This window comes from Vibrio atypicus (assembly GCF_009811315.1).
GTDB classification, from domain to species: Bacteria; Pseudomonadota; Gammaproteobacteria; order Enterobacterales; family Vibrionaceae; genus Vibrio; species Vibrio atypicus.
Map to the genome: position 1 here is coordinate 346,030 of NZ_BLID01000003.1, position 115,343 is coordinate 461,372.

General features: G+C 43.0%; 106 protein-coding genes and 3 tRNA genes (2 of these 109 only partly in view). 41 read left to right on the top strand and 68 right to left on the bottom strand.

What is annotated here, in order from left to right; all coding sequences use genetic code 11:
• From GVO60_RS08815 to GVO60_RS08840, 6 genes are all read right to left on the bottom strand, one after another.
• Positions 1-780: the 5' portion of a CmpA/NrtA family ABC transporter substrate-binding protein gene (locus GVO60_RS08815; RefSeq protein ID WP_159653004.1), read on the bottom strand. Its footprint begins 594 nt before the window's first position; only the first 780 of its 1,374 coding nucleotides appear in the window; the start codon lies at positions 778-780; its stop codon lies beyond the left edge, outside the window.
• A 276-nt stretch (positions 781-1,056) separates the two neighbouring features.
• Positions 1,057-1,638, bottom strand: coding sequence for an ANTAR domain-containing response regulator (locus tag GVO60_RS08820; protein ID WP_159653006.1), 582 nt, complete (start codon positions 1,636-1,638; stop codon positions 1,057-1,059).
• 83 nt (positions 1,639-1,721) lie between these two features.
• Complete coding sequence (locus GVO60_RS08825; protein ID WP_159653008.1) at positions 1,722-2,669, bottom strand: glycosyl transferase family protein; 948 nt, start codon at positions 2,667-2,669, stop codon at positions 1,722-1,724.
• Complete coding sequence (gene cobA, locus GVO60_RS08830; protein ID WP_159653010.1) at positions 2,666-3,547, bottom strand: uroporphyrinogen-III C-methyltransferase; 882 nt, start codon at positions 3,545-3,547, stop codon at positions 2,666-2,668. The genes GVO60_RS08825 and cobA overlap by 4 nt, the downstream gene beginning before the upstream one ends.
• A 10-nt stretch (positions 3,548-3,557) precedes the next feature.
• Complete coding sequence (locus GVO60_RS08835) at positions 3,558-6,173, bottom strand: nitrate reductase (protein WP_159653012.1); 2,616 nt, start codon at positions 6,171-6,173, stop codon at positions 3,558-3,560.
• A 249-nt stretch (positions 6,174-6,422) separates the two neighbouring features.
• The gene (locus GVO60_RS08840; RefSeq protein ID WP_159653014.1) at positions 6,423-9,248 is read right to left on the bottom strand and encodes a hypothetical protein; all 2,826 of its coding nucleotides are present in this window, start codon (positions 9,246-9,248) and stop codon (positions 6,423-6,425) included.
• Between the two features lie 387 nt (positions 9,249-9,635).
• On the opposite strand from GVO60_RS08840, the gene GVO60_RS08845 reads away from it, so the two are divergent.
• Positions 9,636-12,437: a TapB family protein gene (locus tag GVO60_RS08845; RefSeq protein ID WP_263971947.1), complete on the top strand. Its 2,802-nt coding sequence runs from the start codon at positions 9,636-9,638 to the stop codon at positions 12,435-12,437.
• Between the two features lie 94 nt (positions 12,438-12,531).
• Here GVO60_RS08845 and GVO60_RS08850 read toward each other — a convergent pair.
• The 5 genes from GVO60_RS08850 to GVO60_RS08870 form a co-directional block, all read right to left on the bottom strand.
• Positions 12,532-12,605: transfer RNA gene (locus GVO60_RS08850), tRNA-Cys, on the bottom strand.
• A 31-nt stretch (positions 12,606-12,636) separates the two neighbouring features.
• A tRNA-Leu gene (locus GVO60_RS08855) sits at positions 12,637-12,723 on the bottom strand.
• 64 nt (positions 12,724-12,787) lie between these two features.
• Positions 12,788-12,861, bottom strand: a tRNA-Cys gene (locus GVO60_RS08860).
• Between the two features lie 149 nt (positions 12,862-13,010).
• The gene (locus GVO60_RS08865; RefSeq protein WP_159653016.1) at positions 13,011-13,382 is read right to left on the bottom strand and encodes an MmcQ/YjbR family DNA-binding protein; all 372 of its coding nucleotides are present in this window, start codon (positions 13,380-13,382) and stop codon (positions 13,011-13,013) included.
• 34 nt (positions 13,383-13,416) lie between these two features.
• A complete protein-coding gene (locus GVO60_RS08870; protein ID WP_159653018.1) occupies positions 13,417-13,761 on the bottom strand; it encodes a HopJ type III effector protein in 345 nt (114 codons plus the stop codon).
• A 140-nt stretch (positions 13,762-13,901) separates the two neighbouring features.
• Between GVO60_RS08870 and GVO60_RS08875 the strand changes: the two genes are divergently transcribed.
• Positions 13,902-14,894, top strand: a complete 993-nt coding sequence (locus GVO60_RS08875; RefSeq protein WP_159653029.1) for a sensor domain-containing diguanylate cyclase — start codon at positions 13,902-13,904, stop codon at positions 14,892-14,894.
• On the opposite strand, the gene GVO60_RS08880 is transcribed toward GVO60_RS08875, so the two are convergent.
• The 8 genes from GVO60_RS08880 to GVO60_RS08915 all read right to left on the bottom strand — a co-directional run bounded on the left by GVO60_RS08880 (position 14,884) and on the right by GVO60_RS08915 (position 24,889).
• The gene (locus GVO60_RS08880; protein ID WP_159653031.1) at positions 14,884-17,196 is read right to left on the bottom strand and encodes a methyl-accepting chemotaxis protein; all 2,313 of its coding nucleotides are present in this window, start codon (positions 17,194-17,196) and stop codon (positions 14,884-14,886) included. The two genes, GVO60_RS08875 and GVO60_RS08880, sit on opposite strands and share 11 nt — an antisense overlap.
• A 177-nt stretch (positions 17,197-17,373) precedes the next feature.
• On the bottom strand, positions 17,374-18,132 hold the full coding sequence (locus tag GVO60_RS08885; RefSeq protein ID WP_159653308.1) for an SDR family oxidoreductase: 759 nt from the start codon (positions 18,130-18,132) through the stop codon (positions 17,374-17,376).
• A gap of 2 nt (positions 18,133-18,134) precedes the next feature.
• Complete coding sequence (mmsB, locus tag GVO60_RS08890; RefSeq protein ID WP_159653033.1) at positions 18,135-19,043, bottom strand: 3-hydroxyisobutyrate dehydrogenase; 909 nt, start codon at positions 19,041-19,043, stop codon at positions 18,135-18,137.
• A gap of 22 nt (positions 19,044-19,065) precedes the next feature.
• On the bottom strand, positions 19,066-20,196 hold the full coding sequence (locus GVO60_RS08895) for an enoyl-CoA hydratase/isomerase family protein (RefSeq protein ID WP_159653035.1): 1,131 nt from the start codon (positions 20,194-20,196) through the stop codon (positions 19,066-19,068).
• Positions 20,197-20,204: 8 nt separating this feature from the next.
• On the bottom strand, positions 20,205-20,990 hold the full coding sequence (locus GVO60_RS08900; RefSeq protein ID WP_159653037.1) for an enoyl-CoA hydratase: 786 nt from the start codon (positions 20,988-20,990) through the stop codon (positions 20,205-20,207).
• A gap of 11 nt (positions 20,991-21,001) precedes the next feature.
• Complete coding sequence (locus GVO60_RS08905; protein WP_159653039.1) at positions 21,002-22,156, bottom strand: acyl-CoA dehydrogenase family protein; 1,155 nt, start codon at positions 22,154-22,156, stop codon at positions 21,002-21,004.
• Positions 22,157-22,167: 11 nt separating this feature from the next.
• Positions 22,168-23,661, bottom strand: a complete 1,494-nt coding sequence (locus GVO60_RS08910; RefSeq protein ID WP_159653041.1) for a CoA-acylating methylmalonate-semialdehyde dehydrogenase — start codon at positions 23,659-23,661, stop codon at positions 22,168-22,170.
• 16 nt (positions 23,662-23,677) lie between these two features.
• Positions 23,678-24,889: a thiolase family protein gene (locus GVO60_RS08915; RefSeq protein ID WP_159653042.1), complete on the bottom strand. Its 1,212-nt coding sequence runs from the start codon at positions 24,887-24,889 to the stop codon at positions 23,678-23,680.
• Positions 24,890-25,022: 133 nt separating this feature from the next.
• On the opposite strand from GVO60_RS08915, the gene GVO60_RS08920 reads away from it, so the two are divergent.
• From GVO60_RS08920 to GVO60_RS08950, 7 genes are all read left to right on the top strand, one after another.
• Positions 25,023-25,406, top strand: coding sequence for a MerR family transcriptional regulator (locus tag GVO60_RS08920; protein ID WP_159653044.1), 384 nt, complete (start codon positions 25,023-25,025; stop codon positions 25,404-25,406).
• 66 nt (positions 25,407-25,472) lie between these two features.
• The gene (locus GVO60_RS08925; RefSeq protein ID WP_159653046.1) at positions 25,473-26,642 is read left to right on the top strand and encodes an isovaleryl-CoA dehydrogenase; all 1,170 of its coding nucleotides are present in this window, start codon (positions 25,473-25,475) and stop codon (positions 26,640-26,642) included.
• A gap of 9 nt (positions 26,643-26,651) precedes the next feature.
• Positions 26,652-28,271 (top strand): carboxyl transferase domain-containing protein, encoded by a 1,620-nt coding sequence (locus GVO60_RS08930; protein ID WP_159653048.1) that lies wholly within the window; start codon positions 26,652-26,654, stop codon positions 28,269-28,271.
• A gap of 12 nt (positions 28,272-28,283) precedes the next feature.
• Positions 28,284-29,099 (top strand): enoyl-CoA hydratase-related protein, encoded by an 816-nt coding sequence (locus tag GVO60_RS08935; RefSeq protein ID WP_159653050.1) that lies wholly within the window; start codon positions 28,284-28,286, stop codon positions 29,097-29,099.
• Positions 29,092-30,006, top strand: a complete 915-nt coding sequence (locus tag GVO60_RS08940) for a hydroxymethylglutaryl-CoA lyase (protein ID WP_159653052.1) — start codon at positions 29,092-29,094, stop codon at positions 30,004-30,006. The genes GVO60_RS08935 and GVO60_RS08940 overlap by 8 nt, the downstream gene beginning before the upstream one ends.
• 169 nt (positions 30,007-30,175) lie before the next feature.
• Positions 30,176-31,159 (top strand): response regulator, encoded by a 984-nt coding sequence (locus tag GVO60_RS08945; RefSeq protein WP_159653054.1) that lies wholly within the window; start codon positions 30,176-30,178, stop codon positions 31,157-31,159.
• Positions 31,156-32,121, top strand: a complete 966-nt coding sequence (locus tag GVO60_RS08950) for a sensor domain-containing diguanylate cyclase (protein WP_159653056.1) — start codon at positions 31,156-31,158, stop codon at positions 32,119-32,121. The genes GVO60_RS08945 and GVO60_RS08950 overlap by 4 nt, the downstream gene beginning before the upstream one ends.
• Before the next feature lie 69 nt (positions 32,122-32,190).
• On the opposite strand, the gene GVO60_RS08955 is transcribed toward GVO60_RS08950, so the two are convergent.
• Entirely contained in the window at positions 32,191-33,099 is a 909-nt protein-coding gene (locus GVO60_RS08955; RefSeq protein ID WP_159653058.1) for an EamA family transporter, read from the bottom strand.
• A gap of 96 nt (positions 33,100-33,195) precedes the next feature.
• Between GVO60_RS08955 and GVO60_RS08960 the strand changes: the two genes are divergently transcribed.
• A complete protein-coding gene (locus tag GVO60_RS08960; protein ID WP_159653060.1) occupies positions 33,196-34,584 on the top strand; it encodes an aminotransferase-like domain-containing protein in 1,389 nt (462 codons plus the stop codon).
• Positions 34,585-34,621: 37 nt separating this feature from the next.
• Here the strand turns inward: GVO60_RS08960 and GVO60_RS08965 are convergent, their stop codons facing one another.
• The 6 genes from GVO60_RS08965 to GVO60_RS08990 all read right to left on the bottom strand — a co-directional run bounded on the left by GVO60_RS08965 (position 34,622) and on the right by GVO60_RS08990 (position 41,270).
• Positions 34,622-35,830, bottom strand: coding sequence for an acetyl-CoA C-acetyltransferase (locus GVO60_RS08965; RefSeq protein WP_159653062.1), 1,209 nt, complete (start codon positions 35,828-35,830; stop codon positions 34,622-34,624).
• A gap of 1 nt (position 35,831) precedes the next feature.
• A complete protein-coding gene (locus GVO60_RS08970; RefSeq protein WP_159653064.1) occupies positions 35,832-36,566 on the bottom strand; it encodes a beta-ketoacyl-ACP reductase in 735 nt (244 codons plus the stop codon).
• A gap of 67 nt (positions 36,567-36,633) precedes the next feature.
• Positions 36,634-38,217 (bottom strand): acyl CoA:acetate/3-ketoacid CoA transferase, encoded by a 1,584-nt coding sequence (locus tag GVO60_RS08975; protein ID WP_159653066.1) that lies wholly within the window; start codon positions 38,215-38,217, stop codon positions 36,634-36,636.
• A 109-nt stretch (positions 38,218-38,326) separates the two neighbouring features.
• Positions 38,327-39,259: a LysR family transcriptional regulator gene (locus tag GVO60_RS08980; protein ID WP_159653068.1), complete on the bottom strand. Its 933-nt coding sequence runs from the start codon at positions 39,257-39,259 to the stop codon at positions 38,327-38,329.
• Complete coding sequence (locus GVO60_RS08985) at positions 39,259-39,888, bottom strand: response regulator (protein WP_159653070.1); 630 nt, start codon at positions 39,886-39,888, stop codon at positions 39,259-39,261. Before GVO60_RS08985 ends, GVO60_RS08980 begins: the two co-directional genes overlap by 1 nt.
• Entirely contained in the window at positions 39,885-41,270 is a 1,386-nt protein-coding gene (locus GVO60_RS08990) for a cache domain-containing protein (protein WP_159653310.1), read from the bottom strand. The genes GVO60_RS08985 and GVO60_RS08990 overlap by 4 nt, the downstream gene beginning before the upstream one ends.
• Before the next feature lie 212 nt (positions 41,271-41,482).
• On the opposite strand from GVO60_RS08990, the gene GVO60_RS08995 reads away from it, so the two are divergent.
• The 3 genes from GVO60_RS08995 (at position 41,483) to GVO60_RS09005 (ending at position 44,533) form a co-directional block, all read left to right on the top strand.
• A complete protein-coding gene (locus tag GVO60_RS08995; protein WP_159653072.1) occupies positions 41,483-42,556 on the top strand; it encodes a TRAP transporter substrate-binding protein in 1,074 nt (357 codons plus the stop codon).
• A 62-nt stretch (positions 42,557-42,618) separates the two neighbouring features.
• On the top strand, positions 42,619-43,161 hold the full coding sequence (locus GVO60_RS09000) for a TRAP transporter small permease subunit (protein ID WP_159653074.1): 543 nt from the start codon (positions 42,619-42,621) through the stop codon (positions 43,159-43,161).
• Positions 43,148-44,533, top strand: coding sequence for a TRAP transporter large permease (locus GVO60_RS09005; RefSeq protein WP_159653076.1), 1,386 nt, complete (start codon positions 43,148-43,150; stop codon positions 44,531-44,533). The genes GVO60_RS09000 and GVO60_RS09005 overlap by 14 nt, the downstream gene beginning before the upstream one ends.
• Before the next feature lie 53 nt (positions 44,534-44,586).
• On the opposite strand, the gene GVO60_RS09010 is transcribed toward GVO60_RS09005, so the two are convergent.
• The 6 genes from GVO60_RS09010 to nrtS all read right to left on the bottom strand — a co-directional run bounded on the left by GVO60_RS09010 (position 44,587) and on the right by nrtS (position 48,383).
• Positions 44,587-45,324: an SDR family NAD(P)-dependent oxidoreductase gene (locus GVO60_RS09010; protein WP_159653078.1), complete on the bottom strand. Its 738-nt coding sequence runs from the start codon at positions 45,322-45,324 to the stop codon at positions 44,587-44,589.
• 35 nt (positions 45,325-45,359) lie between these two features.
• A complete protein-coding gene (locus GVO60_RS09015) occupies positions 45,360-45,860 on the bottom strand; it encodes a flavodoxin family protein (protein ID WP_159653080.1) in 501 nt (166 codons plus the stop codon).
• A gap of 53 nt (positions 45,861-45,913) precedes the next feature.
• Positions 45,914-46,288, bottom strand: coding sequence for a nuclear transport factor 2 family protein (locus GVO60_RS09020; RefSeq protein ID WP_159653082.1), 375 nt, complete (start codon positions 46,286-46,288; stop codon positions 45,914-45,916).
• 114 nt (positions 46,289-46,402) lie between these two features.
• On the bottom strand, positions 46,403-47,170 hold the full coding sequence (locus GVO60_RS09025; RefSeq protein WP_159653085.1) for an EAL domain-containing protein: 768 nt from the start codon (positions 47,168-47,170) through the stop codon (positions 46,403-46,405).
• A 44-nt stretch (positions 47,171-47,214) separates the two neighbouring features.
• Positions 47,215-48,141, bottom strand: coding sequence for a methyl-accepting chemotaxis protein (locus GVO60_RS09030; RefSeq protein WP_159653087.1), 927 nt, complete (start codon positions 48,139-48,141; stop codon positions 47,215-47,217).
• Positions 48,141-48,383, bottom strand: coding sequence for a nitrate/nitrite transporter NrtS (gene nrtS, locus GVO60_RS09035; protein ID WP_159653089.1), 243 nt, complete (start codon positions 48,381-48,383; stop codon positions 48,141-48,143). Before nrtS ends, GVO60_RS09030 begins: the two co-directional genes overlap by 1 nt.
• Before the next feature lie 239 nt (positions 48,384-48,622).
• On the opposite strand from nrtS, the gene GVO60_RS09040 reads away from it, so the two are divergent.
• Positions 48,623-49,252 (top strand): helix-turn-helix transcriptional regulator, encoded by a 630-nt coding sequence (locus tag GVO60_RS09040; protein WP_159653091.1) that lies wholly within the window; start codon positions 48,623-48,625, stop codon positions 49,250-49,252.
• Here GVO60_RS09040 and GVO60_RS09045 read toward each other — a convergent pair.
• Together GVO60_RS09045 and GVO60_RS09050 are read right to left on the bottom strand one after the other, a co-directional pair.
• The gene (locus GVO60_RS09045; RefSeq protein ID WP_159653093.1) at positions 49,249-49,632 is read right to left on the bottom strand and encodes a VOC family protein; all 384 of its coding nucleotides are present in this window, start codon (positions 49,630-49,632) and stop codon (positions 49,249-49,251) included. The two genes, GVO60_RS09040 and GVO60_RS09045, sit on opposite strands and share 4 nt — an antisense overlap.
• Positions 49,633-49,778: 146 nt before the next feature.
• Positions 49,779-50,972, bottom strand: a complete 1,194-nt coding sequence (locus GVO60_RS09050) for an acetate/propionate family kinase (protein ID WP_159653095.1) — start codon at positions 50,970-50,972, stop codon at positions 49,779-49,781.
• Between the two features lie 292 nt (positions 50,973-51,264).
• On the opposite strand from GVO60_RS09050, the gene GVO60_RS09055 reads away from it, so the two are divergent.
• A complete protein-coding gene (locus GVO60_RS09055) occupies positions 51,265-52,875 on the top strand; it encodes a putative bifunctional diguanylate cyclase/phosphodiesterase (RefSeq protein WP_159653097.1) in 1,611 nt (536 codons plus the stop codon).
• Positions 52,876-52,994: 119 nt separating this feature from the next.
• Positions 52,995-53,381 (top strand): Cu(I)-responsive transcriptional regulator, encoded by a 387-nt coding sequence (gene cueR, locus GVO60_RS09060; protein ID WP_159653099.1) that lies wholly within the window; start codon positions 52,995-52,997, stop codon positions 53,379-53,381.
• A gap of 83 nt (positions 53,382-53,464) precedes the next feature.
• Here the strand turns inward: cueR and GVO60_RS09065 are convergent, their stop codons facing one another.
• The 8 genes from GVO60_RS09065 to GVO60_RS09100 all read right to left on the bottom strand — a co-directional run bounded on the left by GVO60_RS09065 (position 53,465) and on the right by GVO60_RS09100 (position 61,456).
• Positions 53,465-53,848 (bottom strand): Rid family detoxifying hydrolase, encoded by a 384-nt coding sequence (locus GVO60_RS09065; RefSeq protein WP_159653101.1) that lies wholly within the window; start codon positions 53,846-53,848, stop codon positions 53,465-53,467.
• A 23-nt stretch (positions 53,849-53,871) separates the two neighbouring features.
• Complete coding sequence (locus tag GVO60_RS09070; RefSeq protein ID WP_159653103.1) at positions 53,872-55,083, bottom strand: aromatic amino acid transporter; 1,212 nt, start codon at positions 55,081-55,083, stop codon at positions 53,872-53,874.
• A gap of 98 nt (positions 55,084-55,181) precedes the next feature.
• Positions 55,182-56,600 carry a tryptophanase gene (gene tnaA, locus GVO60_RS09075; protein ID WP_159653105.1) on the bottom strand — a complete coding sequence of 473 codons (1,419 nt, stop codon included), beginning with the start codon at positions 56,598-56,600 and terminating at the stop codon, positions 55,182-55,184.
• Positions 56,601-57,200: 600 nt separating this feature from the next.
• Complete coding sequence (vctC, locus tag GVO60_RS09080) at positions 57,201-57,956, bottom strand: iron chelate ABC transporter ATP-binding protein VctC (RefSeq protein WP_159653107.1); 756 nt, start codon at positions 57,954-57,956, stop codon at positions 57,201-57,203.
• Positions 57,957-57,963: 7 nt separating this feature from the next.
• Positions 57,964-58,914 carry an iron chelate uptake ABC transporter permease subunit VctG gene (gene vctG / locus GVO60_RS09085; RefSeq protein ID WP_159653109.1) on the bottom strand — a complete coding sequence of 317 codons (951 nt, stop codon included), beginning with the start codon at positions 58,912-58,914 and terminating at the stop codon, positions 57,964-57,966.
• Complete coding sequence (vctD, locus tag GVO60_RS09090) at positions 58,904-59,842, bottom strand: iron chelate uptake ABC transporter permease subunit VctD (protein WP_159653111.1); 939 nt, start codon at positions 59,840-59,842, stop codon at positions 58,904-58,906. The genes vctG and vctD overlap by 11 nt, the downstream gene beginning before the upstream one ends.
• 68 nt (positions 59,843-59,910) lie before the next feature.
• On the bottom strand, positions 59,911-60,822 hold the full coding sequence (locus tag GVO60_RS09095; protein WP_159653113.1) for a siderophore ABC transporter substrate-binding protein: 912 nt from the start codon (positions 60,820-60,822) through the stop codon (positions 59,911-59,913).
• 175 nt (positions 60,823-60,997) lie between these two features.
• On the bottom strand, positions 60,998-61,456 hold the full coding sequence (locus tag GVO60_RS09100; protein ID WP_159653115.1) for an RNA-binding S4 domain-containing protein: 459 nt from the start codon (positions 61,454-61,456) through the stop codon (positions 60,998-61,000).
• A gap of 92 nt (positions 61,457-61,548) precedes the next feature.
• Between GVO60_RS09100 and GVO60_RS09105 the strand changes: the two genes are divergently transcribed.
• Complete coding sequence (locus tag GVO60_RS09105; protein WP_159653117.1) at positions 61,549-62,361, top strand: substrate-binding periplasmic protein; 813 nt, start codon at positions 61,549-61,551, stop codon at positions 62,359-62,361.
• A gap of 137 nt (positions 62,362-62,498) precedes the next feature.
• Positions 62,499-63,131: a response regulator transcription factor gene (locus GVO60_RS09110; protein ID WP_174855880.1), complete on the top strand. Its 633-nt coding sequence runs from the start codon at positions 62,499-62,501 to the stop codon at positions 63,129-63,131.
• Here GVO60_RS09110 and GVO60_RS09115 read toward each other — a convergent pair.
• A complete protein-coding gene (locus GVO60_RS09115; protein ID WP_159653119.1) occupies positions 63,112-64,002 on the bottom strand; it encodes a LysR family transcriptional regulator in 891 nt (296 codons plus the stop codon). The genes GVO60_RS09110 and GVO60_RS09115 overlap by 20 nt on opposite strands.
• A gap of 314 nt (positions 64,003-64,316) precedes the next feature.
• Here GVO60_RS09115 and GVO60_RS09120 point away from each other — a divergent pair, with 314 nt between their 5' ends.
• Together GVO60_RS09120 and GVO60_RS09125 are read left to right on the top strand one after the other, a co-directional pair.
• The gene (locus tag GVO60_RS09120) at positions 64,317-66,089 is read left to right on the top strand and encodes an EAL domain-containing protein (RefSeq protein WP_159653121.1); all 1,773 of its coding nucleotides are present in this window, start codon (positions 64,317-64,319) and stop codon (positions 66,087-66,089) included.
• 238 nt (positions 66,090-66,327) lie between these two features.
• Positions 66,328-67,461 carry an insulinase family protein gene (locus GVO60_RS09125; protein WP_159653123.1) on the top strand — a complete coding sequence of 378 codons (1,134 nt, stop codon included), beginning with the start codon at positions 66,328-66,330 and terminating at the stop codon, positions 67,459-67,461.
• 53 nt (positions 67,462-67,514) lie between these two features.
• Here the strand turns inward: GVO60_RS09125 and GVO60_RS09130 are convergent, their stop codons facing one another.
• The 4 genes from GVO60_RS09130 to GVO60_RS09145 form a co-directional block, all read right to left on the bottom strand.
• On the bottom strand, positions 67,515-69,107 hold the full coding sequence (locus tag GVO60_RS09130; RefSeq protein ID WP_159653125.1) for an ABC transporter ATP-binding protein: 1,593 nt from the start codon (positions 69,105-69,107) through the stop codon (positions 67,515-67,517).
• Positions 69,108-69,110: 3 nt separating this feature from the next.
• Entirely contained in the window at positions 69,111-70,148 is a 1,038-nt protein-coding gene (locus tag GVO60_RS09135) for an ABC transporter permease (protein WP_159653127.1), read from the bottom strand.
• Positions 70,148-71,236: a microcin C ABC transporter permease YejB gene (locus GVO60_RS09140; RefSeq protein WP_159653129.1), complete on the bottom strand. Its 1,089-nt coding sequence runs from the start codon at positions 71,234-71,236 to the stop codon at positions 70,148-70,150. The genes GVO60_RS09135 and GVO60_RS09140 overlap by 1 nt, the downstream gene beginning before the upstream one ends.
• 66 nt (positions 71,237-71,302) lie before the next feature.
• On the bottom strand, positions 71,303-73,120 hold the full coding sequence (locus GVO60_RS09145; RefSeq protein ID WP_159653131.1) for an extracellular solute-binding protein: 1,818 nt from the start codon (positions 73,118-73,120) through the stop codon (positions 71,303-71,305).
• 194 nt (positions 73,121-73,314) lie between these two features.
• Here GVO60_RS09145 and GVO60_RS09150 point away from each other — a divergent pair, with 194 nt between their 5' ends.
• Positions 73,315-74,346: a GGDEF domain-containing protein gene (locus tag GVO60_RS09150; RefSeq protein WP_159653133.1), complete on the top strand. Its 1,032-nt coding sequence runs from the start codon at positions 73,315-73,317 to the stop codon at positions 74,344-74,346.
• Positions 74,347-74,381: 35 nt separating this feature from the next.
• Here GVO60_RS09150 and GVO60_RS09155 read toward each other — a convergent pair whose 3' ends face one another.
• The 3 genes from GVO60_RS09155 to GVO60_RS09165 form a co-directional block, all read right to left on the bottom strand.
• Positions 74,382-74,900: an NUDIX hydrolase gene (locus tag GVO60_RS09155; protein WP_159653135.1), complete on the bottom strand. Its 519-nt coding sequence runs from the start codon at positions 74,898-74,900 to the stop codon at positions 74,382-74,384.
• Between the two features lie 57 nt (positions 74,901-74,957).
• Positions 74,958-76,592 carry a methyl-accepting chemotaxis protein gene (locus GVO60_RS09160; protein ID WP_174855881.1) on the bottom strand — a complete coding sequence of 545 codons (1,635 nt, stop codon included), beginning with the start codon at positions 76,590-76,592 and terminating at the stop codon, positions 74,958-74,960.
• Between the two features lie 293 nt (positions 76,593-76,885).
• Entirely contained in the window at positions 76,886-78,463 is a 1,578-nt protein-coding gene (locus GVO60_RS09165; RefSeq protein ID WP_159653139.1) for a BCCT family transporter, read from the bottom strand.
• A 390-nt stretch (positions 78,464-78,853) separates the two neighbouring features.
• Here GVO60_RS09165 and GVO60_RS09170 point away from each other — a divergent pair, with 390 nt between their 5' ends.
• The gene (locus tag GVO60_RS09170) at positions 78,854-79,330 is read left to right on the top strand and encodes a MarR family winged helix-turn-helix transcriptional regulator (protein ID WP_159653141.1); all 477 of its coding nucleotides are present in this window, start codon (positions 78,854-78,856) and stop codon (positions 79,328-79,330) included.
• Between the two features lie 125 nt (positions 79,331-79,455).
• A complete protein-coding gene (locus GVO60_RS09175; protein ID WP_159653143.1) occupies positions 79,456-80,505 on the top strand; it encodes a GGDEF domain-containing protein in 1,050 nt (349 codons plus the stop codon).
• Here the strand turns inward: GVO60_RS09175 and GVO60_RS09180 are convergent.
• The gene (locus tag GVO60_RS09180; RefSeq protein ID WP_159653145.1) at positions 80,498-80,953 is read right to left on the bottom strand and encodes an Lrp/AsnC family transcriptional regulator; all 456 of its coding nucleotides are present in this window, start codon (positions 80,951-80,953) and stop codon (positions 80,498-80,500) included. The genes GVO60_RS09175 and GVO60_RS09180 overlap by 8 nt on opposite strands.
• A gap of 149 nt (positions 80,954-81,102) precedes the next feature.
• On the opposite strand from GVO60_RS09180, the gene GVO60_RS09185 reads away from it, so the two are divergent.
• On the top strand, positions 81,103-82,026 hold the full coding sequence (locus tag GVO60_RS09185; RefSeq protein WP_174855882.1) for a DMT family transporter: 924 nt from the start codon (positions 81,103-81,105) through the stop codon (positions 82,024-82,026).
• Here the strand turns inward: GVO60_RS09185 and GVO60_RS09190 are convergent.
• Positions 82,002-82,271, bottom strand: coding sequence for a hypothetical protein (locus tag GVO60_RS09190; RefSeq protein ID WP_159653147.1), 270 nt, complete (start codon positions 82,269-82,271; stop codon positions 82,002-82,004). The two genes, GVO60_RS09185 and GVO60_RS09190, sit on opposite strands and share 25 nt — an antisense overlap.
• A gap of 164 nt (positions 82,272-82,435) precedes the next feature.
• On the opposite strand from GVO60_RS09190, the gene GVO60_RS09195 reads away from it, so the two are divergent.
• Together GVO60_RS09195 and emrD are read left to right on the top strand one after the other, a co-directional pair.
• Positions 82,436-82,744, top strand: coding sequence for a DUF1289 domain-containing protein (locus GVO60_RS09195; RefSeq protein ID WP_159653149.1), 309 nt, complete (start codon positions 82,436-82,438; stop codon positions 82,742-82,744).
• Positions 82,745-82,955: 211 nt separating this feature from the next.
• On the top strand, positions 82,956-84,164 hold the full coding sequence (gene emrD / locus GVO60_RS09200; RefSeq protein ID WP_159653151.1) for a multidrug efflux MFS transporter EmrD: 1,209 nt from the start codon (positions 82,956-82,958) through the stop codon (positions 84,162-84,164).
• A gap of 59 nt (positions 84,165-84,223) precedes the next feature.
• Here the strand turns inward: emrD and viaA are convergent, their stop codons facing one another.
• Entirely contained in the window at positions 84,224-85,669 is a 1,446-nt protein-coding gene (gene viaA / locus GVO60_RS09205; RefSeq protein WP_159653153.1) for an ATPase RavA stimulator ViaA, read from the bottom strand.
• A 13-nt stretch (positions 85,670-85,682) separates the two neighbouring features.
• On the bottom strand, positions 85,683-87,347 hold the full coding sequence (locus GVO60_RS09210; protein WP_159653155.1) for an ATPase RavA domain-containing protein: 1,665 nt from the start codon (positions 87,345-87,347) through the stop codon (positions 85,683-85,685).
• A 267-nt stretch (positions 87,348-87,614) separates the two neighbouring features.
• Between GVO60_RS09210 and GVO60_RS09215 the strand changes: the two genes are divergently transcribed.
• The 3 genes from GVO60_RS09215 (at position 87,615) to GVO60_RS09225 (ending at position 89,563) form a co-directional block, all read left to right on the top strand.
• Positions 87,615-88,145, top strand: a complete 531-nt coding sequence (locus GVO60_RS09215) for an NUDIX hydrolase (protein WP_159653157.1) — start codon at positions 87,615-87,617, stop codon at positions 88,143-88,145.
• A 10-nt stretch (positions 88,146-88,155) separates the two neighbouring features.
• Entirely contained in the window at positions 88,156-89,160 is a 1,005-nt protein-coding gene (ltaE, locus tag GVO60_RS09220) for a low-specificity L-threonine aldolase (RefSeq protein ID WP_159653159.1), read from the top strand.
• 88 nt (positions 89,161-89,248) lie between these two features.
• Positions 89,249-89,563: a c-type cytochrome gene (locus tag GVO60_RS09225; RefSeq protein ID WP_159653161.1), complete on the top strand. Its 315-nt coding sequence runs from the start codon at positions 89,249-89,251 to the stop codon at positions 89,561-89,563.
• Between the two features lie 65 nt (positions 89,564-89,628).
• Here the strand turns inward: GVO60_RS09225 and ppiC are convergent, their stop codons facing one another.
• Positions 89,629-89,907, bottom strand: a complete 279-nt coding sequence (gene ppiC / locus GVO60_RS09230) for a peptidylprolyl isomerase PpiC (protein ID WP_008074841.1) — start codon at positions 89,905-89,907, stop codon at positions 89,629-89,631.
• Positions 89,908-90,107: 200 nt separating this feature from the next.
• Between ppiC and GVO60_RS09235 the strand changes: the two genes are divergently transcribed.
• Positions 90,108-91,046: a chemotaxis protein gene (locus GVO60_RS09235; RefSeq protein WP_159653163.1), complete on the top strand. Its 939-nt coding sequence runs from the start codon at positions 90,108-90,110 to the stop codon at positions 91,044-91,046.
• A gap of 219 nt (positions 91,047-91,265) precedes the next feature.
• A complete protein-coding gene (locus GVO60_RS09240) occupies positions 91,266-92,282 on the top strand; it encodes a GGDEF domain-containing protein (protein WP_159653165.1) in 1,017 nt (338 codons plus the stop codon).
• A 73-nt stretch (positions 92,283-92,355) separates the two neighbouring features.
• Here GVO60_RS09240 and GVO60_RS09245 read toward each other — a convergent pair whose 3' ends face one another.
• Positions 92,356-93,288, bottom strand: coding sequence for a DHH family phosphoesterase (locus GVO60_RS09245; RefSeq protein ID WP_159653167.1), 933 nt, complete (start codon positions 93,286-93,288; stop codon positions 92,356-92,358).
• A gap of 207 nt (positions 93,289-93,495) precedes the next feature.
• Here GVO60_RS09245 and GVO60_RS09250 point away from each other — a divergent pair, with 207 nt between their 5' ends.
• The gene (locus GVO60_RS09250) at positions 93,496-93,759 is read left to right on the top strand and encodes a putative hemolysin (RefSeq protein ID WP_159653169.1); all 264 of its coding nucleotides are present in this window, start codon (positions 93,496-93,498) and stop codon (positions 93,757-93,759) included.
• A gap of 6 nt (positions 93,760-93,765) precedes the next feature.
• Here the strand turns inward: GVO60_RS09250 and GVO60_RS09255 are convergent, their stop codons facing one another.
• Positions 93,766-94,617, bottom strand: a complete 852-nt coding sequence (locus GVO60_RS09255; protein WP_159653171.1) for a YdcF family protein — start codon at positions 94,615-94,617, stop codon at positions 93,766-93,768.
• A 139-nt stretch (positions 94,618-94,756) separates the two neighbouring features.
• Here GVO60_RS09255 and GVO60_RS09260 point away from each other — a divergent pair, with 139 nt between their 5' ends.
• A complete protein-coding gene (locus tag GVO60_RS09260) occupies positions 94,757-96,127 on the top strand; it encodes an L-serine ammonia-lyase (protein WP_159653173.1) in 1,371 nt (456 codons plus the stop codon).
• 72 nt (positions 96,128-96,199) lie between these two features.
• Here GVO60_RS09260 and GVO60_RS09265 read toward each other — a convergent pair whose 3' ends face one another.
• On the bottom strand, positions 96,200-97,324 hold the full coding sequence (locus tag GVO60_RS09265; protein WP_159653175.1) for a M14 family metallopeptidase: 1,125 nt from the start codon (positions 97,322-97,324) through the stop codon (positions 96,200-96,202).
• Between the two features lie 279 nt (positions 97,325-97,603).
• On the opposite strand from GVO60_RS09265, the gene GVO60_RS09270 reads away from it, so the two are divergent.
• On the top strand, positions 97,604-99,079 hold the full coding sequence (locus tag GVO60_RS09270) for a peptide MFS transporter (protein WP_159653177.1): 1,476 nt from the start codon (positions 97,604-97,606) through the stop codon (positions 99,077-99,079).
• A gap of 118 nt (positions 99,080-99,197) precedes the next feature.
• On the opposite strand, the gene phnR is transcribed toward GVO60_RS09270, so the two are convergent.
• Together phnR and GVO60_RS09280 are read right to left on the bottom strand one after the other, a co-directional pair.
• Positions 99,198-99,911 carry a phosphonate utilization transcriptional regulator PhnR gene (phnR, locus tag GVO60_RS09275; protein ID WP_159653179.1) on the bottom strand — a complete coding sequence of 238 codons (714 nt, stop codon included), beginning with the start codon at positions 99,909-99,911 and terminating at the stop codon, positions 99,198-99,200.
• Between the two features lie 109 nt (positions 99,912-100,020).
• Positions 100,021-100,626: a DUF1294 domain-containing protein gene (locus GVO60_RS09280; RefSeq protein ID WP_159653181.1), complete on the bottom strand. Its 606-nt coding sequence runs from the start codon at positions 100,624-100,626 to the stop codon at positions 100,021-100,023.
• 232 nt (positions 100,627-100,858) lie between these two features.
• Between GVO60_RS09280 and GVO60_RS09285 the strand changes: the two genes are divergently transcribed.
• On the top strand, positions 100,859-101,188 hold the full coding sequence (locus tag GVO60_RS09285; protein ID WP_159653183.1) for an antibiotic biosynthesis monooxygenase family protein: 330 nt from the start codon (positions 100,859-100,861) through the stop codon (positions 101,186-101,188).
• Positions 101,189-101,237: 49 nt separating this feature from the next.
• Positions 101,238-101,924: a helix-turn-helix transcriptional regulator gene (locus GVO60_RS09290; protein WP_159653185.1), complete on the top strand. Its 687-nt coding sequence runs from the start codon at positions 101,238-101,240 to the stop codon at positions 101,922-101,924.
• Here the strand turns inward: GVO60_RS09290 and GVO60_RS09295 are convergent, their stop codons facing one another.
• Entirely contained in the window at positions 101,925-102,134 is a 210-nt protein-coding gene (locus GVO60_RS09295; RefSeq protein ID WP_159653187.1) for a S1 domain-containing protein, read from the bottom strand.
• Between the two features lie 66 nt (positions 102,135-102,200).
• Positions 102,201-102,875: a pyrimidine 5'-nucleotidase gene (yjjG, locus tag GVO60_RS09300; RefSeq protein ID WP_159653189.1), complete on the bottom strand. Its 675-nt coding sequence runs from the start codon at positions 102,873-102,875 to the stop codon at positions 102,201-102,203.
• A 223-nt stretch (positions 102,876-103,098) separates the two neighbouring features.
• Between yjjG and GVO60_RS22640 the strand changes: the two genes are divergently transcribed.
• Both GVO60_RS22640 and yiaY read left to right on the top strand, forming a co-directional pair.
• A complete protein-coding gene (locus tag GVO60_RS22640; protein WP_263971430.1) occupies positions 103,099-103,224 on the top strand; it encodes a hypothetical protein in 126 nt (41 codons plus the stop codon).
• A 299-nt stretch (positions 103,225-103,523) separates the two neighbouring features.
• On the top strand, positions 103,524-104,672 hold the full coding sequence (yiaY, locus tag GVO60_RS09305) for an L-threonine dehydrogenase (protein WP_159653191.1): 1,149 nt from the start codon (positions 103,524-103,526) through the stop codon (positions 104,670-104,672).
• 214 nt (positions 104,673-104,886) lie between these two features.
• Here the strand turns inward: yiaY and secF are convergent, their stop codons facing one another.
• The 4 genes from secF to GVO60_RS09325 all read right to left on the bottom strand — a co-directional run bounded on the left by secF (position 104,887) and on the right by GVO60_RS09325 (position 109,072).
• Positions 104,887-105,789: a protein translocase subunit SecF gene (gene secF / locus GVO60_RS09310; RefSeq protein WP_159653193.1), complete on the bottom strand. Its 903-nt coding sequence runs from the start codon at positions 105,787-105,789 to the stop codon at positions 104,887-104,889.
• A gap of 2 nt (positions 105,790-105,791) precedes the next feature.
• Positions 105,792-107,633 carry a protein translocase subunit SecD gene (gene secD, locus GVO60_RS09315; protein ID WP_159653195.1) on the bottom strand — a complete coding sequence of 614 codons (1,842 nt, stop codon included), beginning with the start codon at positions 107,631-107,633 and terminating at the stop codon, positions 105,792-105,794.
• Positions 107,634-107,816: 183 nt separating this feature from the next.
• On the bottom strand, positions 107,817-108,293 hold the full coding sequence (locus tag GVO60_RS09320; RefSeq protein WP_159653197.1) for a hypothetical protein: 477 nt from the start codon (positions 108,291-108,293) through the stop codon (positions 107,817-107,819).
• Between the two features lie 107 nt (positions 108,294-108,400).
• Positions 108,401-109,072, bottom strand: a complete 672-nt coding sequence (locus tag GVO60_RS09325) for a hypothetical protein (protein WP_174855883.1) — start codon at positions 109,070-109,072, stop codon at positions 108,401-108,403.
• A 70-nt stretch (positions 109,073-109,142) separates the two neighbouring features.
• On the opposite strand from GVO60_RS09325, the gene GVO60_RS09330 reads away from it, so the two are divergent.
• Both GVO60_RS09330 and GVO60_RS09335 read left to right on the top strand, forming a co-directional pair.
• On the top strand, positions 109,143-109,694 hold the full coding sequence (locus GVO60_RS09330; protein ID WP_159653199.1) for a hypothetical protein: 552 nt from the start codon (positions 109,143-109,145) through the stop codon (positions 109,692-109,694).
• Positions 109,695-109,869: 175 nt separating this feature from the next.
• Positions 109,870-112,197 (top strand): bifunctional diguanylate cyclase/phosphodiesterase, encoded by a 2,328-nt coding sequence (locus GVO60_RS09335; protein WP_159653201.1) that lies wholly within the window; start codon positions 109,870-109,872, stop codon positions 112,195-112,197.
• A gap of 46 nt (positions 112,198-112,243) precedes the next feature.
• Here GVO60_RS09335 and GVO60_RS09340 read toward each other — a convergent pair whose 3' ends face one another.
• Together GVO60_RS09340 and phhA are read right to left on the bottom strand one after the other, a co-directional pair.
• Positions 112,244-112,573, bottom strand: coding sequence for a 4a-hydroxytetrahydrobiopterin dehydratase (locus tag GVO60_RS09340; RefSeq protein ID WP_159653203.1), 330 nt, complete (start codon positions 112,571-112,573; stop codon positions 112,244-112,246).
• Complete coding sequence (phhA, locus tag GVO60_RS09345; RefSeq protein WP_263971948.1) at positions 112,566-113,375, bottom strand: phenylalanine 4-monooxygenase; 810 nt, start codon at positions 113,373-113,375, stop codon at positions 112,566-112,568. The genes GVO60_RS09340 and phhA overlap by 8 nt, the downstream gene beginning before the upstream one ends.
• Positions 113,376-113,581: 206 nt before the next feature.
• On the opposite strand from phhA, the gene GVO60_RS09350 reads away from it, so the two are divergent.
• A protein-coding gene (locus tag GVO60_RS09350; protein ID WP_159653207.1) for an acetoacetate--CoA ligase crosses the window boundary here: on the top strand, positions 113,582-115,343 show its 5' portion. Its footprint extends 230 nt past the window's final position; the window shows 1,762 of its 1,992 coding nt (coding positions 1-1,762); it begins with the start codon at positions 113,582-113,584; the stop codon falls past the right edge of the window.

The window sequence follows — 115,343 nt, forward strand, 5'->3', positions numbered from 1 at the left end:
TTTCCAAATCTCGTAATCCGTTACAACAGGTGTTCCTATACCTTTGAATACCGCTTGTTGATTCCAAGGTTCTCCAACACAGTAACCTTCTATTGTCCCTGCTTCCATGGTTGCTGGCATTTGAGGAGGAGGTGTTACGCTAAGCAACACATCGGCATTGAGTTGACCACTGTTGTCGCCAGTTTCCGGCGCGTAATAGCCAGGGTGAATTCCCCCAGCAGCCAACCAATAGCGCAGCTCATAGTTGTGGGTAGAAACAGGAAAGACCATACCCATGTTGAAAGGTTTTCCTTGGTCGAGATAGCTTTCAACCACTGGTTTTAACGCGTCCGCTTTAATTGGATGCACCAACTTACCGTCAGCTTGTTTAGGTATATTGGGTTTCATCTGTTGCCAAGTTTTATTCGATACCGTGATCGCATTGCCATTTAGATCCATGCTAAATGCAGTGATAACTTCTGCTTTAGTCCCAATCCCTATCGTCGCACCCAAAGGCTGACCTGACAGCATATGCGCCCCGTCCAGTTCGCCATCTATAACTCGATCTAACAATACCTTCCAGTTAGCTTGTGCTTCTAACGTGACGTACAACCCCTCATCTTCAAAAAAGCCTTTCTCATAGGCAACTGCCAAAGGTGCCATGTCTGTTAACTTAATAAAGCCGAACTTAATATCCTCTATTTCAGGTTCACCAACCTGAGCTGATGCATTACTTGCCAATATTGCGCTCGCAAAAGCGACGGTAGTGCATCTTTTCTTTAACAATGACGTCCATTTCATAAATTATCTCCAATAAAAAGGCGCTACGACTCTTATGAGCCGCAGCGCAATTGCATCCTATTTGATTACCGCCGTTGATAACCTAAGGCCACGATTGAACAAACTAAATTGTGTATTTCTACTATTTAAGTTCCAAGTTATATGCCAACTTATTTAATTCTTACAATTCAATAACTTATTATGAGTAGACAATCTTTGCTAATATGATTTGCATGCTATTAGTGCATACCGCACCAATGATGATTTTTTGTTATAACCCTAAAGTGGTAACCAAACTTACTCCAACGCTTCTAATGTTTGCAGCAAATTTCTCGCCACCTGGCCTAAAGAGAGGCTCGATTTCATTGCTGACTGACGCATCGCCCGATAAGCTGAGTCTTCATCCACGTTATTCATTTTCATTAACAGACCTTTGGCTTTTTCGACTAACTTTCGCTCCTCTAAACGGTTTGAAAGATCTTGAATTTTTAACTCATAATTATGGACAGATTGGTGTAAATGGAAGGCATGCTCCAACCAAGGAATTAAACAAAAATCGGAATCTGAAGGCATAAGAACATAATCCCACCTTTCAGGTAACCGGTTAATATCATTGGTGTTTAATTGTTTAATTACAACGAGCAGTGGATAACATCGTGCGCGGCAAGCTTCAATCATTAATCGTAACTCGGCATTGGGTTGCAACCAACCGATAATGACATACGCATCGGGCTCACGCTCTAGCACTTTTTCAAAATCGTTTAGTTTACACTCGAAAATATTATCGAATTTTTTCGCTATTAATGCCTTTAAACGTACCTGTTCTTCGTTTCGATCGCAGCAAATAATAATAGGTGTTTTGGAGAGTTTTTTTTGCATGAACATTCCTTGTTTTCTCTCATATCTACAAGAGACATAACAAGGAATGTGCCAATTAGGATAGTTTCTATGTGGTCTCGTGCTTAAGCACAGTAGTTAGACCAAAGCTGATACGCATTTTCAAACGCTTTATCAGGGTCATTGAGTTCAGCAAACAGTGTCGCTGCTATGGTTGCGACTACCGTATTCGCCATCATATTGAGATTGCTGTCATCTGTACCAAACACGCACGAGGCAGGAGTTGGAATATCTGTTAGCATTCGCTCTGTCCAATAATGGGATTCGACGCCTGTTGGTGTGCTCAACCAGATTGTTTGGCTTACTTTCGGGTTATATTCCGATTCACCTGACTGGCCTTTGAACGACACTACAGCATGGCTAGTTAAGCCAATTTCACTTTCCACTTCTGCATGTAATTGCTGAAATCCAGGGTGGAAGCTACCTCTAATCCCTATCTTAGCGCCACCAGGGTTTAGCGCTCTAACAACAGTATTGATTGGTGTTCTTAGCCCATAGCGATTCTTCCAACCGATCATAGTTTCCGCTTGAGGGGCGAACTGGCTAAGTGGTAGATAAGCGATCCCTTTTGTTTCCAACAACAATTTGGCGTGATCCGGAGAATCCGCCAAATCAATGCCCAAAGACGTCAGATAGTCTTCAGCATGAAACCGGCCAGCTGGTCTATCATGGTATCCATGTAGCAATACTTTATAACCGGCATCAGCAAGGATTTTTGCTGCTAATAAGTGCCAAGGCTCTCCAGCGTTTTTTCGCTTCCCTGCATAACAAGGCCAATCGATATCTGCACCCAAATTAGGAACACGAGATTGAAACGCTTTAACGAAGCCAGCAATTTCTTGTTTCGTTTCATTTTGAACCCGGATTAGCATCAACAGCATTGCCATCTGATCATCGTCTGCGTGTCCATCAAGGTACTCATCCATGACTCGATAAGCTTGGTCGAACGTTAGCGGTTTACGCCCACGTTCACCGCGACCTACCGTGCGAATACATTCCAATATTGTGCTCATATAACCTCTTGAGAAACCGCTGATTCTACGGTCAATTTTAATTCTTCTCGCAGTTTGACTACATCCCCTAAGATAATCAATGCTGGACTTATACCTTTTAATTCATGTGCTTTTGAAGTGAGCATATTTAAGTTCAAAACGTGTACTTGCTGCTGAGCACTACAACCATGAGTAACAATTGCAACAGGGAAATCATCACTAAGACCATGCTCTAACAACCCTTGCTGAATTTCCTGTGCTTTCTCTAACCCCATATAAAACACTAAGGTTTGACCTGCACCTACCAATTGTGACCATGCTGGTAACGCTCCCGTGACAACTTGGCCAGTAACAAAGGTCACACTTCGAGCAACTTGTCGATGAGTTAAAGGAATACAAGAGGACGCTGCGCATCCAATTGCTGCTGTAATTCCAGGTATCACTTCAAATTCGATACCCTGCCTTGCGAGCGCTAGCCCTTCTTCACCACCGCGACCAAAAACAAAAGGGTCACCACCTTTCAGTCGTACTACCTGTTTGCCAAGTTTCGCACACTCGACCAAAATTAAATTGATTTCATGTTGGGTTAAGCTTGGCTGTCCACAACGTTTACCTACATAGATCTTTTGGCAATTCGTCGGGGCTAGTTCGATGATCGCTTCATTCACCAAACGATCGAATACAACCACTTCAGCTAACTGAATCAGCCTTTGCGCTTTTACTGTCAATAGTTCCGGGTCATTTGGGCCTGCGCCAACTAAAAATACTTTCCCGCTGCTTTTCTCTGTTTTTTCTTTATCAGTATCTGGAAGCACGACTTCTGGCAGCATGTGACTACTAAACCCTGCACTTCTTAACGACTTGTCAGCCCCTTCGAGATATAGTTTTTCTCTACTCATATTCTCCCCCTTATTTACTCAACTCCGCGATATGTCCGTGCTCTAATATCAGTTGTTCAATTTCGGGGATACACGATCCGCAGTTGGTGCCGCACTTAAGTTTTTGCTGTAGCTGACGGAGATTTTGGCAGTCTCCACTCTCAAGCTCAGTAACAATCTGATTACGCTTAACTCTCAAGCAGCTACAGACCATCTCTACCGGTTGCTCCTGAGCCGTAATTGATAACAAAGTATTGAACGTGAGTGGCTGACCAACCATTTTCGCCAACTCGCCAGAATCTGAAGTAATAGGCTGCGTCGAAGTAATGAAGATAGAGCGAATACGTCTCAAACCTTCTTGCTCATCATAGTTCACTGCTAGCCATCCATTGACCAATTCTAAGGTGAGTTTCCTTAGCTGATTTGACGTGTTCGTTGAATTGGTGAACGGTTTGGTTTGAGATGAGAAGCTTGCTACACGCCAAACCCCGATAGAATCATCAACTTGGTAAGAGCAATAAGGCCAAACTTCCTTATCGAATTTTTCTCCTAAGTACAGTCCATACGTTTTCGCTCCCGCGACCATCACGTCTACTTCCTGCGACTTAAAAGCGGGTTGCCCTGAGTATGGATCTGCAGCGCGGCTTATAATTGCGCTAACCTTATTACCTTGTCCATAATGACCCGCCCAATGCATCGACATAAAGAGCTGCTTACCGAGCAAACCCTCATCAAAACTCATCTTTGCCATAATTGCGCAGTGATCGTTTTTACTGTTAATTGAGACCAACTCACCAGCTTTAACGCCAAGATAAGCTGCAGATTCACTCGACATATACAGCGTTGGTTCAGGCTCCATGACAGCTAGATGAGGAATATGTCCAGTGCGTGTCATCGTGTGCCATTGATCGCGTTGTCTACCAGTGTTTAACCACCATCCTGCAGTAGCTGAATAACTCCCATTTTGAGGGACGATAAATCTTGCTTTGCCATCAGGAAAGCTAAAACGCCCATCAGAAAACGGCCTCTCGCTTCCCCATCTTGTAGGCTGCCAACTTTGGTATTCCTCATCGCTTACCTCGGCATACTGAGACAAATCGAGCAATAAATGGCTTTCCTTGTTCAGCCCAGTCATTGCTGCATACTCTCGAAACACATCGGCTTCACTAGCAAATTGAAAGCCATCTGCTTGATCAACCAGCTTACATAATTTGCTTCCAACTTCACTGATTGCGCGCCAGTCAGGTTTTATCTCACCTCTTGGTTCAATAAATCGTCTTTGCCTGCTCAACATGCGTTCAGAGTTGGTTACCATGCCCTGCTTTTCACCCCACCCAGCAGCAGGTAACAAGAGATTGGCGTGCTGGGCAATATCAGCGTCTGGTGTGACATCAGATACGATAACAAGCGGACATTTCTCCAATGCTCGTTTAATGTACTGATTGTCTGGCATTGAAACGACAGGGTTAGTCGCCATAATCCAGATCACCTTTATGTCGCCACGCTCTACCGCTTCAAACATCTCTATGGCTTTAAGCCCCGGCCCAGTCGCTAACCTTGACGTTTGCCAAAAATCACTAACTAAACTTAATGATTCCGCATCAAAGCCACGATGAATGGCAAGTTGATTGGCTAAACCTCCCACTTCCCTACCTCCCATCGCGTTGGGTTGCCCAGTAATCGAGAATGGGCCAGCCCCTTTGTAGCCTATTTTTTCCGTCGCTAAATGGGCATTGATAATGGCATTACCCTTGTCAGAACCCACTTCCGATTGATTCACCCCTTGGCAAAATAAAGTAATGACCTTCTTGTGAGATGAAAACCAATCAAAGAAGATCTGTAGTTGTTCAACTGGGATTTTTAATACCTGACTCAATGGAATCGCTGAATGCTTCTGCGCTGCTAGATGTTTAAGCAGAGCTTCCGCCCCAACGGTATGCTCCGCCATATACCGTTCATTGACGTTTCCTGTGTCGATACAGTGTCTTAGTAAACCTTCAAATAATGGGATGTCCCCGTCATTGGGAATCGCTAGATGCAAATCTGCCTGCTGAGCTGTCACTGTTTCACGAGGATCAATAACAACAATTTTGAGTTTTGGATTCCTCTCGCGCGCGTTCTGAATTCGGCGAAATAATACAGGATGAGTCCACGCGGTATTGGCACCGCAAATTATGATGAGCTCAGCTTCGTCAATATCCTCATAGTTAACTGGAACAACGTCTTCACCAAAGGCTCGGTTATGTGCAACAACTGCAGAAGACATACATAGCCGTGAATTTGTGTCTATGTTGGCGCTGCCGACAAAACCCTTCATAAACTTGTTCGCCACGTAGTAGTCTTCGGTGAGAATCTGCCCTGAGACATACATGGCAGTTGAATCTGGTCCGTCAGTCTCAATAGCTTGATGATAAGCTTGCGCGATTATTTCTGTTGCTTCATCCCAACTGATTTCTTCACCATTGAACTTTGGGTAAAGTAACCTTGAAGGCATTTCTAAGCTTTGTGCTAACGCAGAACCTTTGACACACAAGGCCCCAATGTTCGCTGGATGCTGGCTATCACCTAAAATACCGAGTTGACTGACCTCGACACCGCAACCGACACCACAATAAGGGCACGTTGTTTTGATACATTTCTTTGTCATCTTATCGTCCTACTCTATTGCCAAATAAAAAAGCCTCTTCCCACGATAGGAAGAGGCTTCATCGCCATTGACGCTGTTATAGTTTTATCTTGGTTCTCAGTGTTAACGACACCCAGACCGTACTATCCAATAGAGCAAAACCAATGCCAGCTGTTAATATCCCATTATATCAACTAGTTAAACTGCGCTGAATTTTCGCGCTGCACCAAAAACGTGCAATAAGTTTATGTCTACGTGCAAGAGCGAGTATTAAAAGTCTCCAGATACAGAGAAAAAGAACTGATCTTTACCCAACTTGTCATCCAAACCATTCGCGTAGCCAATCGTCACCGGAACCGTAAGGTTGTACCCCATCTTCATCTCAAATGTCGTCGATAAGCCAACACCTGTGAGTGCCTGATAGTTACTCTTGTCACTCCAAGCACTTCCTGAATCGGCAAATACAGTCGCTGAAACATCTCCTATCCCAACTGGCCAGAGCCACAAGTTTCGTTCTACACGCGCTAGCCATGAAGTAAACTCCAAACGTTGAGTGAAGTAGTGATTGCCGAACTGAACAGTTTCGTCATACCCTCTCAACGCTTGAGTTTCTCGTCCAAATAACGCATTTTCATCACTCTTACTACTGCCACCTAAACGGAAACGCTTAGCGCCAGGGTCGCTATAACCACCAGCTAATCTCAGGCTTAAAGTAGAACGACCAGGAAGATCAAACGTGCCACGCCATTGAGCTTGGTATTTGTTTCCTTCATAGTCACTACTCAATAGATCATTCGTCTCCACAGTGAAATCGATATAATGACCCCAGCCAACGCCCATTACATTTAGATAGCTTTCACGGTTATCGTAACTTGCAGCTAAACCGACCAAGGTTTCTTCACGCTCTATGTAAGGGCTCACCGCGGCGTCTGGCGCTTGAACTTCACTTTCTTTTTCCCAGAACAAGCCTGCAGATAACGAAAATTGGTCTTCAAACGCATTAAAGATGTGACTCCGCTGTAATAAAGCGTTGTCACTTTGTTCTATGCGCTTTGACTCTCTTCCATTTTGTTCAAATGTTGAAAAGTCATGACTTCGACTTATAGCTGCTAGCCATCGATTATCATACGAATAGCTGAAGTTATACTGGCCTATATCATTCTCTGTGTCCCAAGCTAAATGGAGCATGTAATTGTGGCGACCTAAAGCATCCGATCCGTTAGTGACAAAGCCTGCTAATGATTGATTTTCATCTAAGCTAAACAAGGGAACCCAGGTTCGAGGTCGTAAACTCGCCCACGGAGAGTATTCCGTTGCTTCACTCTTAGGGACAGAAGAAGACGCCGGATTTGGATAGTCATACTCAGCGATCAATTGTGACAGTTCAATTCGACTCAGTGGCACTGGCTCCTTGAGAGTGCGTAAGGTGTATCCTTGACTATCATAGCTCTGATAAACCAGACCATGCTCTTTAGACCATTCTGGTGCGAAGGCGCCGCCAACTTCACGCGTAAGTTGCTCGGTACTTCCCGATGAGAGCGTATGTTTATAGATGTTAAACACGCCGTCGTAATCTGCACTGAATAGAATGGTATTTTCGTCTACGTAGGTTGGAGCATTTTCTAGCGACCGAGTTTGCGTAAGCTTCTGCCATTGCCTAGTTAATAGTTCGAGACGCTCTAGATTCCAACCTTGTTGCGCTCGTTTAACACTTACGACCAAGCTCTTTCCATTAGGCGAGACGTCGTAGCCCCCAATGACGACATTCTCTTTACCACGCCAAATTAGCTGCATTGCTTTGGGCGACTCAATATCGACAAGCCAAAGTTCGCTAAAGCCATCCAACTTTCGACTCGCAACCAATTGTTTTCCGTTTGGTAACCAACGTGCATCTCTAAAACGTTCGCGCTCTGTCAGTCGTTTCCAACTACCGTCGTTAAGCAGAAATAGATCGGTGATTCCTCGCCCATCAGCGTAGTGAACAAGACGCGATGCGACTATCCCTGATTGAGAGTGTGCGTCCATAGACACAATGCCTTTACTCGCCTTAATCTTTTTGCTCTTTGAGTCAGTGCGATAAGCGACAATTTCATTCCTGTCTTCGCCGTTTCGCTGATTCACCAAAATTCCGCCGCTTGGATCCGATGTCGAAACTTGAAGAAATGGAACCGTTTCATTCAAAGCAATACCAGATATACGCGTCGCTTCCAGTGATGCGATCTGTTTAGAAAATCGTTCAGTCAGGTACTCTTGAAATTTAGGCCAAAGGTCTTCAAGCGACTCGCCGAAAGTATTTGTAGCGGTGCGGTTAAGCAGGAAAAATGGGACTAAACGGTGACTATAATCTGCGAGGAATTTTTGTACTTTTTCTTCCCCATATTGAGCCACAAGATAGTCAACAAAATACGCACCATATAAATATTGATAACCTAAAGGAAAATGCTTACTTGCTACTACCGCTTGGTTAAGGTCTTTTATTTCACCAGACGCGACTTCCATGCGCATCTCCATCGGATAGCTGGAACCTTGTAAACGCCCGTAGCCTAGCTCTTTATTCGTTTCTAAATAAACCGCTAATCCTTCAACCATCATGGAAGGCGTTAATGCGTGTGGATACAGTAAAACGTTGCGTCCAAAAATATTTCGCAAGAACTCAGGAGCACCACTTCCCATCTCTAAGTGCAAAATATGTACGTATTCATGGCGAATCAGTAGGTGCAACCATTCGTCGTTAGTTTCTAAGCTGTTAACTTCATCGGGCGGGCTCATATAGAGTCGAATTTGCGGATAAGGGATAACAGTTGCCCACCCGTTTGAATAGTCGAATTCATCAACTAAAACGATTTCAGTTTTTTCTTTAGGTTGGTAGCCAAAAAACGGTGTCAGTTCTTTATGAACTTGTTCGGCAAGGTCCAAAGAGCGATTGGCTTGCTCTTGATGTTCTGAACGGAAATGAATTAAAAAATGTTCAGTCTCTTGGGTTAGCCATTCTTGATCTTGTTGATCCCAAGCTACAGAATTAGCTTGAACGTCGTGAGTAAGAAAGGGAAACGCCATTGACGCGGCAATCGATACAGCCAGTAAGTGTTTTTTCATTATGTCTAGATTCCATTCATTGGAACAATTATTTTACTTTTCAGCTAAATGTACACTGTTTAACCAGAAAACATCACGTAATTAACAGCTTAGATAAGTGTAAAAAGGTTCATTATGATGAAGGCGCCTTTTGGTTGCAAACTCTCGGCATCTGGCACAACAACACCTCCATAGAAATACAAATTATCTTCGAATATAAACAATGAGTTAAGCTAGACATAAAACTCTAAATGCAACCCAGCCACCACCATATGCGAGACATATCGCATAGTAATAAAACATTCACCTACAATATGCCAAGTAAGTCGAGATTAATTTGTTAAAACACCCAATAAATCCAGCCAAATTATAGACTTGTGCCGAATTAACAAATATGGAGTGTTTAGCTTGGACTGGCTTAATGGTTCGACGTCTAGTCGACGAGGTTCAACCTCAAATAATTTACTGCGCAATGGCTTGATGCTTGTGTGCGCGTTAACTCTATCCGCTTGTGGTGGCGGCGGAGGCAGCAGTGACAATACCAAACCTCAACCTATCGCCCCTAATTCGCCAAACAGCTTGCTACCAACTTCCAGTGAAATGAGGTGGTATTACAGTGATAGTTCCGAAGGCACATACGCAACTACCACTCAAATAGGCGGTCAAACTGCGCAAGTCTTAAACTACCCTACAGGTGGCAAAGAGTACTTTATCGCTACTGAAGATAGCATTTCGTTTGCGGGCTTTTACTCACCTTCTACTTCGGTTTCAGGCGTTGGTAATTTTAGAATCGACTTTCGCTTTAACGACTCAATGCAATTGGTTGGCAATAGTAGTCGAACTCTCCAAAGTCTATCAACATCTGGGACTGCCAACATTCAACCGACTTATGGCAGTAACCCGATTAGTGTGTATGGAACTAGTATTGTTAATGGAACAGAGAACATCACGGTTCCCTACGGTACGTTCAACGCAACCCATGTCACCCTTGATCTAACGATAAGTTCAACAATTGACGGCTACTATTTTGAGATACCATGGAATGTTGAACTTTGGTTTGCGGAAAACGTTGGCGTCGTTCGCCGTGTCCAAAATGGAGAAGTGATTGAGTTAACTAACCTCACATCTCCAGTTATCGAACCCGATAATGGTGACGGCACAAACAATGGTAATGATAACGACGGCAATGAAGAAGGAAGTGGCGACAACGGAACAACACCAACCGAACCTACTGAGCCTACTGAGCCTACTGAGCCTATATTAGACACAGATGGTGATGGCATTGGCAACAATCAAGATACTGATGACGACAATGACGGTGTACTCGATATCAATGATCATTACCCGTTAGACCCAACTCGTCATGACAAACTCAAAGCCAACTTATCAAGTGTGAGCTTAAATCATACGATTGGTTCATCAGTAAATGATATTAAGCAACTCGTTATAACTGGCACAAATATCGACTGGTTACTATTAAATGAAGGCAGCTGGCTTGCGGTTAATCAACGCTCTGGAAACGGTGATACCACTGTCGAACTGTCAATCAATGACTTTAATCTCCCACAAGGCGTTCATTCGATACCTCTAAAGCTCGTTGATCGTTCTGATGGTAGCGAAACCATTATTAATATTACTTCGGATTTCTCCTTGCCTGAATTTACTCTGTCTAAGGAGAGCCTAACGTTTGATATCTCAGATGGTGTAGAGCGCTCATCAAACAATATCGACATTAGCTTAAATACAGGCATTCGCTCGTACCCAGTCACGGTTTCAGCACCTGCGATTTTTGATACCTCTACTGTTTACGCCACGTCAGCAATGAAAACGTTAGATATCGATTTAACGTCAGTTGATAATATTTCTGAAGGACAGAATACATTTACGGTTAACCTATCTACGCAGGTTGGTGTTCATACTGTTGAGAGTAGCTTCGATGTCAACGTACTCGCTTCACGTCACGCACTATTAATTCCCGATAGAGGCGTTTCATTCACTAAATTCCCAACTCAAAGTCGACTGTCTGCTGAACTCGATATTCTCGATAGTTACAATCTTAAAGAGACACAGTGGACTGCAACCACCTCTGCAAGTTGGTTAACCATTACATCTTCAGGATCCACCTCTGATAAGCTGAGAATTGAAGCAAATGTCGACGGGTTAGATTTACGTACGTTGCATCAAGCCGAGGTATTCGTTGCTGCAGACGACAATACGATTGCTAATAGCGAAAGCATTAAAGTCACGTTATGGGTCGATGAAAACGATCCTATGAGCAAAAGTACGATCACCGGTGAGTATCACAATATCGTTGCAGATCCGGTGAAGCCTTATGTCTACATCAGTGATGGGTTGAACGACTCAGCAGAGATTAGCATCTATCACACTCATTCTCTTGACTATGTTGCAGGGCTTGAAATTGGTGGTACTCATAGGTTCGGAGACATCAAAGTCAGCGAAGATGGTCGCTGGTTATATAGTGGTATTGACGGCAATAGCATCGCTATTTTCAATCTAGAAACACACTCTCTTCATAGTGTCTGGGTTGGTCACGATGGCCTTGCGGACATGTTTGAACTCGCAGAACCTTCTGGTAAAGTAACCATCCTTGCCCCTGGAGGGAATGTTTATGATGCTCAAACAGGCAAGCGCTACACAATGCGAGGAGACGGTCATTGGAACTCTTATGAGGCTTGGTATCAAAGTGACGATCACATCGCTGTTAGCTTATTTGCCAACCGTTTTTGTGCGTCAGAGTCTGGCCTTTCTCCTTACACACTCCATTGTTATGAATTTAACTACAACAGCTATTTGGATGACGTAAAAGTTGAGCTAGTAGGAACGGCTCCTCATGGTACTGGTTCGTTTATTTCAAGTTTAGCGGTTAATAATGACGGCAGTATTGTCTACCCTGTGGGTGGCTCGTTAGTTGGACTTGAAGTTAACAGCATGTCGGTAGTGAGTAGGTTCGTTTCTGACGGGTATACAGCAGGTGTTGCCTTAAGTGAAAACAACCGCATCCATTTATCTACAGCTAACTATTATGGTCCGAAAGATCTCTATATTTATAACGTAGATGGTTCGGAACACTTTAGTGGTGATGCTTCAGGTGACTACAACACTATCTATAGTGAGATCGATGTATCCGGAGACGGTTATCAAACCTTTGTCACAGATGGGAAAGAGCTTATCATAATGAACACTAACTAACGACAGAAAGCCCAGTTTTTAGCTGGGCTTTCTATTTTCAGTATTCCGAGTAAAACGAAAAAGCCCCGACATTTCTGTCGGGGCTTTTCGATAATGGAGGCGCCTCCCGGAGTCGAACCGAGGTCCACGGATTTGCAATCCGCTGCATAGCCACTCTGCCAAGGCGCCTAAATTAATATGCTATATCTGAGCGAATAGATGGTGCCCCGGGCCGGACTTGAACCGGCACAACGCGAACGTCGAGGGATTTTAAATCCCTTGTGTCTACCAATTCCACCACCAGGGCACACAAATTACTTTGTGATGCCGTTTAATGAGATAAACACCATCTAAAATTTGGATAAAGAAAATGGAGGCGCCTCCCGGAATCGAACCGAGGTCCACGGATTTGCAATCCGCTGCATAGCCACTCTGCCAAGGCGCCCTTTTCTTTCAACGCTTTAGGCTCTTGCCCTTGCGTTCGCTGCATACTTTACGGATTGAGCGTAGAGAGTCAAACAAAAATCTCAGTTTTTTGTTTGTTTGCCGACAATTACATCAAATAGCTGTTTGTTTGATCTAATGCGATAATTTTTAAGCACTCTTACCTGAGCCACCCGCCAACAACTCACGCTGAGCTTTCGGTAATTTACTTACCACGAGCTCATATGAACGCTCACAGAGATCATGAATTAATCCCTCTTCCACATCACCAGGATAATACACCGTGACCCAATGTCGCTTATTAGTGTGGTATCCCGGCGTAATATCGGCAAATTGAGACGTCAGAACCTCTCCATCTTCAGGTTTTACTTTAACCGTTACGTACTCTCGCCCTTCTCTTTGAGCCAAAATGGCGAACATCTTACCTTTTACTTTAAACACCAGTGCGTCTGGTCCAAACGGATAGCCTGATTCCGCACACATAAATTTATCCAAGTACTTTTCAAGTTCGACGTTCGTCATTCCCATTTCTCCTAAAGAAACTGCGTTAGCTTGCCTATTTAATAGTTAAAGCGGGTGAATCAAACTTTACTCCACCCCAACCAGACTCCATGAAATTACGAATATTGGCGTGATCGTTACCTTCAGGATTACCAAGAACATCCTCACGGTAAAAGCGACCAAAACATGCAAGCGTCGCATCAACATCAAGCTCATTGAGTAAACCGAATGCGAAAATCTTACAAGAACCGCTGTTTTGACCCGCTTCATTGTGCGTTTTCCCGTTAGTAAACGATGTTGGGGAAAACTCATAGTTTGCGTCAATCACTGCCATCGTTTGTTCAAAATCGACTGATTTAGGCTGAGTATTTAATTTTTCGATAAATGATTTCAATTCCATTTGCTTATTCACTACTAACTACTTGAAAAAAACAGTCTATGATATTGAATCGGAGATAAAAAGTGTTAATTAGAAGGAATTTGGACGATAAACCATCCTATTATTAACTATGAATAACCACATACTTTTAGGTGATATCTATGCTTGATAGTCAACTGTGTCTAAAAAAGTACCGCACGGAGCTTGTCGATCTATCTAAATGGCAAGAAATTGTGGATTTGCTTTCCGAACTTTATCAGTCATCAACCGGAGCGATTGTCCAGTTTCGACAACAAGAATTTAATGTCGTTGTTTCTAGCTCTAATCAAGAAAACTTCCTGCCACCGGACACAAAATGGCCTTGGGAGATGAAGAGTTTTTGTCGGCACATAATGGAAACTAATCAGGAGCTCTATGTCCCATACCCGATTAGTGACGACTTTTGGCGAAACGCGCCAGCAGTATGTGAAGGGCCAGTCCGTTCATATTGTGGTATTCCGATTCATTGGCCTAACGGCGATATGTTTGGCACCATCTGTGTCATCGACACCAAACCAACTGAGTATCCTAAAACACTCACAACACTATTGAACCAAATGGCTCGCTTGGTTGAATCGGATATAGAGAAAAGCTGTCAGTTACAAGAAATGAAAGAATTGGCGACAAAAGATGAGCTAACAGGTTTATTGAACCGTAGAGGCTTTGGTCTCGCGGCAGCGCAAAAGCTTAAAGATGCTAATTTCAACAATCAAACTATCGCCATTCTATATATCGACATTGACAACCTTAAACTCGTCAACGACCAGCATGGCCATGATGCGGGAGATTATTGTATTTCAGCACTAGCACAGGCGATTAAACTTTCTGCTCATGAGAATGACGTGATTGCAAGACTGGGTGGCGATGAGTTTGTTATTGCCAGTGTTTTACGCAACGAATCTGATGTCGAACAGATAGTCAGTCAGATCTCAAATTCCTATCAGTCCATTGCAGACAGCAATATAGAACTCAGCAACACAAGTTTAAGCATTGGTTATTGCTTGAAAACGACTCATCATAGTCACAGCTTAGATGAGCTTATTGCTTTGTCTGACAAAGATATGTACCAAGCCAAACAAAGCAAAAAAGGTTGTGTTAGTCGCGCTAATACTTAAATTGCGCGACTTCTTGGTTGAGGTCTTGAGCCTGAACAGCGAGCCCCTGAAGTACATCATCCACATCATTGACTTGGCCCGATACCGAAGACGATGCATCAGATATGGATGTAATACTGCCGCTAATCTCATCCGTCACTGCGCGCTGCTCCTCGGTTGCCGCTGCAATCTGAACGTTCATTTCGTTTAACTCTGTTAGCATTGCAACAATTTGTTCCAACATTCCGGTATTCTCATTACAGGTATCCACCCCTTTCGAAACCGTAGAGTTCGCGTGCTCAATGCTTTTTGAAACTTCGTTGGTCTCTTTTTGCAGTGATTCAATCTTGTTTCGGATCTCTTCTGTGGATGATTGAGTTCGGCCTGCTAATGATCTCACTTCATCTGCCACTACAGCAAACCCTCGCCCTTGCTCTCCTGCTCGAGCCGCTTCAATCGCTGCGTTTAGCGCCAATAGATTTGTCTGTTCAGCAATGCCTTGGATTACATCGAGAACCTCAGCAATCGAATTGGTTTCATTGTTTAATCGACCTATGGCTTCAACGGCAGTTTGCATCTCTTCATTTAGCTTGGATATCTCAAGCCCCAAGTTACGTCCGATATCAACACCTTCGCTACCTGTATCATTTGCGTTTTTTACAAATTCAGCAGCGCGAGTCGCAAACTGCGCAACTTCTGCGATTGATGCGCTCATTTGGTTCACCGCGGTAGCAACAGAATCTGTGCGTTGGTTTTGATCATCGACAGAAGCACGCGTACTGTTCATGTTACCTGTCATTGTGTTGGTATTTGCATTAAGGTTTTCCGTAGCAAGAGCAAACTTACCAATAATTCCTTGTAAGTGTGCAAACAGCCCGTTTAATGAGATTGCCAAATCGGTCATTTCATCTTTACCACTTTCAACTAAGCGTTCCGTCAGATCATTATCTCTGCTGATTTGTTGGATTTTCTCGCTTGCCATTCGAATTGGCCACGCGATGCTTTTACCCAAGAAATATGAAATAACCATCGCGATGAAAACGATGACAACAATACTCGTCAATACGGTCATGATCATGGTGTTAACTAAAGTCCCAACGTCTTTTAGGGCTTCATCTTTGTCTATCTCTGTGACAATCCCCCACGCTAGACCCGCCGCATTAACCGGAGAATACGCTGATAAAACTTCAACACCGCGATAATCAAATACAATTTCGGAGCCGCTTCGCCCTTTTAGAGCTTGCTGCGACGTAGTGGTAGAGACCGATTGGCGGCCAATTGCAGACGACTTACCTTTAATCTGCTCCAAAATCGCAGAGCTCATTCCAGAGTCTTGCATCGCTTTATAGTAGTTCCCTGGATCTTCAATCAAAAATCGCGATTCACTTCGCAATAGACTATCTGGGCCAATCAAGTAACTTTCACCACTTGCGCCTAAACCTGCGTTGCTCCAATTGCCATTAAACGTCATGATCATGTTGATCTTGTCGACTGGCATTTGAAAAATCAAAACACCAAGTGTTTCGTTGCCTTTTTTCACCGGCGTTGCGATGAAAGAAGCGGCCGCCTGATAAGATGGGTAGTAGGGCGCGAAGTCTTCAAGATGAAATTGGTTCGCTCCTAGATTAAGTGCATTCGCAAACGCTTTAGCGATTCCACTATTTGCGTAGGGCCCACTTTTTAGATTCGTCGCATAATCAAGTTCTTTGAATACGGAATAGATAACGTTACCTTCGGTATCAACCATAAAGATATCGTAGTAGCCAAACTCTTCCAAAAAGCCTTTAACGCTTGGGTGGAACTTAGCATGTACCTTGTCATAAGGGGTATTTAAGCTATCAGCCATCAATTGGTGTTTATCCCCTAATTGATTAGGGTTCACACCAATATAGCGTGCTTGCAAGGCTTTTGCTTTTGGAGAGAGCATATTGAGTTTTTGTAACTCGTTGGCAGATTGGCCGCCATTCGCTGAACGATAAGTAGAACCAAATTGAGATTGATAATACTGTTTCAGCACGCCGACATCACTTGAAGAGACTTGCTCTACTGGGTAGCTTTTAAACGTCTCGCTAAACGCAAGCATCGCGTCTTGAACCCCAACAGAATTTGACGTTGTTATTAGCTGGCCTCGAATTTGATCGAAGTAAAGCTCTATTTCGTTTTTCTTTATTTCTCGAACGGAGATCAATTGTTCTGATGCTCTCTGGTAAAGAGCACTCTCAGACAAAGTAGATGCACGCCACCCAACAATGACACCCGTAGCAATAACTGCCAAGGTACACAGCAACGTAGACGCCGCTACGATTTTTGTAGCAATTTTCATAACGATAACCTCTTACAGGTAATCCTTCCCTGTATTTAGAATTAGAGGAAAATCGCCAACCAACGTTATTTTATTATGCAAAGAGTGCTATAAGTGTAAGCACGCTTGTGCAACTTTTCGATTAATTCATTGAAAATAGTTATACGAAAAGTGAACCTTTAGATACAAACTTAGTAATTACATAGAGATACCACCATCAACCTCAAACACCCGAGCGTTGACGTATTCATTTTCAAAGATGAACTTTACGGTTTCTGCGATTTCTTGCGCTTGCCCCATCCTTCCTACTGGTACCATCTTTTCTAGTCGCTCTCTTGCGACAGGCTTCATCTGCCTTGTCATGTCGGTTTCTATAACGCCCGGAGCAATAGCTGCAGCGCGAATTCCATAGCGCGCTAACTCCTTTCCCCAAGTCATCGCTAATGTCGCAACAGCAGCTTTTGAAGCAGCGTAATTGGACTGACCTATGTTACCGGCTCGTGCAACACTTGATATGTTGATGATCACGCCTTTATGTCCACCATTAATCATTTGTAGTGCAGTTTCTCGACCACATAAAAATGTACCCGTTAAATTTACATTGATGACGGAATTAAACTGTTCTAAAGAGAGTTTTGATACCTCCCCCTCTTTCACTTTAACCAATAAGCCATCCCTCAATATGCCTGCATTATTGACTAGCCCATTCAATTGGCCAAAATCAGTGACAATGTCACTAAAGGTGCGTTCGACGTCATTCTCTTTCGTGATATCGACTCCATATGACAACGCTTTAACGCCTAACATATTGCACTGCTTTTTTGTGTCGACTAGCGCGTCTTCATCTACATCTATTAGCGCAAGCTCCGCACCAGCATGAGCTAAAGTAATAGCCATCATTTGGCCTAAACCTCTCCCTGCCCCTGTGATAGCAATTACACTCTGTTTCAGCTCCATCATTAGCCTCCACTATTTTTTTGGTAGAACTCGAATAAGCTCGAAAAATCCAGTTCTTCATTGCCAGCAGCATTGTGGAATGCATATAAGTTTCTAGCTAATGCGCCCATCGGGACAGAAGATTGACTTTTAGACGCAGAATCTAAACCTAAGCCCAAATCTTTGAGCATCAATTTACTCATGAAGCCTGGCTGATAATGATTGCTCGCTGGCGCGTTTTCCATCACACCAGGGCAAGGGTTATACAACTCTAGAGCCCAGTTTCTACCGGAACTTTGCAGCATGATGCTTGAGAGCACTTTAGGATCAAGCCCGTTATCAATCCCTAGATTGAGTGCTTCACACGTTCCCGACATCAAGATCCCAAGCATAAGGTTGTTACAGATTTTACCCATCTGTCCATCACCCGCTTTGCCCGCGTGGAAAATGTTTTTCCCCATATGCTTTAAAACTTGCTCTGCACGGTCAAAAGCTCTGTCATTACCACCCACGATAAACGTTAATGTTCCCGCTGCGGCTCCAGCTACACCACCTGACACCGGAGCATCCACAAATTCAAAACCTTTGTCGTCAGCATGTTTGGCAACAATTCTCGCGGATTCTGGATCAATGGTTGATGAATCAATAAGAAGTGTTCCAGGCTCGACTAGCTCTAATAAACCCGGACCTCCAGAGTGATCGCCCAAATAAACCGCCCGTACATGTTCACCAGCAGGTAACATAGTAACGACCGCATTCGCTTGTTTGACTGCATCATTGACCGATTTAGTCACGATCGCACCGTATGATTCCAACTCCAGCATGGCCTCTTCAACAAGATCAAACACCTGAACTTTGCACCCTGCTTTCAGCAAGTTTTTTGCCATAGGTGCACCCATATTTCCCAATCCAATAAACGCTATTGTTGTCATGTTGCTTTCCTTTTACTCTCAATCAGTAATGCCCGAGTTGTGCTAATGGGTGTTCGCTCTCACTCCAAAGTGAGGTGTACATATGTTCAATAAAGTCATCGTCAACCAACGCGATACTTGTGTACTTCCAATCGGGTTCACCGTCTTTGTCAATAAGACGAGCGCGAACACCTTCACGGAACTCACCTTCCAAACTGCAACGCACTGAAAGTGAAAGCTCGAGTCGAAAACAATCAGCCAGCGACAAATGACCGTGCTTGGTGATTTGCTGATAGCAAAGGTGAGCACTAATTGGACTACCTAGCTTTAAATTACTTTGCGCGGTTCTTAGCCACTGGCTATCGCCTTTGATGGCCATAATTCCGTCAACGACTTGGAGCAGGCTATCCGCCTGACATGCCTCTTCAATTTGGGGATAGAATGGTTTTAACTGCGATTCGGGCTGCCTTTCGTTAAGCTCTTCAGCAAAATTCTCCAACAGTTCCGTGACCACCTCGTAGGTATCATCCACACACGTCCAGTCAGCAATCTGCAACTGTTCGATTAATGTCGATTTGTGCTCGGGTAACACCAAATGATCAGCCAAGTGGATACCTAATGCATCAGTGGCATTAACCATAACGCCAGTCAGTCCTAGAAACAGCCCAATGCCGTCTTCTAACCGATTAAGAAACCATGTCCCACCAACATCAGGGTACAATCCAATCGTGATTTCGGGCATCGCAAGACGAGAAGTCGGTGTCACCACTTTATGACTAGACCCCATGTAAAGCCCCATTCCACCGCCCATAACAATGCCCTCACCCCATGCGATTATTGGCTTGCAATAGGTATGAATAAGGTAATCACATTGGTATTCGACGGTAAAATAGGTGCTGCAAAATGTTTGAATTTGCTGAGGCGATTGATCGCGCATAACATCATGCATTGTGCGTACATCTCCACCTGCACAAAATGCCTTTTGTCCTTCACCTTCCAACAGCACACAAATCAGATCATCATCTTCTTGCCAGACTTCAAGCTGTTGTTTTAGTTCTATTAACATGTCAAATGTAAGTGCGTTTAGCGAAGCCGCATTATCGAGTCTTGCGACGCCGATTTTATGCTGGCTATCACTACAAGGCAGCTCTGTGAAATGAACTATGCCGTCCATAGTGCCTCCTAACTGTTTTTCCATTGTGGCGGACGCTTTTCCAAAAATGCGGTGACGCCCTCTTGCTGATCTTGCGTATCGAACAATTGAATGAATAGCTCTCGCTCTTTAACTAAACCGTGGGCAATTGGATGTGTACGCATATTCTGAATCAAAGATTTGCAGGCAGTGACTGAAGTGGGAGATTGATTCGCGACTTGCTCTGCTAACTCAATGCTGCGGGTTATAGAAGCACCTTTGTCAACAACCTCTTCTATTAACCGGATTTGCATAGCTTGCGCTGCAGAGACTTGCTCTCCACATAAAATAATTCGTTTAGCCCAACCTTCACCGACTAATGCGGTTAAGTTTTGAGTCCCGCCCGCACAAGGCAATAGACCTACTTTAGCTTCAGGTAAGGCCATAACAACTTGGTTTTCTGCAATCCGAATATCGCAAGCTAATGCGACCTCGAGCCCTCCTCCCATCGCATAACCATTTATAGCTGCGATAGACACACCACGAAAATCAGAAAGCGCTTCAAACGCGTCACCAAAACAACGTGACATATCAACAGCTACGGCCTTATCTCCAGATGCAAATAGATTAAGATCAGCACCCGCTGAGAAGAACTTCTCCCCCTGCCCCGTGATCACCAAGGCATAAACATCACGATTATCATTGAGAGTGCCAATCAATTCTTTCAGCTCTTGTAAGCTTTGTTTCGTCCATGTATTCGCTGGTGGGTTATTCATAGTAATAACTGCAACATGGTTTTTGATGTAGTGCTCAATGGCACCTTGTTGAGATGACATAGTGAAATCCTCTAGAGAATTTGCGAACCTTCCGCTAACAAGCGACGAGCAATGATTAAACGCATAATTTCATTGGTGCCTTCAAGAATCTGATGAACTCGAACGTCTCTGAAATAGCGCTCCATCGGATACTCTTTGATGTAACCATAACCACCATAGAGCTGAAGTGCTTGATCACAGATTTTGAAGCCTATATCGGTCGCAAAACGTTTTGCCATCGCGCAATAGGCCGTTGCTTCAGGATCGTTACGATCGAGTTTACTCGCCGCCAATCGAACCAGTTGTCGTGCTGCGACAAGTTCGGTTGCCATATCGGCGAGTCGAAACTGCAACCCTTGAAATTGAGACAAGTTTTGGCCAAATTGTTTACGTTCTTGGATGTATTGTGTCGCTTGATTCAGTGCTTGCTGCGCGGTTCCGACTGAGCAGGTCGCAATATTAATACGACCTCCATCAAGCCCTTTCATTGCGAAGGTAAACCCCTCACCTTCATGTCCCAATAGGTTCTCGACTGGAATGGAAACATTTTCAAAAATAATCGAACGCGTTGGCTGACTATTCCAACCCATTTTAGGCTCTTTACGGCCATAACTGATTCCTTGAATATCAGTAGGTACAACGAAAGCAGAAATACCTTTAGCGCCGTTATCACTTGTTCTTGCCATGACAACGAGGACATCCGTTTCTCCCGCACCTGAGATAAACGCTTTAGAACCGTTGATAATATAGTGATCACCGTTTTTGACTGCCGTTGTCGTCAGCGAAGCGGCATCTGAACCCGCATTAGGCTCTGTAAGGCAGTATGATCCCAGCCATTCACCAGTAACCAACTTATCGCAATAAGCCTGCTTAACGGATTCGGTCGCAAAAGAGGCCACCATCCATGTCACCATATTATGAATCGTCATATAGGCGGTCGTAGAGGTGCAACCCATAGAAAGTTGCTCAAATATAATGGATGAATCCAAGCGACTTAGCCCCAATCCACCATGATCTTCTGGCGCATATAAACTCATAAAACCAAGCTCGCCCGCCTCCCTCAACACATCTTTGGGAAAGATCTGCTCCTCGTCCCAAGTCGCTGCCATCGGCGCTAGCTTCTCTAAGGAAAATTGCTCAGCAGTCTCAGCAAACGCGCGCTGATCTTCATTCAACTCAAAATCCATATTCCACTCCTTTACTTGAGCTGTATGGTCAAATTTGGTCCGGTCGGAATATCATCGTCAAACCAACGCGAGGTAACGGTTTTGGTTTCTGTATAAAAACGTACTGCCTGTTTTCCATACGCGTGAAGATCGCCATAAAAGCTACCTCTCCAACCGGTAAACGAAAAGAACGGTAAAGGCACTGGAATAGGCACATTGATTCCCACTTGCCCGACTTGAATTTCATGTTGGTATTTTCGCGCTGCCGCACCGTTTGCAGTAAAGATCGAAGTGCCGTTTCCGTAAGGATTATTATTGATAAGCGCAATTGCTTCATCCAATGAATCCACCTCTAAACAGATAAGCACAGGTCCGAAAATTTCTTGTTGGTAAATGGACATATCGGTCGTTACACCGCTAAACAATGTCGGGCCAACCCAATTCCCACTTGGGAGCCCCTCAACTTGGCAATCCGAACCATCGAGCTCACACACCGCACCTTGTGCTTTCCCTTCATTGATAAGATTCAATACACGTTCTTTTGCCGCTTGACTGATCAAAGGGCCATAGGCAGCGTTGTCGTCATTCCATGCGCCCGGTTTCATGTTGGCTATTGCAGTTTTAAGTTCACCTATCCACTGCTTTGAATCACCGACAAACACCGCGACCGATATCGCCATGCACCTTTGACCCGCAGCCCCGACCGATGACCCAACGAGATTATTGATAACTTGGTCTTTGTTCGCATCAGGCATCACGACCATATGGTTTTTTGCGCCTGCAAAGGCTTGAACTCGCTTATTATGACGCGTCCCCGTGTGATAAATGTACTCAGCCACAGGAACAGAGCCTACAAAAGATACGGTTCGAACGTCTTTATGTTCCAAAAGAAAATCCACTTGAGCTTTACCGCCATGAATGATCTGGAGCACACCTTTTGGCGCTCCTGCTTGTTCAAATAACTGAGCTAAACGCATTGCGGTAAGGGGGACCTGCTCAGAGGGTTTCAATATGAAAGTGTTACCTGCGGCTATTGCAAGGGGGAACATCCACAAGGGAATCATGGCCGGAAAGTTAAAAGGCGTAATGCCGCAACAGACACCTAACGGTTGGATCATGGAGTAGCTATCAATGTTGGTCGCGACATTTTCGACCGTTTCTCCCATCATGTTGCTCGCAATGTTCGCAGCTTGTTCAACCACTTCTATGCCGCGCCACACGTCGCCTTTCGCATCAACAATGATCTTTCCGGTCTCTTTAGAGAGAAGCTCTGCCAGCTCGTCATGATGTTCTTTAAGTAAGTGTTGGTACTTCAACATCACACGAGCACGATCCGATACTGCGACTTCTTTCCAGCTTTGAAAAACCTCTGACGCATTTTCTATCGCTTTCTGCATCTCATACTCTGTAGCACAGGGGACTTTAGCGATTACCTCATTGGTCGCGGGATTGGTGACATCAATCCATTGTTTGGTTTGAGACTGACAAAACTCACCTGCAACAAATAAAGGGACAGACTCCGTCATAATGATTTCCTTCTCTCTATAGCGGGATTTCAATTCCAATTGCCGTTGCCTCACCACCGCCAATACACAGTGAAGCAATACCTCGCATTACCTTTTTTTGGTTTGAGTCGCCATTGACTCCAAGTTTTTGTAGCTGACGTAAGCTGTGGATCAAAGTCACTAAAATTCTTGCTCCACTGGCACCAATAGGATGCCCTAATGCACAAGCACCGCCCTTAATGTTGACCTTGCTTGCATCTAACCCAAGCTGCGTCACCGCTATCTGCGTAACGACAGCAAAAGCTTCGTTTATTTCCCACAAATCCACTTCACTTACTGACCAGTCGAGTTGAGAGAGGAGCTGCTCAATTGCAAATACAGGCGCAAGTGTAAACTCTTCAGGAGCGCGAGCATGAGTCGTATGCCCTTTGATCACAGCCAAAGGTTTTAACTCTTGTTGAATAGCGATATGAGGGTGAACTAGCACCAGAGCCGCAGCACCATCAGATATAGCGCTTGAATTCGCAGCTGTGACCGTACCATCGCTTGAAAATGCGGGTTTTAACTTAGGGATCTTTGCAGGATCAACACTCGATGGTTGTTCGTCATAATCCATCAATGCTCCGGAGTTTAGAACCAATGGAGAGAGCTCATCTGCAAACATCCTCTCCTTTTGAGCACTCAGAGCTTTGTCGATCGAACCGACTGCCCACTCATCCATCTCTTCCCGAGTAAACTTGAGTTTATCTGCGATACGTTGTCCATATACGCCCATCAAGTCACCACCATAAGCATCTTGTAAGCCATCTAAAAACATATGGTCATAAGTTGTCTTATGGCCCATTCGCATACCACTTCTTGACTCTTTCAGTAGATATGGCGCATTCGTCATGCTTTCCATACCACCAGCGACTGCGCATTGAATTGAACCAGAGCGAATCGCGTCATTCGCCAACATGACCGACTTCATTCCTGAACCGCAGACCTTATTGATTGTGGTACACGGAGTGAAGTGGCTTAGATTTGCACCGAGTGCAGCCTGTCGAGCTGGCGCTTGCCCACAACCAGCCGGTAGCACACAGCCCATGTAGACTTCGTCGATCAATTGCTGATCGATTTCAGACTGCTCAAGTGCAGCTTGAATAGCCATAGCGCCAAGTTGGGGAGAAGAATAAGGAGACAGAAGCCCTTGAAAGCGACCAATTGGTGTTCTTTTCGCTGCAACAATCCAGATATCGTTATCTTGCATTGTGTCCCCCATAAAATGGAATTTCTTGACGTTTACGTAAGCATAGCACTAACATTTACGTAAACGTAAAGAAACAAATTAATTACATTGCATTTATTCAAGGCCCTAGTAAGCAGTTGGAGAATTGAAACCGGTGGACACTTTTAAAATCAGTGATCTCGCAAAAGAATTTGATATCACGACCAGAAGTATTCGTTTCTATGAGGATGTTGGCCTTATTCAGCCAGAGCGCAAAGGAACAATGCGTCTTTATCACCGTAGAGATAAGATCCGCCTAAAACTCATTTTAAGGGGAAAGCGGTTAGGCTTTTCACTTGCTGAAATCAAAGAACTATTCGCGCTCTATGATACTCAGCAGGGAGAAACCCAACTGGTGCAAATGCTGAAGATCATCGATGATAAAGAAGCCGTATTGAAACGTCAGCTTGAAGACATCACCATTGTCTTAGATGACTTAACTGCTGCTCGTCAACGATGTGAAGACGCACTCAATCGAATTGAGATGAGTGAACAGTAAACGACACGTCTGCCGGCCTGAGTACTTCCTTTCGCGATGCAATACGGATACGACTCGGGAGGCGCTATGTTATCGCCATACAATCCGCTCAATTTCGGTTTAGATGAAACCATCAACATGTTACGTGATCATGTCAGTGCTTTTGCTCATGAACACATTGCTCCCATTGCCCAAGAAATCGACCAAAACAACCAATTTCCCAACCATTTATGGCCACTATTAGGAGAGATGGGCTTACTTGGTATCACCGTCAGTGAGCAATATTGTGGGGCTGGAATGGGTTACCTCGCACATGTGGTTGCAATGGAAGAAATAAGTAGAGCTTCAGCGTCTGTTGGGCTTAGCTATGGTGCGCATTCTAACCTTTGTGTTAACCAAATTTTTCGTAACGGCACCGAAGAACAAAAACAAAAATACCTCCCTAAATTAATTGATGGTTCCTATATTGGTGCTCTGGCAATGAGTGAACCTAACGCGGGTTCTGATGTAGTAAGTATGCAGCTTAAAGCCCAATTAAACGGAGACCATTACTTACTCAATGGTTCAAAAATGTGGATCACGAATGGCCCAGATGCTGATGTCATTGTGGTTTATGCCAAAACCGATAGCGCCAAAACATCACACGGTATTAGTGCCTTTTTAGTTGAAAAAACATCACCTGGTTTTAGTCATGCTCAGAAACTCGACAAGCTTGGAATGAGAGGATCAAACACATGTGAGTTGGTGTTTGAAAACTGCCAAGTCCCTTGCGAGAACCTTATCGGTGAAGTCAACAAAGGCGTGAAAGTACTGATGAGTGGGTTGGATTATGAACGTGTTGTACTTGCTGGTGGCCCTTTAGGAATTATGCAAGCGTGCTTAGATTTAGTCCTTCCCTATATTCACGATAGAAAACAGTTCGGGCAATCCATAGGGGAATTTCAATTAGTACAAGCCAAAGTCGCAGACATGTACACACGAGCTAATGCAGCAAGGTGCTATGTTTATACCGTGGCGGCTGCGTGTGATCGTGGAGAAGCAACCCGAAAAGATGCCGCAGGGGTAATTTTGTACAGCGCTGAACTTGCAACACAGATGGCGCTTGATGCTATTCAGCTGCTAGGAGGAAATGGTTACATCAACGAATTCCCGGCGGGCCGGTTACTCAGAGATGCCAAGTTATATGAGATTGGTGCTGGTACTTCTGAAATTCGCCGAATGTTGATAGGCCGTGAGCTGTTTAATGAATCGCTATAGGAGTGAGTCATGGCAATAATTAAAAGCAAAATCAAAACCGATTCGCCCCTTTACATCAAAAACCAAAAGGTCATGAGTGAGTTGGTCGAGAATCTTCACTCCAATATTGCGGCGATTAAATCGGGTGGTGGCAAAAAAGCGATAGAAAGACAAAAAGCCAAAGGAAAGCTTCCTGTTCGAGAGCGCGTTCAAACTCTGCTTGATCCTGATAGTCCATTTCTAGAAATTGCTCAGTTTGCGGCATGGCAAGTCTATGACGAAGTCATTCCGTGCGCAGGTGTGGTTGCAGGCATAGGAAAAGTAAACGGAATTGACTGTATGGTGATCGCTAACGACCCTGCGGTCAAAGGGGGCACCTATTACCCTCTGACGGTCAAGAAACACCTTAGAGCCCAAGATATTGCCCAGCGCTGCCATTTACCCTGTATCTATCTTGTCGACTCAGGCGGTGCCAACCTCCCTCATCAAGCTGAAGTCTTCGCGGATAAAGATCATTTTGGCCGAATTTTCTTCAATCAAGCGCGCATGTCAGCGCAAGGAATTCCACAAGTCGCCATCGTATTGGGTTTGTGTACTGCAGGTGGTGCTTACATTCCAGCAATGGCGGACGTCTCTATTATCGTCAAACAACAAGGTACTATTTTCCTAGCGGGTCCACCGCTTGTAAAGGCGGCAACAGGTGAAGTGGTTACCGATGAAGAGTTGGGTGGCGCAGATGTTCATTGCCGTAAATCAGGTGTCGCTGACTATTACGCCGAAAATGAACAACATGCATTGATACTCGCACGGCAGTCAATTGCAAATACACGAACCGATTTTGAATACGCAAAACACACAAGTGAACCAGAAGCGAACATATTGCCCCCTCGCTACGATGCCTCTGAACTTTATGGTGTGGTTAATGCTGATCTCAGACTTTCATTTGATGTTCGTGAGGTTATTGCGAGGCTAGTAGACGACTCAGAATTTGATGAGTTTAAAGCCCTGTTTGGGCCCACTTTGGTTTGTGGGTTTGCACGAGTCGAAGGCCAACTCATCGGAATTGTCGCTAACAATGGCATTTTGTTCTCTGAATCTGCCCAGAAAGGCGCTCACTTCATCGAGTTATGTGCGAAAAGGAAAATACCGCTATTGTTCTTGCAAAACATCACCGGATTTATGGTCGGCAAGAAAGTCGAAGAAGGCGGTATCGCGAAACATGGGGCTAAACTCGTAATGGCTGTGGCGTGTGCGGACGTTCCTAAATTTACCGTGATAATAGGTGGTTCTTATGGTGCAGGTAACTATGGCATGTGTGGCCGGGCCTATGATCCTACGCTAATGTGGATTTGGCCAAATGCTCGGATTTCTGTCATGGGGGGTGAACAGGCTGCTGGCGTGTTAAGTCAAGTGAAGCGTGATGTCATTAAAAGAGAAGGTAAAGCATGGCCTGAAGAAGAGGAAAGCGCCTTTAAAAGAACTATCATTGATAAATATGAAGCCGAAGGACATCCATTTTATGCCAGTGCGAGGCTGTGGGACGATGGCATCATTGACCCCAAAGAGACACGAACTATTTTAAGCCAAGCACTCAAGGCCGCAAAAAATGCGCCAATCAAAGAAAGTCAGTTCGGTATATTTAGAATGTAAGGGAACAGAACCATGAAAGTCATTTTGAGCAATGAATTACTATACGACATTGACCCGAGAGGCGTGGCTACCGTAACCCTTAATCGAGTTGAAAAGCATAATGCATTTGGTAGTCACTTGATTCATGAACTCTCTATAGCGCTTGATTACCTAGCTAATCACTCCAAAGTTCGCTGCGTGGTGTTACGGGGTAACGGAAAACACTTCTCATCCGGTGCCGATCTTAATTGGATGAAAGCGATGGCTGCTCAACATCACGATGCCAATATTAATGATGCTGAATTGCTAGCTAAACTGCTCAATTTACTAGATCACTTCCCTCACCCAACTCTTTGTTACGTCCACGGTAGCGCCTATGGTGGCGCTCTTGGTCTAATCTGCTGTTGCGATATTGCGATTGCCGATGACAGTGCCCAATTTTGCTTGAGTGAAGTTAAACTCGGGCTAGTCCCAGCCACTATTGGCCCATACGTCTGTAGAGCCATGGGCGCACGCCAAGCAAGGCGTTACATGTTGACCGCAGAATTAATCGACGCCCCTACAGCATTAGATCTACAACTTATCCATAAATTAACGCCTGCCGAAAAAGCTGAAGAAGCCATAGAAGCGGTGATAGAAAAACTGCTACACAATAGCCCTGCTGCTCTCAATCATTGCAAAGAACTCATCCATCACTGCAACAACAAAATCATCGACCGAGAAGTCATCAACTATACATCAGAGATGATCGCCAATGTTCGAGTCTCTCGTCAGGGGCAAGAAGGATTAAGTGCGTTTCTCGAAAAGCGAACACCTGACTGGGACAACGGTGGAAACCTTGATGACTAAAGCTTTGTTTCCAAGTTCGGTCAACATTGTTGAGGTTGGGCCAAGAGACGGTTTGCAAAATGAAGCGCTGGTTACGACTCAAGCGAAAATCGATTTGATCAATCAGTTATCTTTAAGCGGATTAACGCATATTGAAGCTGGCTCTTTTGTTTCGCCCAAGTGGGTACCGCAAATGGCAGACTCACAGCAAGTCTTGACACAAATCACTCGTCACGTTGATGTGTGTTACTCAGCCCTAACGCCCAACGTCCAAGGGTTAGAGTTAGCTCTACAATCTAATGTGGATCAAGTCGCCATTTTCACTTCTGTCTCCGAGTCCTTCTGCCAACACAATATTAACTGCTCAATCGAAGAGAGCTTAGAGCGATTCTCCCCCGTCATTAAACTCGCCAAGCAAAAAGGACGCCCTATTCGCGGTTACCTATCTTGCGTATTAGATTGCCCATATGAGGGGGAGACTTCTCCGCTGCGAGTCAAAGAAGTAACAAAAAGACTCCTCGACCTCGGTTGTTATCAAGTCTCTCTAGGAGATACGGTTGGGACCGGAACGCCGCTACGAGTGGAATCCATGCTCAAACAAGTCCTTTCCATTGCACAACCTGAACAGATAGCAGTACATTTCCATAATACATGGGGACAAGCACTTGCAAACGTCTACCAAGCGCTTCGTATGGGTATCCATACAGTTGACTCAAGTGTGGCTGGTTTAGGAGGCTGCCCCTATGCAGATGGCGCATCAGGCAATGTTGCAACTGAAGAAATTTTGTACTTGTGTCAAGGTTTAGGCATCGAGACAGGAGTAGATTTGGAGCGAGTTGCCAAAGCGGGTTGGCAGATCTGCAAGCACTTAAAGAAGCCTGCTAAATCTAATGTTTCAGTGGCTTTACAAGCTCGTCTAAAACTTTAACAGTGAGATTTTCGTCTCAATCTACTGAATGGTAGTGACAAAAAGTTGACGTCGCGTGAAACAAAAGTGTTAACTTGGTCTTACTATTTGGTATTAATATCACATTACTGTTGCCTATAAGTAAGCAAAGTATAAGAATTGCGTCCTGTTTGAGTTATTGATAATTTTCATGAATATACTAGTTTGCGATGATTCTAAAATCGCTCGTAAAGCCATCATTAGCAAAATAGGACTTTCACCCGACATCTACATCGCACAAGCAGAAAATGGACAGATAGCGCTCGACCTATTAAAGCAATCCAATTTCGATATCCTTTTTCTAGACCTTACCATGCCAGTGATGGATGGTTTTGAAGTGCTTGCCGCTTTACCTGTCAGTCGATACCCAACAAACGTTATTGTTGTCTCAGGGGATATTCAAACTGCTGCGAAAGAGCGTTGCTTGAGATTAGGCGCAAGAGACTTTATCGAAAAGCCATTTAATACCTCTGATCTCGCCAAGCTATTCGCTCGATTCAAAATACCACTTCAAGCATTCAATGTACCGACGATACCTTGTGCCACTCAGTCAGTTGATGTATTGGCAAGCATTCGAGAAATGAGCAATATTGCGCTAGGAACCAGTGCCTCGTTAATTGCTGAACAAGTTGGCCAGTTCATTGAAATGCCTCTGCCTAATGTATCTACCCTGCATCAATCTGAGCTTAAAATGACGGTGCAGGATATTATTAATAATTCTGAGTATCGTGCCGTGTCGCAACGCTTTGTTGGTAACGGTATCAATGGCGAAGCACTCGTTTGTCTTCACGGTAGTGGTTTATCCAATATTACCTTAGACACCTTTTCTGAAGAAAATACGACCACTAAGGAGATGATTTTAGATATCTCCAATTTGCTCGTGTCTTCTTTTCTAGTCTCGTTTAGTAAGCAGCTCGATATCTCTATCTCACTGCGTCAGCCTATCGTACTGGAAAAAGAGCTACTTCAAGTTTCGCTTAATAGTGATCAATTTCTCACGGCTTATGATCAAGAAATTTTCACGATTGAATTCATCTATAAAGCGGAAAATCTCGACATTACCTGTGACGTCATCTTCTTAATGGACAAAGAGTCTATTCAAGCCATTGAACAAATTTTGCAGAGTGTTTTATGAAAACAACCGATATCAGCGACTTTCACTGGGCAATGCAGATCATTGGCGATCTTGATGCTGGCCTAATTGTGTTAGATAGAGAGTATAAGGTCTGTGCTTGGAACTCTTTCATGCAATCATACAGTGGTATCAGTGCCGAGCGCATTTTGGGTAAGTACCTGTTTGATGTTGTTCCTGGTTTACCTGAATCGTGGATCAGAAAAAAAGTAGATGCATCGTTTAAACTTAATAGCCGAGGATTCTCTTGTTGGGAAGATAGGCCTTACCTATTTAAGTTTAAAAACTTCAGCCCCATCGCTGACGGGCTCAATGAAATGCGTCAAAACATTACGTTTTCTCCCCTCACCTCCGTTAATGGTGCTGTTTCTCACGTTAGCCTAATCATCAATGACGTTACAGACATAGCCAAAAATAAAATCCACCTAATGAATTCCAATCAGAAGCTCTCTGATTTAAGCCGCACGGACGGGTTAACTAAGCTGTTTAACCGTCGTTACTGGGAAAGCTGTTTACTGGAAGAGTTCGAAAGCTGTAAGGTTTCAGGTAGTGTCTCTTCTTTGGTTATCTTTGACATAGACCACTTCAAAAAAGTAAACGATACCTATGGTCATACTGTTGGCGATGACGTCATTCGCCATGCTGCCGATGAACTACGAAAAGCAACCCGAGGCGGTGACATATGTGGCCGATACGGCGGTGAAGAGTTCACGGTTATTTTACCTGGAACATGCGCTGACCAAGCTCTTTACTTTACTGAAAGGCTACGCAAGCGCATCGAACAATCACAGGTAGAATGCGAAGGGCACACAGTGAGCTATAAAATCAGTTTGGGTATTTGTGAACTCACGGAGCAACAAACGAGCCATTTAACTTGGTTAGAACATGCAGATAAGGCACTTTACTTCTCAAAGGAGTCAGGACGAAATCGTTCAACCGTCTTTGATTTAGCATTCATCAAATAAACTGCTTTTATTCACCAAAATAGAGAAAGCGCTGAACAGTCAGCGCTTTTTTTGTTTGAGTTATGACGGCTAATTGCTCGTCACTTTTACCGAATTACATTGGTAGTCGTTAGCATTACTCTTGTTACGCGGCGGCTTAACAATAAGCCCAATTCCCACTAAGAATAACGCACATGCAATCACTTGAAGTACCGACAGCATTTCACCATACATAAAATAACCACTAATGAGTGCGAACACTGGGACTAGCAACGTCAAAGGCGCTGTCGTACTTAAAGGATAACGAATCAACAGGCGATTCCAAACCCAGTAACCAAATAGCGTTGTCGGATAAGCTTGAAACAAGACAGCGATTGTTGTGCTCGTGTTCCATGCTTCAATCGCGTGTTCAACGATTTCGGTTCCATGTAGTGCAACTGAGAAAGCCACTAAAGGCACTGGCGCAAATGCCATTCCCCATACGTTGAAGGCAAAAGCTTGCTTAGTTTTAGACGACTTAACGATCACCCCCATGACCACCCAGCTCACCGCTGCAGTCATAATCAGCAATAACCCTTTACCCGTGATATTGCCGTTGGTTGCTGTAACGAGTACAAGCAAAGCCACCAAAGCAATCAATGCCCCCATTAGTTTGCGTGTGGTCGATTTTTCCTTGTGAATAAAAATACCCACCGCCATACCAATCAACGCATTTGAGGATAACAAGACCGAAGATACACCAGACGATAATCCCGCAGTGATTGACCAAGAAGCCATCCCCCAAATGCCAACACCAAATATCAATCCATAGCTAATCAAGTAGCGCCATTGGACATTCGGCTTCGCGATAAAGAATATGGCTGGAATCACCGCCAATGAAAAGCGAGCAGCGGTGGCCAATAAAGGATGTACGTCCGTAATACCCATTTTTATCATTGAAAAATTGAAGCCCCAAATAGCCATAACAGTGATAGCCAATATCAAATCATTCCTACTCATTATTTCTCCTCCCTTTGTTTAACAGGAGTATCACTTGAGATTAAAAATGGATACAGATACAATTTTTCACACAAAAACCAGTACAGTTGAAATAATATGAGTATTTATAAGGATATAGCTGCGCAGTTTATTGATGAAATTTTAACTGGGAAGTTAAGTGATGGCTGCCGTATGCCTTCACTTAGGCAACTGGCTAAACAGCGGACCGTTAGTATGTCGACGGCGGTCAGTTGTTATCAAGAACTCGAATCTCAAGGGTGGATTTGCTCCCGACCTCAAGCGGGTTACTTTGTATCGGCTCCAAAGCCCGAACGAGCTAAACCAGAAATGACTCAGTTTGTGAGTAGAATATCGACCGTAAATCGTAACTACGCGCTCCACTCCTCCATTAATGGTCCACTCGGTATATCGAGTACCGACAACGATCCAGTCGCCATTACAGAACTGGAAAGAAGCTTTCGACGTGCAATTAAACGAATTGGAAATCGCCTAAACCGCTATCCAGACACACAAGGAGAACCCCTACTGAGAGATGCCTTGAGTCGTCATTTTTCTAAATTATCTCTAAATTTCTCTGCTGATGAGCTCATCATCACAGGTGGCTGTATGCCAGCGATTAAATCAGCCATCGAAGCAACCACTCAACCTGGGGATGCAATAGCGATAAGCTCTCCATGCTTTAGTGGAATCATTGAGTTGTTGGGCCAAATGTCACGCAAGATCATTGAGATCCCGTCTATTGAAGATGGCGTTGATTTAAGCCAGTTAGAAAATCACTTAAAAAAAGGCCAAGTAAAAGCTGGGATATTCTGTACCTCTCATATGAATCCACAAGGCATAACTATGACCGCGCAGCAAAAACAGCACCTGGCGGAGTTAGCCAATTTCTATCAAACACCAATGATTGAAGATGACGTTTATCTTGAGCTATCTTACAGTGAACATACCCCGCTGCCCGCCAAATACTATGATCAAGGCGGCTATGTACTTTGGTGCGGATCCATCTCGAAAACACTCTCACCAGGCTATCGGCTAGGTTGGTGTTTACCCGGCCGTTATATAGCGAAATATCAACAACAATCTACCGCTGCGAGTTATGGTGTTTCTGTTCCGATACAGATTGCTGTCGCTGACTTTATAGAGTCTGGACAATACGCGAAACAACTACGTCGTCGCCGTAACAAGTTGGCCACTTTAAAACATGACTATTTAAAATATCTGGTTCAACATCTACCATCGTACGTCAAGGTCAGCGATCCACTTGGAGGGATGGTACTTTGGTTACAAATACCTGGCCTCGATAGTAATCTATTGAGCGAGCATTTAGACAAAGAAAGCGTCGATATTCGCCTCGGTCATTTGTTCAGCACACTCGATTTATACAATGACTGTTTGCGAATCAATATTGGTTATGACATTGACGATGAGGTTAAGTCCGAGCTCAGTAGGCTAATCAGCGCAATTGAACTGAGCAAGACGAAGTAAAAAGAGCCGCCTGAAACGGCTCTTTTTAAATCCTACATTAAACTCGTCTTACTATAATCGCCGTACCCATACCACCACCAATGCAGAGTGAAGCGAGTCCTAGTTCAGTTTGAGAGCGGCGCATTTCATAAATCAAAGATGTGATAACTCTTCCACCTGACGCTCCAATAGGATGACCCAAAGCAATCGCTCCACCATTCACATTGGTTCGCTCATCAAACCATTCATATGGCACCTGATGTTGTTGCGATAAGCCTTTCATTACACCAATGGCTTGAGCAGCAAATGCCTCATTGAGCTCCAAACGGCCAATATCTGACAGGTTAAGTTGTGCGCGCTTTAATGCTTGCTTAATTGCAGGGATTGGCCCAAGTCCCATAACGTTTGGCTCAACACCGCCTTGCCCGGTAGAGACAACCTCAACAAGTGGTGTTAAGCCATGATCTTCGAGTGCTTGTTCACTCGCTAGAACAAGTGCAACGGCACCATCGTTAATCCCAGAAGCATTTCCTGCGGTGACGCTCCCTTGTTTATCAAAAGCAGGCTTTAAAGCTTTCAACGATTCCAATGTCGCGTTAAACCTTGGATGTTCATCGGTATTCACTTCAACGTTGCCACGTCTACTCTTGACAATGACAGGCTCAATTTCTTCCTCAAACAGACCTGATTCAATCGCTTGCTGTGCACGTTTTTGACTGCGAGTGGAAAACTCATCTTGTGCTTGGCGGTCAATATCATATTGCTTGGCAATGTTTTCGGCTGTCACACCCATATGAAAATCTTCAAAGGCATCGGTTAGACCATCTTTAAGCACAGAGTCCACCAGCGACAGATCTCCCATCTTATGGCCTGAACGCGATTGACCATTCATGATAAACGGAGCATTACTCATGCTTTCCATACCCGCAGAAACGACAATATCAGCGTCGCCTGCTTTGATAGCATTGATCCCATTGAGCACTGTTTTCATGCCACTGCCACAAATCATGTTCAACGTGTAAGCTGGGACGTGAGCTGGTATTCCTGCATGAATCGCAGCTTGTCGCCCTACGCCTTGACCAAGGCCCGCGCTCAGCACATTACCAACAACAACTTCATCTACCCATTCCGGTTTTACGTTAGCTTGTTTTAAAGCAGACTTAATCACAGTAGTACCGAGCTCTACTGCAGACACTGAACTTAACCCACCGAGAAAAGACCCGATTGCCGTGCGTTTAGCCGCCACAATGTAAACTTTATGACTCATATTACAGTACCAACCCGCCATCAATTTTCAGCACTTGGCCTGTAATAAAACTAGACTTGTCGCTGGCTAAGAACTCAACACCATTGGTAATATCTTCTGGTGTGCCCATTCTTGCTAATGGCGTTTTGGCTTTCATCATCTCCAGCACTTTTTCTGGCAAGCTCTCTGTCATTGGAGTCGCGACAAAGCCAGGGGCTACGCAGTTGGCTCTTACTTGTGCGCCTTTACGAGCAAATTCTTTGGCCCAGCTTTTGGTCATGGCGATCACGCCGCCTTTGCTTGCCGCATAGTTAGTTTGGCCGATATTGCCGTCAGTTCCGACCACAGAAGACATGGTGACAATAGAACCTGAATTGTTTTCAATCATTATCGGAGCAACAGCTTGAGTCAGGTTAAACACGCCTTTCAAGTTAACGTTAATAACCGCATCCCACTCATCTTCTGTCATTTTATCTATCAATGCGTCTCGGGTGATTCCAGCATTATTGACGAGCACATCGACTTTTCCATTGTCACGCTTCACATGTTCGATAAAAGAGGCAATGGCGTCTCGGTCACAGATGTTCATCGTGATAGGTTTAACGTTCTCGACACTCTCGTATGCACTGTTTAACGCGTTGCTATTCATATCTATCGCATAAACTAATTCTACACCACTGCTAGCGAATCGCTCGACGATAGCTTTCCCTATTCCTTGAGCTGCACCTGTCACAATGCAGATTTTTCTCTCAAACATTTTCTTTGTCCTTTTGTGTAACGCTATTGGCTTAGCTGATTGTGTTTTTACTTATTTGAATGGACGTCTAACTTGCGTCTCTTTTTATATTAGGTCGAAATTGAGCTTGGTATATGGCGCTTTCCATCACCTTCAATGAATCACTGATTACAGGTTCAAACATCATTTGCGCTAAGATGTCTTTTTCTAAATCAATGCCCGGGGCTATCTCTATTAGCTCCAAACCATCGCTCGTTAATCGAAATACCGCACGCTCGGTTATGTAGAGTACGGATTTATTGTTTTGTATCGCTTGTTGAGCGCTAAAGGTGATTTGCTCAACCTCGTCTAAGAATTTGCGCTGTTTCCCTTCTTGAACAATCTGTATTGCATTGTGTTCAATACAAATCTTTAATCCCTGTGCGGTGAATGTGCCGCAGAAAACAACTTGCTTTGCGTTTTGAGTGATATTGATGAAACCACCACACCCTGCAATTTTGGTCCCAAAGCGAGAGACGTTAATATTGCCGCTTCGATCACATTGCGCTAACCCAAGAAACGCTTGGTCGACGCCACCACCGTCATAGAAATCGAACATCTGATCTTGGCCTATAATCGCCTGCGGAAGCTTTGATGCACCGAAGTCCAAGCCGCTCTGTGGTGTACCGCCTACTGCACCCGGCTCAACTGTGAGAGTGAATTCATCGAGAATCTCAGCGCGCCTTGCGACCTCAGCAATATACTCTGGTGCACCAATACCCAAATTTAGGATAGAGCCCGGAACCAACTCCATCGCAGCTCGACGAGCAATGACGACTTTGGCATCGAGCGCCTGTTCATTTTCACCTAGCCCAGAAATAGTGACACCGTCACCTTTAGACGAGCTAATTCCGACAAACTCTGGATTCATCACGGTTGCAAAAGTCTGCATATGTTCGCTTTCTTGGTCGCAAACTACGACCGCATCGACAAAAATGCCAGGAATCTTAACTGCGTGTGGATCGAGCTTTCCGGCTTTAACGACACTCTTAACTTGCACTATCACTTTGCCGCCATTGTTTTTAGCCGCCTGTGCCGCAGCAAGACTTTCCACAATTAAGCATTCGTCTTCCATTGTGATGTTGCCTTTTTCGTCAGCCGTAGTACCCCTTAAAATCGCCGTCGTAATTGGTAATTTATGATAAAAAAGATGCTCCTCCCCCATCAACTCAATCACTTCTACCCACTCTTTTTGAGTGATAGTGTTGATCTTTCCACCTTCAATTCTAGGATCGACGAAAGTCCCTAACCCAACTTTACTGACAGTGCCGAGCTTACCTGCGGCGGTATCTCGCAATAGATGTGAAATGATCCCTTGAGGTAAGTTGTACGCTTCAATCAAGTTATCAACGGCAAGCTGCTGTAACTTAGGGACCAAACCCCAATGCCCACCGATAGCACGTTTAACTAACCCTTGCTTAGCCAAATGATTGATTGCTCTGCCTTGACCATCTCCTTGGCCAGCTGCAAACAATAATGTTAGGTCTTTAGGCGTGTGCGTTCGTGTAAAACGCTCGCCTATGGCTCTTTCAATCGCTTCGGGTACAACACTGCCGATGAACCCTCCTAGCAATACGGCTTCACCATCTTCAATCCAATCAGCTGCTTGCTCTGGCGTAAGCTTTTTGACCACGTAGCACCTTCCCTTGTCACTGCGTTATTCTTTCAATAACAAACAGCTTAGCTGCCACAAACCGGTTTGTTAATTGCACATATAGAGATTGTTAATTTCATAAATGGAATTATTCATTGAGTGTTTGAACACGTTCAATCAGGTACTGTTTAAATCCATTACATCGTTCAGGCATTGGGGTTCTTGGCCTAAAGAACATATCTATGTCAAAGCTGGCACATTGGTAATCTTGGAGGATGTGCTGGAGTTCCCCGTTTCCTAGCTGTTCGAAAACCAGCGAATGAGGAAGATAAGCAACCCCTGCGTGTTCAAGGGTAAGGTCGAGCAACATTTCACTGTTATCACACTCTAATGTATCTCGGATAGTTACGATTTCGAGTTCGCCATTCAGCTCAAAACACCAACGATTGCCTCCCAACAGAGTACGAGCGTACAAGCAACGATGTAAGTTGAGCTGATTGGGGTTTGCTGGCGTACCATGCTCTCTGAGGTATTGAGGAGAAGCACACAGATAGAGAGGCTCTGTTAGTAGCTGCCGCCGTACCAGTAACATGTCTTGCTCTGGTTCCCCTTCGTAACTTGCACTGGCACGAAATGCGAAATCAATGTTTAGCGGATCAAACTCTCCCGCCTCTATAAAGATACGGAAGTTAACATTAGGATGCATTTGCATGTATTCAGCGACAATTTTAGTCAAATACTGGCGAGCAAAAAGTGGCGTTGACGATAACCGAATTTCACCCTGTTGCTCTTCGGCTAGGCTCTGTACTTCTTCACATAGACTGTTGATATCAGGAAGCAGAGGTGAAAACCGGTCGAAGAGTAACTGCCCAGCTTGGGTTGCCACAAGCTGTCTCGTACTTCTCTTAACTAGCTCGACCGACATTGCCTCTTCTAGTTCTTTTACCCAACGACTGCCAGCGGCAGGGGAAATGCCTTGCTGAATCGACGCCTCACGAAAAGAGCCGCATTGAATCACTGCGCAAAAGAAAACAATTTTATCCAGTATGGGTTGGCGACTGGAAAGCAAACGTCCACTCATTAAGTCACTAATCCTTTTTGCAGTGCTAATTTAACTAAAGCTGCGGTTGACGTAGCGCCGAGCTTTTTCTTAATTCGTAATCTGTGTGTTTCAACAGTTCTGACACTGATGTGGAGTGAATCGGCGATTTCCTTGTTGCAGGCGCCATTCGCGATTGCCTTGAGCACGTCAGATTCGCGCTTTGAGAGCGTATCGTCTTTGGTTTCTGGCTTCTCATTAATCTGTTCAAGTAAACGGTCAGAAGCTTGAGGACATAAGTAGGAGCGCCCTTGCGCTACCTGATTAATTGCCATCACCAACTCTTCCGAACCGACATCTTTAAGAACGTAGCCTTTTGCACCGGCTTTCACTGAGCGCATGACATAGTCACGACTGTCATGCATTGAAAGCATAATGACTGCGGTTTCTGAACGACTTTGGGCGAGCTTTTCCAGTACTTCTATACCATTAAGGCTAGGCATATTGATATCAAGTAGTAGTACGTCAGGTTTTAATTTCAGTGTGCTATCTAGCGCATCTATGCCTGTACCGACACATGCGAGAATATTCAGGTTATCTTCCATTTCAAGGCGTGATTTAAGCCCATCCTGCATCAGCCTATGATCATCAGCCAGAACCAAATTAATCATACAAACTCCATGTTTAAACTCACGCGCACTTCTGTGCCCTCTCCTTGTTCACTACTCACCGCGAATGTGCCCCCTATCGCTTGAATCCGTTCTTTCATATTCTGCAATCCCATATGTTCAAAGAGTGGTTGCTTACGCTTGTTCGATTTGAGCGATTTTGCTGGCATACCGATACCATCGTCACTGATGGTTAGTATTAGAGTCCGTCCCTCTCGCTGCATGATGACGTCGACACCTTGCGCATTCGCATGTTTTTCCACGTTGTGTAGTGACTCCTGCACCACACGGTAAAGCGTGGTTTCAACCTCTGGTAGAAACTCTTCCCCCTCAATGTCATGTTCGAAAACCAACTCTAGCTGTGTACGCTCACGAAGTTGGTTGATGTAAGCTTCAATACCAGCGACCAAACCTAAGTCATCCAACTGCGGCGGTCTCAGATCTTTAGAAATACGCCTTAGTTCGACAATCGCTTGTTCCATCGCATCCTTACTTGCGTCAAGTTCCAGTGCTTTCTTTGTATCGTCTTTTTCTTTGTCTACGTTGTCTAACCGATACTTTGCCGCTACCAAGAGTTGATTCACGCCATCATGCAACTCTCTTGAAACTCGTTGTCGCTCGTTTTCTTGCGAATCAATAATCTGTTGATTCAATATACTCAATTGCTGGTTAGCCAACCGCCTTACGTTCAAGTTTAGTGACGCCCCCAGAGCCGCAATCACGGTAACAGCGACGAACATCACACCAAACAGTGCGGTACTTGTTTTGCCTATGTTTTGGTCAAAGCCGTTTTGCATGTGAGCAACTTGGGTTTCAATATCGTCCAGATAGACCCCTGTTCCGACCATCCATTGCCATTTATCTAAAGAGACGGCATAACTGAGTTTTGGCAGGGGTTCTTTTTTTGAGGGTTTATGCCAAAGATAGTCAACGAATCCACCTCCCTCTCGGCCCACTTTAATCAGTTCCTGAAGTAACTTTTTGCCTTGAACATCTTCAACTTCCCACCAGTTCTTTCCTATCCGCTCTTTTTGATATGGCAACACAAGCGCATCACCTTCCCAAGTATAAGCAAAGAAGTATCCGTCACTGCCATACGTGAGCTGGCTCAATTTTTCGATAACAATTTGCTTCGCAAGCTCTGGGGTTAAGGACTCATCAAGGTAGTAAGGCTCTATACTTTTCACTGCCATTTCTACGTACTGCTTTAGTTCTTGCTTTTTAACTGACAGCACGTTGCCTCGAGTTAAAGCGACTTGCTCTTCAACTAACTGTTTTGCTTGACTAAATAGAATACTAGCGACAATCGCCACCACGACAATTAAGGGGACAATTGAAAGCAGTATAATGTTAATCGATAGTCTTCTGTTGCTAACAAACCCCATATTCCCTTCCGGCTTTGTACGTAGTTTTACTGACATTTTGTATCGAAAATTGCGTTTTCTACGGACATAATTTGCGCAATTTCACCAATAGAGAGCAAGAAATCTCCCCTCTAAACTTAGTGTCAAATGTAACATCGCATTAACACAAATTACTACGCGTCGTTCACATTTATCGATATCTATAAGGAACCCAGCCTCACAAGGAGAGAACCATGAACCTTAAGAAAGTCGCCATCGCTTCAGCACTCGCAATCGCTGCTACCGGCCTTTCTGTTACAGCGCACGCTGCTGACAAGAAGATCCTGCTCAAAACACCCATTGCATTTGGTAGCCACCTACCCGCGCTAGGTACACCAATTCAATGGTATGCCGACCACATTACCAAGACCTCTGGTGGTACGATCAAAATGAAGATCTACGAGCCAGGTAAGCTAGTTAGCCCCGCTGAGATTTTGGACGCAGTTTCTACGGGTAAAGTGAACTCTGGTTACTCAACCGCCGGTTATTGGCAAGGTAAGCTGCCTGCATCTGCCCTTTTCTCTGCAGTGCCGTTTGGCCCAGAGGCTGGCGAGTACATGGCATGGTTGTTCTTTGGGAATGGTTTAAAGCTGTACCAACAAATGTATGACGATGGCGGTTACAACGTAAAAGTGGTGCCTTGTGCGATCATTTCTCCGGAAACATCAGGCTGGTTCCGTAAACCGATTGAAAAGCCGGAAGATCTTAAAGGACTCAATATGCGCTTCTTTGGTCTTGGGGCATCGGTAATGGAAAAACTCGGTGTTGGTACGGTTCAGCTTCCGGGTGGTGAAATCTTCGGCGCTCTTGAAAAAGGGGCAATTGACGCATCTGAATTCTCTCAACCCGCCATCGACCAACGTTTAGGTTTCCATAAAGTCGCGAAGTACAACTACTTCCCAGGCTGGCACCAACAATCGACCGTATTTGAACTCCTTATCAACAAAGATACTTGGGGCAAAATGAGTGATGCACAGCAAGCCGCCGTCGAAACCACGTGTATGGCGACCATGACTTACTCCATTGCTGAAGGTGAAGCGCTACAGTTCAACGCAATGAAGAAAGCGGAAGAAAATGGCGTTGAAATTCGCTACTGGAACAATGAAATGTTAAGCCTGTTTGAAAACACTTGGCTTGAAGTTGTGGAAGAGAAGAAAACCGCTGACCCATTCTTCGACAAAGTATGGAAAGACCTTAGCACCTTCCGTGAGGGCTATGCTTTATGGTCTGCAAATGGATTCCTACCACGTGAAACTCAAAACCAATAACCCTCTGTGAATTGGACCTGTTGGCCGGCTACATGTCGGCCATTGGTTGTAAGGAGTTGCCAATGAGCAAGGTACTATATTCTACCCCAAGCACCCCATTTTATGCCCATATAGAAAGCTTTATTACCACAACGAGTCGAGTTCTTGCATGGACAAACCTCGCGCTTGTGGCCGTTATTATTATCCAAGTTGTGCTGAGAAAAGTGTTCTCGAATGGTCAAATCGCTCTCGAAGAGCTGCAATGGCATCTTTATGCGACTGCCGTAATGTTCGGCACCGCTTACGCCCAGATCAGCAACCTGCACGTGCGCGTCGATCTTTTCTATCATAAGTTTTCTGAACGTAAAAAAGCCGTGGTTGACCTACTTGGCCTGAGCCTACTCGCGATCCCATTTGTGGTCGTCGTTATCCTTCACTCATACGATTTCGCCTACGAATCTTGGCGAGTAAATGAAAGCTCAGCATCCCCCTCTGGCCTTCCATTTCGCTGGTTAATTAAGAGCGTTATCCCTATCAGTTTCTGCCTGTTGTTACTCTCTATGTTGGCAAGAATTCTACGTAATATCGAAACTCTATTTAAAGGTGAACACGATGGAAGCAAATGAATGGATTGTAATTGCCATGTTTGGCTCGTTCATCTTATTACTTTTTACCGGAATTCCCGTCGCCTATGTTCTGGGCGGGATTGGCGTTGTATTTGCCGCGGTTGGTTACTATGCCGATATTTATTTAGATACCTTTACTGGGCTCGACTACACCAGTTTAGGTTTAGTGGTTAACCGTATCTTTAAGATCATGGATAACTGGATTCTGGTCGCGCTACCAATGTTTATATTCATGGGTAACATGCTGGATAAATCAGGTATCGCAGAAAAGCTGATGTCTTCGATGCAAGCACTGTTTGGTAAAGTTCACGGTGGTTTAGCCATCACGGTTATGGCAATCGGGATTATATTAGCCGCTTCGACCGGAATCATTGGGGCATCGGTCGTGTTGTTAACTGTAATGTCACTTCCTAGCATGATGAGACAAGGCTACCACTTGCCCTTGGCACTTGGTACTGTCGCGTCAGCAGGTACATTAGGCATCTTACTTCCCCCGTCAATCATGCTAGTAATAATGGCAGATCAACTTGGTTTGTCCGTGGGTGACCTATTTATGGGCGCTATAATGCCAGGCTTATTACTAGGCAGTTTATACATAGGTTACATCTTAATTGTCGGCAAAATGAATCCGCACAAAGCGCCGATTCCTGATGATGTTCAGCCTGTCGAATGGACTTTGATACTGCAAGTATTTAAAGACATCACACCGACTGTGTTGCTCATATTCTGTGTACTTGGGTCTATTTTTGCTGGGGTCGCGACACCAACTGAAGCCTCAGGTATTGGTGCGTTAGGTGCTACTTTACTTGCCGCATACAACCGGAAACTCAACGTAAAAGTGATGAAAGAGGTCTTGCTCTCGTCATACGGCACAACAGCGTACATCTTTATGATCTTTTTGGGCGCTTCCTGTTTCGCTCTAGTTCTGCGTGAATTAGGGGGCGATGAGTTAATCGAGTCGTTTTTAACCAGCTTGCCGTTTGGTCCGTATGGCATTATTGCTTTCATCTTACTGATTGTATTTATGCTCGGATTTTTCCTCGACTGGATTGAAATCACTTTGATTGCGTTGCCACTGCTTGCTCCCGTGATTTCGAGCTTAGGAATTGAACTGGATGGACACGGCGTCGTCGATAATCCAAGTTTGGTTTGGTTTGTTATGTTAGTCGCTATGGCCTTGCAAACCAGCTTTTTAACCCCGCCAGTAGGCTTCGCTTTGTTCTACCTTAAAGGTGTTTGTCCTGACGGTGTCGCTCTTAAAGACATCTATCGAGGCGTTATACCTTTCATATTGATTCAGTTAGTTGCCTTGGTGTGTTTGGTTGTGTGGCCGCAACTGGTGCTTTGGTTCCCGAGCGTTGCTTACGGTTAAATAAAAATAAAGCCAGCTAATCGCTGGCTTTATTTTCAAGAGAATTTCAAGGCTTAAGCTAACGTTAAGCCTCCATCTACCACTAAGGTGTGCCCCACTACATAACTCGATTTAGGAGAGAGTAAAAATTCAATCGCGTCAACAATTTCACTTGGGTTAGCAAAACGTTTACATGGAACGACGTCAGATACGGTTTGTCGAATTTGAGGGTCTTCTTGCTGCCTTTCTTCCCATCTTGGCGTCCATGTCACGCCAGGTGCAACCGCATTGATACGAATACCACGCTCAATATTCTCAAGTGCAACGGAACGAGTTAACCCTTCCAAAGCGTGTTTTGCGGCGCTATACATGGCAGCATTGGGTGTTGGTCTTAGTCCATTGATGGAACTGACATTCACAATCACGCCACCTGTTTTCATCAATCGAATTTCACGTTTTAAGCAGAGCGCTTGTGACCAAAAATCCACATCAAGGGTCGCTTTGAGATCTTCTATCGCGACCTGATCAAACGAGCCCCTAGATGCTATAGCGGGAGAGGCATTATTTACTGCTAGATCTAGCGATTTATAGTGAGATTCAATGTGATCAAATAGACGATTAAGATTGGATTGCTTTGATATATCGATGGTTAGATAGTCGACATCGTTCAATTCAGGGTATGTTAGACAAGCGCTTTGCCATAGTGCTATGTTTCGCGAACAAGTCACTACTTTATAGCCGTTATTAATTAATCTAAGTACCGTTTCCAACCCGATACCTTTAGAACCACCTGTAACTAACGCCGTTTTCATAACGATTTCCTTGTTATTTTCACAGAGTAAGAGAATCAATGCACCTTATCTAAAGCCATACCGGCAACCGCCCCAAGTGACGCTAGATCCGTCTCTGCTTGAATCGCGGCATATGTCCACCCATTGAACTCCATTTCCATATACTTAGCCGTCATTGAGAAAGGTTCAATGAAACAATCGGGTAGCTCTATATTATAGCCCGTCGATAATACCGAGATTGATTTACCTTTTAGTTCTCGGCCAAGATCTTTTTCTATGGTTAATAGATCAGATAGACGATCGAAAAAGACTTTCAACTGAGCAGACATTGAGTACCAATACACAGGGGATGCAAAAACTATATGGTCAAATTCACTGAGTTCAGCAATCAGAGGGAGAAAATCATCGAACCGATTATGATGCTCATAATCATAAAAAGAGATATCTCTCTCCGATAAGTCGAACAAGACAGCCTCTGAACAGCGAACGAACTCATTAACGAGTTTTCTTGTATTCCCATCTGATTTCGATGTACCTAATACAACGGCAACTTTCATATCGCCCCCCTTACTACTGCGTACCTAAACAAGAATGATGTTTGTCTCAATGATTAAGAAACGAGTTCAAACTCATCGCAAGGGGTTCCTTGGTGATACTTCAATTGCCAATTCCGCCCAGTGAAGACCCAAATAGAAGAGCGTTTCGCAAAGTGACTTTTGGCACCTAGTTCGCTCACCCAAGCGGTTTTATACAAGAGTAAATGAGTTGACGGTTCTAGTTGAATGCTTTCAAATTCTTGCGAGTGGATACGACCTTTTGATGGTTTCTCGCCATCCATCATTTTAATGATCGACGCAAAGTCATAGCTAATACCAGACTTTCCGACTTCTTTAAAAGTTGGATGTACAAGGCGAGACACCTCTTCTTTACTTTGGCGTGTTGCAAACTGATGTAAGGCGATTTCTTGTTCGATCAAAACATCCATCTCGAACCTCTTTTGATTATGCAATTTTAGAAATAATGCCTTGTTTTATGAGCATGTGCAAATCACCGAAATCCCATAATATCAACAACTAACTAATTAGTGATCCAGTCGATATTATTTCTCTATCAGCACTGGTTTATCAAATAAATAGCCTTGCGCTAAGTCAATACCCAGTGCCTTAGCGATCATTAACTGTTCAACTTCTTCGACGCCTTCTGCCAACACTAATCCACCATAATAGTGCACTGTTTTGACAACAGTTTTTATCTTCTCAAACAGTGAATCATCATGAGGTAACCGACTTACAATCGAGATACAGAGTTTCACCACTTCGGGATTGACCTCTTCAATCATGGCTAGGTCAAAATAACCGCAACCCACATCATCAAGCCAAAACTCATAACCTTTAACTCGAAGTTGAGTCATTTGTTGCAAAATTGGTAACCAGTCTTCTATTGGAAGGTGCTCTGTTAGTTCAATCTTAACGATATTAGCGAATTCGAAGTGCAGTAAAATCTCAATAACCTCTTCGTCCAGTAACATTGCTGGAGAAAGGTTAATGGTATAAAAATCCGTTGAAGCAAAGCGCTTAATGTTCGTAAGGTGGACCTTTAACGCCAGAATCTCCAGTTCTTTATCTAACTCGTGTCGCTGCGCAGTAGCAAAAAGTTGATCCGGTCTATGCAGCTGAGAGTCGCTCGGCCCCCGAATCAACAACTCTACGCCACATTGTTTGCCGCACTTAATGTTTTGTATTGTCTGTTGATATGAATAGAGTCTTCGTTTTTCAATGATCTCCTCTAGCGCCAACTTGTTAGCACTTTTCTCTGTATACTTTTCCGGTTTAATCGAGGCTGACAATACATCTTCATTTTGTCGCATAGCATATCCTTATCTGCTACTGATTGGCGTACTTGCCTCAGTGTCTAAACTGATTCGAACGTGTGTTTTGCATCCAACTCTAAATAATCAAGTGAATGTACAATTTGCTCAGCAAGTTCATGGTTATTGCCAGATAAACTGATCGATAATTTGGTATCTTCTACCAAAGCCTCCATATTCTGTTTCACTAAATTTGAGCTTGCTAACTGAGTTTCTATCGCATCCGTAATGGTTTTCGAGGCAGTTTTACTTTCGAGTGAAATCGTCATTAAATTCTGCATATTGCCCATGGTTTCCTGCGTAACTTCTGAGCTTAAGATGATGACATCTTCAACTTCTTTCTGTTTATTGAAAATGCTCTCTGAGATCTTCGAGATCGATGCCATTTCTAAGTCGATACTTTCAGCAGATTGATTCGCGGTGTTCGCAAGTTGTCTAACCTCGTCGGCAACCACTGCAAACCCACGTCCATGCTCACCGGCTCTTGCTGCTTCAATCGCCGCATTTAGCGCTAAAAGATTAGTTTGGGCTGCAATACCTTTTATAGAATCAACCAGTTGGGTAACGTTCTTATTTATCTCATCCAGTGACTCTAGTAATTCACTAAACTGACAAATCTTCTCTTTTGAAAACAGTACTTGCTGCTGCAATAACGTCAGCTTTTCGATTGTTTCATCCGCTGTTTGCGCCGTTTGACTTGAGTACTTATGACTTTCGCAAGATAGCTTGTTAATACTCTCCGACTGTTCAATGAAATCGTTTATCAGTGCCGAGCTTTGAGTAATCGACTCAGCACGACTTTTCGATGCTTTCTGAACATTCGCCGCATTGACGTAAATCTTCTTAGCATAAAGCGTTGGATCATTTTGTTTGAACTCGCGATATAACTTTGAAATCTGCTCTAATTCAGCAAGGTGGTTAGCATGGATTGGAACTAAGTCTTTAGGCTGCTTCTTAAATAGGCTTTTCATTATGAGGCTACCTTCTTTCGAGCTTGAAGAGTCGCAGAAACGCTTGCCTGCGTAGAGACACAAAATGGTACGCAGTAAGTCATTAGAATCTTGATGATCACGGTACTATCCAAACCACTGCCTAGTAGTTTATCGCCGTGATTAATAAACATCAGTATGGTTCCAACTATCATAGAAACTTTAATGGAACGCTTAAGAATTGCAGGCTCTGCTGCCGTTTTGAAAAACTGAGCTAGGTACATCTATTACCTCATCCAGAAAATTTATTGGTCCGGTGAATAATAGATCGAATTGAACGATCGTTCAATTGGTGTTTTATCAAAAATGAGTCAAACAATGCGCTTGCTCACACTATGTTTAGGTAGGATAACGTACTGCTGTTTGAGAGCTCTTGTTCAAATAAAAAGCCTCCCAAAAATGATAATATCGTCTTAAAGTAAGAGTGTGCGTAAAGTTCGAAAATACACGCTATGAGTCCGTGATGAGTATTATAGATATTTGGCAATCCAGCCCGAAAGAGTTAAGAGAATCTTACGTGATACCAGATGGCTGTCAGGATGTGATTATTGTCCGAAAGCCCGGTATTGCTCCTTACATTTACCTATCCCCTCTATATTGCAATACCATCAAAGTTAGTCTTACTGCTGATACGTCCATGATGGGATTTCGCCTCCAACCGGGAAACAATTTTTCGCGACTATCTATGACATGCTTAGAGCAATCTATCGATTCTAAAGAGATCATCACCGACATTATCGAAAGTTCTACATTCACCGATATTCATGTGGCTGAAGCCCTAGCCTGTATTCGCGAATATGGGCAAAGCATCCAATACTGCGCAGAACAGCTCGGCGTGAGTAGCCGAACCTTACAACGATTGCTTTACCAACATACTACTCGCTCCCCAGCTTTTTGGTTGCAACTTGCTCGCGTAAGGCATTGTGCGCTTGAGCTGAGTAAAAATGGCGTCCACCCGGATATTGCCTACCAATGTCACTATTCCGACCAAGCTCACATGTGTCGAGAAATAAAACAGTGGTTTGGTGTTACGCCATCGCAGCTCGTAACAAGAACTGATTTGACCGAGCAATTGTATGCGCAGGCCTACTAACTTGAGACTGGCGTACATATCTCGACTAATGCACCATTTATATCAGACACGTAAGCGGTCGTTTGCCCCCACGGCATATGTTCGACACTTTGAACAAGTCGGGCTCCGGATTCAATCGCACGCTCCAACGCCTTCGCTACATCATCTGTTTCAAATGCAATCTCAAAACTCGATGAACTGGCATCCGCTTTTGAAGGATTTTTGCCTAATTGTTCCATAAGCTTTATCGAAGAAAACGAAAGCTTTGTGTCTCCTGTATCCAACTCTCCGTAGTCTTCGCTTTCATGTAGAAACGAGACGTTTAACCCAAACGCTTGTACGTAAAAATCCAACGTTTTCTTTACATCTTCAACGTATAAAATCGTGTATTTAAATTTCATTGTCTTATCCTCCGCAACTGATGTAGCAAAGCATAACGACTGTGCCGAGCGAATATTGAAGATATGCGACAAAACAGCGATCGAAATTCAAGAAAGCAAAAAAGCGAGCACTAGGCTCGCTTTCAATAGATTTAATCTGACTTAGATTACAGCAACTCTACCGACTGCTGAGCAATCACGAATTCTTCGTTGGTTGGAATTACCATTGCCACAGCATCTAGTACGTTTGATTTTGCGATAATGCCAGCATTGCCGAAGCGTGCATCTTCATTACCTTTCTCATCTTCAACGAAACCTAATAGTTTAAGGTTCTTCAGAATCTCGCGACGGATAGGAAGAGAGTTTTCACCAATACCACCAGTAAAGATGATACCGTCAAATGAATCTAGCGCTGCAAGGTAAGAAGCGATGTACTTAGATACGCGGTATGTAAATACTTGGAACGCTAGAGCAGCACCTTCGTGGCCTTCTTCCATCGCTTCCAAAATACCACGTGCATCACTTGTAAGACCAGAAACACCCAAGAAACCAGAAGCTTTGTTCAATGAGTTGAATACTTTCTCTTGAGACCAGCCTTTCTTCAATAGGTACTCGATGATGCCTGGGTCAAGGTCACCACAACGTGTGCCCATCATTAAGCCAGACAGTGGTGTGAAGCCCATTGACGTATCAATTGATTCGCCGTTGTTGATAGCACAAACAGAAGCACCGTTACCTAGGTGAACAGAGATGAAGCTCGACTCTTCAACAGGCTTGTTTAGCATCTTCGCAGCTTCGCGGCTTACGAAGTAGTGGCTAGTACCATGGAAACCATAGCGACGGATACCGAAATCTGTGTATAACTCTTTAGCAATTGCACCAGTAAATGCACGTTGAGGCATAGTTTGGTGAAATGCTGTATCGAATACTGCGAACTGAGGGAGACTTGGGAAAGCTTGCATTGCAGCTTGAATGCCCTTCGCACCTGCAGGGTTGTGAAGCGGAGCCAGATCAGACAGGCTTTCAATTTCTGCTAGCACTTCGTCATCAATACGAACAGTTGACGTAAACTTCTCACCACCATGAACAATACGGTGACCTACAGCGACTAAGTCTTGAGTAAAACCTAACGTTTCCATAAGCGCAACGATACGATTGATCGCATGTTGGTGGTGGTTGTCAGGTGCTGTAATTGCTTCTTCTGTTTTTTCGCCGTTGTATTTCCAGCTGATTACCGCTTCTGGTAGGCCAAAGCATTCGCCAAGACCAGAAACAATTGCGTCACCTGACTTAGAGTCGATAACGGCAAACTTCAGTGATGAGCTACCAGAGTTAATAACCAGCACAAACGAATTAGACATAAAGTATGTTTCCTGTTTCAGACCGAGTTGTAGAAAGCACTATGCGTGTATTGTTATGGATTACATTATTCAATATTTTTTGAATCTTTCAACTTTTCTTAGATAGATTAAACAAAACAAGTAACTTTTGTTGATCTAAAGCAACTGTTTAATTATTTCGCCCCCTAAATTTAATGTTAGTTTTATAAATAATCGTTTTGTACCTACACTTTAAGTACTGCAAGCAATTTCATTTGATTGATAATTTGATACACTACAATAACAATACGTTATACTATAAATGGTGTGAGAGTTGTTTACATTAGCGATTATCTTTATCTTATCGGGCATTTTGCTACTGATTTTTGGGTTGCTCCCAGCGAGAAAAATCTGTGCAAAAACCAAACACAAAGGCTGGAGAATGTTAAGCATTCTGATCGGTTGTTTCATCGTTGGTTACACCGGTGTGCTCGCATCTTTGCTATTATCAAACACCATAGATTCTATTTTGTTTGGCCTCTCGCTGATCCTTTTCTCCGGAGCGATCTTTGTGTACATGGTCACTTCGTTTAGCTTAAATACAATCAATAAGTTACATACACTAGCTGAAGAAGAGAAGTATAACGCGCTGCACGATCCCCTCACCTCTTTACCGAATCGGAAACACTGCATTGAGACAATTAACTTACTGATCGAAATGGAAACACCCTTTCAGTTAATGTTGATGGACGTGGTTAACTTTAAACAAGTGAATGATGGTATGGGACATTTCTGTGGGGACCAGCTCTTAATCCAAATCGGTCAACGTATCGCATCGCACCTTGATAAAGGCGACTTCATTGCACGAATCGGAGGAGATGAGTTCGTTATTATTTGTCCAAACAAAAACGATATAGAGACACAAGCGATAGCTAACATAATCAACTTTGAGCTTAAAAAGCCATTTTCTATTGATGGTTTTGAATTAACTAGCAGCTCAATAATCGGTATCAGCACATTCCCTGATAACGGTACTGATGCTGAACAGATGATAAACTCTGCTGACGTAGCCATGTATTGGGCTAAAAAAAGTGGTCGAGAACACGCTCGTTTTCGTTCATCCATGAGCCAAGGCGCTCGTAAAAAACTACAAATCTCACGACAAATAGATCAAGCGTTAGAAAAAGAACAGTTCAGAATTTTCTACCAGCCAATCATCTGTAGCAAACTCGATATTGTCTGTGGATATGAAGCCTTGATGCGTTGGGTTAAAGAGGATGGGACGACAATAAGCCCTATCGATTTCATTCCCATTGCGGAACAAAGCAATAAAATCAACTCAATCACTGAATGGCTGTTAGATAAAGTCGCAATGGATATTGATGCTTTTGATGACGCCGGCATTCACTGTCCGATTCATGTCAATCTCTCAGCCAAAGACCTAATGGGACGCAACCTTGAAAACCAGTTAACCCGGCTTGCCAACTCAGATCCAAGATTTGTTGCGACTGTAGTATTGGAGATCACTGAAAGTACTGCTATAAATCGTCTACGTAGCCCTGAAAAGTTGCTTGAAAAACTAAAAGCGATTGGTTTCAAAATCAGCCTAGATGACTTCGGAACAGGCTACTCTTCTTTGTCATTATTGAGAGATCTGCCCGTTGACCAAATAAAGATCGATCGATCATTTCTTTATCAATTGGAAGACAATGATAGAAATCGCTCGATTGTATCTAACGCAATTTCATTGGCTCATGGTCTTGGGTATACGGTTGTTGCAGAAGGAGTCGAACAGTTAGAAATACTTAAAATTTTAAGAATGTATGGTTGCGATTACATCCAAGGCTTTTACTATAGTCCTGCCATTCCACTGCAGGAGGTAATCGCTTGGACTCATCATCACAATCCTCCGCAGATTAATGAGCTTGCCCATTATACGACCTAAGGCGCCATCACTCCTTTTATAAGAAAACCTCTTGGCGTTCTGTCCATAAAAGTAGTAAAACCTATCAATAAACTTAAAATGTTGCATTGAAGTCGTCTGACTGCGAAGTTGAGGTAAACATGAATATTGGCGTCGTTTCTAAACTCACTAGCCTATCTAGCAAGTCTATCCGCCTGTATGAAGAGAAAGGGCTTATAACACCACCCGCTCGTAGTGAATCCGGTTATCGTGAGTATTCAGACCAACACGTTCAAGAATTGAACCTGATCTCACGCGCTAAAAATGCTGGGTTTTCTCTCATAGAGTGCAAAGAGTTCGTTGAACTCGCCCATAACCCCAACCGAAAAAGCAGCGAAGTAAAAGCCAAAGCACAAGAAAAACTGCATGAAGTTGAGTTGAAGATCCGAGAGCTTAAAGAGATTGAAAAACAGTTGAAGCAGTGGGTTTTAACATGCCCGGGGGACGCTGGCAGTAAGTGCCCTATTATCGAAGAGCTCACTAAATAGGCCGCTGTAACGAATACAATAATTGAATAAGAGGAAACACAATAGGTTGCGTTTCCTCAATAGCAAGTCTAATTGAGATATTCCTATCTACATGCAGTGACTTCTATTTCTACTTGAGCATCCATTGGTAAGCGCGCTACTTCCACACAAGAACGTGCAGGAAATGGTGCGTTACTCTGTTCAAAAAATTCCTTATACGCCTCATTGATGACTGGAAAATCATTAAGGTCTTTGACAAATACCGTCGTTTTAACGATATCCCAAACATTAAGACCAGACTCTTCAATAATGGATAAAGCGTTCGACAACGATTGAGTGGTTTGGTTAGCGACGCCTTCAACCATCAGTTTTGTCGTTGGATCAATAGGCAATTGTCCAGACGTTATCACTATATCGCCAAATCGAATGCCTTGGACATAGGGACCAATGGCGAGCGGCGCTTTATCAGTACTAATAATTTGTTTCATGCTTTCTCCTTATCGAAGAGTAATTAACTAAATTCCGGCAATAGATTCATCATTGCCATAAAGTGGAAAAGTGCTGTAACAACCCCAAACGTCATCACTAACGCAATCATTGGCGTTCCTCCAGGAGCCATAAATCCATCTTGCCCGCCTTCTAGTTTGCGAGATCTGTAGACCAACATTGCAGGAATAAAACAAGTCCATACCGTTGCAGCAGCGCCGGCATATCCGATAGCGATTACAAACCCAAAAGGAAACAGAAGAGAAAAAACGAGAGGAGGGATAAAAGTAATCACTGCCGTTTTTGCTCGGCCGCGTTTAGAGTCATTGATTTTGAAACAGTCCGCTAAGAAATCAAATAAACCGAGGCCAACACCAATAAATGAAGAGAGAATCGCAGCCATCGAAAACGCATTAATAGCACCTTCCACCTTTTCAGAATCAATCACGGAACTTAGGGCGACTAATAGCGCTTCTACATTACCCCCTTGCTCTAAAACAGGACCAAAATTGTCACGAGGCAAATTCCCGTAGATACTTACAACCCAAAGAATATAGAGAATTAACGCAATGAAGGTTCCGCCAAGAATGGCGTATTTCGCGCGCTGCTCGTTCCCATAATATGAACGCATACTGGCAACAGAATGGTGATAACCAAAAGAAGTCAGTGCCACAGGCAGCATCGCCATCGCGTAGGGAGCGTAACTCATACCTTTGTTTTCATAGTCAAACAAAACACTGACATCAATATTCATTGCTAAGCCAGAAACGCCAAATGTGAAGCTTAAAACCATAAAGGCAATCAATACGACCGAAATCTTATCGACCGCTCGAGTCGAATGCCAAACAAAAAGAGAGAAAATAGCTACAAAAGCAATGGACGCAAATTTGTTATTAAAACCCAACATACCTTCAAGAATTAATCCTGAAGTCGTAATATAGGCATATAACAAAATGCTACCAACGAAATAAACCGCAATATTATTAATATAGTTTACGTTTACACCATAGATATCCTTAGTTACTGTATTAAAAGAAACTTTTAAATCGTATCGTTTAAACGCTTCTAATAGCATCCAGCCAGACATCGTCATTACAATCATTGTAATAAATATTGCAATAATTGACCACGTTGTCCAAGCTCCGGCTCCAGAACTTGGTAGACCCAACATTCCAGCACCAACACAGACCCCAGCAATAATACAAGAGCCACCTATAATAGATGGTTGTTTTTCCATAATTTATATCCTTTAAATTGTTTTATTCAAGCAGCATCAGGGTGCAGCGCATTATTAGATAATGCGCTGAAATAATAGAGAGCTTGATATTTGGAGCCTTAATTCACTTCTTTAAGTCGAGCTGTAAAATGACGAAGTACTTTAGGTTCATAAGTAAACTCAAGACCTTTAATGTTTTCGGCATTATTTTTCACTCGTTCAAAGGCTTCTATAACGAAGTCCATGTGAGTCTGCGTGTAGGTCGCGCGTGGTATCGTCAGTCGAAGCAATTCAGCAGGACACGGGTGCTGTTTACCCGTTGCAGGGTCTCGTCCGAGCAACATTGAGCCAATTTCAACCGCGCGAATACCTGCGACTTTATATAGCTCACAAGCAAGAGCATGTGCAGGAAACTGATCAGATGGGATATGTGGTAACAGTTTGCCCGCATCAACAAAAGCCGCGTGACCACCAGCTTGCTGACATACAACACCAATGCTTTCTAATCCACTAACCAAGTACTCAATTTGACCGATTCTGTATTCAAGCCATTCTTGACGCATTGCCTCATACAGACCTACAGCCAAACGTTCCATCGCACCGCCTTCTAGGCCGCCATACGTAGGGAATCCTTCTTGTACCACGCACAAGGTGCGACATTCGGTGTAGACTTCAAACATGCTTTCATTTTTAAAGCACATCAAACCACCCATCTGTACCATAGCGTCTTTCTTTGCAGACATAGCAAGAGCATCGGCATACTTATAGGTTTCTAGCGTAATATCTTCAATTGACCAGTCTTGGTAGCCAGGTTCACGTTGCTGAATAAAGTAGGCATTTTCGGCGTAACGTGCGGAGTCCATAATGACTGGGATATCGTATCTTTGTGCAATTTCATACACAGCTTTTAAGTTGGCAATCGACACAGGCTGGCCACCTGCAGAGTTACATGTAATCGTACTTATAATATATGGAACGTTTTTTGGCCCTACTTCTAGAATCCCTTGCTCAAGTTTATCTAAGTCAAAATTGCCTTTGAAGTCTGCGTGCGTTGATGTATCAAACGCTTCTTCAACATATACATTTTTGGCAACGCAGCAGTTTACTTGAGTATGGCCTTGTGTCGTGTCAAAGAAGTAATTTGAAAACGCGACCATTTTATCTCTATCAAGGCCTTTTTCTTTTTCTCGTTTTGCAATGAGAACTGGAATATATAACTGCTCAGCACCACGTCCTTGGTGCGTTGGAATCGTTAAATCATAATCGAATATTTTTTTAACGGCATTTGCCAAAGCATAGTAACTGCGGCTACCACTGTATGCTTCGTCACCCATTAACATGGCAGCTTGCATACTTTGAGTGATCGCACCAGTTCCACTATCTGTGAGAAGATCAATAAACACATCTTCACTATCCAAAAGAAATGGATTCATTCCTGCTTTTTCAATTTTTTCTTTACGGTACTCTTCAGTGGTTGTTTTTACTGGCTCAACAACACGAACGCGAAATGGTTCTGGCAGATGTTTGTAATTATCCATAGTTATTCCTCAAACATTAATTTGATTATATTTTTATATCTAGTTTTTTTAGAGCAAACCTTACCCTGCCAATTACATAGCATTTGATAAATAAAGTGCGCTCAGGAATTCATCGAAAAATTATCCGATAAATTAATTTTTATGAAGTTTGATTACGCGCTATAGACCTAGCGCTTACAATCAATATTTATTGAGGAATAAATGAAGGTAAGATAGATAATTTAAAGTCGTGCGTGAACCAAGCCAAAGAGCTCGACCATAACTTATGTTGTATTCTTAGATATTTCATATCTAATATCCCTTTATCTACAGTGATTAAATATCACATAAAGTATGATTCTATAAATTGTACAATTAATAAACCATAAATAACGATAAATGTGATCAAAACCATAATTGTTATCTGGTTTTTATTGACATATATAGTTTATTATAATTTCGATATGCATCTAGCCTCTATCGCATAATTTAATTATTTAAAATATTTGAATACATTTAGTGTTGAAGCACTAAAATACAACTAAAGTTTATATGTCATTTACAAAAAAAGCCCAGACTAGGGCTTTTTAAGAATATGAGCACAATTAACATCATGCGTACTTAATAATAAGTACACATCCGCTTACCCTCTACTTCGATTATATTGAAAGGAGTTTCATAAATATCTTCCAAAATATCTGACTGAATCACCTGCTCAACGCTTCCTTGTGCAACTACTTTTCCTTTTTTCAATGCGATGATCTTGTCTGAATAACATGCAGCGAAATTAATATCATGGATAACAACAACAACGGCTTTGTTCATCTCGTGTGCTAATCGACCAATGTTACGCATAATCTGTAGGGAATGACGGATATCGAGATTATTCAGTGGTTCATCTAAAAACACGTAATCCGTATCTTGCGCCATCACCATCGCAATAAATGACAACTGACGTTGACCGCCACTCAGCTCATCAAGGTATTTATGTTGGATTGACGACAAATCCAGATACTCGATCGCTCTGTCGATCACTTGTGTATCTTCCTCTGTCAACTTGCCTTGCGAGTATGGGAAACGCCCAAAAGACACCATTTCACGAACAGTAAAGCGCATCGTGATATTGTTCGCCTGACGTAACACAGCCAATCGCTTAGCCAGTGCATTATTGTCCCATTCGGACAGTTCTTTACAATCTATATATACTTCACCCGAGTCTTTTCCTACTAGGCGACTCGCCATCGAAAGCAACGTGCTCTTACCCGCTCCATTAGGACCAATGATCGACGTTACCTTACCTTTTTCAAAATCAGCGCTCGCATTATCGACAACCGCAGACTGACCAAATACTTTTTTTAGCCCTTTTAACGAAATCATATTTACCCTAAACAATTTTATTGCGAAGCAGCATAGTTAAAAAGTACACACCGCCGATAAAATTAATCACCACACTTAACGTTGTTGAAAAACCAAATAGATTCTCTACAACCCATTGCCCACTTAGCAAAGATGCCACTGAGACCAAAGACACAGCCGTGAGAAGCACTTGATGCTGATAGCTTTTAAATATTTCACGGGTTAGATTCGTCACCAATAACCCAAAGAAAAGCAAAGGCCCGATCAAAGCCGTCGAGATAGAGATAAGAACAGCAGAGAGCATCAAGATCTGTAGTGTTACCTTTTTAACGTCAACCCCTAAGCTAACTGCATTGTCTTTATCTAGCCAAAACACATCCAATAGACGATTAAGGCGATACAAGCGCCATGAGGCCAATAATAGTAACGGTGTACTCAAGTAAACTAGGTCAACATTAATATTGTTAAAGCTAGCAAACATGCTGGCTTGTACTGAAGCGAATTCATTAGGATCCATTAGCATAATCAAAAATGATGAAGAGCTATCAAATACTTGACCTAAGATCACGCCGAGCAATAGCAATACCATCAGGTTTTGCCTTTCACCTCGAAAATAAAACCCAAACAGTAGAGCCGAGAATCCAAGCATCGCGACCACAGAAACGGCAAAGTTTAAGTAGCTATTCATTGCAATGCTGCTCAAACCACCAAATGCCACGACGACTAGTACTTTCGTAAAGAGGTACAATGAATCAAATCCCATGATACTGGGAGTTAAAATTCGATTATGGGTAATAGTCTGAAAAGCAAGAGACGACTGCCCTATCGCAATGCCTGCAATTATCATGGCTAACACTTTCGGTATCCGCCTGGATAAAAAGTATTGATAGTTATCAGCCGTCAACCCAATGCCCAAAAATAGAGCTGAAAAAACTACCGCTGTGATGGCGAGCACCATGAGTTTAGCGTTATCGTGCATTTTTCTCTCCTTGCAGAATGAAGAAGACAAAAACCGCACCACCAATCAAACTAATGATATTCGTAATCGGCAATTCATAAGGGAATATAATCACTCGGCCAAGTAAATCACATCCAAGGACGATCAGCGCTCCCAGTAAAGCGGTCAGCGGAATATTTCGTCTAAGGTTGTCGCCATAAAATCGGCTCACTAAATTAGGAACTATTAATCCAAGAAAAGGCAACTTACCCACGATCATCACTACAGAAGCAGACATCACGGAAACCAGTAACACACCGATGATTAACACCTGTTGATAGTTCAAACCCAAGTTAACCGCGAAATCTTTACCTAACCCCACAGCAGAAATGCGGGTCGCATAAAGATAGCTAAACAGGGCAAATGGAATCGCTACGTAAAGTAGTTCATAGTCCCCTTGTAGCAAGTTCGCGAAATTCGCTACTGTCCAACTCGATAGGTTTTGGACGGCATCGTGCTTATAAGCGAAGAATGTAGCGATTGACGACACGACATTACCAAAAATAATCCCAACCAAAGGGACAAATACTGCGTTTTTAAATTGAATTCGGTTAATGAATTGAACAAAAAGAAGCGTACCTAACATCGAGGTTGCAAAGATCAGCCAGAGTTGGCTTCCATCACCAAAGATCACCAAACTCAATACATAGCCTAGCATCGCGCATTCAATGGTTCCGGAAGTTGATGGGGAAGCAAACCGGTTTTGACTGATTTGCTGCATAATTAGTCCCGCAATACTCAACCCCGCGCCGGCTAGCAACACAGCCGCTAACCTAGGCAAACGGCTAGTGATCAATAACTGCCAACTTTTCGAATCACCATGCACGAGATCAACGACACTAAGTTGTCCAATGCCGACAAATAAAGACAAAACACTGAGGACAATGAGCGTCCACGACAACGTTTTCAAAGAAATAACCTCTTAATACAAAAAACCTCAAGCATGTCACTTGAGGTTTTCATTGAAGACATCACTGACTAGTTAAGACCGGAGGCCGACTTCACATCATTAAGCATCTGCTCAGTCGCACGCATACCTGAAATGGATAAGTACCAAGCATTGATATCGAGATAAGCCATTTTCTTATTTTTGTATGCGTTAGTGCCCTTCACTAGATCATTTTCAAAATCTCGTTTAACACTGCTCTCTTTTCCTTTATTGATTAGGATATCTTTATCCACGATCAACAATGTAGAAGGGTTGTTTTCGCGGATGAACTCATAAGAGATCAGATCACCGTGGCGGCTTTCCTTAATCCCAGGTACGGTTTCTACAAATCCAAAATCTTTGTAAATTGAACCGAAGCGCGATTTTTCGCCAAAGGTCGTAATGTTGCCACCAGCACTCATTACCGTTAAGGCATCCACTTTGTTCGTTTGGTTATAATCTTGAAGCTGTTTAAACTCTTTATCCAATTTAGCAATTTGCTGTTCGACCAGAGCTTCTTTCTCAAACACTTCGCCAAGCTTACGCCACTCTTGTTGCGTACCTTCCCAATAACCTTTCGATTTATCAACGGCGTAAACAATTGTTGGAGCAATCTCAGATAGCTCTTTGTACTTTCCTGCACCACGAGGACCGACAACAATTAGATCGGGTTTCTGCGTATAAATAGTTTCAAAATCTGGCTCAAACAAACTACCCGCCGACACAAACTCTCCATCGCGATATTGGGCCAAATAGTCTGGGAACATGCTAACTGTTGAAACAGCGACAGGCTCTACGCCCAAAGCTTTTACGGTATCCAATGGGCCTAAACCTATTACCACAACACGTTCTGGCTTAGTTTCAACCTTTGTCGTGCCTTTTATATGCTCAACTTCTACCGTTTTTGCACTCGAACCAAATGCAGTTAGGGCAAGAGCAAGCGCCAATGTTTTCATCTTCATCGATTTATCCCCATCAAAATCTAATGCAACGCATTATCATTTAGATTTTTATTACTGTCGATAGAGAAAATGAAATTTTGTGCTATTCGAATAGGAATCACTCAGATAGGTGACCAAAAAGACAAAAGATAGGATGTTATAAAAGAAAAGAGAGCCGTTAGGCTCTCTGTTAAAACTAAAAGAAGTCGATCGATGTACGACCATTCTTATTCCGCGGTGCCGAGCTCTTCGGTTTAGCGTCGGATGATTGCTTGCACTGTTTCTTATTAGATGTTTTCTTAGCTTTGCTCGAACTCGATTTTTGTTTCGAGTTAGCCGGCCCTTTCGCTTTGGATTGCAGCGCTTTGGGTTCTACTTTTGGTTCTGGCTCAGTAATAGGCGCATCACATACCACTACGTAGTATTCTTGATTAAACTCGAAAAAGTCCCCGTCATACATTTTACGGCGTTTACGCGTTTCAAGTTCACCGTTTACGGCAACATACCCTTCTGCGATAAGGTGCTTCGCTTCACCTCCTCCACCAACCAAGTTAGCAATTTTAAACACTTTATATAACTCGATAGGATGCGATGAAACTTCAATACCGATCGCTTCGATTTCTATTTCTTCGCCTTGTTCGTACTCTTCACTCATAACGTACTCTAAGGTAGATATTGTCAATTTCTTGAGTCTAATCTCTATATCCCAATAAATAAACTAAAGTTATTACTAGTAGCATCAATTAAATGGGTATTCTCGTGCGCTGGTGGTTAAAGGGACTTATTGCATTTTTTACAACATCGACATTTGCTTATGAGCCGCCAACACAAGTGGTGATCTATGGCGATGATTCTTATCCACCCTATAGCTACCATGTTAATGGTGAAGCTAGAGGTATTTATACTGAAATTCTGAAAGTCGTCTTTTCACAAATGGATGGCTACTCGATTAAAATCAAACCTATCCCGTGGAAGCGTGGCCTGAAACTGCTCGAACTTGGTAGAGGTTTTGCGCTCTATCCTCCCTACTATTATGCTGATCAGCGATTTTTCATTTCTCCATATTCAGAACCTATTCTTGATGAACAAGTCGTCGTATTTTGTCGACAAGAAAGTATCCAAGGTAGAAAAACAGCCAAATGGCCAGAGGATTACTTCGGACTCACAATTGGGATAAATGAAGCTTTTTCTTTGGGTGGAGAAGCATTTTGGGACGCCGTAGCTCAAAACAAAATACTCACCCTTTCAGCCAAAGGGAATGAGCTAAGCCTTATAGCTCTGTATGAAAAACAGAGCGATTGCTACATCAACGATAAACTCTCTGTTCTATGGGCGCTTGAAGATCTAAAAAGAAGTCGCAAAGTTCCACCGAATTGGGAACTTGTCGAAACTGCAATGGTAAGTAACGAGCAAGGTTACCTCGGTTTCACTAACGTAGACCCACTTACCTACCCCTATAAATCCGATTTTGTCGCCCAATTTAACTCGCACTTAAAGCGGCTTAAACAGGATGGAACCATTGATAAACTGATCAGCGATTATCTTTCTAATAGACATTAGCTGACATCCTTCTGACAGACTTTCCTTATTGGAAAGTGCGCCTTTCCACCTTTTCCGTCAGTTTTGTCTTACATTACCCCCATCGGAACAAGCAGTGCACGGACGACACTTACAATAAACTAAAAAGAGAAAGAATAATGATGTCAGCAACTAAAACACTCGTAATCGATAGCCAACCAATTATGCGTACTGCGGTAGAGCAACTTGTTTACGAATTACTCCCAAGAGCACAAGTTTTACAAGCAAGTTCAGCGACATTCGGAGTTCAAGTCGTCAAAAACCACGCAATTGATTTGGTGATTCTAGATGTTGATCTGGAAAACTCAGATGGTTTTGAATTTGTTCGCCGCGCAAGAGCACATGGGTATAAAGGTAAAATCTTGTTCCTTTCAGGTAACAAGCACCCGATGTACTCTGACACCGCACGCAAACTTGGAGCAAATGGATACGTTGCAAAATTTGAATCTACTCCAGTATTGAAAGAAGCCATTATTAGTGTCATTCGTGGCTACAAAGTATTTAAGCAAGAGCGTACAACCACTCGCAGAAACACGACCTTATCTAACAGAGAGACTGTCGTGTTCAATTACTTAGTAAAAGGTTACACCAACAAAAAGATTTCTGAGTTACTGTCGTTAAGCTCAAAGACTATCAGTACTTACAAATCACGAATTCTCGACAAATATAATGTCGATTCAATTGTTGAACTTATGAATCTACAAGAACATTTATATGTATCAGTCTCTGAGACTAGAACAAATATTGCCTAAGTTTATTAGCCAATAAGACATGCAGAGGATTACTGTGATGCACCATCTTATAGTTAGCGACTACAGACGGTGTATGCTCGAGTTGTAAATGCTCAGGTAATACACTCACACAGTAATCTTCGCGCTCTAACAAATGCTTAGTCGCTGGTAGCAATGTTGCCGATTCGGTCGCTTCCAGCATTTCAAACAAGCAAGTAATGTTGTCAACGACACCAATCTTATGGATATCGATTCCTTGCTCTTCCAATGCAAGTTTTGTTACTGCTTGTTTATCTTGCCAACCTTTCATTTCCATCATGATGTACGGCATGGCAAGTTTCTCTTCCAGAGTTTTCGAACAATATTTTTTCGAACAAACAATGCCACCAAGGTAACGACCTAAATGCTTCTGATAAATTGTTTTGGTCATATCCGGGTTGAAATACTGTACACCTACATCGATCTTGTCATCGAGTAAGCCTTCAATAGAATCGTCAGACCAAGTTGTAATGCTGATAAAAGAATTAGGGAAAGTTTCAAATAAATCCACCATCAAGGATTTTCCAAAAAGATATTGAGCTAGACTCGGTAACGCAATAGTGATGGGTTTATCATACGTCGCTGGATCGAAATCTTCTTTTTGTACCGCGCCATTGATCAGGTCTAACCCTTGTTCCACTTGCGGCAGAAGTTGCAAAGTGAACTCCGTAGGTTCGTATTCATTTGCTCCCCTAACAAACAATTGGTCTCCCAACTGTTCTCTCAGCTTTGCTAAATGCTTACTTACTGCACTTTCTGTCTTACCCAGAACTTTCGCTACTGGCTTTAACTGACGGTGCTTATCCAACAATGTAAGCACTTTGAGCAAGTTGAGATCTAATTGAGACTTCATATCCTTCCTATTTTTAGTTGCGTAAACGCATACAATGCTCAACCAATATGGCCGAAATCAAAAACACTCTACCCTAGTACAAAGTCTCAGGTATCGACAAACCCTATATACATATTTTTGCACAACGTTGAAATGTCAGATCATTGTTTATACAACTATTAACCCTACTTTAACGACAAACTTCACATTAAGGGTTAAATGCGTTTGATAAATTATCGATAATTTCGTTTATTAAATTGCAACGAATCGCAATCTACGCTTAATACCGTATCATAATTGATGCCTAGCATATCGCTTATGTATCTTAGGACTCTATGTCGCAAACTATTAACAGCATTGTCCCTCGTCCGAAAATTACTTTGGTTTCGGAGTGTGAGGTAACAATGGAACAAAAGACCGACGAACTTTCTCATTCTCTAACTGGAGCAGAGTTAGATGAATTGATGGACCATCATTTTAAACACATGGTCGATGTGCTTAATGATGGCATCTTTTATATGTCTGATACCGAGCATGTCTGTTTTTATAACCCAAGCTTTTATCAACGCTTTGGGGTGCAGTCTGGGCACACTTGTTTGAAATATTGGCTTGATCTCGTCCACCCTATGGATCGAGCAATGCTACAGAGTCGTGTCGATGAGCATATCTCAGAAGACGAAGCTAAACTCGCCACACAATACCGTGTTCGTTGCACGAATGGGCAATATGTCTGGTTAGAAGGAACAGCGATAACTAAGACGGTCAAAGGCAAACGCTTCATGATTGGTTGTCATAAGGATATCTCTGACCGAAAACTGATGGAGGCTTTTGTTCATCAAACATCGTATAAAGATGGCGCTTCGGGCCTGTCTAACGATTACAAGCTAGCGATGGATATCGACAATATCGGCTCTCTTCGCGAAACTCATAGCCTAATATACATACAAATTGCCAATATTCGCTCGTACCTTTCACTATATGGTGCGCAAATTATGCGCGATGTATTGAGCCATTTAGTCGAAGCTCTGAATAGCTTCCCAGACCATTTCGTCGATCTTTATCGTGTACGTTCAGACGATTTTGTTATTTTACTTCGCGGCGAATACTCACCAGAAGAATTCTTTGATCTTGGTGAACGTATTTCCAATGAATATCATGACGCAGTCAAAGCGAACGGTTTTTTGTACGGCACCGAGATAAATTTAGGTATTTACCCTAATATCCCAGCCGAGCAAGAAGCAGAAGAAGCGATTAAAATAGCATGCCGTACTAGCCAATTTGCTCGAGAACTGCAGCAAACACATATTAGTGTTTATAATGGTGAAACAAAAACTAAGGTTGATCGCCATTTCTACATTGAGCGCGAACTCGGCAATGCTATAAACAAAGATATTTTATCGGTTAAGTTTCAACCTATCATCTGTACCAAACGTCATGCTATCGCAAGTTTTGAAGCACTGGTTCGTTGGAAGTGCCCTGAAGCCGGTGAAATCTTCCCTGATGAATTCATTTCTGTTGCTGAAAAGAAAGGGCTAATCGTCGATCTCGGTTACATGGTCTATACAAAAGCCTGCGAGTTTCTCCAACAGTATCAAGCAACGCATAATACCTCTGTGCGAGTAAATGTGAACGTTTCTGTTCTCCAACTGCTTAACCACGAGTTTCCTCAAACGGTCAAACGTATTGCAGAAGAGTATTCAATCAACCCTAAAAACATCGTGCTCGAGCTGACTGAGACCATGATTTTAGATGGGAATAAGAATGCTATTGACCAATTAAATAAGCTCAGCGAGATTGGTTTTCAGCTTTCACTTGATGATTTCGGCGCAGGTTACAGTTCATTAAACAGTTTTTTTGATCTTCCTTTGCAACAAATCAAAGTCGATAAATCAATTACTTGGCGCTCTTTTACTAACCCAGCAACGTTTGAATACCTCACTTTTGTTATTAAGCTGTGCCAAGCTTACGATGTCGATATCGTGATTGAAGGAATAGAGAATGGTCAAATGGCCAAGGCCTTCACTGACATGGGCGCCTCTTATCTCCAAGGTTATTGGTTTTCAAAACCTCTTTCATTAGCCAGCGCAAGCCACTACACCTTAGTTTAACCATCTCAAACGTGAGACACATTAAGTTTGTCAATTATTGCCTATTGACTAATTAACTTAAGTTGTAGAAAATTTGCGCGACTCAATAACTAACTTTCCTTTTCGAAAGAGATCTCTCATTAGTTGTTGAGTTGATGGATCAAGGAGCCGGTTCATCGATTTAGCCAGGTAACGAAAGAATTACCAGCCATCGCCTCAAACAAGGAATGTCCACCCTTACTTGTTTTAGGAGAACACCTTGCTTACACCAATACGTACTTTTTTCGCTGCTTCACTAACTGCTAGCCTACTTATCACATCGTCCCTCTATTCTATGCCTATTAACGCGGCTCAAGACACTGCGGCCTGGTTTACTCATAGCGATATTGCTCTTCCGAAAGGGACTAAAGTTGCTCAGCTTCAAAATCAATTACGTTATGTACTATTGCCTACAAGCCGCAGCGCAACGGCTGTGTCAATTCGTATTCGATTTCCGATCGCATCCCCTTCCGCCAATCAAGCGGTAAACCGTATTATCGAGAACTCGAATTGGGCATTCCACAGCGACGCCGATCAAACGGTACTTAAGCTCGATCTCCCAAACCAAGAAAACGTAACGCTTCAAGACGCTTTACAAGACATTTCAGTACGCATTCAAGCGCACAACTCTAACGATTTACTCACTCCTATCGATGCGTCAGTCGTTGTAGCAGGTCACCTCAACACACGCGTCGCAGCGAAAACACTTGAAGATGCATTCTCAACGTGGGTACCTCAAGCAGCGCTTGTTTCTGCATCTACCGACTCGCTTCAATCTATTTCTCAAGAAAAAGCTGAAGACACAAAACCAACCGTTTCTTACACTGCACACACTATTTTAAATAGCCGTGAAGACAATAAGTTAACGAGAAAGCAGCTTCTAACTGCAACTATCGCGAACAAGATCCTAGAACAGCGTTTAAAGAAGGCGCTAGAACAAGAGCCTGTAGAAATCTCAGTTTCAAATAAAGTTTTAGGGCAAACAAACCTTGTTTCTCAGGTTGCTGTCGTGAGTGACGACAACCAACGAATTCAACAGGCACAAAAAGTAGTACAACAAGAAATCGATCGCGCTAAAGCAAGTGGATTTAGCCAAGCAGAATATGAAATGGTGGTATCCGAACTTCGCAATGAGCTTGAGAAAAAGACGCGACGTTATGATGAAGCTTATACAGCGCACCAGGCAGATACGCTTGTAACTGCGATTAACGAGGGGAAAGTCTATACCTCTCCTTCATACGATCTTGAGTTGATGAACTTTCATGTAGCTCACCTAAATGAGTTCGACATTAGCAATGAATTCGAGCACATTTGGCAAAAGCCAATGGAAATGGTAATCCTACCGAATAGCTAATATTTGACTTACAAAACAACATAAAGCCGCTTCTAAAAGCGGCTTTATTTTTATTAGAAACTGGATAACGAAACCAATTCTTGCGTATAAGGATGGGTGGGTTGACTAAACAGGCGCACAGTTCTTCCTTGTTCAACAATCTCCCCTTGCTTCATTACAATCGTATAATGGCAGAGAGATTTGACAACATTCAAATCGTGGCTGATAAACAAATAGCTTAACCCATATTTACGTTGCAACGATTTCAGCAAATCCAAAACTTGAGCCTGAACAGTTCGATCTAATGAAGAGGTAGGCTCATCTAAAAGAATAAACTCTGGCTTTAAAATGAGTGCCCTAGCGATTGCGATACGTTGTCTTTGTCCTCCGGAGAACTCATTGGGATAACGATGGCGAGATTCAGGGTCGAGATCGACCTCTTTCATCACTTCAACGATCATCGATTCCATCTCTTGTTCAGATAACTCTTGATGTACTCTTAAGCCCTCACCAATGACTTGAGCGACTGACATTCGAGGGTTCAACGCAGAGAAAGGATCTTGAAAGACGACTTGCATTTTACTGCGAAAAGGCAACATGGCCTGCCTGTCTAGCCCTTGGAGTTCTTGTTCTTCATACCGAATTGATCCTTCAGAGTGAACAAGTTTTAATATAGCCATACCCGTTGTTGACTTACCTGAGCCACTCTCGCCCACTAGGCCAATGGATTCACCACGATTCAATGTAAATCCCATATCCGTAACGGCTTTAATATGTGAGACCACTCGTTTGAAAATCCCCCCTGTAATAGGGAACCAAACTCGCAATTGCTCGGCACTTAATATCGGGTGGGGATTCGCTTCACAAGCAACAGGTTCACCCCGTGGATCCGAGTTGATAAGCAATTGAGTATAAGGGTGCGTTGGATTAGCAAACAAAGAATGACACTCTCCAACCTCAACCAAACGACCATCCTGCATAACGGCAACTCGATCGGCTATTCGGCGAACAATACTTAAGTCATGTGTGATAAAGAGCATGGCCATACCAAACTCTCGCTGTAGATCTTTAAGTAAGTCCAATATCTGAGCTTGTACTGATACGTCTAATGCCGTTGTCGGTTCATCGGCAATCAATAGTTCTGGCTCATTGATAAGCGCCATGGCGATCATCACTCGCTGACGTTCGCCACCAGACAACTCATGAGGATAAGCATTAATTTTGACTTCTGGGTAGCGAATGCCGACTTTTTCTAGCCAGCTAATAGCAAGTTGCTCCGCTTTTTTCTGTCTCATCCCGCGATGAATCGCTAGCGTTTCAACCAACTGCTTTCCTATCTTATGCAAAGGATTCAAAGAGACCATGGGCTCTTGAAAAATCATCCCAATGCGACCGCCTCGGATACCCCTTAACTGCCGTTCAGAGCAGCTCAAGATATCGATTCCGTCAAAGGTAATTTTCCCTTCTAAATAGTGTGAAGAGCCTTTAGGAAGCAGCTTCAACACAGAATTTGCAGTAACAGACTTACCAGAACCGCTCTCTCCTACCAATGCAAGGGTTTCCCCTTTATTGATGGAAAGTGAGACCTGGTGAGTCACTTGTTCTATGTCATTGTTTCGCCCAAATCCAACAGAGAGCGCTTCAATATTTAATACTTGCTCTGTCATAATTTAACGCCCTTGATGATGTGGGTCGAAAGCATCGCGTACGGCCTCACCTATAAAAACTAACAATGTCAGCATCAACGACAAAACAATAAATGCCGAAAATCCAAGCCATGGTGCTTGTAAATTTGCTTTACCTTGAGCCAATAATTCACCCAATGAAGGTGAACCTGTTGGTAATCCAAAACCTAGGAAATCGAGTGACGTTAATGTCGTCACGGAGCCAGAAAGAATAAATGGCATCATCGTAAGCGAAGCCACCATAGCATTAGGTAACATGTGGCGAAGCATAATACGATTATCACTGACCCCCATAGCTAACGCAGCTCTAACGTAATCAAAATTACGGCAACGTAAGAACTCTGCGCGAACTACACCGACCAGACTCATCCAGCTAAATGCCACCATAATTCCAAGCAACCACCAGAAATTCGGTTCGACAAAACTAGATAGGATAATCAACAAAAACAAAGTCGGCATGCCTGACCACACTTCAATAAACCGCTGCCCTATTAGATCTAGCCATCCACCGTAATAACCTTGAGTCGCACCAACTGCGACACCAATCGCACTCGATATGATGGTTAAGATAAAGCCAAATAAAACAGAGATGCGAAATCCATAAATAACGCGCGCAAGTACATCTCGCCCTTTATCGTCTGTCCCTAGTAAATTTACGCTATCTGGCGCTGAGGGCACTGAACCTTGAATATCAAAGTTGATGGTATCGTAGCTAAACGGAATCAAAGGCCAGATGATGTAACCTTGCTCTTCAATAAGTTCAATGACATAAGGATCTTTGTAATCTGCTTCGGTTTCAAACTCTCCGCCAAATTCAGTCTCAGCATACTGCTCGACAATCGGGTAATACCATTGGTTATCGAATTCAATCAGCAACGGTTTGTCGTTGGCTATTAACTCAGCGAATAAACTAACGAAAAACAAGCAAGCAAAAATCCACAGAGACCAAAAACCTCGTCGGTTGGCTTTAAATCGCAACCATCGAGCTTCATTTAACGGGTTGGTTCGCTTTTTCTTTAGCATTAGCGAGCCTCAAAATCTATTCGTGGGTCAACCCATGTGTATGTTAGATCTGAAATAATACTCAGTATTAATCCGAGCAAAGTCATAATGTACAACGAACTAAACACAACCGGATAATCCCTCTGTATCGTCGATTCAAACCCTAGTAATCCAATGCCTTCGAGTGAGAACATCACCTCGATTAACATCGAACCCGTAAAAAAGATACTAATAAATGCCGCAGGAAAGCCCGCAATAATGATTAGCATGGCATTGCGAAATACATGCTTATAGAGAATGCTTCGATCATCGAGGCCTTTTGCGCGCGCTGTAACGACGTATTGCTTATTGATTTCATCCAAAAAGGAGTTCTTGGTAAGCATGCTCAATGTAGCGAAACCACCAATCACCATGGCGAAAATAGGTAGCGCCAGATGCCAAAAGTAGTCAATCACCTGCTGATACCAATTAAGTTGTTCGAAGTTACTGGAAACAAGGCCACGTAGCGGAAACCAACTGAAATAGTTGCCACTGGCAAAGAGAATAATGAGGATAATTGCAAACAAGAAGCCAGGAATAGCATAACCGACGATAACCACAGCACTCGACCAGATATCAAATCGAGAGCCATGATGTATCGCTTTTAGCACACCCAATGGAATAGAGATCAAATAAATGATGAGCGTGCTCCATAACCCAAGAGAAATTGAGACGGGCAACCTTTCAACAATCAAATCAATGACATTACCACCTTTAAATAGGCTTTCACCAAAATTGAAGGTGGCGTAGTTTTTTAGCATTTCAAAATAGCGCTCATGGAGAGGTTTATCAAAGCCAAACTGCTGTTTGATCGCTTCCACCACCTCAGTGTCTAACCCTCGAGATCCCTTATAACCAGAAGCAGATTGTTCAGCTTCTGCGCTAACGTCTACCTCAGTGCCTCCACCAGTGAAACGCTCCATGATCCCTGACGTATGACCTTCCATCTGCGCAATAGCTTGCTCAACAGGGCCACCAGGCGCAATCTGAATGATAAAAAAATTGATTGTGATGATCGCCCACAACGTAGGGATCACCAAAAGTAATCGACGAAATATATAGGCCGCCATAGGTCCCTCTAGTCTATCCGTTTACCTCCCCAACTGGAGATAAACGGATTTATGCAATATTGGCTGTTATTGACGTTTCTCAGGTAACTTGGCTGATTTCTCCTTTGAGATCCACCACGTATCCTGGCCCAAGTCGTACTTTGGCATAATCGATGGACGCTCAAATTTATCCCACATCGCGACACGATACTTACTCAAATGCCACTGAGGAATAATGTAATAGTTCCATTGAAGAACACGATCAAGCGCTTTACCTAAAGTAAGTAGCGCCTCAGGATCTTGCTGGCTTGTTGAGATTTTCTGAGTTAATTCATCGACAACAGGATCCATCACCCCAGCGGTGTTATAGCTCGAATCGATATAGTTGGAGTTCCATACAATCATCAAATTTGGACCAGGATATGGGTTTGCACTGTATGACGAAGAGACCATGTCAAAATCACGATCTCGTAAACGCTTGATGTACTGGGTTGTATCAACAGTGCGAATTTTCATATCAATACCCATACGTTTAAGATTTTTTTGTACAGGAATTGCTATCCGCTCTGTCGTCGGGCTGTAAATCAACAATTCAAACGCCATTGGCGCACCAGTTTGCTTATTGATCATTACCTTGTCTTTAAGCTCCCAACCGGCTTCTTTCAATAACTTAAACGCCGTTCTCATTTGGCTTCTGATGCGACCAGAGCCATCTGTGACATTAGGTTTATATTCACTGCTAAATACACGAGGAGGTAACTGCTCTTTATAAGGTGTGAGTAGTTTAATCTCATCTTCACTTGGCAGACCTTTCGCCTCATATTCCGTATTTTGGAAGTAGCTTCGAGTACGCGTATATTGACCGTAAAACATGTTCTTATTCATCCACTCAAAGTCCATCGCGTAGTTCAGCGCTTCGCGAACTTTTGGATCTTTAAACATGTCTCGCTGAGTGTTGAATACAAATGCTTGGGCGGTGGCGGGTTTCTCATGCTCGATTTCTTCCGTCACAATGTAACCTTTGTCGAAGTTCACACCTGTGTACGAGTTGGCCCAGAACTTCGCAACATTCTCTAATCTAAAATCGAACTCTCCGGCCTTAAAAGCTTCAAGCATTACCGTGTCATCGCGATAATAGTCATATGTAACGCTCTTGAAATTCTTACGCCCAACGTTAACCGGAAGGTCTTTTGCCCAGTAATCTTCGACCAACGAATAAGTGACACTTTGACCTGATTTATAATCACTGACTTTGTACGCCGCACTCCCAACCGGTGGTGTTGAAAGGGGCTCAGATAAGTTTTTATCTTGCCAAAAGTGCTTTGGTAAAACTCGCGTTGATTGTGCAAACAAGAAGAGTTTTTCTCGATTGGGTTTTACCATCTCGATTCTAACCGTCAGGTCATCTTTTGCCGCTACTGATTTTATATCTTGATAGTAAACTCGGTATTGCGGAACGCCCTCTTTCATAAATTTATCAAAAGTGAACGCAACGTCATGGGCTGTAATTGGTTTGCCATCATGAAAGCGAGCCTTAGGATTAATATCTAGCTCTAGCCAAGTATAATCATCCGAATAATGAACTCGCTCCGCAATCAAAGGATAGTACGCGTCAATTTCGTCGCTTGGGGAAAACATCAGTGAGTCATATATTTCGCCAATAGCCGCCGCGGAAACGCCGCGAGACCCAAAACGGTTGAAACTATCGAAAGTACCCACCTGACCAAATGTCACTGAACCGTATTTAGGCGCGTTGGGATTTACATAATCGAAATGTGTGAAGCCTTCCTGATACTTTGCTTCACCAAAGCCGACCAACACTGTGGACTCTATAACATCGGCAAAACTCAACGATGTTGTGAAAGCGAGCGAACACCCTAATACTATCCTTTGTAACTTCCCCATAGACTCATCCCTTAATTGCTTGTCTCAACCACATTGCAATAATTACTATCAACAATTCAATCACTTGGATAAGTATAGAAGCCGACCCACTTTTATGTAAATGAATTATTGTCTTATTGAGAGGTGATGTCATTTACGATCACATAACGGACTGCTATGCTGTTTGTGGGATTAGTTAGATATTTGGTGGTTAAATGATCCAATCACATGGTTTACTCGAGTTTGGTCAGGTCGAATTAGAAGAGCGATTGGCGATGCTATGCCTCTCATTGAACTCATGCCATAGTTGGAAAGTTCATCTGACTGACGAAGTACGCAATAACTTTATTGATACAGTCTACCCTTCACTTCTTGACCACTTCGAACACAGTGACAGTATTTATTCTGTATTAAGTCACTATGCCAGTTATCAAGCCCTAAACGACTATTTTGATCTATTGTTCTATTCGGAGCTCGATCAATTTTATATAGACGGCCTATCTAACCTTGCAGTAAATCTTTCAAATTTGGGCTGGTCTTTAAATATTTACAACATTGTTAGCGCTGAACTAAAGCGTCTGATTCTAAAACGTTTTGATGGCGTTAGTAATGATATTTTCGTGCATGACTGCCTATCGCGCCGCTTACAGTTAGATATGATGCTCTTAACCGATTTCCTTCACTATAAAGCACTAGAAGATGTCAAACGTTATGCATCATTGATGGAAGTTAAAGATAGTCTTACAGACTTATATACTTACTCAACATTTGTTGATGAGCTAGATAGAATTGTCGCTCACTGTCAACGAACCCAATCTAGAGTGTTAGTGCTTAAAGCGAACATAAAAAGTCTTGCAACAATTAACCAACGTTACGGCTATAAAATAGGAAACCAAACGCTTCAAACGTTCGCATTTTTGACCCAAGAACTGATTCGCAAATCAGATGTACTTGCCCGAGGCGAAGCTGATAACTTTTACTTAGCGATGACCAATGCAGGTAAAGAAGAGGCCAAACAAATCTGTCAGCGTATTTGTGAAACGCTCGAGCAGCAATTAGAGATACCAGTTACGCTAAGATTTGGTGGAGCATGCTATGAACCCGATAAGCCAATATCAACAGAGCAATTACTCACACTGACGGAACAGCACCTCGTATATGCTTGTGAACGAAGCCAAATCAGTGACCAACACGAGTCAAGTATCTATTTCAGCAACCGAAGCAATGTCATTCGACTAATAAAATAATAAAAGCCTGTGAAATTCACAGGCTTTTATTGATTCTAAAGCATCTCTTTTGCGATTAAATGCAACAGGAGAGTTTCCCGTTCTATACTCATGCCTTTTTTAGGGCTTTCAGCGATAGTTTGTTCGTTATGAGCAATGGCTTCGTGAATGTTCATCCACACAGCTTTCATCCCGTTTTTTATCTCGTAATCTTCGTAGGCGGTTTCACCTAATTCGCGATCAATTTTACAGGTGTAGCAATATGAAATCATATTTACTACATCAGCATTATCCTTGTGCCAAGGACGAAACTCTTCATAAATACCATAAGGTTTGATGCTATGAATATTGAGCGCACCGGTTTCTTCTTCCAACTCGCGCACCATGCCTGCAATAACATCTTCACCTTCATCTAAACCACCACCAGGAATGGTATAGTCATGGTAGCGTTCAGTGTACAGAAGCAAGATATCTTCACCATCTAACACAATCGCTCGCGCAGCATTACGTTTGAAAATAATCTTATCATCTAGGTGTTCAATATCAGGGTGAACGGTCGTCTTCAGGTGTCTCATTTACTACTCGAACAGAAAATTTGCCGCGATTCTAACACATCACCCTGACACCTCAAGCTATGCGAGTTTGAAGCGATTGATCATCTTCATTAAGTCATCGGAGACATGCCTTAGTTCTTTACTCGAACAGGCCATCTGAGCCGATTCTTCCGACACCGTTGACGCCATATCACTTAGACTCGTGACGTTACGATTAATATCATTAACGGTAACCGTCTGCTCTTCTGCTGCGGTCGCAATATGTTGGTTCATTTCTTCAATGGTATGCACTTCTTGGTTAATGCGATTCAGAGCATTACCAGCCTGTGTCGACAAATTTGACGCATTTGAAGCTTGCTCTGAACCTTGATCCATCACTGAAACTATATTTTCTGCTCCAGCCTGTAATTTCTCTACAATACTTTGTATCTCAAGCGTAGATTCATGCGTTCTAAGCGATAAGCTTCTTACTTCATCTGCCACAACAGCAAATCCACGGCCTTGTTCACCAGCCCTTGCGGCCTCGATTGCTGCGTTAAGCGCGAGCAAATTCGTTTGTTCAGCCACCCCTCGAATCACTTCAAGTACCGTGTCTACGTTGCGAGCATCAGCGGCTAATTGGCTAACAACATCGCTTGCGGATTGTATTTGATCCGCCAAGCGATTCGCCTCTTCTACGTTTTGACCAATAATCACATGGCTCTTATTGGTCTCTTCTGCGGCTAAGCGACTTGCATCATTCGCTTCAACAGTTCGCCCAGCGACCTCCTCAACCGTTGCAAGCATTTCTGTCATAGCCGTGGCCAGCATATCAACATCCATTTGCTGCTGGTTCAAACTATCGTCAATATGATGAACAGAAGTAGAAAGCTGACTTGCCGCACTCGAAACTTGGCTACCAGCATCGGTAATATTCAGCATAATCCCTTGTACGGAAGCAACAAACTGATTGAAGTGACGAGCTAATAAGATCAGCTCAATACTTCCCTCTTCTGGGAGTCGCTGCGTTAAGTCCCCTTCCCCTTTTGACAAATTTTCCATCGCTTTAACGCTACGTTTCAGTGGTGATGTAATCGTCTTTATGAAGAAAGCAATAACGAGAGATAGTAATGCGAGAATACCAGCAGCGTAGCCCATTGAAGCCACTTCAGATCGCTCAGTGACCGCTTGCAACGCGACCATGTTCATACCTGAACCTATCATCCACTCCCAAGGTTGAAACTGCATTGCATAGCTGGTTTTAGGATCGGTAATGCCTTTATCTGGGTTACGCCAATTGTAATCAACAAAAGCACCACCGGATGAAGCTGCTCGATAGAGTTTCTGAACAAAGTAAGAACCCGTACTATCTTGAAGGTTCATGATATTTTTGCCCAATAGTGACGACACCCCAGTCGCCAATTGAACACCTTGTTTATCACCGATAAATATATAGTTATCTCCATCAAATCTCATTGCAGAAACGGCTTGTAATGCCTGAGTTTGGGCCTCCTTCTCTGTCAGTTGACCTGATGCGTAAAGTTGGTAGTAGTGAGCAACAACCCCTTTCGCGGATTCCACTATAGTCACTACTCCTCGTTCATAATTTTCGCGCATGTGTTGCCGAGATTGTTCAATATTGAGGTAGGTATTTGCGATGAGACCTAACGCAAATAAACCTAGGATCGTCCACGCACGAACGGCGATGGAGACTTCTGCTATCCATTTATTCATATCCATATTCCTAGCCAATTATCATTCTTTACGAGCTATAGATTTTTCATCTCTTAACTCTGAAATTTATAAGCATTATAAATACCAATGTAGCAGCTATTTACCACCAAGGAGGTAGGTACGACTCCAGACTAGGAAATTAAAAATGTTATTAATATTTAACTTATTTTAACCAACTGAGCAGACATCCATTTTGAGTTGATTAGAATATCAGTATTCGGCAAATTATTTTTTTATGACAAAAAAAAGGGAGAACAAACTGTCCTCCCTTAAAATCTATACCGCGTTAATGTTTAGTCTTGGTACTTCTCTGTACGCATACCCATTAGTAGGCTTACGCACATCAATAGTAAGACGAAAGTAAACGGTAGTGCCGTTGAGATAGCGCCCGCTTGAAGCGCTTGAATCGCTTCTGTGCCGCCAATCCAAAGAAGAGCAACCGCAATTGCACCTTCCATAAACGCCCAGAATACACGTTGAAGTACTGGTGCATCGACTTTACCACCAGCAGTGATGCTATCAATAACGAGTGAGCCTGAATCTGAAGAGGTAATAAAGAATACCAATACCAACACGACGGCAATCACTGACAGCGTCGTACCCATTGGTAGTACGTCAAACATTTGGAACATCGCAAGTGACACATCTGTTAGGCCATCGGCACCTAACTGACCAACATTATTCACAACCTGATCAATCGCAATACCACCAAATACAGACATCCAAAGTAGCGTAACTGCAGTTGGAACAAGCAGTACTGCTGTGATGAACTCACGAACTGTACGGCCACGTGAAACACGAGCGATAAACATACCGACGAATGGTGACCATGAAATCCACCAAGCCCAATAGAATACAGTCCAACCTTGGAACCAAGCTTCGTCTTCACGACCGTGAGGGTTACTAAGTGGAATGATGTTTTCAACATATGACATTAATGTCGTGCCGATATTTCCAAAAGCAACGGCATAGCCAATTAATGCAACAAGAATCAACAGAACAAACGCGACAATCATGTTGATATTACTGACAACTTTAACGCCGCCATCAATACCACGTATTACAGAAACTACTGCTAGCAAGGTAACGACAGTGATGACAATAATTTGCAGCCCAAGACCAGCTTCAATGCCAAAGACATGATGAATACCACTTGCCGCTTGCTGTGCGCCCAAACCAAGTGAGGTCGCCAAACCAAACAGGGTTGCCAATACTGCTAAAATATCAACAACGTGACCAGCCCAGCCCCAAGCGCGATCACCTAGTAATGGGTAAAAAATCGAGCGAATAGAAAGTGGTAATCCTTTGTTGTACGCAAAGAAAGCAAGTGAAAGTGCCACGACGCCGTAGATAGCCCAAGGGTGTAAACCCCAGTGGAACATGGTTGCACCCATCGCGAGTTTAGCGGCTTCAGCACTGTTTGCTTCAACACCTAGTGGCGTTTCGTACCAACCAGTGAAGTATGCAACTGGCTCAGCAACACTCCAGAACATCAAACCGATGCCCATACCCGCAGCGAACAACATTGAAAGCCATGAGATGAAAGAGTAGTCAGCTGTCGCATCTTGGCCGCCTAAACGGATCTTACCCATAGGTGACACAATAAGTGCTAAACAGAAAATCACGAAGATGTTGCCCGACCAAATAAATAGCCAGTCGAAACTACCAATGATTTGCCACTTCAAGCCATCAAGTGCCGATTTTGCGGTTTCAGCATCCATAACCAATGCTGCAACTAAGAATAGCGCGATGAAGCCGGCACTCACACCAAAGACGGGGTTATGAACATCGAACCCCCATTTCTGTACATTATCTTGTCCAATTGTGTAATCGGTACTATCGATACTGTACTTATCAATACCTTTTGTCATCTTTCCTCTCTTGATGAAAATCGTCCCTAATCAGGGCTTCAGATAGAAAAATCATTAGTGATGAAAATAGTTTTCTCTATATAAAGCCGTGATCGAATCCGCATTATTGTACGCTTTCCACCACTTCATGCCAGTAAAACAGGCCTAAATGTCGGTTTTATGAGCTTATTATCATTTAATAGCAGACTTTTCGTACAGCAGTTATAGTTAACTATGATAGATTTCACTTTGAAGACTAAACATTTTTATAGCTAGGCAGCGACTAATTCTCATGGGGTGAAAAAACTCTCCATGTCTCTAAACTGAATTTGGATTAACTTTTGCTCTTCAATTACAGAAGTTTTTCATGTATTTTCTCGCCTCCTAACGCTTGTTGACTAAGGAAGAACATTGGAAAAGCACGAAGAAGTCCTCATCTCTATTCGCCAAATCATTCGCGCTATCGACCTACACTCTAAACGCTTGAGCAAAGAATCTGGCTTAACTGGCCCTCAGCTAATACTAATGCGTTCTATTAAAGAGTTGGGTGAAGTGACAATTCGTGAATTGTCTAATCACACCAATATGAGTCAGGCAACAGCAACAACTATTCTTGATCGCCTAGAGCGTAATGAATTAGTTAAGCGGGTTCGTAGTAGTCAAGATAAGCGCAAAGTTCATGCTCATCTAACGGAGAAAGGGCTTGAAGTACTTAGCCAGGCTCCGATGCCACTACAACAGAACTTTATTAATAAATTTCAACGACTAGAAGAGTGGGAGCAATCTCTTCTACTTTCTTCTGTACAACGCATCTCTTCAATGATGAACGCGGAAGATATTGAAGTAGCGCCTGTACTTGAACTTGGCAGTATTACAAAGCCTGAATAAGCCCCCCTTATTCATTTGATTTATGAACGGATTGGTCTAAAGTTCTAATTAGGCCAGCCCTTTATACCTATCACTCTTTCGAATTCTGGCCGCCTGTCTAGCGCGCTTTAATTCAGGGGTAGTAAATGGCGAAAAAACTCACGCTAAGTCATGATGCCATTTTAGACAGCGCACAACAAAAACAAGTGCTAAAGTTTATTGCTGCAATCACGCTTCTCATCTTTGTTCCGCTCGGAATTAAAAACATCCTAATTGGCGAAATTATGCTTGGTGCCGTGCTGCTCGCCTTTGAGATCTCACTCCTATTAGAGGTCACTGCTATTATTTACAATGACTCAAGAGTATTTGGCTATTTGGTGCCTCTCTCTTTGCTCATTATTTCCATCATTTTGGCCATCCATGTGTTTGGTACCTTAGCCAGCTATTGGGTTTTCCCAATCGTTATCGCCATTGTGTTTCTCATCAACCAACAAGCGGCAACAATATCCAACGCTATTATTATCTCTGGCGTTTCAATCGCGCTCTATCCCTACCAAGAGCCTGAAATCATAGCTCGTTATAGCTTTTCTCTTATTGTTACTGTCGTGATTGTTCATGTTGTGGTAAGAGAAGTCAGGAAGCTCCAAGCTGAACTTCGACACCTATCTGAACGTGATGCATTGACTGGTGCACTCAACCGTCATCAACTACATCCCTCGTTGGAAGACGCTATTAAGCATTACTCTTATTCAACCATAGTTATGATCGATATTGACCATTTCAAATCTATCAACGATCAATACGGACATGATGTGGGGGATCTTGTGATTAACCAAGCGGTCCGTCTGATTGACAATAACACTCGCGGAAACGACCTTTTGTTCCGCCTTGGTGGCGATGAGTTTTTGATTCTCTTTAACGGGCTCGATCAGTATGCCGTCGAATCGATTATGAATCTGATCAACAAGAACATTCGAGAGCAAGAGTATCCATTCAACGCCAAAGTGACGTTGAGCTGTGGAATTGCCGAATCTAAGCCTTTTGAATCGAGTCATGAATGGATAAAACGAGCGGATCTTGCGCTTTATCAATCGAAAATGTTAGGGCGAAATCGTGTGTCCCTTTATTCCGAGGCATCGTTCAGTCAGTTAGAAGATATCAAGCGAGAATTAACTAGCGGTTCAAATATCAGCTAAATATTGGAACTTCCCGTGACTCTTTGACCTGACGAATAGCCAAGTGGGTATGAATATCTTTGACGTTATCTAAACGTTGCAGTTTTCTTGTGAATGACTCATAGCCACTTAAATCATGGCTGACCACTTCGAGTAAATAATCATAAGCACCTGATACGACATGACAATTAGTGACTTCTTCCATATCAAGTACGGCTTGCTCAAATGCTTCAATCGAATTGGCTTGGTGATTATTTAGACTCACTTCGACAAATACCGTCATCCCAATGCCCACTTCTTGCTTGTTCAAGGTTGCTCGGTATCCAGAAATAATCCCATCGTCTTCAAGCTTTTTAATACGCCTAGCGCAGGGGGAAGCAGACAAGCCTACTTTATCCGCAATATCAGCCGTTGATTGCCTCGCGTCTTTTTGCAGAAGTGAAAGGATATGACGGTCTATTCTGTCCATGTTCTAACCTTTGATGAAAAACAGCGCATACTCGCTCGTTGTTAGTTATATCTCGCGCAATTAGCGCTTTCATTAATGAAGTTTGCCATATTTCACCTATAGATACGATTCATAATTACGCAAACAATTAACATTCAGGCAACACCGTAATGATTTCTGGTTATTTGGCAATGATTGCCACCCTACTGCTATGGTCTGGCTTTTTCCTATCGCTTAGAAGTGGCGCGCATTCTGATCTAACAACTGCTGATATTGCTTTAACGCGCTTTCTCATACCTTGCTTGATTTTGCTGCCGCTCGTAATTAAAAAGGCAACGAGTATACGCAGCGTACCAAAGCGATATTTATTAGGTATGTTCATTGGTTGTGGCTTACCTTATTTGTTCATTGCAGGCTCAGGAATGAAACTGGCGCCGGTTTCCGATGGTAGCGCCCTTATCCCTGGTACACTGCCTCTGTTTGTTTCTGGCATTGCGGTGTTCCTATTTAAGCAACCTCTTAGCCAACATAGGATTATCGGCCTCGCTATGGTCGTCGTCGGTATCCTTGCGTTCCTTTCGCAAAGTCTTGGTCATCTAAACACCGAGCTTCTGCAAGGACATCTATTATTCCTTCTTGGCAGCCTAATGTGGGCCACGTTCACGATATGCGCTCGAGTATCAAACTTAAATCCGCTCGTCGCTGCAGGCTTCATCTCATTAATCTCAAGTTTCATCTTGATCGGATTGATCGCTATTGATGTATTGCCAAGCCACTTGGCTACGACAGAAAGTAAGGATTGGCCTTGGAAAGAGTTGCTAGGTCACATTACCCTACAAGGAGTTGGAGCTGGGGTTATCGCTGCATTTACCTATTTGCACGCAATATCGGTATTAGGCGCGGAACGCACGGCTGCGTTTGGAGCAGCGACACCTGCCATAGCGACGATCCTCGCTATCCCAGTATTTGGAGAGCAACCTGCAATGATTGGTTGGTTAGCACTAGGTCTTGTTTGCATTGGTAGCCTTATCGCCAGCAATATATTTATGAAGCAAGATAGCTCACTACTCTATGAACCACCTAAGTTCAAATAGAGTAAAACAACGAATGAAGCGCACATCGTCAAACGAAACAAGATATGCGCACGATTGACCGGTTTAATATGTACAACCACTGGCGCAGTTAAAAACATCAGCAATAATAGTTTCAAAGCACTGTTCGAAACAAATACAGCGAATAAAATAATCAACAGAACGTAGAGGGCAATTTCCATGCGCTCTAGATGAATTCTCATGCCAAGTGCGATGACAAAAATGACACTGACGAGTGGTATGAACATAAGAGGGAATCTCGCTTTCTGACAACAAAAGCAATATAAATGATAATCATTATCATATTCAAGCAATTTATGACACCCTATTCTTAACTTTAGATAAACACTTTGCAGCAGCGTGGCAAAGCATATTATAGTCACCACCTCTCATAGTAAATGAAGGTATTGGCTTGAAAACTCCTTGTGTTGCAGCCTGTAAAAATAACGGCGGTATCTGTAATGGTTGTCATCGTACAGTGGACGAGATTACCCAGTGGCGTCATTTCTCCGAACATGAACGCGAGGAAATCATGGGAGCATTACAAGGCTCACCTTCATCTCACCTTTGTCCTAGCTGTAACGAAAGCGCTGTTTGCGATATTAGCCAAGGTAAAGAGACCTGTTGGTGCTTTTCCTTGGAGCAAAGAGATACAAGTAGTGTCCAACAAGCTGATCTTTGCCTGTGTAGAAAGTGCTTAACTCAATTACCAATTGCTTAATTATTCTCAGATAATTGGCTTAAATTTCAGATAAGATTTTCTAATCCACTCTATAGATTTTTATCTTGCTTGAGATCACACTTTTTGATTGCCAGAGTTGGTAACACCAACTAATATCTCGCGCCTGAAAGTTCCCTTTCTAATTAAATTTATTAGCTTTGCTACGGCAAGGCTTTTGTTTTTTGCGCTTTGAATTTAGGTGTAGTTGGAAATGTCCGCTTCTTCTCAAGTCATTAAATTAACATTCTTGATTGCTATTTTGACCGCTGTTGGTCAAATGACTCAGACCATGTACGTGCCTTCAATTGGTCATATGGCAAATGAGTTTTTAGTTTCGCCCGCTGCACTGCAAGCTGTTATGGCGTGCTATCTGATCCCTTATGGATTGTCGCAATTTGTCTACGGCCCCCTTTCCGATCGTTTAGGACGCAAGCCTATTATCATTGTCGGTCTGGTGATTTACATCGTTGGTACCATCATGGCTCTGTTTGCACATGAATATGAATGGTTCCTAGCAGGTAGCTTCGTGCAAGGCCTAGGCATCGGCTGTGGCGGCGCGATGTCCCGTACATTAACACGTGACGTTTTTTCTGGAGCAGAACTGCATAAAGTTAACAGCCTTATCAGCATGTGCGTGATTTTTTCACCATTAATGGCGCCTGTACTTGGTGGTTATCTAACGGAAGTGTTCGGTTGGCGTTCAAGCTACATGTTCCTTGCTCTGTTCGGTATTGCCGTTGTCATCACTATGATGACCAGCTTCATGGAAACTCTTCCTAAAGAAAAACGCCGCTATGAAAAAGTTACCGATAGCTACCGTTATGTGCTATCTGATCGTCGCTTCCAAGGCTACCTAATTTGTTTGATGGCAACGTTTTCAGGCATCGCAATATTTGAAGCGGCAGCAGGTGTATTGCTTGGTGGTGTACTACAACTTCCGGCAACGACTGTTAGTGTTTTATTTGTTTTGCCGATTCCGGGTTACTTAGTTGGCGCTGCGCTTTCAAGTATTATTGCCGCTAAGAAAAATGAAAAAAGTGCGTTGATGTTTGGGCTATTTTCAATCATGGCGGGTTCTTTAATTGTTTTAGTTCCAGGGCTTATGGGACAAACAACAGCGTTGACCTTAGTGGGTGGTGCAACCGTTTATTTCTTAGGTGCGGGTATCTTATTTCCAGCGGCAACGACTGGCGCGCTTTCTCCTCTTCCTTACCATGCAGGAACAGGTGGTGCAGTATTAGGTGGCATGCAGAACTTAGGCGCTGGATTAGCAACGCTTGGCGCTTCTATGATTCCAACGACGAACCAAATGCCATTAGGCGCGCTTATGCTATTAATGTCTTTGCTGGCTCTTATCGGATTGATTCGAGTTTACCGTAAACAAGACCCATCAAACGACGAAATGCCACTTGCTATTTAACATGTCACAATGAAATAAGGCGCTCAATGAGCGCCTTATTTTTTACCTGATTGATACCATCACCATTTCTTCATCATACGACCGACTAAGTTCGGGTGGTATGCCCAGCAATGATCAAACATCGACATCAGTTCTGGGTTGCCGTATTTCGAGACGCTAATAGCATGAAAACGGTTCTTACACGCTTTTAACTCATTGACTTTCTCTTGCATCTCTTTCGACTGTTTTGGTGCAATAAAGTCAGAGATGACCACCATATCGGCATTCTTGTATTTATCACCTGTCATGAGGTCAATCGACTTCATCAATACTGGTTCTAAATCAGTACCACCATGGAAGCTATAGGTTAGGAAATCACTTGCCTCACGCAAACCATCTTGCTTAGTAAGCTCGTAGGTGATTTGTTCAGATGAAAACAGTATGACGTAACAATCTCGGTCTTCTGCTAATGCAATTTGCATCAAAGCATAAGCCATGGCTTTGGCACACTGCTCTGGGAAACCACTCATTGAACCGGATGCATCAACACAAACGATAAAAGGACCTTTTTCAACATCCATTTGTTTATGATCAGGTTTATGCGCCTTCACTTTACGAAGGGTTCGAGATTTGCCCTGCATTTTGTAGTTCATCAAGCGTTTATCAATTAAATGCTTATAGAACACCACTTCAAGCTCTGGATAGGCAAGGAACATGGTTTCATTTGGAAGAAGCTTATTCAGATCATCACTTTCGTGAATTCCAACAATATCGTCTGTTGCTTTATCTGACTTTTCTTCTACCATCTGAAGCTCTTCAGCTGGCGCTTTATTCAAGTCAGGATCATTGACTTCACCTGCCATACGACCAAGCTTCTCAGCTATTTCTTGTAAGCCTTTGTTCTTTTTCAAGAACTCAGCATGTCGCTTCATCACGGTGAGATCAGTACGGCTCAATTTCGCTGAAGCCATATCCCATAAACGACCCACACTGCTTTCGTCACCTTCTTCTGTCACTTTATCCATGCTTTTCATGGTTTCCATGCGCTGGTAGAGATCTTTCAGTACTTTCTCTTTGTTTGCTTCGAGCTCTGTCAGCTGTGCTTGACGAATAGCTTCCGACAAACTCTGATACCACTGATCACAGAAGTAGTGTGGGAACATTGGGTTGTTAAGCCCTTTGTTTTTTTCCATTAAACGGCGAGCCTGCAGATAGAAAGCAGAATGCCACTCAAGCTTTTTGATCACTTCCGGAACTTGCTCGAAAAAAGTCTGCTCATCCCAGTAAATAACCTCCTGGTATAGCGCTAACTCTTGTTGAAAGCGTTCAGTTTCGCAGACTCGTGTAATGCGTTTTTTAACACTACCTCGCCATTTCAGAAGATGATTTTTAACTGACGTTTTTACACCTCGGTTTTCTGTAACAACCATCATTTGAGAGCGCGCCATAAGATCATTGACTGCAGAATCAATCATGCCTGAATCTGCAATCATTAGCGCGAGGTTTAGTCCGTCAGCTCCTAACATTCAGCCCCCATTACTACGAGAAATACTGGTTAAGGTTTTTAAAGCGGAAAACAGCACGTTCACTTTCTGTCTTTGTCGACTCTAAAACGTGATGAATGTTTTGTAGGCTCGCTTCCATTGCACGTGGAAGCTCAGGATCAATAAATCCATGAGGAAGTGCACCATGGAAATTTGAGCGAACCTTACGAAGATGGTGTTCTGCGTTATTTAATTGCGCCATTGCCTGCTCAGCCTTTGTCAGCCACTCTTGATAAACACCTTCATCAAGCCCATCGTTAGTCACAATAGAAACAAGAATGCCACGATTCGCGATATCTTTGATGACGAGATTATTGCCCGCGTCTAAATCAAAGCGTAGGCGGCACATATTAGTGTTTTGGTTAACATAACCATACACATCCCCGTGCCCCTCTTTGATAGCACGTTCTAGTTCATTTTTCTGTACGTAAACCCAACGACTGTCGCCTTTTTCGGACTCAGAGACTGACATGTTGCTGTGGAGTATCACCAATTTCACCAAGTCCGGTGTACTACCTACTTTGTAAGTTTTAGCGTTAGAGATGTCGTAACTGTGGATTTGCTTTTTAAGCAGACCTGTTGTTGATTCCATTGACAACATCATGCCGAATTCCGATTCAAGTTCTTCTTGAATCTCTGCTAGCTCTTCACGGCATAAGTTAATTTGCTGTTCAACTTCTTGCTGATCAAAAGCGTGTTTAAGTGCAAATTCTTTAATGACATTTCGAACCACATCACGTGATTCCGGGCTGTTCCACAAGCAATCTTGTAGCAAGAGAAGATCAAGCGGGTTGATCGCATCACGACCATTAAAAAAGGCACTCGCCTTGAGTAATTTAACTGCTTTTTTCCAACGACGGTCAGACACATACATATCTGTATCGGAAATATCGACGCCTGTGCTGTTTTTAGCCGCCTTCTCTAACATATCTTTTAAGTCATACAGCTTTTCAAACACATCGTCAGTGAGAGATAAGCTTTCTAACTCAGATTGCCATTGATGATACTCTTCATCAGTGATTGCGAGACCTGGAGGAATTTTCGCTTCTTGTGGCGTACCTACCGTCAGCATCGATTTGAAATTCTGTTTATTCTGAATTCGATTTACGAACACGCGCACTAACATACGGTCATATAGCGCTTCAAGTCCGCTGTCTTCATCTGGCAATTCATTTGAAGCAGAGACTAATAGTCGCATTGGCACGCGCTCAATCTCACTGCCATTCTTGAACGTTTTTTCGTTCACAACAGTCAACAATGTATTAAGGATCGCAGGGCCCGCTTTCCAAATTTCATCTAAGAAAACGACTTGAGCTGTCGGCAAGTAACCGTCAGTTAAACGAACATAACGACCATTATCTTTTAGCTCTTGAATACTTAACGGACCAAACACCTCTTCCGGGGTAGAAAAACGCGTCATTAAATATTCAAAATAAGAAGAGTTATCAAAAGCCTGAATCAAGCGCTTCGCAATCAAACTTTTTGCAATACCTGGGGGACCAAGTAAAAACACACTTTCTCCCGCTAGCGCCGCCAGCAAACACAACTTAATCGTGTCTTCGCGTTCATAAACGCCATCGGATAAAGCATGAGCAAGCTTTTTAATTCTTTCAGAGAGCAACGCTTTTTGAGAGTGGGATACCTGAGTAGGTTTAATCATTTGGCGTTCCTCTGAGGTTTACCAGGGTAATTATATGTATAATTTTATACATTTGTTATCACTTTGTTACAAGTAGATTTTCTAGATTGGACAAATCTTTATAGCAAAACCACCCGCGTTGTAATTCAGTGCAATCAATGTTTGCAGTTTTGGGGCGCAAATCACTTAATGTGTCGAGCCTAATTAGTCCATTTTCTTGAATATTCTTTCTTTCAAAGAGGGAAGCGGATAAGGTATTGGCAGCGTTAGTTGTAAAGAATTATAAGTATGACATCACCTTCTAAGGGAAATACCCTCCATACATGGAAACGCATCTCACTCATTGAGGAGCCGATCACGCTACCAAATGGTAAAGAGATATTACACACAACCATTGCTCACCCAGGGGCAACCGTTATTCTCCCGATCAGCGAAAATGGGGATATCATTCTCATCAATCAATTCAGACCATCACTCAAGAAATGGTTATTGGAACTTCCAGCAGGAACAATTGAAAATGACGAGGAGATTGAAGAGTGCGCCAAACGTGAGCTTGAAGAAGAAACAGGCTACAGTGCAAGTGAGCTTATTTCATTAGGACAGGTGACTCCACTCGCAGGATTTTGCGACGAGATCCAGTATTTGTATGTCGCAAAAGGCCTAAATAAGACCAATCGCTTTGAATGTGATGACGACGAAGTCATTGAAGTCATCACTCTTCCAATACAACAACTCGAAAAAATGATCGTTTCCGGCGAAATCACCGATGCAAAAACCATCGCGTGCTTAAGCAAAGCAAAACTATGTGGATACATTTAGGAGAATAAGAATGGATTTTCGTTCAGATACCGTTACCCAGCCAACACCACAAATGCGTGAAGCAATGGCAAAAGCACCTGTAGGTGATGATGTATACGGTGATGACCCAAGCGTTAATGATCTTGAACAATGGGCCGCTGAGCGACACGGGTTCGAAGCCGCACTGTTTACAACATCTGGAACCCAAGCCAACTTACTTGGGCTAATGGCTCACTGTCAGCGTGGCGACGAGTATTTATGTGGCCAGCAAGCCCACAACTATAAATACGAAGCTGGTGGCGCTGCAGTGTTAGGCTCAATTCAGCCACAACCTATTGAAAATGAGCCAGATGGTAGTCTCGATTTCGCCAAGCTTAAAGCCGCTATCAAACCCAACGATTCTCATTTTGCTCGCACTAAACTTCTAAGTTTAGAAAACACCATCAACGGCAAAGTACTGCCAATGGAATACCTTGCCCAGGCTCGTCAATTTGTTAACGAACACGGTCTTCAACTTCACCTTGATGGAGCACGAGTTTACAACGCGGTTGCAGCACTCGATGTTGATGTAAAAGAGATCGCCCAATACTTTGATTCGATGACTGTGTGTTTATCTAAAGGTTTAGGTGCACCTATCGGTTCACTGCTACTTGGCGATGCAGAGTTTATCTCCCGTGCTCGACGTATAAGAAAGATGGTCGGCGGAGGTATGCGTCAGGCAGGTATTTTAGCCGTAGCTGGTAAAATGGCACTGACCGATCCGGTGCCACAACTCAAAGTTGACCATGCAAACGCCAAATTATTAGCTGAGTTACTCAATACTCTTCCTGGCTTTAAAGTAAATGCAGAGTTTGTTCAGACGAACATTGTTTTCGCTAAGCTGGATGAGAGTATCGATATCAACACAATCGCAGAGAAACTTAAGCAAGAGACCATTATTATCTCGCCAGGAAACCCTATTCGCTTCGTGACGCACCAAGATGTTTCTGAACAAGATATTTTGACGCTTGTCGAAAAGATTAAATCTTACCTGTAAGCAAGTTTTGATTTATCAATTCATCTATTGAGCTTCCCCTTAGGGGAAGCTTTATGCTTTTTAGAGTTGAATAAGTTGAGAAGCCTAAATGAAGCAACGTTTATCTCTGTTAGCATTATTTCTTTTTCTACCGCTAAGCAGTGCTAACGCCAATGGAAACCCAGAGCTCGGTAAAATAAAGTCACCGAGTTGCGTTTTTTGTCACGGTAGCAATGGGCAAGCAGTTAATGATACCTACCCTAACCTAAACGGGCAAAATGCAGAATATCTAGTCCAATCCATGCTTAGTTATCAAAATGGATTACGCAAAGGAGACTTGGCCGCAATGATGCAAGCCCAACTCTCTCGACTGAACGAGCAAGACTTACGAGATATCGCCGCTTTTTACGCATCTCAGCCGTAAACCTCAATATAAAAAGCCCCCGTAGGATACGAGGGCTTACTATTCTAAACTTACTAGTTTGATGCTTATGTTCGGTATAGCACTTTCACTACATGCCAACCGAACTTGGTTTTAACTAAGTGCGGTACTAAGGTTTCACCAGAAAAGCACACCTTGTCAAACTGAGGAACCATCTGACCACGCTTAAACTCACCAAGATCGCCTCCACGTTTACCAGAAGGACATGTGGAATACTTCTTAGCTAAAGTTTGAAACTTTGCACCTTTTTTAAGCTGTTTGATGATGTCTTCAGCTTGCTCTTTGTGCTTAACCAAAATGTGTAACGCGGCTGCTGTGTTCGCCATGGTATTGCCTCTAAAACCTATATTAACGGCGCGATTGTAGCGGATTCATGTGAGATCTTCACCTCAACTTCTACACAAATAAGTAAGACGTGGTGATTATGTAAGCTAACAGCGACACATTTTGCACATCCTAATTGAACAACCCGCCAATTTGGTTACTATTTAAATGTCCCTTATAAATTTGTGTCATTGAGAGTCTTATGCCAAAAGTCGCAAGCAAAGCAAACCAATCTCAAGGTATGCTGATGTTTACCTTAACTAGCAGCAAACAACTGTTTGCTATTGGCACCCTTAAAGTACGTGAAATCGTACCATTTCAACCAACGACTCAAATTCCTTATTCGCATCATCATGTCGTCGGCACTGTCACCATTAGAGATATGACCATTCCGGTCATTAATATGCCTGCAGCGATTGGTTTTAGGCCAATCCAAGCCGAAGAGTATAAATCCTGCTACCTGATCGTAACGGATTGTTTGCGTACCGTGGTTGCCTTTATGGTACGTTCGATTGAGAAAATCATTGAGTGTGACTGGAAGAATATCGAGTCAACGCCGCCATCAGCAGGCAACAATGTATTTGTAACAGGGATCACGCGCTACAACGATCAAATTGTTCAGATGCTTGATGTAGAATTACTGCTCGCTAAAATCTATCCGCAGTATGAGTCTACGAATATTCCTATGTTGACCGACATCGAGCGCGAACGATTAAAAGCACTCAATATTTTGCTGGTAGATGACTCCTCGATAGCAAGAAAGCAGCTTTCTGATGCTCTCGATAGTATAAATATTCCCTACCAGATCTGTAATAACGGCCTTGATGCTCTTGAAATCATGCGTGAAGAAGCCAACCGACAGCATCCAATTGATCTATTGGTTAGCGATATCGAAATGCCTGGGCTAGATGGCTATGAATTAGCATTTGAGACTCAAAGCGACAGCAGTTTGAGTAATGCCTACATTATCCTCCATACCTCTCTTTCCAGTGAAATCTGTGTTGACCGCGCTCAGCAAGTTGGTGCTCATGAAGCGTTAGAGAAATTTAATGCAGGTGACCTTATCAAAGCCATGTTGCGAGGTGCCGCTATGCTAGAATCAGGGAAAAGTGTTACCGAGCGGATAGAAGTTAACGTCTAATAATTAATGCTAAAGCTGTGGGGTTGTATAAATAACAAACAACGCCAAAACTAAACTTTTAGTTTAGAGAAATTATCTCTTTTTAAACCATTTAATTTTCCGCTTAACCTCATAATTATTATTAATAATTTGCATTTAATTGATATTAACTCAAGCATCTCAGTGACAAATCCGCTAATCTTAAGTTAATTGGTAAGTTTGATAAGATTGTAATAACGAATGACCGACGACGATTACAAAAGATCGACGGCAAATTTAAAAAAAGCCGTCCCTCTTATGATGAAAAATCATGTAGCGGCCACACCTGCTAACTACGCACTTTGGTACACGTATGTGGACAATGCGATTCCGCAGATGAACCGTGAACTTGATAGCGTGCTAGAAAACTATGGCATTTGTCCCCCTGCAACTGGAGAACAATTGTACAAAAACTATGTTGCTAGCCGTGCGGAAACAGACATAAAAGATCTTCGAGCAAATATTGAATTGCTAGTAGGCCAAGTCGCCTCTTCAATGACTGATACTCTCGCAGATACTTCAAACTTTTCAGCGATGATAGACAAGAGCTTTCAAAACCTTGAAAAGGTAGAGAATGAAAGCATGTCGCTTGAAGAAGTCATGTCTGTGGTTCGTCAACTGGTTGAAGAGTCCAAAGAAATAAGACATTCCACCCGTTTCCTAAACAATCAACTCGAGTCCGCCAGCGAAGAAATTCAACGCCTTAAGAGTGAGCTCGCAGAAGTTCAACAAGATGCCCTGTTCGATAGCTTAACCAGCCTTTACAACAGACGCTCTTTTGATAATGACATTAGAACCCTTTGTCAATCTGGTCAAAGCCTTTGTTTAGTCCTAGCCGATATTGACCACTTCAAGGGTTACAACGATAACTATGGCCATTTATTTGGTGACAGCGTTATCAAAGGAATTGCGAAACGCCTACACATTAATGCACGTGACGGTGTCCATGCATATCGATTCGGTGGCGAAGAGTTCGCACTGATTGTTCCAAACAAGCAGCTACGAATTGCCCGCCAATACGCTGATGGTTTGCGACGTTCAATTGAAAAGCTATCAATCAAAGATAAGCGTTCTGGTAAACAGGTTGGCAATATTACTGCCTCATTTGGTGTGGCCGAGTTCCAGCTAAATGAAAGCCCGGAATCACTGATTGAACGAGCAGATAAACTTCTTTACGAAGCGAAGCAATTAGGACGAAATCGAGTAATGCCTTTGTAAGCAGTATTCTAGTTATAAAAAGAGCCCCGATAGTTTTATCGGGGCTCTTTTTGCTTAAGGTGCTTAGCCTTGATTAGCCATCAGCTGTAATTGTTGCTATCAACTCTTGCTGTACTTCTGGCGCTTTGTCATTGTCAATTTGGCACGTACCCGCCGCCTTATGACCGCCACCACCATACTTGAGCATCAATTCACCTACATTAGTTTTAGAGCTTCGGTCAAAGATTGATTTACCTGTCGCGAACACGGTATTCTGTTTTTGGAAGCCCCACATCTTGTGAATGGATATATTACATTGAGGGAATAGCGCGTAAATGATAAATCGGTTACCCGCGTAAATGGTTTCTTCGTCAGTCAAGTCCAACACAACGAGGTTATCGTGCACTGTTGCACAACGTTGAATCTGGTCTTTGAACAGCACTTCATGTTCACGATATAGATCAATGCGCTCTTTGACATCAGGCAGTTCTAGAATTTCTTTAATTGAGTGGTTCTTACAATACTCTATAAGATCCATCATTAAGTTGTAGTTTGAAATACGAAACGTTCTAAAACGCCCTAACCCAGTTCGAGCATCCATCAAGAAGTTGAGTAAGTTCCAACCGTCAGAATCTAGTACTTCGTCTCGATTAAACTGAGCTGAATCGCCTTTATCAACCGCTTCCATCATATCTAACCAATCACTTGGAAAAGTCTCTTCTCCTCCATAGTGCTCCCATACAACGCGCGCAGCGGATGGCGCTTCAGGATCAATAATATGGTTAGCTTTTTCACCTTGAGTTCGAATTGTCTCTGAAAGGTGGTGGTCAAAAACTAAATGGGCATCTGCAACATAAGGCAAATTTGTTACGATATCGCGAGAAGTAATTTCAATCACTCCATCTTGCATATCTTTTGGGTGAACAAACTTGATATCATCAATAAGATTTAATTGTTTTAATAGTACGGCACACACTAGGCCGTCAAAATCACTACGAGTAACCAGTCGGAATTTCTGCTCTGACATCTTGCACATCCTATGCTCATGCAAAATTAATAGTATAAGATACCTTATTATAACTAGCCCTAATGTTTCATCAACAAAACGGTTAGTTAGTATGATCTGTATCTTATAATTCTAGTCCTACTCCATCTTTTAACAAACTTAAGACAATGTTTTTTCACGCTTATCCTATACTCACTCGCGAGTTATTGATCCCATTGGAGAAATAGAATGAAAAAAGCCCCTCTTTTTTTGTCATTTATAGGCACCTTAGTTTTGGCTGGATGTGCTAGCCAATCTGACGATGAATACCAAGTAAAAGAGTACACATCCATGGCTAACCCGGCTGCTGTATATTGTGTTAAGCAAGGTGGAGAGTTAGAGACTGTAGACGAAAATGCCAAACGCGTTACTTACTGCGTCTTACCCGATGGTAATCGTGCAGAACAATGGGAGTACTATCGAAACAGCCAACAACAAGACCAAAAATCTTAAGCACGTTTAGCGATAACCGCTTTCAGGATCCAAACGACGATTCAAAGCGGTTAACTCTACGTTAAACTGATTGAGCTTCCTCTGTATTAACTCAATAGATGCATTCTCATCTGTTTGTTCAATAATGCTCGCAAGCAGATCAATTTTCTCTTTCGTACTTTGTTCTAACCCTATATCCAATAGTCGCTCAATGGCAGTGCGCGCGATAATAGCGGGTTGGCAACGTACAAGCTTATTCGGCTGACTAAATGCATGTTTAACAACGCCCTCCAAATAAACGCGATACACCGTTAACTCGTCCAGCGCCAAGAAAGCTAAACCTTGCTTTGTTCGATGCGGATAAGTGACGTAACAGTGCGCATTTCTTCCTGTTGGAATTCGTATTGGCAGTCCAGCTTTCTCACAACGTTGCTTCAATACCCTCAATAACCCTTGTTCATCCATTAATGATTGAATCTGAAAAATCCGCTCTAAATGGTAGTCATTGCTTACAAAGCTCACCGTCACCTGCTGATCAGATAAACTAATTTCACTAGAGTTCAACTTGATTGCTGCGTTTTCAATATTCTCAACCGTGTTGGTTGATTCTTCTTCAAGGATAATTATTTGGGGTTCTTTGCAACCGCGCGACTTTATCTGCTGATAGTAACGAAACATTGCTCCCGCTTCAGAGCAAGTCTGTCCTTGCGTAATTCCGCCGCAAAAAACTAATGCCGTCTGTTTAAGGTTATAGCGGCTAAGAAACTCTGATAACGCTTCAACCCTAGAACGGCCCTCTAACGTTAGTTCATCACACACCAATCGTTTACCAAGGACGATGATCACATCGCGAATACTCTCAGTTTGACCAGTTCTCACTTATATCCCTCTGTTTTAATGATATCTGTACAAAATGAAATTTTGTCGGTAGCTTTAAGCCCAGTTAACATTATGTTAACTATTATTAAGAGAGCTTGAGCACAAGCCTTGTCAGCACATATATACAGGAAACAGACTTATGCTGTCGATATTCGATATTTTCAAAATAGGCGTGGGGCCATCAAGCTCCCACACCAATGGCCCTATGCTCGCAGGGTATCATTTTACTCGATTGCTCGCCCCGTCAATTAGTAAAACGCATCGAGTACAAGTTGATTTATTTGGTTCTCTTTCTTTGACGGGTAAAGGCCACCATACTGATCGTGCAGTCATACTAGGCTTGATCGGTAACAAACCCGATACCATAAAAATGACCAGTGCAAAAATGGCCCTACAACAAGCCATTGATGGCTGTTCACTCAGCCTAGCATCAGCACACACAGTCAACTTCAGCTATGAGAGTGACATTTTATTCCATACTGACAACCTACCGCTTCATGAAAACGGAATGTCGATTACAGCTTATGACGCGCTCGGAACGCAACTCGTGACGGAAACTTACTATTCTATTGGGGGTGGTTTCATTGCGACAGCTGACGAGATGACAAATGGCTCCTCACAAAAAGAGGTTGAGGTTCCATTCCCATTCTCTAGCGCTGACGAAATGTTGAATGTTGCTGAACAAAATGGCTTTAGTTTAGGTCATATGATTTTGCAAAACGAGACTAGCTTTTGGAGCAGTGAAGAGATCGATGCCAAATCAGAGCAGATTTGGAAAGTCATGTCTCTTTGTATGCAACGCGGCTTTGAAACTGAGGGGATCCTTGAGGGCGGCTTAAACGTCACTCGACGAGCGCCAAACCTGCTGAAAAAACTTGAAGCGAACGCAGCAATTGAAAATGATCCGATGGAGATAATGGATTGGATTAATCTATTTGCCTTTGCAGTCAGTGAAGAAAACGCCGCTGGCGGTCAGGTCATAACCTCCCCTACCAATGGCGCTGCTGGTGTCATCCCTGCCGTGCTTATGTATTACCACAGATTCATCAAAGAACTCGATCTTAAGCAGATCAAAGATTTTATCGCTGTTGCCGGCGCGATTGGTATTCTCTATAAGACCAATGCATCCATCTCTGGTGCCGAAGTCGGCTGTCAAGGTGAAGTCGGTGTCTCTTCATCTATGGCTGCTGCAGGGTTAACCGCTTTAAGAGGTGGCAGCAATGAACAGATATGTATTGCAGCCGAAATTGCGATGGAACATTCGCTTGGTATGACGTGTGACCCAATTGGCGGGCTTGTTCAAGTACCGTGTATTGAACGAAACGCTATGGGCGCTATGAAAGCGATAAATGCGTCCAGAATGGCATTAAAACGTACCAGTAAATGTCTTATTTCTTTGGATAAAGTTATCGCAACCATGTATCAAACTGGTAAAGACATGAACCGAAAATATCGTGAAACGTCTTTAGGTGGATTAGCCGTCATTCATGTCGCTCCTCCGTGTGAATAACGCTTTTTCATAAGCGCTAAAAAGAGCCCCGAATAACAATGTTGTTCGGGGCTCTTTTCTATCAATCAAACGTTAGATCTGGTCGGTAACCGCCAAAACAGCACTGACCATGTCGTGACCAAATTTAACACTACGCTCAGGTGACCAAGCGTAAAGTGGATCGGGATAGTCATTATTGTCTTTAAATGGCATCTCTACGGTATAGGACAAGCACTTAAACTGTTCAGCAACCCAGTTAGAGCCAACGGTTAAATTCGCTTTGCCAGGTTCATCTTTGTCATAACCATGCTCATCTTGGAACTCTGGTGTAATAGTATGAAGAGCCTGCTTAAAGGCATTTTCTAAGTTTGCATGACGTTCATCGTAAGAAGGAATCCCTTCAGAGCCGGCTACAAAGTTATATGGAATCGCTTCATCGCCATGAATATCGAGGAACATATCAACGCCAATCTTTAGCATACGCTCACGAACTAAGAAAACCTCAGGGCTACGGTCCATAGAAGGATCTTGCCATTCACGGTTAAGATTAACCCCGATCGCATTGCAACGTAGATGACCACGAATACCGCCATCCGGATTCATATTTGGGACGACATAAAGAACCGCTTTTTCTAACAAGGCACGGGCGCTCGTATCATCCATATCAAGTAACCGCTGAATATAACCTTCAGCAAACCACTCGGCCATGGTTTCACCTGGATGCTGACGTGCGATCAACCAGATTTTTTTCTTACCGTCTTCAGGTTCGCCAAAAGTAAGTAAACTCATGTCATTCCCATCCAGAGTCTGACCTAAAGTTTCTAGCTCACAGTGATGAGAATTTTGCGCCATGTGCAGTAAATCAAGATGGCGGTCATAAGTATAAGGGGCAAAATATGAGAAATAGATGGAGCTATGTTCAGGAATAACCGTAAAACTCAATGTATCCCCATCGTAATCAGCAGGAACTCGGAACCATTCCTCTCTATCGTATGAAGCAACAACATCATAGCCACTCCAACCTTCAGGATAAGCAGAGCCTTTCAAATCAAGTAACTTGATCGTATGTGGCTGGTCAGCTTCCGTTTCTAAGCGAAAATGAAACCACTGATAGAATTCTGACTGATTATCATTAGGGATTCTAAGTTGAATGTTGTCCTTATCGTCAGTATTGACGACTTCGATACTTCCACTATCAAAGTTACTGAAGATTTTCATAGAGTTACGTTCCTTTTACAATTGAACTCGTTTGACGCAGGCTATCACAAAGAATGTCGAAGAAAAATAGAAGAGGACACAGATTAAAATTCGATATTGCTCAACAAATATCCAGCGCAAACGATTTGGATCAAATTCATTACAATAATTTATGCGAATTGACGAAAATTTCGTGCATCAATTATGTTTTCTGCGATAATTGTTTCAATTTATAACATACCACAGAATAAGATTAATCTAGTTGTTAATCCTGTGTTATATCAAGATAATGAGACTATTATGTGGAATAAACTCAACAAATCAATGATGTTCTGCCAAGCGATGTTTGGCTTATCATTCTACGGTGTGATGGTTATCTTAACCCGCTTCTTCTTAGAAGATCTTGGGTATAGTGAAGCAGATACCATGATGGTAGTGGGCGCGTTCTCTTCTATTGGTCCGCTTTTCGCAATTGCGGGCGGCTTTATAGCAGATAAATTCCTCGGTGCCTACCGTTCTTTAACTATTGCCTACGGTACTTTTGCTACTGGTTACACTCTGCTCGTTCTTGGCGCATCAACGACCAATGTACCTATGAGCTTGGTCGGTATTGCACTTGCAAGTTATGCTCGTGGTTTGATGTCTCCTTCATACCCTAGTCTTTACAAACGTACTTTTGCCTCTGAAGAAGACTTCGAAAATGGCTACCCTGTTAACTACTCTGTAAACAACGTGGGTGCCCTTTTAGGTCAATACCTATTTCCAATGTTCGTGCTGGTTATTGGCTTCCACGGTAGCTTTACGCTTTCTGCTGTTATGGCTGGATTCGCATTTGTTACTCTTGTCATCTTCAACAAACAACTTGTTGGTGTTGCTGCGGAAATCGATAAAAAGCCAGTTAGTGCTAAAAACTGGGTTGCTTTTTTAACGCTTTCAGCAGCAATGGTTGGCCTTGTTTTCTTCATGTTCTCAAACATGGATATTGGTCAGAACATCGTATACGCAATTGGCGCAGCCGCAATTTTGTACTTCATTTCTTTGATGGTGAAATCAGGCAAATCAGACGCGCTCAAAATGGGCACTATTCTTATCATGACTGTGCTAACCACCTGCTTCTTTGTTTACTATGGTCAAATGATGACTTCCATGACTATGGTGACAATCAATACTATGCGCGGTGATCTGTTTAACATCATCCCGATTGCGCCAGAAGCTTCGATGGCGATGAACCCACTGTGGTGTATTATCGCAGGCCCTGTAATCTCTATGACGTTCTCATCGTTAGAGAAAAAAGGCATCAACTTCTCTACAGCGACAAAAATTGGTTTCGCGTTTATCTTTACAGCGATTGCCTTTGGTATTCTTACCATGGCGGTAATGAACATCGGTGAAGACGTAGTTATTCGCCCTGAGGTTTTCCTCGTTATCCACTTCTTCCAAGCATTTGCTGAAGTTATCGTGGGTAGCTTAGTGGTTGCGTTTATCCTTTCTGTAGCGCCAAAACACATTGAAGGTTTCTCGGTATCACTATTCTCTGTCGCAATGGCATTAAGTGGAATTGTTGGTGCGGTATTCTCTACTTCGATTGCGCTTGAAAAAGGACAAGAGATCACTCAAGAAATCGTACAAACCGTTTATGGCGAATACTTCCAGCTACTAACGATTCTTGCGGTTGTTATGGTCGCTATCGCTCTAGTTTGTTCTGTGATTATCCGTAAGATGCTCGCAACTGCTCGCGCTGAAGAAGCACCTCAAATGGTTGAAGCAGAAAGCTAATATCTCAACGATGAAATAAGAAAGCCCCGGCTCAGAAGTCCGGGGCTTTTTAAATAAAGAAGTTAAATCAGCAAAAAATAATGCAATACCTAGCCTTCAACGACAACATGCACTACGACTAGGATGATGACATTAATAGCTCTACCGTCGATTCTATATTTATCGAATCATGCCTCCACTGCTCGATAGTACAACCAATCACTCCCCCATTTCGATCATAATTCACACGTTCAATCACCATCGCTGGTGTTCCAGTGGTTGCTCTTAGAGCCCCAGCCGTCAAACCTAACAACGATCGAGTAGAAACACGATAATGTACCTTGTGAAATTGGACACCAAAATGCTCGGTAATGATGGAGGTAAGAGATTGCGATAAATCAAAACTCAATAGCGTTGAGAATCGCTCAGGAAGGAGGTAACTCGTCACGTAAACAACTGGGCGACCGTCTAAGTACCGTACACGATCGATTCGGTACACATCGGAAAAAGGCTGTAGCTTCAGTAAAGTTGCGGCTTGTTTATCTGCAAGGATTGTTTTAGCTGAGATAATCTCAGTTCGAGCTTCTCGCCCATGCGTTCTCGCCAAATCAGAAAAGCCAAGAGATTGTGCTGGGTCGTATTTTACAGGCGCTGTAGAGATAAACCAGCCACGTCTATCCTCCCTATATATGCGCCCTTCAGCTTCAAGTAATGAAAGGGCCTCACGTAATGTAACGCGTGTCGTGTCAAATGATTCTGCTAACTTGCGTTCAGATGGCAGTTTTTGATTAGGTGACAACATGCCAGATTCAATCTGTTCGACGATAACATCTTTAATTTTTACGTACTGCACAGTCACCCTTATTTTCCAAGCACTTATCAATTAGTTGCAGGCGTTGAGAATATATAAACTTACCCGCAACCTTGACAAATAGTACCCTAAAAGTGCAGAGCGATGCTAACTAAAAGCTGGCTATAATTAGCTGAAACTGGCTAATGTAATGCGCTAATACAAGACTACCTTGGTAAGTCAATGTCCAACAATAAAACGCAATATTCGCTGCCATTGAGAGCCAAAAAAGCAGCTTAAATCCGATATTATTGTATTTATGGTGTAAAACCGATTGAGCAAGCATTGCTCCTGGCCAGCCCCCAAGTAGATTCAAAACATGAAAGCAAACATCAGGAATCTGCATGCCCCCTGTATGTTGGGCTTGTTTATCAACGGCATAAACAAGGTAGGTCACCGTTGATATCGCCAACGCGATGATAAGAACAATGGGTGGAAAATTTAATAGAAAGACACTCGCAACCATGGTCGATAGGAACCAAATCGCGACCGCTAGAGGAAAATTAAAAACAAATTTCCTTTCAACATGAACAGCTTTGATTTCCCCTTGCGCATCTTTTGCTAGACGAAATTGAACTCGGTCTCTTAGCCTTGGCGGATGACCAAATGCCTCGAAGTCAAACAAGTGAAATCGTACTTGCGCTTCTTGATCATCAACTGCAATATATCCATAGCCTTTGTGGTGGTCCCACTCACTGATCGTTCCTTGTATCGCCATCTTCCTAGCCCTGTTGCTTCAACTCTGTCGTTTGAAGTATCTGTCTTATAAAATTATAGGTTCACAACTGTACAGTTCAAATATAGACACCATAAGAAACAACCGACATAATCAAGATCACAATTACGCAACTAGTAGGCTATAAAGCAATCAATAATCACTCCTGACATGTTCTGACAACTCCCCCGTTTATGATGTTTCTGAATTAACCAAGTACAGAAAGGAACCTACTATGGATAACGTTGTTGAAATCGTCACCTTCAAGCTTCTAGAAAACACTGATCACGAACAGTTGATCGAGGCATCAAAGCAAAGCCAAAAATTTATCGCTAACTTGCCAGGCTTTCAATATCGATCCACCAGCTATAACTCTGAGACCGACACTTGGACTGATATTGTTTATTGGGATTCTCTTGAAAGTGCGAAGGCAGCAGGTGAGAAGTTTGATTCATCTCCAGATTGCCAACCATTAATGGCGCTCATCGATCCGCAAAGCGTAGACATGCAACACCAGTCGATTAAGATGGATGATCTCGCGGTTAAGTATCAAAAAGCGATGTAATCCGTATCGAGGGCAATCACTGCCCTCACTCTCAACACAAAGGGATACCATGAGTAAATCTGAGCGCCTATTTGAGTTATTGACAGTGCTCCGTTCAAAGCGTTACGCGGTAACCGCATCTGAACTGGCTAGAGCGATGTGTGTGAGTGAACGAACCATTTATCGGGATATTCAATCTCTCGTTACTTCAGGTGTCCCTATTCAAGGAGAAGCAGGCATTGGCTATGTTTTACAAGCTGGTTCCCACTTACCGCCTCTTATGTTTACTGAAAAAGAGATGATGGCACTAGAGCTCGGTATGAGAATGGTACGAGCATGGTCAGATACAGAGTTGGCCGATGCATCTCGTTCTGCTTCAACAAAAATTCTTTCTGTCTTACCTGACAAACTAAAACAGCAAGTAGAAGAATTCTCAATCATAGTTCCTGATATCCACACTCAAACAGAGACCGCCTGTTACGGTCAGATTTTACGCCATGCAACAGACAACAAGTGCAAAGTTGAAATTCACTATACTGCACAAAGTGGAGAAACGACAATTCGCAAGTTGCAGCCACTTGGTCAGATATTTTGGGGGAAGATTTGGACGCTAGTCGCTTGGTGTGAGCTACGAGATGATTATCGTCATTTCCGCGTGGATAGAATTAATAAAATATCTGTATTGGACGAAACGTTTTCTATCCACGAGAAAAAATGTCTACAAGACTACGTGTCAAAACACGCAAAACAAAAGTAATCAAATAATGGGTAATATATGAATGGCAATACCACACCCATTCAGGTCGCGTTCCATATCAAATACAACTCGCTCGGAAATAAAAGGAGGCAGTGCTTCCACATCCATATCTCGAACATGAAAAAACACTCTTTCAGGAATGCCGGATGACTCTATCAATCCAAAGCCATGTTTTTCATCCCAATTGACAATTCTACCTACCATCGCCATGAAACGTACTCCTCTATAACGTCTGCTAGCTTATACTCGACACAGTTAGGTAAAGATCAGCATTTATTACGCGATGAGTATTTCTTTTAACTCATATAGGGAAGAAACGTTGTAACTTGGTGTAATGCCTTCGATATCACTTAACTGACCGCTGTTCAGCCAGCAAGTTTCAATACCAAAGTTGATACCGCCTAGAACGTCGGAGTGAGGGTTGTCACCCACCATCAGAACTTTGGTCTTGCAAGGTAATCCCATTTTTTGAAAAGCGTAATCAAAAATTCCCGCATCAGGTTTTGCTACGCCGACCTCTTCAGAAATAATGATATGATCAAAAAACTCGCTCATACCAGTTCGCTCAAGTCGAATCGCTTGCAGTTCAGTAAAACCATTGGTGATGATACCTAACCTAGCTTTACCGTGTAACGCTTCCATCAGTTCTTTTGCTCCTGGCAACAAAGTACAAATGTCAGCCATGGCTTCTAAAAACGCGCTGTTTAACTCAGACGTCGTTGTCCCTAGCTTTTCAGCCCACTCAATGAATCGAGTATGCTTTAGATCCGAAGCCGTAATTTTTCCATCCTGATAATCAACCCAAAGTGGTTTATTAACTCGTTGATAATGTTCAAAATCATCTTCAGTAAATTCAACACCCTTACGAGAAAACATCAGCTGCATCCCTTTAAAAGCATCAAAATGAAACAGGGTTTCGTCAGCATCAAATAAGATCCAATCGTACTTCATTTCTTCCTCCTAAGATTGATGCCGCTAGTGTAAATCGTTTTACTGAAAATGGTAGTAAAAACTCATCCTCTCCACATTCAACAAGGCCTTAAACCACCAACGTGATCAGTCGCCCAATCTCAATAGACTCCTGAAATTCCCAAGAAATCTATGACCTATAGCAATATATGAACCCACTATAACAAGGAGAATTAACTCATACCTTTGCTTCGTGGAGTCTCCTATGAAACGTTTTTTCCCTTCCTCAGTGATGCTCACTCCTTTTGTCGTTAAGTATTATTCCGAGCAAGATGACGAAGAGCTTGATACCACAAATGAACAAGAACAAGACAACGAGCTAGACGAGTAAAAAACCAACCATAGAAAGCCGATTAAGAACGCTCTTAATCGGCTTTTTCGTAACTGAACAAAAGTAGAGCAAATAATCTAATTGAATAATATTTCACTATCTGTTGAAAAAGCGATTGCGCTAACCCACTAATATTTAACAATATTATTCTCAACAACTATGCAACAAGAGTTACATCACACTTCTGAAGCAATAATACCTTTTTTGGATTAGATAATTGCTCAGGATCAATTCTGACTTACGGATTTTTATGCGAGTCTAAATGCAACTTCTAAATCCTATAAGAATGGAGCAATCCAATGACAAGTGCATTTTTTATCCCTACAGTAAACTTAATGGGCGCAGGTTGCCTTAAAGACGCAACAGACAGCATTCAATCTCAAGGCTTCAAAAAAGGCCTAATCGTAACAGATAAAATCCTTAGCCAGATCGGTATGGTCAAGCAAGTGCAAGACCTTCTAACAGAGCGCGACGTAGAAACGGTTGTTTTCGACGGCACTCAACCAAACCCAACAATTAGCAACGTTAAAGATGGTTTAACTCTATTAAAAGAACATGATTGTGACTTTGTTATTTCACTAGGTGGCGGCTCTCCTCACGATTGTGCTAAAGGCATCGCATTGGTTGCTTCTAACGGTGGCGAGATCGGTGACTACGAAGGCGTAGATCAATCTGCTAAGCCTATGCTTCCACTTATTGCAATCAACACGACAGCAGGTACTGCTTCTGAGATGACACGTTTCTGCATCATCACTGATGAAGAACGTCACATTAAAATGGCTATCGTAGATAAGCATACGACACCTTTAATTTCCGTTAACGATCCGGAGCTAATGCTTGCAAAACCGGCTTCTTTAACCGCAGCTACGGGTATGGACGCTCTAACTCACGCAGTTGAAGCCTATGTATCGATTGCGGCAACACCAATTACGGACGCTGTAGCTATCAAAGCAATCGAGTTAATTCAAGCTCATTTGCGTACAGCAGTAGAAAACGGTGAAGACATCGAAGCTCGTGAGCAAATGGCTTACGCGCAATTCATGGCAGGCATGGCATTCAACAACGCATCACTAGGTTACGTGCACGCAATGGCGCACCAGTTAGGTGGCTTCTACGACCTACCTCACGGCGTTTGTAACGCAATTTTGCTACCACACGTACAGCGCTACAACGCACAAGTGTGCCCTGATCGTCTACGTGATGTAGCAAAAGCTATGGGCGTGAATGTTGAAGGTATGAGCGCAGAGCAAGGTGCTGACGCGGCAATTGACGCAATTGTAGCACTAGCAAAAGATGTAGGTATTCCTGCAGGCATCCGCGAGCTTGGCGCTAAACCAGAAGATATCGCTACTCTAGCTGACAATGCGCTAAAAGATGCTTGTGGATTTACCAACCCTAAACAAGCAACACATGAAGAAATTTCTGCAATCTTCGAAGCAGCAATGTAATCTTCCCTGATTCTTTTCCTTGTAAATTCAAGCCTCCTTCATGGAGGCTTTTTTTGTTATTGAGCATTAGCCTGTACTATTTGCTATCAAACATTACAAATCCCATGCACTGGCTACAAAGCCCGATAATACGAGCATTTACAATGTAAATAAAAAGGGCTAGAGATCGCTCTCTAGCCCTTAATATGCAATTTACCCTAACAAAGATGTTCGCTTAAGGCGCTGAATCTACCTCAACAGGCAAGTAATGTTTAGGCTCGAGTTTTAGCCATTCAGGCAATACAGTACCAATCGAGATTGACGACCATGTGCCAGACAAAATACCGATAAACATTGCCGTCGCAAAACCTTCCAACGCGTTACCACCCATTAACCAAAGAGCAGAAACCGTAAGTAACGTCGTACCCGATGTCACCATAGTCCGTGAGAAAGTAGCAATCACCGATTGATCGTTAATCTCTTCGATTGGTGTAGATTGCTTAGCAACCAATAGCTCACGAATACGGTCAGCGATAATAATCGAGTCATTCAGCGAATAACCCAATATTGCTAAGATCGCCGCGAAGACTGTTAGGTTGAATTCCATTTGAGTCGCGGCAAAAAAGCCAAGGACTAATACGACATCATGAACTAAAGCGAGAAGTGAACCACTAGCTAGACGCCATTCAAATCGGAAACAGAGGTAACCCAGGATACACATCATCGAAATCAATAGCGCTAAACCGCCTTGATCAACTAGGTCTTCACCTACCTGAGATCCCACCATGCTATTACTAACAACCGTAACGTGATGAGAAACTTTGGACAACACTTTTGTCATATCCGGAGCTTCACTACCCTGCTCAGGAATTGGGTATCGAATAACCCAACGACCAGCATCATCAGAGTGAGTCGCAGAGGTAAATTCACCCAATGCAGGTTTTAGAGCACCGAGTAGATCATTACTGGTAAGAGTGTTATCCACTTGAACTTCTGTCACCATACCACCGGTAAAATCTAGACCCATGTTTAGACCACGCGCACCTAACGCGACCAGTGAAATCACCATCAGCGCAACAGAAACGAAACTCGTGATATAGCGAATACGACGGATATTGTGTTTTAGATACTCAACCATGATTAAACCCTTACATCACGACGGCTGTCGCGTCCCCAAACCAAGTTAATAATAGCGCGAGAGGCAAAGACGCCACTGAACATACTGGTCATAAGACCAAGACCTAGAGTCAATGCAAAACCCTGAATAGGACCATTACCAATTGAATAAAGCACGACAGCCGTAATCATAGTTGTAATGTTTGCATCAAGAATGGTGCTTAGCGCGCTACCAAAACCCAAGTCAATTGACTGAGCAAAGGTACGCCCCTCTGCCAACTTGTCCTTAATACGCTCAAAAATCAGAACGTTAGTATCCACCGCCATACCGACAGTCAATACCAAACCTGCGATACCAGGAAGCGTGAGAACAGCGCCCGGTAGTAAAGCAATTAGACCCAAAAGACTGATCATGTTGACGATAAGGGCAACGTTAGCTACCCAACCTAAACGGCGGTACCACAATGCCATGAAGGTTAGTGTCATCGCCAAACCTAGAGCTAAAGCGGCGAAACCATTTTGAATGTTTTCAGCACCTAGTGACGCACCAATAGTACGCTCTTCAACAATCGTTACTGGCGCAGTTAATGAACCCGCGCGAAGTAACAAGGCAAGGTTTTGTGCGTCTTCCATTGAACCAGCGCCAGTAATTCGGAATTGGCTGCCTAGTTGTGATTGGATAGTCGCTACACTAATTACACGTTCGCTACGTTCAGTTTCACCTTTCGCATTGGTTGTGTATTCGCTGTATACCGTCGCCATTGGCTTGCCGATGTGCTTACCAGAGAAATCGCTCATGATCTTACCACCTGCATGATCAAGAGAGATATTCACCTCAGAGAAGCCCATATTATCGATACCTGCACGAGCGTTAACGATATGTTCACCCGTTAGTACCGCGCGTTTAGCAAGAACAACATCACGACCGTCATTGTCTTTAAGAACAATATCTCCGTAGCCAACCCCTTCAGAAGGAGACTTTGCTTCGTGGAATGCTAGGGTCGCCGTCGCACCAATCACGTTTTTCGCTTGAGATGGATCTTGAACACCAGGCAATTCGATTCGAATACTGTGCTCACCTTGACGTTGAACCAAGGCTTCCGTGATACCTAACTCTTCGATTCGGTCACGCATGATCTTCAAGTTTTGAGAAATGGTTACCGTCTGGAACTCAGTCTTGTTCTGCTGTGTTGGCTTAACTGCAAGGTAATCTGAGTGATGTTTCACTTCCCAACCTGGGTAGTTCTGGCTGATGTAAGACGCAGCTTTATTCAATGCATCTTCAGATTGACTCTTCACATCAAAGCCATCAACACCGACTTGAGAGAACTTCACACCACGAATGCGCTCTTGGCGAAGCATGTCACGCATTTCATCTACAAGCGTATTACGTTGTTCTTCAAACGCTTTATCGATATCAACGTTTAGTAGGAATTGCACCCCGCCACGTAAATCCAAACCTAATTTAATTGGGCTGAAACCCATTTCACCAAGCCATTTAGGTGCGACCGAAACGTAAGAAAAGGTAATCGTATCTTCTTTTCCTACCAACTTGTTGAGCACTTCACGCGCATGTGTTTGTTGACTTTCATCTTCGAACACCAATGTCGTTGCATTACCTTGCTGAGTAATCTCGCTTGCTTGGATGTTGTTTTGATCGAGGTAACGGTTTAGCTCAACTGGATTATTAAGTACTGAACCAAATTGTGACGTTGTCACCTGAATAGACGGTTGTTCGCCATACCATGTTGGGATTGCACTGAGTGCTAGCATCACAACTGTGACGATAAGCACGACATATTTCCAAGCAGAATAATGGTTCATTAATCTTGCTTTATTTGCCTTAGTGGCTAGATTTCGCTTCATATAATTTTCTTAGAATGCACTTGTCTCCTCAACATCAGCATTGAGTCGACGAAATAGATGTAATGAAAGCCAATAGCTCATATACCAACGTGGTGAAACACCAACATCAGCGAATAAGTCATTAGTTTGTAGCGGTAGTTATCGCCCGAAATTCAATGATGAATACCAGCGATAGTGATGGGATTATGCGAATTGGCTATTCAACGCGACATAAAGTGCGTTGCTTTCTTTCCAGCCAGAGATTCTATGATTTGAGGTAAATGATCGATCAGCCCAGTAAGCTTGAGCTAATAAAGGGTGGCAATATAATTTGTAAGGTGGAACCTGGCTGGAACTAACAGTATCACTTCCAAGCTCATTTAGATCCCCATCTTCAATATGACGACCTGCCATACCCCAGCGACTTAAGTTAATAATCGCTATAACATCTGAATCGCTTTCAGTTTGGGATACTGGCTGTGAGGTTGATTGTTGTTCGTTCCGGACTTCGTCAAATATTGCTTGAGAATCAGCTTTTGATAACGAAGCGACTTGTGGACCTGAACGCTCTAGACGCGAGCTGATATCACCTTCAATTTGGGCAAAATACGCCACCGCCTGCGCTGGTAAAACCATCGCAAGTAGAGCAAGCCAAAGAAGTTTTATCACGCGCTGAATCATTCACGTAACCAATTATAAAAGACAGGCTGATAGTAGGCCTTCCTTCGCCTACGCACAACTAAAATATTCTAAAAATTAAGCTTTCAGTTTTGGTTGTTCATAAAGTGCTAGCGATAGAAAATTTCGCCTGTTTCTACATCCAAATAAATCTTGTTGGCTTGTTTGATTCCACCACAATAGACGAAATAGACATAGCGCGGTTTAAAAGTGATAGAGCGCATCCAACCGCTAGTTTCTTCGAAATCTTCGGGTACGCAGGTTTTATCTTTAAGTAACTGATCAGTCTTTTTAACAAACATTTCGAAATGCTGTTTAAAGTCATCAGACTTCTCAATATAGCTACTTACGGTTTCTGTTCGCTCATCTTTTGTAATAGTCGGTGCAACTTCCAATAGTGCTTCCATTGGCACCCACTCTGCGACTTCCTGCCCACCATCTTCATAAACATAATATGGCGATATTCTCCCCCACCCATCTTTCTTTTCTAGTACGTGCAGCTTGTCGCCTCGGTAAACAACACTCTCAACAAATGCATCGTAATCAGGAGATTCACGAACGCCTAGCTTATCGGGGCTTACGTAATAATCCGTAACGGGTGGCTTAGGCGGCGCTTGTTCTTCCTCTTCTTCTACCATAGCGATAGGCTCGACTTTTTCTTGCTCAGCCATCAGTTTGGCGAGCTCAGCATCTTGTTGAGGCTTATAGTAAAAGATGTAATACCCACCACCAGCACAGGCAACACCAAGTAACAATAAGACAGCCATGATTATCTTTTTCATATTGGAATTGAATCTTTCCTATACTTATGTGGTTTGGGACGATGACATTCAGACCAGTAAAAGAACCAGTATGAAATGGCATAGGGTTATTAATACTATAGCGGCAGCTTGCCTTTGCACTTTACCTTTTCCTAGTAATGGTGCTCACTGTGATGCTCAAACTTGGAATGACACCCTCAAATTACAGCAGCAAGCTGACCAAATATATAACTATCACGCCCAGCGCTTTAACCAACTCCTGCAACATCACTCCCTCCAACCACTGTTGCATCAAGAGTTTTCACGTTCCGAGCTTGCCACCCTATGGAAAAATGGCCAACACGCCTCCAAACAGAGAATGGAAATGCAGATTGAGGCGTCTCAGCATATCGTCCAATCTATTAATGAAGAACTCAAATCTATTCATCAATTAAATGCCGAAGTGATAGACCTTAGTGAGATTTGGCAGCATATTAGCCAACACTGTCAAGCGGATAAACTGACTACAAACGTCGTCGCCAGTTATCGTTACTATCAAAGTAACTTAGAGCTCACGAGAAATATTTATGAGTTACTGAACAAACTCAAGCTTGTCCAACAGAGCTATCAAACTGAAATCAATACCTTGCTAAAAGCACAGTAGTACAAATTTTCACTACTCGCGGCTGCAATCTATTGTTCAACGCCCAATTTTTCTTTTTTAAAACCTTGTATTAACAATGAGATATCTTCAAATACAAATAATGCTATTAATTATCATTTACACAAGTATTAATAATCATTACCATTTATGAAAGGTTACTAACTTATACGATGTTTTGAAGCTTTCTCTTTCACTTAAACACGTTGGGCTTATCTGGCTCACTGGGCTTACACTTGCCGCAGCAAGTGTCTTCACCGTATTCTCTTATGAATCTAAGCAAATGGATGATTTGCTTGAACGACAGCTCGACACTAAGCTCCAATCACTAAATCAAACTTTGAGTAGTATCCAGAGTTTGATGCACGCGACACGCGCTTTTTTAGAATTTGGTAACGCACCTTCACAAAAGCAGTTCGAGCAGTTTCTTCATAATCGTACTGGCTTACAAAGCGGTATTCGTTCCATTGTCTGGGCTCCCCTTACGCCTAACAACCAAGTTGCCCGACTTGAACAATTAGCCGAAGAAAACGGATTTTTGGGATATACGGTTTCTCCCGAAAGCATTGAACTGCAAGGCCTACCCGACTACTTGCAAAATGCGACATTACCAGTCTTTTATATCTCTTCTACTTTCGAAATGAGTGATGAGCTTGGATTTAGAATTGAAAGCCAACCTGAAAATATATTTGCCCTTCAAACAGCCTTAAGTTCGGGGGGATTTGGCATCGCACATTTTGAGCAAGAACAACAATTAGGCGTAAAACTCTTTTTACCGACCTATGGAACGGGTGACAATCCCAATGGATTCTTGATTGCACATATTGTTCTACATGAACTACTTGGTGTCGCTTGGCAGGCCGAGATAAACTCAACTGAGCGAGGAATCAGTGTTTATTCCATTCCAGCCGATCGCATTCTTTTCCAATCTCACATCAACACACATTTAAGTAATGAAAAGCTATCCGAGACGATTAACACCTTGGAACGGCAAGTCGATATTCCTTTGTTTAATCAAAACTGGATTTTTACAATATCTACGGTTGATCGCACTGGCAGTATCACTCTCTACGGTGCGGTATTGGTCTTCTTAATCTTATTATTAACAAGCAGCGCAACACTGACAGCCAATTTCTATAGCGGTCGATTAGAGGTTTCAGACCAAGTCATCAAAGAAAAAACCAAAACCTTAGCGATTCAAGCAATCCAAGACAGCTTAACTGGTCTTTATAATCGCACCGCTTTGAGTCAAGAAGTAGAAACTCGACTATCGTTGCTGTCGAGGGGAGAAAGCCAAGGGTTTGCGATTCTATTTATCGATCTCGACCGGTTTAAGATGATCAACGATTCCATGGGACACCTCGTCGGAGATCGGTTATTACAACTTGTTGCGGTCCGTTTAAAGTCCAACTGTCGAAACAATGACATTAGCTTTCGATTTGGTGGTGATGAATTCGTGATCTGCCTGCCTGAATTAGTCACCCAATCTTCATTGAGTATTATCTGTAAACGTTACGCTCAGCTTCTTAGCCAGCCCTATATCTTAAATGGCCAATCTTGCCATATTGGCGCCAGTATCGGTATTTCAGTGGTCACCGACCGCAACCGCTCGTTAACTGAAATTTTACGAGAGGCCGACACTGCTATGTACCAAGCGAAAAATTCGAGTTGCGACAAGGTAGTATTTTTTCACGAGGCAATGTTTAAGCAGGCCAAGCAGAGATTCACCTTAGAGCAGGAATTGACGAGCGCCCTTGCACTCAAGCAACTCTCTTTGGTTTATCAACCAATCTACGAAACTCAAACCGATCAAGTGAGTGGATTCGAGTCGTTACTGCGCTGGAACCACCCTAAATTTGGTGTTATCTCCCCCCAAGACTTTATCCCTATCGCAGAGGAGACTGGACAAATCATTACGATTGGCGATTGGATTGCCGCTGAATGTTGTAAGACTCTTCAACGTTTGTGGCATGACCCAAACATTAAAAACATGCCAAGAATCAACATCAACGTATCGGCCAAACAGTTCGAATCAGAGCATATCTACCATACCTTAAGTCGGTTGTTGCAGCAGTGCGACTTCCCCCCACACTTCATTGGCGTCGAGATCACTGAATCCATGCTATTGAGCGATGAATGCAGCGCCCAGCAATTATCGCGAATTAAAGATTTAGGCGTTGTTATCTACTTGGATGACTTTGGAACCGGCTATTCTTCACTCTCCGTCCTCAATGACTACCCGGTAGATATAATCAAAGTAGATAGAAGCTTTGTTAGCCGTATTGCACTTGGGCAAAGCAACGCAGACAGCTTATGCCAAGCGATTATTAACATGGCTCATACCATAGAGTTAAAAGTCGTCGCAGAAGGCGTCGAAACACCGCAGCAACTTGCTATTCTGACTCAATATAACTGCCATTATGTTCAAGGTTTTTTAAAATCTAAACCCCTACCAATTTGCCAGATTGAATCTGTACTTAATCAACAACAAATCGAATCGGCATAAAAAAGCCTGGCAATGAGTGCCAGGCTATAGTTCTTGTGCTTTAACGCTATGTTAAGCGGTCACATTTTGACGCGCAGATAAAGTCATTTTGGTGTAATCCCTTGATAGAGTGACTCCACCAAGTCACGGTGACTTTCCCCCACTCGAGTAAAATCGATGGGTGATGAAACTCCTCTTCTGCGAGCTCTGAGATTTTATTTGCAAATGCCCACGCTAGTTTATAGTTTTTGAACGTGTAAACCTTCTCAAGTTGCGGAATTCCATCGCGGTCTAACATTTGCCAACCGTCTAGCTCAGTTAACAGTAATCGTCTCTCTTCAGCACCTAACGCTACCGCACTACTCGTGCACGATTCACAACGTAATTCATCAAGCATGTGTCACTTCCTTTGGTTCAAATAATGGGGGTAATAATCCGGCTTTCATTGCCTGTTGCACATGGAACATTAAGTCCATTTTACTTAGCTTGTATAACTGTTCGATGCCACCAAGGACAAAATACTCAGGCTGCATAATATCGATTCGGTAAGGCGTTCTTAGAACAGTGTGGATGTCAAAATCGGCTCGAAGTGGTCGCTCGTCTTCTAAAGCGTAAATTGTTTCGCCAGGGGAAGAAAGAATGCCACCACCATATATTTTCAACTGATCATTTTCTTTTACTAAGCCGAACTCAACCGTAAACCAGTAAAGGCGAGCCAAGTAAACGCGCTCCTTACTCGTTGCATTCACTCCCAACTGACCATAAATATGCGTAAACTCAGCAAACTTAGGATCAGTGAGCATTGCGCAATGACCAAAAATTTCATGGAAGAAATCAGGCTCCTGCAGATAATCAAACTCATCTCGACTGCGCAAAAAAGTCGCAACAGGGAATTTCTTGTTCGCTAGTAAATTGAAAAAGCGATCGAAGTTAATCAACGCCGGTACTGGCTCCACTTGCCACCCAGTTTCCCTAAGCAGTACAGCGTTAATTTCGGGCAGTTGTGGGACACGATCGACAGGCAAATCTAGCAGCGCCAAACCCTTGAGATATTCCTTGCAAGCGCACTTATCAATGAGTCCCAATTGGCGAGATACAAGCTCGTGCCAGATACTATCTTCCTCAGAGCTCCAGTCTACAAATCCTTTGTCATTCACAGGGTTAGATACATACTGACTCATTGCTATTTCCTTTAACAATTTAGTTACATTAAGCCTATCGCGAGGAAAGTTTGCTGACAATTTAACCCGCCATATCGGACACTTACCGCGCGTAACAAAAATTTTACATTTGACATTTTTTTGCTTATTTTTCAGAGAGCTGATTATGGCCAGATGTTTGACTTTGACTATTTTTCCATCAAAACTTAACTTACAAACAAGGAAACAAAATCGACGAGGATGTCATGTCGCAGTGTGAACGTACCCCAAATGAGCCAATATGGGTTCCCAGCCTTGAGCGAATTGAAGCGTCTAACCTTCAACAATTTATTGCTCATATTAATATCCAAAACAATCACTTAACCACCTATGAAGACGTTCATAAGTGGTCATTGCAAAACAAGAAGGACTTTTGGCTAGAGATATGGCAATTCTGTGATGTGATAGGCTTTAAAGGTGATTGCATACATGGTGAAGGCCTAGCGAGATGGCAACAATTCCAACCAAGCCGTGATACGATCTGGTTTCCTCAAGCACAACTCAACTACGCGGAGAACCTGCTTGCCTATGCTTTTCAGGCACCTGATGACATCGCAATCTGGTTTAAAAATGAGCGTGGCGAGAGCAATAAACTCACCTGGCAAACACTCTGCGATCAAGTCTCTATTTTACAGCAGTGGCTAATTCACAATGGCGTAGGAAAAGGTGATGTCGTCGCTGGCTACCTACCCCATATGCCAGAGACCGTCGTTGCCATGCTCGCGACGACCAGTATTGGCGCAATATGGACCTCGACTTCTCCTGACTTCGGTGTCGAAAGTGTGGTTGAACGATTTGGCCAAGTACAACCAAAAGTGTTGTTCTGCTGCAATGGTTATCAGTTCAATGGTAAACAATTCAATATGGAAGAAAAAAATCGCGAGATCGTCCATTCCTTATCGAGCATTAATAATACCTGCCAAATTGATTATCTTCGTCAGGGCTTTACCGAAGATATGACAAACGAAACCTTCTCTGATTGGGAAGCGATCTTAGCCAGTTATCTACCACGTGGAATTCGATACACGAGAATTGGGTTTAATGATCCGCTATTTGTTCTCTACTCTTCAGGCACGACAGGCAAACCTAAGTGCATCGTACACTCTGTCGGAGGAACAACACTCAATCATCTTAAAGAGCATCAACTTCACTGTGACATTCAACCTAAGGATCGCGTTTTTTACTACACCACATGTGGTTGGATGATGTGGAACTGGCACGTCTCTGCCCTTGCTAGCGGCGCAACACTGGTCATTTTTGATGGAAGTCCAATGTTCCCGAATCCAGATGTCTTATGGCAGCTAGCCGACGAAGCAGAAGTCAATCTATTTGGTACCTCAGCGAAATACCTCGAAGCACTACAAAAAAGCAATTTCCGCCCCGGAGAAAGCTACGAGCTAAGCCAGCTTAAAACGCTCTGTTCAACAGGTTCTGTTCTTTATCCTCAGCAGTTTGATTATGTCTACGCCAACATTAAAGTTGATCTTCATTTGGCTTCAATTTCAGGTGGGACCGATATCTGTGGCTGCTTTGTACTTGGTAACCCGCTCTCACCCGTTTTTCGAGGTGAGTGCCAAGGGCCTGGATTAGGAATGGACGTCGCAGTGTTTGATGACAACGGATCAGCAATCACCTCTCAACGCGGTGAATTGGTCTGTAAAAATAGCTTCCCAAATCAACCTCTCGGTTTTTGGCATGATAACGGCGAGCGTTACCACAATGCATACTGGAATAAATTTGAAAACACTTGGCATCAGGGTGACGATGTGGAACTTACGACTAACGGTGGCATGCTGTTTTACGGACGTAGCGATACCACATTAAACCCAGGAGGAGTGAGAATCGGTACGGCTGAAATCTACCAACAAGTTAACCGAATCGATACCATCAAAGACTCAATTGCCGTGTCACGTCATGTCGATGGAGATGAGAAGATCATTTTATTCGTCCAGTTAGAACCGAAGGCCA

Bases quoted from the DNA above. Each gene is read 5' to 3' on its own strand.
- GVO60_RS08820 (WP_159653006.1), bottom strand. From the start codon at position 1,638: ATGCAAAAAAAACTCTCCAAAACACCTATTATTATTTGCTGCGATCGA.
- GVO60_RS08825 (WP_159653008.1), bottom strand. From the start codon at position 2,669: ATGAGCACAATATTGGAATGTATTCGCACGGTAGGTCGCGGTGAACGT.
- cobA (WP_159653010.1), bottom strand. From the start codon at position 3,547: ATGAGTAGAGAAAAACTATATCTCGAAGGGGCTGACAAGTCGTTAAGA.
- GVO60_RS08835 (WP_159653012.1), bottom strand. From the start codon at position 6,173: ATGACAAAGAAATGTATCAAAACAACGTGCCCTTATTGTGGTGTCGGT.
- GVO60_RS08840 (WP_159653014.1), bottom strand. From the start codon at position 9,248: ATGAAAAAACACTTACTGGCTGTATCGATTGCCGCGTCAATGGCGTTT.
- GVO60_RS08865 (WP_159653016.1), bottom strand. From the start codon at position 13,382: ATGACGAACGTCGAACTTGAAAAGTACTTGGATAAATTTATGTGTGCG.
- GVO60_RS08870 (WP_159653018.1), bottom strand. From the start codon at position 13,761: ATGGAATTGAAATCATTTATCGAAAAATTAAATACTCAGCCTAAATCA.
- GVO60_RS08875 (WP_159653029.1), top strand. From the start codon at position 13,902: ATGCTTGATAGTCAACTGTGTCTAAAAAAGTACCGCACGGAGCTTGTC.
- GVO60_RS08880 (WP_159653031.1), bottom strand. From the start codon at position 17,196: ATGAAAATTGCTACAAAAATCGTAGCGGCGTCTACGTTGCTGTGTACC.
- GVO60_RS08885 (WP_159653308.1), bottom strand. From the start codon at position 18,132: ATGGAGCTGAAACAGAGTGTAATTGCTATCACAGGGGCAGGGAGAGGT.
- mmsB (WP_159653033.1), bottom strand. From the start codon at position 19,043: ATGACAACAATAGCGTTTATTGGATTGGGAAATATGGGTGCACCTATG.
- GVO60_RS08895 (WP_159653035.1), bottom strand. From the start codon at position 20,196: ATGGACGGCATAGTTCATTTCACAGAGCTGCCTTGTAGTGATAGCCAG.
- GVO60_RS08900 (WP_159653037.1), bottom strand. From the start codon at position 20,990: ATGTCATCTCAACAAGGTGCCATTGAGCACTACATCAAAAACCATGTT.
- GVO60_RS08905 (WP_159653039.1), bottom strand. From the start codon at position 22,156: ATGGATTTTGAGTTGAATGAAGATCAGCGCGCGTTTGCTGAGACTGCT.
- GVO60_RS08910 (WP_159653041.1), bottom strand. From the start codon at position 23,661: ATGACGGAGTCTGTCCCTTTATTTGTTGCAGGTGAGTTTTGTCAGTCT.
- GVO60_RS08915 (WP_159653042.1), bottom strand. From the start codon at position 24,889: ATGCAAGATAACGATATCTGGATTGTTGCAGCGAAAAGAACACCAATT.
- GVO60_RS08925 (WP_159653046.1), top strand. From the start codon at position 25,473: ATGTTATCGCCATACAATCCGCTCAATTTCGGTTTAGATGAAACCATC.
- GVO60_RS08930 (WP_159653048.1), top strand. From the start codon at position 26,652: ATGGCAATAATTAAAAGCAAAATCAAAACCGATTCGCCCCTTTACATC.
- GVO60_RS08935 (WP_159653050.1), top strand. From the start codon at position 28,284: ATGAAAGTCATTTTGAGCAATGAATTACTATACGACATTGACCCGAGA.
- GVO60_RS08940 (WP_159653052.1), top strand. From the start codon at position 29,092: ATGACTAAAGCTTTGTTTCCAAGTTCGGTCAACATTGTTGAGGTTGGG.
- GVO60_RS08945 (WP_159653054.1), top strand. From the start codon at position 30,176: ATGAATATACTAGTTTGCGATGATTCTAAAATCGCTCGTAAAGCCATC.
- GVO60_RS08950 (WP_159653056.1), top strand. From the start codon at position 31,156: ATGAAAACAACCGATATCAGCGACTTTCACTGGGCAATGCAGATCATT.
- GVO60_RS08955 (WP_159653058.1), bottom strand. From the start codon at position 33,099: ATGAGTAGGAATGATTTGATATTGGCTATCACTGTTATGGCTATTTGG.
- GVO60_RS08960 (WP_159653060.1), top strand. From the start codon at position 33,196: ATGAGTATTTATAAGGATATAGCTGCGCAGTTTATTGATGAAATTTTA.
- GVO60_RS08965 (WP_159653062.1), bottom strand. From the start codon at position 35,830: ATGAGTCATAAAGTTTACATTGTGGCGGCTAAACGCACGGCAATCGGG.
- GVO60_RS08970 (WP_159653064.1), bottom strand. From the start codon at position 36,566: ATGTTTGAGAGAAAAATCTGCATTGTGACAGGTGCAGCTCAAGGAATA.
- GVO60_RS08980 (WP_159653068.1), bottom strand. From the start codon at position 39,259: ATGAGTGGACGTTTGCTTTCCAGTCGCCAACCCATACTGGATAAAATT.
- GVO60_RS08985 (WP_159653070.1), bottom strand. From the start codon at position 39,888: ATGATTAATTTGGTTCTGGCTGATGATCATAGGCTGATGCAGGATGGG.
- GVO60_RS08990 (WP_159653310.1), bottom strand. From the start codon at position 41,270: ATGGGGTTTGTTAGCAACAGAAGACTATCGATTAACATTATACTGCTT.
- GVO60_RS08995 (WP_159653072.1), top strand. From the start codon at position 41,483: ATGAACCTTAAGAAAGTCGCCATCGCTTCAGCACTCGCAATCGCTGCT.
- GVO60_RS09000 (WP_159653074.1), top strand. From the start codon at position 42,619: ATGAGCAAGGTACTATATTCTACCCCAAGCACCCCATTTTATGCCCAT.
- GVO60_RS09005 (WP_159653076.1), top strand. From the start codon at position 43,148: ATGGAAGCAAATGAATGGATTGTAATTGCCATGTTTGGCTCGTTCATC.
- GVO60_RS09010 (WP_159653078.1), bottom strand. From the start codon at position 45,324: ATGAAAACGGCGTTAGTTACAGGTGGTTCTAAAGGTATCGGGTTGGAA.
- GVO60_RS09015 (WP_159653080.1), bottom strand. From the start codon at position 45,860: ATGAAAGTTGCCGTTGTATTAGGTACATCGAAATCAGATGGGAATACA.
- GVO60_RS09020 (WP_159653082.1), bottom strand. From the start codon at position 46,288: ATGGATGTTTTGATCGAACAAGAAATCGCCTTACATCAGTTTGCAACA.
- GVO60_RS09025 (WP_159653085.1), bottom strand. From the start codon at position 47,170: ATGCGACAAAATGAAGATGTATTGTCAGCCTCGATTAAACCGGAAAAG.
- GVO60_RS09030 (WP_159653087.1), bottom strand. From the start codon at position 48,141: ATGAAAAGCCTATTTAAGAAGCAGCCTAAAGACTTAGTTCCAATCCAT.
- nrtS (WP_159653089.1), bottom strand. From the start codon at position 48,383: ATGTACCTAGCTCAGTTTTTCAAAACGGCAGCAGAGCCTGCAATTCTT.
- GVO60_RS09040 (WP_159653091.1), top strand. From the start codon at position 48,623: ATGAGTATTATAGATATTTGGCAATCCAGCCCGAAAGAGTTAAGAGAA.
- GVO60_RS09045 (WP_159653093.1), bottom strand. From the start codon at position 49,632: ATGAAATTTAAATACACGATTTTATACGTTGAAGATGTAAAGAAAACG.
- GVO60_RS09050 (WP_159653095.1), bottom strand. From the start codon at position 50,972: ATGTCTAATTCGTTTGTGCTGGTTATTAACTCTGGTAGCTCATCACTG.
- cueR (WP_159653099.1), top strand. From the start codon at position 52,995: ATGAATATTGGCGTCGTTTCTAAACTCACTAGCCTATCTAGCAAGTCT.
- GVO60_RS09065 (WP_159653101.1), bottom strand. From the start codon at position 53,848: ATGAAACAAATTATTAGTACTGATAAAGCGCCGCTCGCCATTGGTCCC.
- GVO60_RS09070 (WP_159653103.1), bottom strand. From the start codon at position 55,083: ATGGAAAAACAACCATCTATTATAGGTGGCTCTTGTATTATTGCTGGG.
- tnaA (WP_159653105.1), bottom strand. From the start codon at position 56,600: ATGGATAATTACAAACATCTGCCAGAACCATTTCGCGTTCGTGTTGTT.
- vctC (WP_159653107.1), bottom strand. From the start codon at position 57,956: ATGATTTCGTTAAAAGGGCTAAAAAAAGTATTTGGTCAGTCTGCGGTT.
- vctG (WP_159653109.1), bottom strand. From the start codon at position 58,914: ATGCACGATAACGCTAAACTCATGGTGCTCGCCATCACAGCGGTAGTT.
- GVO60_RS09095 (WP_159653113.1), bottom strand. From the start codon at position 60,822: ATGAAGATGAAAACATTGGCGCTTGCTCTTGCCCTAACTGCATTTGGT.
- GVO60_RS09100 (WP_159653115.1), bottom strand. From the start codon at position 61,456: ATGAGTGAAGAGTACGAACAAGGCGAAGAAATAGAAATCGAAGCGATC.
- GVO60_RS09105 (WP_159653117.1), top strand. From the start codon at position 61,549: ATGGGTATTCTCGTGCGCTGGTGGTTAAAGGGACTTATTGCATTTTTT.
- GVO60_RS09110 (WP_174855880.1), top strand. From the start codon at position 62,499: ATGATGTCAGCAACTAAAACACTCGTAATCGATAGCCAACCAATTATG.
- GVO60_RS09115 (WP_159653119.1), bottom strand. From the start codon at position 64,002: ATGAAGTCTCAATTAGATCTCAACTTGCTCAAAGTGCTTACATTGTTG.
- GVO60_RS09120 (WP_159653121.1), top strand. From the start codon at position 64,317: ATGTCGCAAACTATTAACAGCATTGTCCCTCGTCCGAAAATTACTTTG.
- GVO60_RS09130 (WP_159653125.1), bottom strand. From the start codon at position 69,107: ATGACAGAGCAAGTATTAAATATTGAAGCGCTCTCTGTTGGATTTGGG.
- GVO60_RS09135 (WP_159653127.1), bottom strand. From the start codon at position 70,148: ATGCTAAAGAAAAAGCGAACCAACCCGTTAAATGAAGCTCGATGGTTG.
- GVO60_RS09140 (WP_159653129.1), bottom strand. From the start codon at position 71,236: ATGGCGGCCTATATATTTCGTCGATTACTTTTGGTGATCCCTACGTTG.
- GVO60_RS09145 (WP_159653131.1), bottom strand. From the start codon at position 73,120: ATGGGGAAGTTACAAAGGATAGTATTAGGGTGTTCGCTCGCTTTCACA.
- GVO60_RS09150 (WP_159653133.1), top strand. From the start codon at position 73,315: ATGATCCAATCACATGGTTTACTCGAGTTTGGTCAGGTCGAATTAGAA.
- GVO60_RS09155 (WP_159653135.1), bottom strand. From the start codon at position 74,900: ATGAGACACCTGAAGACGACCGTTCACCCTGATATTGAACACCTAGAT.
- GVO60_RS09160 (WP_174855881.1), bottom strand. From the start codon at position 76,592: ATGAATAAATGGATAGCAGAAGTCTCCATCGCCGTTCGTGCGTGGACG.
- GVO60_RS09165 (WP_159653139.1), bottom strand. From the start codon at position 78,463: ATGACAAAAGGTATTGATAAGTACAGTATCGATAGTACCGATTACACA.
- GVO60_RS09175 (WP_159653143.1), top strand. From the start codon at position 79,456: ATGGCGAAAAAACTCACGCTAAGTCATGATGCCATTTTAGACAGCGCA.
- GVO60_RS09180 (WP_159653145.1), bottom strand. From the start codon at position 80,953: ATGGACAGAATAGACCGTCATATCCTTTCACTTCTGCAAAAAGACGCG.
- GVO60_RS09185 (WP_174855882.1), top strand. From the start codon at position 81,103: ATGATTTCTGGTTATTTGGCAATGATTGCCACCCTACTGCTATGGTCT.
- GVO60_RS09190 (WP_159653147.1), bottom strand. From the start codon at position 82,271: ATGTTCATACCACTCGTCAGTGTCATTTTTGTCATCGCACTTGGCATG.
- emrD (WP_159653151.1), top strand. From the start codon at position 82,956: ATGTCCGCTTCTTCTCAAGTCATTAAATTAACATTCTTGATTGCTATT.
- viaA (WP_159653153.1), bottom strand. From the start codon at position 85,669: ATGTTAGGAGCTGACGGACTAAACCTCGCGCTAATGATTGCAGATTCA.
- GVO60_RS09210 (WP_159653155.1), bottom strand. From the start codon at position 87,347: ATGATTAAACCTACTCAGGTATCCCACTCTCAAAAAGCGTTGCTCTCT.
- GVO60_RS09215 (WP_159653157.1), top strand. From the start codon at position 87,615: ATGACATCACCTTCTAAGGGAAATACCCTCCATACATGGAAACGCATC.
- ltaE (WP_159653159.1), top strand. From the start codon at position 88,156: ATGGATTTTCGTTCAGATACCGTTACCCAGCCAACACCACAAATGCGT.
- GVO60_RS09225 (WP_159653161.1), top strand. From the start codon at position 89,249: ATGAAGCAACGTTTATCTCTGTTAGCATTATTTCTTTTTCTACCGCTA.
- ppiC (WP_008074841.1), bottom strand. From the start codon at position 89,907: ATGGCGAACACAGCAGCCGCGTTACACATTTTGGTTAAGCACAAAGAG.
- GVO60_RS09235 (WP_159653163.1), top strand. From the start codon at position 90,108: ATGCCAAAAGTCGCAAGCAAAGCAAACCAATCTCAAGGTATGCTGATG.
- GVO60_RS09240 (WP_159653165.1), top strand. From the start codon at position 91,266: ATGACCGACGACGATTACAAAAGATCGACGGCAAATTTAAAAAAAGCC.
- GVO60_RS09245 (WP_159653167.1), bottom strand. From the start codon at position 93,288: ATGTCAGAGCAGAAATTCCGACTGGTTACTCGTAGTGATTTTGACGGC.
- GVO60_RS09250 (WP_159653169.1), top strand. From the start codon at position 93,496: ATGAAAAAAGCCCCTCTTTTTTTGTCATTTATAGGCACCTTAGTTTTG.
- GVO60_RS09260 (WP_159653173.1), top strand. From the start codon at position 94,757: ATGCTGTCGATATTCGATATTTTCAAAATAGGCGTGGGGCCATCAAGC.
- GVO60_RS09265 (WP_159653175.1), bottom strand. From the start codon at position 97,324: ATGAAAATCTTCAGTAACTTTGATAGTGGAAGTATCGAAGTCGTCAAT.
- GVO60_RS09270 (WP_159653177.1), top strand. From the start codon at position 97,604: ATGTGGAATAAACTCAACAAATCAATGATGTTCTGCCAAGCGATGTTT.
- GVO60_RS09280 (WP_159653181.1), bottom strand. From the start codon at position 100,626: ATGGCGATACAAGGAACGATCAGTGAGTGGGACCACCACAAAGGCTAT.
- GVO60_RS09285 (WP_159653183.1), top strand. From the start codon at position 100,859: ATGGATAACGTTGTTGAAATCGTCACCTTCAAGCTTCTAGAAAACACT.
- GVO60_RS09290 (WP_159653185.1), top strand. From the start codon at position 101,238: ATGAGTAAATCTGAGCGCCTATTTGAGTTATTGACAGTGCTCCGTTCA.
- GVO60_RS09295 (WP_159653187.1), bottom strand. From the start codon at position 102,134: ATGGCGATGGTAGGTAGAATTGTCAATTGGGATGAAAAACATGGCTTT.
- yjjG (WP_159653189.1), bottom strand. From the start codon at position 102,875: ATGAAGTACGATTGGATCTTATTTGATGCTGACGAAACCCTGTTTCAT.
- GVO60_RS22640 (WP_263971430.1), top strand. From the start codon at position 103,099: ATGAAACGTTTTTTCCCTTCCTCAGTGATGCTCACTCCTTTTGTCGTT.
- yiaY (WP_159653191.1), top strand. From the start codon at position 103,524: ATGACAAGTGCATTTTTTATCCCTACAGTAAACTTAATGGGCGCAGGT.
- secF (WP_159653193.1), bottom strand. From the start codon at position 105,789: ATGGTTGAGTATCTAAAACACAATATCCGTCGTATTCGCTATATCACG.
- secD (WP_159653195.1), bottom strand. From the start codon at position 107,633: ATGAAGCGAAATCTAGCCACTAAGGCAAATAAAGCAAGATTAATGAAC.
- GVO60_RS09320 (WP_159653197.1), bottom strand. From the start codon at position 108,293: ATGATTCAGCGCGTGATAAAACTTCTTTGGCTTGCTCTACTTGCGATG.
- GVO60_RS09325 (WP_174855883.1), bottom strand. From the start codon at position 109,072: ATGAAAAAGATAATCATGGCTGTCTTATTGTTACTTGGTGTTGCCTGT.
- GVO60_RS09330 (WP_159653199.1), top strand. From the start codon at position 109,143: ATGAAATGGCATAGGGTTATTAATACTATAGCGGCAGCTTGCCTTTGC.
- GVO60_RS09340 (WP_159653203.1), bottom strand. From the start codon at position 112,573: ATGCTTGATGAATTACGTTGTGAATCGTGCACGAGTAGTGCGGTAGCG.